The 103,128-nt window shown below is 68.4% G+C and carries 85 protein-coding genes; 47 read left to right on the top strand and 38 right to left on the bottom strand.

Annotated elements, in window-relative coordinates; all coding sequences use genetic code 11:
* From ASF54_RS06530 to ASF54_RS06520, 3 genes are all read left to right on the top strand, one after another.
* The coding region (locus ASF54_RS06530; RefSeq protein WP_200919569.1) for a Fe-Mn family superoxide dismutase at positions 1–193 on the top strand (193 nt) is incomplete at its 5' end.
* A gap of 161 nt (positions 194–354) precedes the next feature.
* Positions 355–1,509, top strand: a complete 1,155-nt coding sequence (locus tag ASF54_RS06525; protein ID WP_055960067.1) for a Gfo/Idh/MocA family protein — start codon at positions 355–357, stop codon at positions 1,507–1,509.
* 138 nt (positions 1,510–1,647) lie between these two features.
* Entirely contained in the window at positions 1,648–2,571 is a 924-nt protein-coding gene (locus tag ASF54_RS06520; RefSeq protein WP_055960064.1) for a sugar phosphate isomerase/epimerase family protein, read from the top strand.
* Here the strand turns inward: ASF54_RS06520 and ASF54_RS06515 are convergent.
* The 6 genes from ASF54_RS06515 to ASF54_RS06485 all read right to left on the bottom strand — a co-directional run bounded on the left by ASF54_RS06515 (position 2,562) and on the right by ASF54_RS06485 (position 8,006).
* A complete protein-coding gene (locus tag ASF54_RS06515) occupies positions 2,562–3,611 on the bottom strand; it encodes a type IV toxin-antitoxin system AbiEi family antitoxin domain-containing protein (protein ID WP_157510046.1) in 1,050 nt (349 codons plus the stop codon). The genes ASF54_RS06520 and ASF54_RS06515 overlap by 10 nt on opposite strands.
* A 403-nt stretch (positions 3,612–4,014) precedes the next feature.
* Positions 4,015–4,935 (bottom strand): cation diffusion facilitator family transporter, encoded by a 921-nt coding sequence (locus ASF54_RS06505; RefSeq protein ID WP_055960056.1) that lies wholly within the window; start codon positions 4,933–4,935, stop codon positions 4,015–4,017.
* The gene (locus ASF54_RS06500; protein WP_055960053.1) at positions 4,935–5,297 is read right to left on the bottom strand and encodes an ArsR/SmtB family transcription factor; all 363 of its coding nucleotides are present in this window, start codon (positions 5,295–5,297) and stop codon (positions 4,935–4,937) included. Before ASF54_RS06500 ends, ASF54_RS06505 begins: the two co-directional genes overlap by 1 nt.
* 196 nt (positions 5,298–5,493) lie before the next feature.
* Positions 5,494–6,267 (bottom strand): type I 3-dehydroquinate dehydratase, encoded by a 774-nt coding sequence (gene aroD, locus ASF54_RS06495; protein WP_055960050.1) that lies wholly within the window; start codon positions 6,265–6,267, stop codon positions 5,494–5,496.
* Positions 6,264–7,112, bottom strand: a complete 849-nt coding sequence (locus ASF54_RS06490; protein WP_055960046.1) for a shikimate dehydrogenase — start codon at positions 7,110–7,112, stop codon at positions 6,264–6,266. Before ASF54_RS06490 ends, aroD begins: the two co-directional genes overlap by 4 nt.
* 9 nt (positions 7,113–7,121) lie before the next feature.
* A complete protein-coding gene (locus ASF54_RS06485) occupies positions 7,122–8,006 on the bottom strand; it encodes an alpha/beta hydrolase fold domain-containing protein (protein WP_055960044.1) in 885 nt (294 codons plus the stop codon).
* 140 nt (positions 8,007–8,146) lie between these two features.
* On the opposite strand from ASF54_RS06485, the gene ASF54_RS06480 reads away from it, so the two are divergent.
* The 5 genes from ASF54_RS06480 to ASF54_RS06460 are packed head-to-tail and all read left to right on the top strand — an operon-like array spanning position 8,147 to position 13,947.
* The gene (locus ASF54_RS06480) at positions 8,147–8,905 is read left to right on the top strand and encodes an NUDIX hydrolase (protein ID WP_055960041.1); all 759 of its coding nucleotides are present in this window, start codon (positions 8,147–8,149) and stop codon (positions 8,903–8,905) included.
* A complete protein-coding gene (gene nadA, locus ASF54_RS06475) occupies positions 8,902–10,212 on the top strand; it encodes a quinolinate synthase NadA (protein ID WP_055960038.1) in 1,311 nt (436 codons plus the stop codon). The genes ASF54_RS06480 and nadA overlap by 4 nt, the downstream gene beginning before the upstream one ends.
* 1 nt (position 10,213) lies before the next feature.
* Positions 10,214–11,896 (top strand): L-aspartate oxidase, encoded by a 1,683-nt coding sequence (gene nadB / locus ASF54_RS06470; RefSeq protein WP_055960035.1) that lies wholly within the window; start codon positions 10,214–10,216, stop codon positions 11,894–11,896.
* Positions 11,883–12,782: a carboxylating nicotinate-nucleotide diphosphorylase gene (gene nadC, locus ASF54_RS06465; RefSeq protein WP_055960032.1), complete on the top strand. Its 900-nt coding sequence runs from the start codon at positions 11,883–11,885 to the stop codon at positions 12,780–12,782. Before nadB ends, nadC begins: the two co-directional genes overlap by 14 nt.
* Positions 12,783–12,795: 13 nt before the next feature.
* Entirely contained in the window at positions 12,796–13,947 is a 1,152-nt protein-coding gene (locus ASF54_RS06460) for a cysteine desulfurase family protein (RefSeq protein WP_055960029.1), read from the top strand.
* 455 nt (positions 13,948–14,402) lie between these two features.
* Here ASF54_RS06460 and ASF54_RS06455 read toward each other — a convergent pair whose 3' ends face one another.
* The 3 genes from ASF54_RS06455 to ASF54_RS06445 form a co-directional block, all read right to left on the bottom strand.
* The gene (locus ASF54_RS06455) at positions 14,403–16,487 is read right to left on the bottom strand and encodes a PTS fructose transporter subunit IIABC (protein ID WP_055960026.1); all 2,085 of its coding nucleotides are present in this window, start codon (positions 16,485–16,487) and stop codon (positions 14,403–14,405) included.
* A 72-nt stretch (positions 16,488–16,559) separates the two neighbouring features.
* Positions 16,560–17,528, bottom strand: coding sequence for a 1-phosphofructokinase family hexose kinase (locus ASF54_RS06450; protein WP_055960023.1), 969 nt, complete (start codon positions 17,526–17,528; stop codon positions 16,560–16,562).
* Complete coding sequence (locus ASF54_RS06445; protein WP_055960021.1) at positions 17,525–18,313, bottom strand: DeoR/GlpR family DNA-binding transcription regulator; 789 nt, start codon at positions 18,311–18,313, stop codon at positions 17,525–17,527. The genes ASF54_RS06450 and ASF54_RS06445 overlap by 4 nt, the downstream gene beginning before the upstream one ends.
* A 237-nt stretch (positions 18,314–18,550) precedes the next feature.
* On the opposite strand from ASF54_RS06445, the gene ASF54_RS06440 reads away from it, so the two are divergent.
* Both ASF54_RS06440 and ASF54_RS06435 read left to right on the top strand, forming a co-directional pair.
* Positions 18,551–19,168, top strand: a complete 618-nt coding sequence (locus tag ASF54_RS06440; protein WP_055960018.1) for a hypothetical protein — start codon at positions 18,551–18,553, stop codon at positions 19,166–19,168.
* Between the two features lie 74 nt (positions 19,169–19,242).
* The gene (locus ASF54_RS06435) at positions 19,243–19,638 is read left to right on the top strand and encodes a VOC family protein (protein WP_055960016.1); all 396 of its coding nucleotides are present in this window, start codon (positions 19,243–19,245) and stop codon (positions 19,636–19,638) included.
* Positions 19,639–19,845: 207 nt separating this feature from the next.
* On the opposite strand, the gene ASF54_RS06430 is transcribed toward ASF54_RS06435, so the two are convergent.
* Positions 19,846–20,595 (bottom strand): fumarylacetoacetate hydrolase family protein, encoded by a 750-nt coding sequence (locus ASF54_RS06430; RefSeq protein ID WP_055960014.1) that lies wholly within the window; start codon positions 20,593–20,595, stop codon positions 19,846–19,848.
* Positions 20,596–20,608: 13 nt separating this feature from the next.
* Positions 20,609–21,559 (bottom strand): D-2-hydroxyacid dehydrogenase family protein, encoded by a 951-nt coding sequence (locus ASF54_RS06425; protein ID WP_055960011.1) that lies wholly within the window; start codon positions 21,557–21,559, stop codon positions 20,609–20,611.
* Between the two features lie 102 nt (positions 21,560–21,661).
* Between ASF54_RS06425 and ASF54_RS06420 the strand changes: the two genes are divergently transcribed.
* Positions 21,662–22,660, top strand: coding sequence for an LLM class flavin-dependent oxidoreductase (locus tag ASF54_RS06420; protein WP_055960009.1), 999 nt, complete (start codon positions 21,662–21,664; stop codon positions 22,658–22,660).
* 260 nt (positions 22,661–22,920) lie between these two features.
* On the opposite strand, the gene ASF54_RS06415 is transcribed toward ASF54_RS06420, so the two are convergent.
* The 5 genes from ASF54_RS06415 to ASF54_RS06395 form a co-directional block, all read right to left on the bottom strand.
* A complete protein-coding gene (locus ASF54_RS06415; RefSeq protein WP_055960005.1) occupies positions 22,921–23,961 on the bottom strand; it encodes an LLM class flavin-dependent oxidoreductase in 1,041 nt (346 codons plus the stop codon).
* A 454-nt stretch (positions 23,962–24,415) separates the two neighbouring features.
* Positions 24,416–28,276 (bottom strand): ABC transporter ATP-binding protein, encoded by a 3,861-nt coding sequence (locus ASF54_RS06410; RefSeq protein ID WP_055960002.1) that lies wholly within the window; start codon positions 28,274–28,276, stop codon positions 24,416–24,418.
* Positions 28,273–28,746 carry a MarR family winged helix-turn-helix transcriptional regulator gene (locus ASF54_RS06405; RefSeq protein WP_055959999.1) on the bottom strand — a complete coding sequence of 158 codons (474 nt, stop codon included), beginning with the start codon at positions 28,744–28,746 and terminating at the stop codon, positions 28,273–28,275. The genes ASF54_RS06410 and ASF54_RS06405 overlap by 4 nt, the downstream gene beginning before the upstream one ends.
* A gap of 686 nt (positions 28,747–29,432) precedes the next feature.
* Positions 29,433–30,092 (bottom strand): hypothetical protein, encoded by a 660-nt coding sequence (locus ASF54_RS06400; RefSeq protein ID WP_157510045.1) that lies wholly within the window; start codon positions 30,090–30,092, stop codon positions 29,433–29,435.
* A gap of 65 nt (positions 30,093–30,157) precedes the next feature.
* On the bottom strand, positions 30,158–31,399 hold the full coding sequence (locus tag ASF54_RS06395) for a beta-ketoacyl-[acyl-carrier-protein] synthase family protein (protein ID WP_055959995.1): 1,242 nt from the start codon (positions 31,397–31,399) through the stop codon (positions 30,158–30,160).
* 215 nt (positions 31,400–31,614) lie between these two features.
* Between ASF54_RS06395 and ASF54_RS06390 the strand changes: the two genes are divergently transcribed.
* Positions 31,615–32,181 (top strand): hypothetical protein, encoded by a 567-nt coding sequence (locus ASF54_RS06390; protein WP_055959992.1) that lies wholly within the window; start codon positions 31,615–31,617, stop codon positions 32,179–32,181.
* A 252-nt stretch (positions 32,182–32,433) separates the two neighbouring features.
* Here the strand turns inward: ASF54_RS06390 and ASF54_RS06385 are convergent, their stop codons facing one another.
* The 3 genes from ASF54_RS06385 to ASF54_RS06375 all read right to left on the bottom strand — a co-directional run bounded on the left by ASF54_RS06385 (position 32,434) and on the right by ASF54_RS06375 (position 35,756).
* On the bottom strand, positions 32,434–32,628 hold the full coding sequence (locus ASF54_RS06385; RefSeq protein ID WP_055959989.1) for a hypothetical protein: 195 nt from the start codon (positions 32,626–32,628) through the stop codon (positions 32,434–32,436).
* Between the two features lie 287 nt (positions 32,629–32,915).
* Complete coding sequence (locus ASF54_RS06380) at positions 32,916–33,566, bottom strand: TetR/AcrR family transcriptional regulator (protein WP_055959986.1); 651 nt, start codon at positions 33,564–33,566, stop codon at positions 32,916–32,918.
* A 168-nt stretch (positions 33,567–33,734) separates the two neighbouring features.
* On the bottom strand, positions 33,735–35,756 hold the full coding sequence (locus tag ASF54_RS06375; RefSeq protein ID WP_235480958.1) for a S53 family peptidase: 2,022 nt from the start codon (positions 35,754–35,756) through the stop codon (positions 33,735–33,737).
* A gap of 170 nt (positions 35,757–35,926) precedes the next feature.
* Here ASF54_RS06375 and ASF54_RS06370 point away from each other — a divergent pair, with 170 nt between their 5' ends.
* From ASF54_RS06370 to ASF54_RS06360, 3 genes are read left to right on the top strand one after another with little or no spacing between them, the layout of a single operon-like run.
* Complete coding sequence (locus ASF54_RS06370; protein ID WP_055959983.1) at positions 35,927–37,177, top strand: sensor histidine kinase; 1,251 nt, start codon at positions 35,927–35,929, stop codon at positions 37,175–37,177.
* A 1-nt stretch (position 37,178) separates the two neighbouring features.
* On the top strand, positions 37,179–37,865 hold the full coding sequence (locus ASF54_RS06365) for a response regulator transcription factor (protein WP_235480956.1): 687 nt from the start codon (positions 37,179–37,181) through the stop codon (positions 37,863–37,865).
* On the top strand, positions 37,862–38,821 hold the full coding sequence (locus tag ASF54_RS06360; protein WP_055959978.1) for a hypothetical protein: 960 nt from the start codon (positions 37,862–37,864) through the stop codon (positions 38,819–38,821). Before ASF54_RS06365 ends, ASF54_RS06360 begins: the two co-directional genes overlap by 4 nt.
* 62 nt (positions 38,822–38,883) lie before the next feature.
* Here ASF54_RS06360 and ASF54_RS06355 read toward each other — a convergent pair whose 3' ends face one another.
* On the bottom strand, positions 38,884–39,171 hold the full coding sequence (locus ASF54_RS06355) for a hypothetical protein (RefSeq protein ID WP_055959976.1): 288 nt from the start codon (positions 39,169–39,171) through the stop codon (positions 38,884–38,886).
* 350 nt (positions 39,172–39,521) lie between these two features.
* Between ASF54_RS06355 and ASF54_RS06350 the strand changes: the two genes are divergently transcribed.
* Positions 39,522–40,364, top strand: a complete 843-nt coding sequence (locus ASF54_RS06350) for an aldo/keto reductase (protein ID WP_055959973.1) — start codon at positions 39,522–39,524, stop codon at positions 40,362–40,364.
* A gap of 109 nt (positions 40,365–40,473) precedes the next feature.
* Here the strand turns inward: ASF54_RS06350 and ASF54_RS06345 are convergent, their stop codons facing one another.
* On the bottom strand, positions 40,474–41,562 hold the full coding sequence (locus tag ASF54_RS06345) for a hypothetical protein (protein ID WP_157510044.1): 1,089 nt from the start codon (positions 41,560–41,562) through the stop codon (positions 40,474–40,476).
* Positions 41,563–42,009: 447 nt separating this feature from the next.
* On the opposite strand from ASF54_RS06345, the gene ASF54_RS06340 reads away from it, so the two are divergent.
* From ASF54_RS06340 to ASF54_RS06310, 7 genes are all read left to right on the top strand, one after another.
* Entirely contained in the window at positions 42,010–43,575 is a 1,566-nt protein-coding gene (locus tag ASF54_RS06340; RefSeq protein ID WP_055959968.1) for a DHA2 family efflux MFS transporter permease subunit, read from the top strand.
* A gap of 30 nt (positions 43,576–43,605) precedes the next feature.
* The gene (gene mobA, locus ASF54_RS06335) at positions 43,606–44,265 is read left to right on the top strand and encodes a molybdenum cofactor guanylyltransferase (protein ID WP_055959965.1); all 660 of its coding nucleotides are present in this window, start codon (positions 43,606–43,608) and stop codon (positions 44,263–44,265) included.
* 8 nt (positions 44,266–44,273) lie between these two features.
* On the top strand, positions 44,274–44,540 hold the full coding sequence (locus ASF54_RS06330; protein WP_055959962.1) for a DUF6457 domain-containing protein: 267 nt from the start codon (positions 44,274–44,276) through the stop codon (positions 44,538–44,540).
* Positions 44,537–45,718, top strand: a complete 1,182-nt coding sequence (locus ASF54_RS06325) for a molybdopterin molybdotransferase MoeA (RefSeq protein WP_055959960.1) — start codon at positions 44,537–44,539, stop codon at positions 45,716–45,718. The genes ASF54_RS06330 and ASF54_RS06325 overlap by 4 nt, the downstream gene beginning before the upstream one ends.
* A 30-nt stretch (positions 45,719–45,748) precedes the next feature.
* Complete coding sequence (gene fdhD, locus ASF54_RS06320) at positions 45,749–46,681, top strand: formate dehydrogenase accessory sulfurtransferase FdhD (RefSeq protein ID WP_084815995.1); 933 nt, start codon at positions 45,749–45,751, stop codon at positions 46,679–46,681.
* On the top strand, positions 46,678–48,984 hold the full coding sequence (locus ASF54_RS06315; RefSeq protein WP_055959957.1) for an FdhF/YdeP family oxidoreductase: 2,307 nt from the start codon (positions 46,678–46,680) through the stop codon (positions 48,982–48,984). The genes fdhD and ASF54_RS06315 overlap by 4 nt, the downstream gene beginning before the upstream one ends.
* An 85-nt stretch (positions 48,985–49,069) precedes the next feature.
* Complete coding sequence (locus ASF54_RS06310) at positions 49,070–49,777, top strand: metal-dependent transcriptional regulator (RefSeq protein WP_055959954.1); 708 nt, start codon at positions 49,070–49,072, stop codon at positions 49,775–49,777.
* A gap of 378 nt (positions 49,778–50,155) precedes the next feature.
* Here ASF54_RS06310 and ASF54_RS06305 read toward each other — a convergent pair whose 3' ends face one another.
* Entirely contained in the window at positions 50,156–51,439 is a 1,284-nt protein-coding gene (locus tag ASF54_RS06305; RefSeq protein ID WP_055959952.1) for a sodium:proton exchanger, read from the bottom strand.
* 331 nt (positions 51,440–51,770) lie between these two features.
* On the opposite strand from ASF54_RS06305, the gene ASF54_RS06300 reads away from it, so the two are divergent.
* Together ASF54_RS06300 and ASF54_RS06295 are read left to right on the top strand one after the other, a co-directional pair.
* Positions 51,771–52,337, top strand: a complete 567-nt coding sequence (locus tag ASF54_RS06300; protein ID WP_055959949.1) for an NAD(P)H-dependent oxidoreductase — start codon at positions 51,771–51,773, stop codon at positions 52,335–52,337.
* Positions 52,338–52,528: 191 nt separating this feature from the next.
* A complete protein-coding gene (locus tag ASF54_RS06295; RefSeq protein ID WP_084815994.1) occupies positions 52,529–54,703 on the top strand; it encodes a glycosyltransferase family 39 protein in 2,175 nt (724 codons plus the stop codon).
* Positions 54,704–55,449: 746 nt separating this feature from the next.
* On the opposite strand, the gene ASF54_RS06290 is transcribed toward ASF54_RS06295, so the two are convergent.
* Positions 55,450–56,595 carry a hypothetical protein gene (locus ASF54_RS06290; RefSeq protein ID WP_055959946.1) on the bottom strand — a complete coding sequence of 382 codons (1,146 nt, stop codon included), beginning with the start codon at positions 56,593–56,595 and terminating at the stop codon, positions 55,450–55,452.
* A gap of 83 nt (positions 56,596–56,678) precedes the next feature.
* On the opposite strand from ASF54_RS06290, the gene ASF54_RS06285 reads away from it, so the two are divergent.
* Complete coding sequence (locus ASF54_RS06285) at positions 56,679–57,113, top strand: MarR family winged helix-turn-helix transcriptional regulator (protein WP_055959943.1); 435 nt, start codon at positions 56,679–56,681, stop codon at positions 57,111–57,113.
* Positions 57,114–57,227: 114 nt separating this feature from the next.
* Positions 57,228–58,001 (top strand): Pr6Pr family membrane protein, encoded by a 774-nt coding sequence (locus ASF54_RS06280; protein ID WP_157510043.1) that lies wholly within the window; start codon positions 57,228–57,230, stop codon positions 57,999–58,001.
* On the opposite strand, the gene ASF54_RS06275 is transcribed toward ASF54_RS06280, so the two are convergent.
* Positions 57,941–59,419, bottom strand: a complete 1,479-nt coding sequence (locus ASF54_RS06275; RefSeq protein ID WP_162237103.1) for an FAD-dependent oxidoreductase — start codon at positions 59,417–59,419, stop codon at positions 57,941–57,943. The genes ASF54_RS06280 and ASF54_RS06275 overlap by 61 nt on opposite strands.
* 145 nt (positions 59,420–59,564) lie before the next feature.
* Between ASF54_RS06275 and ASF54_RS06270 the strand changes: the two genes are divergently transcribed.
* From ASF54_RS06270 to ASF54_RS06255, 4 genes are all read left to right on the top strand, one after another.
* On the top strand, positions 59,565–60,056 hold the full coding sequence (locus ASF54_RS06270) for a CarD family transcriptional regulator (RefSeq protein WP_055959934.1): 492 nt from the start codon (positions 59,565–59,567) through the stop codon (positions 60,054–60,056).
* Positions 60,057–61,225: 1,169 nt separating this feature from the next.
* On the top strand, positions 61,226–62,731 hold the full coding sequence (gene arfA / locus ASF54_RS06265) for an arabinosylfuranosidase ArfA (RefSeq protein WP_055959932.1): 1,506 nt from the start codon (positions 61,226–61,228) through the stop codon (positions 62,729–62,731).
* Positions 62,732–62,826: 95 nt separating this feature from the next.
* Positions 62,827–63,873: a LacI family DNA-binding transcriptional regulator gene (locus ASF54_RS06260; RefSeq protein ID WP_055959929.1), complete on the top strand. Its 1,047-nt coding sequence runs from the start codon at positions 62,827–62,829 to the stop codon at positions 63,871–63,873.
* A 30-nt stretch (positions 63,874–63,903) separates the two neighbouring features.
* The gene (locus ASF54_RS06255) at positions 63,904–64,842 is read left to right on the top strand and encodes an aldose 1-epimerase family protein (RefSeq protein WP_055959926.1); all 939 of its coding nucleotides are present in this window, start codon (positions 63,904–63,906) and stop codon (positions 64,840–64,842) included.
* Positions 64,843–65,213: 371 nt separating this feature from the next.
* Here ASF54_RS06255 and ASF54_RS06250 read toward each other — a convergent pair whose 3' ends face one another.
* Positions 65,214–67,688, bottom strand: coding sequence for a right-handed parallel beta-helix repeat-containing protein (locus ASF54_RS06250; protein WP_162237102.1), 2,475 nt, complete (start codon positions 67,686–67,688; stop codon positions 65,214–65,216).
* 226 nt (positions 67,689–67,914) lie between these two features.
* Here ASF54_RS06250 and ASF54_RS16310 point away from each other — a divergent pair, with 226 nt between their 5' ends.
* Complete coding sequence (locus ASF54_RS16310; RefSeq protein WP_157510041.1) at positions 67,915–69,324, top strand: hypothetical protein; 1,410 nt, start codon at positions 67,915–67,917, stop codon at positions 69,322–69,324.
* Here ASF54_RS16310 and ASF54_RS06245 read toward each other — a convergent pair.
* Complete coding sequence (locus ASF54_RS06245) at positions 69,213–70,793, bottom strand: glycosyltransferase family 39 protein (RefSeq protein ID WP_162237101.1); 1,581 nt, start codon at positions 70,791–70,793, stop codon at positions 69,213–69,215. The genes ASF54_RS16310 and ASF54_RS06245 overlap by 112 nt on opposite strands.
* Positions 70,794–70,851: 58 nt before the next feature.
* On the opposite strand from ASF54_RS06245, the gene ASF54_RS06240 reads away from it, so the two are divergent.
* From ASF54_RS06240 to ASF54_RS06225, 4 genes are all read left to right on the top strand, one after another.
* Positions 70,852–71,538, top strand: coding sequence for a hypothetical protein (locus tag ASF54_RS06240; RefSeq protein WP_055959917.1), 687 nt, complete (start codon positions 70,852–70,854; stop codon positions 71,536–71,538).
* 215 nt (positions 71,539–71,753) lie between these two features.
* The gene (locus ASF54_RS06235; RefSeq protein ID WP_055959915.1) at positions 71,754–76,985 is read left to right on the top strand and encodes a PKD domain-containing protein; all 5,232 of its coding nucleotides are present in this window, start codon (positions 71,754–71,756) and stop codon (positions 76,983–76,985) included.
* Entirely contained in the window at positions 76,982–78,043 is a 1,062-nt protein-coding gene (locus ASF54_RS06230) for a glycosyltransferase (RefSeq protein ID WP_235480954.1), read from the top strand. Before ASF54_RS06235 ends, ASF54_RS06230 begins: the two co-directional genes overlap by 4 nt.
* The gene (locus tag ASF54_RS06225) at positions 78,040–79,410 is read left to right on the top strand and encodes a lipopolysaccharide biosynthesis protein (protein WP_233572997.1); all 1,371 of its coding nucleotides are present in this window, start codon (positions 78,040–78,042) and stop codon (positions 79,408–79,410) included. Before ASF54_RS06230 ends, ASF54_RS06225 begins: the two co-directional genes overlap by 4 nt.
* Here the strand turns inward: ASF54_RS06225 and ASF54_RS06220 are convergent.
* Complete coding sequence (locus ASF54_RS06220; RefSeq protein ID WP_055959911.1) at positions 79,390–80,319, bottom strand: glycosyltransferase; 930 nt, start codon at positions 80,317–80,319, stop codon at positions 79,390–79,392. The two genes, ASF54_RS06225 and ASF54_RS06220, sit on opposite strands and share 21 nt — an antisense overlap.
* Positions 80,320–80,354: 35 nt before the next feature.
* Here ASF54_RS06220 and ASF54_RS06215 point away from each other — a divergent pair, with 35 nt between their 5' ends.
* Positions 80,355–81,347: a glycosyltransferase family 2 protein gene (locus tag ASF54_RS06215; protein WP_055959908.1), complete on the top strand. Its 993-nt coding sequence runs from the start codon at positions 80,355–80,357 to the stop codon at positions 81,345–81,347.
* Positions 81,348–81,378: 31 nt separating this feature from the next.
* Here ASF54_RS06215 and ASF54_RS06210 read toward each other — a convergent pair whose 3' ends face one another.
* From ASF54_RS06210 to ASF54_RS06195, 4 genes are all read right to left on the bottom strand, one after another.
* Positions 81,379–82,755 carry a polysaccharide biosynthesis tyrosine autokinase gene (locus ASF54_RS06210; RefSeq protein ID WP_055959905.1) on the bottom strand — a complete coding sequence of 459 codons (1,377 nt, stop codon included), beginning with the start codon at positions 82,753–82,755 and terminating at the stop codon, positions 81,379–81,381.
* Between the two features lie 198 nt (positions 82,756–82,953).
* The gene (locus tag ASF54_RS06205) at positions 82,954–84,066 is read right to left on the bottom strand and encodes an acyltransferase family protein (protein ID WP_055959903.1); all 1,113 of its coding nucleotides are present in this window, start codon (positions 84,064–84,066) and stop codon (positions 82,954–82,956) included.
* Positions 84,067–84,154: 88 nt separating this feature from the next.
* Positions 84,155–84,463: an EthD family reductase gene (locus tag ASF54_RS06200; RefSeq protein WP_055959900.1), complete on the bottom strand. Its 309-nt coding sequence runs from the start codon at positions 84,461–84,463 to the stop codon at positions 84,155–84,157.
* A 33-nt stretch (positions 84,464–84,496) separates the two neighbouring features.
* Complete coding sequence (locus ASF54_RS06195) at positions 84,497–85,261, bottom strand: putative protein N(5)-glutamine methyltransferase (protein WP_055959897.1); 765 nt, start codon at positions 85,259–85,261, stop codon at positions 84,497–84,499.
* 72 nt (positions 85,262–85,333) lie between these two features.
* On the opposite strand from ASF54_RS06195, the gene ASF54_RS06190 reads away from it, so the two are divergent.
* Positions 85,334–86,176 (top strand): hypothetical protein, encoded by an 843-nt coding sequence (locus ASF54_RS06190; RefSeq protein ID WP_055959894.1) that lies wholly within the window; start codon positions 85,334–85,336, stop codon positions 86,174–86,176.
* A gap of 5 nt (positions 86,177–86,181) precedes the next feature.
* Here the strand turns inward: ASF54_RS06190 and ASF54_RS06185 are convergent, their stop codons facing one another.
* Complete coding sequence (locus ASF54_RS06185) at positions 86,182–86,646, bottom strand: SUKH-4 family immunity protein (protein WP_055959891.1); 465 nt, start codon at positions 86,644–86,646, stop codon at positions 86,182–86,184.
* Positions 86,647–86,808: 162 nt separating this feature from the next.
* Positions 86,809–87,021 (bottom strand): DUF1653 domain-containing protein, encoded by a 213-nt coding sequence (locus ASF54_RS06180; RefSeq protein WP_055962187.1) that lies wholly within the window; start codon positions 87,019–87,021, stop codon positions 86,809–86,811.
* A gap of 150 nt (positions 87,022–87,171) precedes the next feature.
* On the opposite strand from ASF54_RS06180, the gene ASF54_RS06175 reads away from it, so the two are divergent.
* The 7 genes from ASF54_RS06175 to ASF54_RS06145 all read left to right on the top strand — a co-directional run bounded on the left by ASF54_RS06175 (position 87,172) and on the right by ASF54_RS06145 (position 95,861).
* On the top strand, positions 87,172–88,197 hold the full coding sequence (locus tag ASF54_RS06175; protein WP_055959888.1) for a LacI family DNA-binding transcriptional regulator: 1,026 nt from the start codon (positions 87,172–87,174) through the stop codon (positions 88,195–88,197).
* Positions 88,198–88,352: 155 nt separating this feature from the next.
* The gene (locus tag ASF54_RS06170) at positions 88,353–89,999 is read left to right on the top strand and encodes a xylulokinase (RefSeq protein ID WP_055959885.1); all 1,647 of its coding nucleotides are present in this window, start codon (positions 88,353–88,355) and stop codon (positions 89,997–89,999) included.
* Complete coding sequence (locus ASF54_RS06165) at positions 89,996–90,718, top strand: L-ribulose-5-phosphate 4-epimerase (RefSeq protein ID WP_055959882.1); 723 nt, start codon at positions 89,996–89,998, stop codon at positions 90,716–90,718. Before ASF54_RS06170 ends, ASF54_RS06165 begins: the two co-directional genes overlap by 4 nt.
* Positions 90,715–92,229, top strand: coding sequence for an L-arabinose isomerase (gene araA / locus ASF54_RS06160; RefSeq protein ID WP_055959878.1), 1,515 nt, complete (start codon positions 90,715–90,717; stop codon positions 92,227–92,229). Before ASF54_RS06165 ends, araA begins: the two co-directional genes overlap by 4 nt.
* 241 nt (positions 92,230–92,470) lie before the next feature.
* Positions 92,471–93,376 carry a hypothetical protein gene (locus ASF54_RS06155; protein WP_084815989.1) on the top strand — a complete coding sequence of 302 codons (906 nt, stop codon included), beginning with the start codon at positions 92,471–92,473 and terminating at the stop codon, positions 93,374–93,376.
* Between the two features lie 135 nt (positions 93,377–93,511).
* The gene (locus ASF54_RS06150; protein WP_055959875.1) at positions 93,512–94,444 is read left to right on the top strand and encodes a type IV toxin-antitoxin system AbiEi family antitoxin domain-containing protein; all 933 of its coding nucleotides are present in this window, start codon (positions 93,512–93,514) and stop codon (positions 94,442–94,444) included.
* Positions 94,445–94,577: 133 nt separating this feature from the next.
* Positions 94,578–95,861 carry a glycosyltransferase family 87 protein gene (locus ASF54_RS06145; protein ID WP_162237100.1) on the top strand — a complete coding sequence of 428 codons (1,284 nt, stop codon included), beginning with the start codon at positions 94,578–94,580 and terminating at the stop codon, positions 95,859–95,861.
* Positions 95,862–95,871: 10 nt separating this feature from the next.
* Here the strand turns inward: ASF54_RS06145 and ASF54_RS06140 are convergent, their stop codons facing one another.
* From ASF54_RS06140 to ASF54_RS06120, 5 genes are all read right to left on the bottom strand, one after another.
* Positions 95,872–97,320, bottom strand: coding sequence for an O-acetylhomoserine aminocarboxypropyltransferase/cysteine synthase family protein (locus ASF54_RS06140; RefSeq protein WP_235480951.1), 1,449 nt, complete (start codon positions 97,318–97,320; stop codon positions 95,872–95,874).
* Positions 97,321–97,548: 228 nt separating this feature from the next.
* Positions 97,549–98,256: a GntR family transcriptional regulator gene (locus ASF54_RS06135; RefSeq protein WP_055959869.1), complete on the bottom strand. Its 708-nt coding sequence runs from the start codon at positions 98,254–98,256 to the stop codon at positions 97,549–97,551.
* Complete coding sequence (locus tag ASF54_RS06130; protein WP_055959867.1) at positions 98,237–98,938, bottom strand: GntR family transcriptional regulator; 702 nt, start codon at positions 98,936–98,938, stop codon at positions 98,237–98,239. The genes ASF54_RS06135 and ASF54_RS06130 overlap by 20 nt, the downstream gene beginning before the upstream one ends.
* A 273-nt stretch (positions 98,939–99,211) precedes the next feature.
* The gene (locus ASF54_RS06125; protein ID WP_235480950.1) at positions 99,212–99,898 is read right to left on the bottom strand and encodes an endonuclease/exonuclease/phosphatase family protein; all 687 of its coding nucleotides are present in this window, start codon (positions 99,896–99,898) and stop codon (positions 99,212–99,214) included.
* A gap of 77 nt (positions 99,899–99,975) precedes the next feature.
* Positions 99,976–100,602 carry a TetR/AcrR family transcriptional regulator gene (locus ASF54_RS06120; protein ID WP_055959862.1) on the bottom strand — a complete coding sequence of 209 codons (627 nt, stop codon included), beginning with the start codon at positions 100,600–100,602 and terminating at the stop codon, positions 99,976–99,978.
* Between the two features lie 100 nt (positions 100,603–100,702).
* Here ASF54_RS06120 and ASF54_RS06115 point away from each other — a divergent pair, with 100 nt between their 5' ends.
* Entirely contained in the window at positions 100,703–102,148 is a 1,446-nt protein-coding gene (locus ASF54_RS06115) for a DHA2 family efflux MFS transporter permease subunit (protein WP_235480949.1), read from the top strand.
* Positions 102,149–102,254: 106 nt separating this feature from the next.
* Positions 102,255–102,782 carry a GNAT family N-acetyltransferase gene (locus tag ASF54_RS06110; RefSeq protein ID WP_055959859.1) on the top strand — a complete coding sequence of 176 codons (528 nt, stop codon included), beginning with the start codon at positions 102,255–102,257 and terminating at the stop codon, positions 102,780–102,782.
* Positions 102,783–103,128: the final 346 nt, after the last annotated feature.

Here is a 103,128-nt window from a genome sequence, read left to right as displayed (position 1 = left end):
CCAGCAGGGCAACGTGCCCTTCGGCCTCGTGCCGCTGCTGATGCTCGACGTGTGGGAGCACGCCTACTACCTCGACTACCAGAACGTCCGCGCCGACTACGTCAAAGCGTTCTGGAACATCGTCTCGTGGGAGAACGTCCAGACCCGCTACACCGCCGCGACCACCAAAACCGACGGCCTCCTCGTCTTCTAAGACCCGCTGTGCTGTGCGCCCATCGCCCTCGTGGCGGTGGGCGCTTCTTTTTTAGACGCCGGTGATCCGACTTACGGCGCGATAGTGAGGACTTTTGATTGACAGTCGGCAGAAGTCCCGGTTAGATCGACTCGAGACCGTTCAACGAATGAAGGATTTCCATGGCTCCCTCCTCTCTGCGCGTCGCCATCGTCGGCACGGGCATGATCGGCGCGGTCCACCGCCGTGCCGCCCGAGATGCCGGTGCCGAAGTGATCGGGGTCCTCGGGTCGAGTGCGGCTCGCTCGGCCGAGTTCGCCGCAGAATGGGGCGTTGCCAGCGGTTACGCCACCTTTGACGAGCTTCTCGCCGACTCACCCGACGTCGTGCAGATCTGCACTCCTAACGGCTCGCACTTCGACTACGCCCTCCAAGCCATCGACGCCGGCGTCAATGTCGTCTGCGAGAAGCCGTTGGCGATGACTGCCGAGGAGGCCGCGGTGCTCGCCGAAGCCGCTACTGCCGCGGGGGTTGTCGCCACCGTTCCGTTTGCCTACCGCTATCACCCCATGGTGCGAGAGCTTCGTGCGCGACGACTCGCAGGTGAGCTGGGCGATGTGCATCTCGTTCACGGCTCCTATCTCCAAGACTGGCTGCTCGATCCTGAATCGTCGTCGTGGCGGGTGGACGCCGCGGTCGGTGGTCGATCTCGTGCATTTGCCGACATCGGATCGCACTGGTGCGATCTCGCCGAGTTCATCTCGGGCGAGCGGTTCGTGGCGGTGTCGGCGACCACGACGGTCGTCTATGCCGAGCGACCTGTTCCGAGCGGCCCCTCCTTCGGCGCCGAGCGGTCGTCGTCCTCCGAGGTCATGCCGGTGACGACCGAAGACGCGGCCATCGTGACTTTCAAGACAGCCTCCGGAGGAGTCGCCAACACTGTCATCTCGCAGGTCTCTGCCGGCCGGAAGAACCGGCTCTGGGTCGAGGTCGACGGATCGAAGGCCTCCGCGGTCTTCGATCAGGAGAACCCCGAGACGGTGTGGTTGGGGACGGAATCGGGCACCATGCTCCTGCACCGTGCAGAGGGTGTGCCGGATCCTGATCAGGCTCGTCTCAATCGAGTGCCATCGGGTCACCCGCAGGGCTACCCCGACGCGTTCTCGGCGTTCCTGGCCGACACGTACGCCGCTGTTCGGGGCGAGGCTCCCGACGGGCTTCCGACATTCACGGATGGTCTGCGCGCCGCACGCATTATCGACGCCGTCCTCGACAGTGCCGAGTCGTCGTCGTGGACGTCGATCGCCGAGGCATCCCCGGTGCTCACCGAAGGCTGAACCCTCGGCGCAGGCAGCCTGCAGCTGTCATTGCACCCTGCCACCGTCATTGCACCCTGCCACCCCGTCAGCGGCACCCGCCGATCGTGGCAGCCACACCCAGCCGACCCCGGTCGGCACACCTGAATTGGAGAATGCGTGAAACTCGGAATGCTGACCGCCTGCCTGCCGGACTGGTCTCTCGACAAGATCGCCACGTTTGCTCGAGACACCGGATACGAGCGACTCGAGGTCGCAGTCTGGCCCAAGGTCGGAGGTCGCGAATTCGAGGCGTCTCATCTGCCGGTCGCGACTTTCACCGACGACGATGCGGCTCAGACCCGCGAGATCCTTGATCGCACCGGTCTCGAGATCAGTGCCCTTGCGTACTATGAGAACAATCTGCACCAGGATCTCGACACTCGCGAGGCCGTGCGCACGCACTTGAAGCATTCCGTCGACGCCGCTGCCAAACTGGGCGTGCCCTACGTCGGCACGTTCATCGGCCGCGACAACTCGAAGAGCGTCAAAGAGAACATGGTCGAGGGCTCTCGGGTGCTGCCCGAACTCGTCGACTACGCCGGAGAGCGCGGGGTCAAGCTCATCATCGAGAACTGCGTGATGGAAGGCTGGCACCCTGACGGTTACCCGGGCAACATCGCCTATAGCCCGGAGCTCTGGGACTGGGTGACGGGGCTCGGCTTCGGCCTCAACTGGGATCCTTCGCACCTCACCTGGATCGGGATCGACCCCCTGGAAACGATCCTCCCGTTCGCCGAGCACATCGTTCACGCGCAGGCGAAAGACCTGGAGCTGTTTCCGGAGAAACGCAACCAGTACGGCTTCTTCGGCAAGGTCGATAAGGGCGACAACCCCTGGGAGATGGGCTGGTGGCGCTTCCGGGTGCCCGGTCGCGGAACCGTCGACTGGCCCCACGTGGTCGACCGACTCTACGAGGCAGGCTTCGACGGAACCCTCTCGGTCGAGCACGAAGACCCGCTGTGGGGTGGCTCGGACGCCAAGATCACCGAGGGTCTCCGCATCGCTCAGAAGACCCTGCGCCCTCTCATCGCTCACGAGTGAGGCCCGGCACTCGCGAGGTCTGAGGCGGGTCTCCGATCGAGCAGGGCGACTGCCTCGCGTTCGCTCGATGTGAGGCCACGTTGCGGTGGAGCAAAGTGATCGCTCCTGAGATCGTCTATGCCCAAGCGTCGGCATCTCCATCGGCGGCGGCGTGGTGCGAGGCGAGGTGACGGAGCCCGAGATGCCTGTCGCCGAGGAAGCGGCAGACTCGGAATGTGCCGGGCAATGGCCTCGCGCGCGGCTACCGTGACGCGGTGCCAGGCTCGACGAATGAGTGCAGAGCTCAGCCGCATTGGAACGCGGCCCTCACACGTGATGGCGAGGTCTTTCGAGCGATCCGCTTCGAACGAGTCGGCGTGAAAGGCGTAGCCGTCAATCTCGACACCCAGGACCCCGTCGACGACGAGGTCGATCGAACGGCCGCCCTCCACACCGACCTGAGTCTGCACGTCGTGCCCGTCGGCGACGAAACGAACCCGGCCGACGCTCTCGAGGAAGCTCTGCGACTCCGCATCCGACCAGGTGACGATGCCGCGGGCATCGGACGGCAGGGCGCGTGCGACCTCGTGGAGCTCGGCAGGTGTGAAGTGGGGTGAACGGCGTGCCCAATCCCACAGGGCGACCGCCCCTTCGAACTCGGCCTCGACGACGGCTCGCACGAGGGCGTCTCGCGGGTCGACGGCCCAGGCAGGGCCGCGTGCGACGACCGAAGGGCGGTCGTGAACGACGCGCACTCCTCGTCGCCGATGAAGCCTCGCCGCATTTCGAGCGACGGAGACCACGGGTGGGGGATCGGCTGCCCACATCCAGCCACCGAGCAGCTTGACGGCCGCGGCGCCGGTGAGGCGGCCGCCCACGCTCATCGCGATGAAACGGGGGTCGTCCGGTTCGAAGGTGGAATACCAGCCGCGCCTCGGGCGCCGCACGATGCCGTCGCGGACAGCGCGGGTGAGTTCGCGGGGGCGGATGCCGTGACGGAGGAGATCTCGGCGGTGAAGGGCGCCGCCGGCTACTGTGACGAGTTCTTGGATTGAATTCATGCCACCAGCGTGGGGCTGTGTCAGTGGGCGCGGAGTCGCCGACGGCGATCTGTGGAGAAGTTAGGCCGGGGTGCGCCCGGTGGAGACGAGGACGTCCGGGTGGAGGGACGCGCACGTCTCAGGAGTTGAGGCTGGGGTGGGACGCGGGGAGTGGGATCCTGCGTTTGGTGGGGCTCGGGTTCCTGACGGACGAACCGGTGCGAGCTCGGCGAGCCTGCCAGGGGCTCCGGGTGAGTGGGCGGGTGCGGAATCGCGGCGGAGGAGCGCGGGCCGCGCGCAGGGATCAGGACTAGGAGCGCGCCCGCTGCGAAGAGTCGCGAAAGTCATTGACGCGTGGGGTCAGATGCCTGAATTGCGCCCTCCAAACCGGAGACGACCCGACCGCACGACCCGCACGCGACCCCTAGTCGTGCCCGGGGTGCTCGTGCTGCTGGTGCGCCACCGGTTCGAGCTGGAACGTGGAGTGCTCGATCGGAACGCTGAAGTGGTCGAGCACGCAGGTCTGGAGGTCGTCGAGAATGCGCGGCGCATGGCCGTCTTCGAAGCAACCCTGCTCGACCACCACGTGGGCGCTCAGGACCGGCAGTCCGGTCGCGATCTGGGAGGCGTGCAGGTCGTGGACGCCCTTCACGTGCGGCAGCTCGAGCATGTGAACGCGCACGGCGTCGAGGTCGAGGCCCCGTGGCGTCGACTCCAGGAGAACGCTGGTGGTTTCGCGCAGCAGCGAGATGGTGCGCGGAACAATCAAGACAGCGATGAGCATGCCGGCGACGACGTCGGCTCGCGCCCAGCCGGTAAAGGTGATCACGAGCGCGGCGACGATGACCGCAACGGAACCGAGCGCATCGTTCAGGACTTCCAGGAAGGCCGCGCGGAAGTTGAGGTTGGTGCCACGCTCAGAGCTTAGGACGGCCAGCGACGCAGCGTTTCCGACGAGGCCGATGATTCCGAAGACGAGGAGCGAGGACGAGGGCACCGACGGCGGCTCGAAGAGACGCTGGACTCCCTCGACAAGCGCGTAGATACCGACCGCGAGCAAGACGGCTGCCTGCCCGAGAGCGGCGAGAACCTCGGCCCGACGGTAGCCCCAGGTGAGGCTCGCGGTCGCGGGCCGTGCCATCAGGGAGGCGGCGACAAGTGCTGCGGTGAGCCCGGCGGCATCGGTCAGCATGTGGCCGGCGTCGACGAGCAACGCGAGGCTGTCGGTGACGATGGCTCCCACGACCTCGGCGACGAGGATGGTGAGCGTGATTGCCAGCGCGATGGCCAGGCGGATGCGCGACGAGGGGCCGGATCCTGAAGTGTGACCGTGGTCGTGAGCCATCAGATGCTCTCGTGGTGGTGGCGGATCGTGCCTCCGACGGAGTGCTCCGCCTGGTGGATGGCATCTTGCACGAGTTTCGAGGCGTGGTCGTTCGCGAGGCGGTAGAAGACCCTGTTGCCGTCCTGACGGGTGGACACCATCCGGGCCATCCGGAGCTTGGCGAGATGCTGCGAAACCGCGGTCGGTGATTTGGAGACGCGTTCAGCGAGGCTGTTCACCGACTGCTCGCCTCCGCCCAGGGCCAGAACGAGTCGTACGCGAGTCGCGTCGGCGAGCATGGAGAAGACTTCGACGGCGAGTTCGACGTAGGTCTCATCGGTGTCGACCGGGTCGACGGGGGCAACCTGCGTATCTTCGAGCATGCGTAGATAGTTGCACGCAAAGATGGCCGGCGCAAGGGAACGGGTCGCGAATCAGGAGATGAGGCGCCGCGCGCGCCAGAACACAAGGATCCGACGGGGAGACGGGCCAGATCTCCTGAACGGCGCTCGCGGGTCACAAGCCCTGCGGAGACCAGCGCCCGCCAGCGCCCGCCAGTGGCCGCCGCACCCGCCCCGCCTACCCCTGAGCCGCGTGCACCGCCACGAGCGCCCGCCGCACGTCGCGCGCGGAGAGCTGCCCCGGCGCGCTCGCGGCGCTCACCGAGCCGAACGTCGCCGAGGATCCGAACACCTCGCCGGCAAGACGGCTCACGACGCCGAGTGGCCCCATCGCCATGGTGATCGCGGGTCGGACGGCCTTCGTCGTCGCGAACTCGGTGGTCGCCTGCATCAGCGTCAGCACGTCGCTCGGCGTCTTGGGCATTACCGCGATCTTCACGACGTCGGCGCCGAGATCCTGCTGGAGTGACAGCCGGGCGAGGATCTGCTCGATCGTCGGGGTGCGCTCGAACTCGTGCGACGACATAACGACCGAGGCGCCGGCCGCGTGGGCGCCGTTCACGATGCGCTCGAGCGAGCCGAGTTCGGTGAACATCTCGACGTCGACGGCTTCCACCAGCCCGGACGCGAGAGACAGGAGGGCCTCGTACGAGCCCGCGTCGATGTCGCGGTGTCCGCCCTCCGGCTTCGAGCGGAAGGTGAAGAGGATGGGCACACCGTGCCGGAGCTCGTCGCGCACGGTCTCGATCGCTCGTTGTACCTCGTCGAGGTCGTCGACGGCGTTGAAGTGGTCGATGCGGAGTTCGACGAGATCGAGGTCGTCGTAGTCGAGTGCGGCGATCTCATCGATCAAGGCCTCGCGGGTCGAGCCGAGAAGGGGCACGATCACCGCCGGCATTCCCGGTCCGAGCACGACGGTGCCGATGTGGGCGGGGCGAATATGGTCGCTCATGCGGAGGCCTCCGCGGGGAGTCCGACGGAGACGCGCATGGCCGCCCTGATGTCGTCTTCGCTAGGGAGGGGGGAGTCTTGCCGGAGCCCTGAGAAGAGGCGTACCTGGCCGATCGCCTGTTCGACGAGCATGTCGAGGCCGCTGACCGCGAGCGCTCCGGCAGCCTGCCAGGAGGTGGCGAGTTGGCTCGGCCACGGGTCGTAGGCCACGTCGAGCAGAACGGATTCGGCGGAGGCCGGCGCGATCCGGGGCATGTCGACGCCACCGGGGAGCGTGCTGATGACGAAGTCGAGGGTGCGGACGGCGTCGTCGGCGGTGAGTGGCTCGACGGTTAGATCGAGGTCGAGTCTCTCGGCGAGGTCGCGTGCGTCGCCGGCCTTCGACGTGTCGCGAAGGAGGAGGGTGATGCGACTGGCCCCGAGTTCGGCTGCGGCGGCGAGTGCCGAAAGGGCGGTGGCGCCTCCGCCGAGGATCGTGCACGACTCGTGCCGTACCGACGTGGCTTGGCCGATAGCGCGTGTGATGCCGTCGACGTCCGTGTTGAATCCAGCGAGAGTCGCGCGGCCCTGATCGTGTTTCAGGACGACAGTGTTCGCCACGCCAAGGCCCTGAACCAGCGGGGAAGCGTCGTCCAAAAGGGGGATGACCTCACGCTTCAGGGGCATGGTGAGGCTGAGGCCAAGCCAGCTGTCGTCGAGCCCGCCCACGAACGCCTCGAGCTCGCCCGAGGCGACCTCGGCGCGACCGTAGTCCATGTCGAGGCCGAGGCGCGCGAACGCGGTCGACTGCAGAAGGGGGGAGAGGGAATGCTCGATGGGTGACCCGAGCACGGCGAGACGGCGCATTCTGCGATCTTAATGAGGCTCGCGGAGGACCGAGGCCATCTCGTCGAGAGCCGTTCGCGCCTCAGGAACCCAGGGGGCACCCGGAAAGTCGTGGAATCCGCCGTGGACGACGTGCAGGTCGACGTGCCCGCCCGCGCGAGCGATTCTCCGCGCCAGTTCCTCCGCGTCGGCGAACAGAACGTCGTGATCACCCTGCTGAATGTGAATGGGCGGTAGCGAGGCCAGGTCGCCGAGAAGCGGGCTGACGAGTGGATCGGTCGGCGCCAGCTCGCCAGCCCACATCCGGCCGGCCTCGGCGAGCCCGCGCGGAGCCAGCATGTGGTCGAGGGGCGCTAGGGCATCGACTCCGGGATTCGTCATCGTGGCCTCGACCCAGGGGGAGATCAGCACGATGCTCGCGGGCTGGAGACCGCCTCGGTCTCGGTACTGCTGCGCCTGCGCTAGAGCGAGCCCGCCGCCCGCCGAATCGCCCCCGAGGTGGACGGCCGCGCCGAACTCCGTCGTCGCCTGATCGAAGACTTCCTCGAGAAACGGCAGGGCGTCCGACACGGTGTGCTCAGGCGCCAGACCGTAGAGGGGAACGTCGATGCTGACGCCGCTCCGCGCGACGAGCCGCGCCAGGATGCCCCACTGGGCCGCACCGATCGGGAACACGTAGCAGCCGCCGTGCGTGTAGATCAGGTGGGTGCCGCTGGGTGAGCGCCGGGGAGTCAGCCGGATGACCCGCCGCCCGGCGACAGTGCGCTCGGTGACCTGCGCCACGCGTTTCACCAGCGGTGTGGGCTCGGCAGCATCGCCGCGCGATTCAATTGCGTGCCGGAGCGTGACGGCGTCGGTCGTTGTGCGCTTTCGCAGAACGAGGAGCCTGCGGGTGGCGGTGAGCAGCGTCGACATGAGCCGAGGGTAGCGGGATGGAGAGCGAGGGGGTGCCGAGCGGCGCGGGCCGGATCCTAGGTCGGCACTAGGTCAAACTGACCTTAAGGGTTAGAGTCAACTCGACCTTAACCCTGCACACCGACCGGCGAGGCATCCTGATGAGCGAACCAGCACCGCACGACGTCGCAGTCGCGTCGCCCGCGCTCGCCGTCTCGACGGTGATCTTCTCGCTCCTGCCCTCCGAGTCGACCGGGCGCATGGCGCTGCACATTCCTCTTGTCCGCCGCATTCGTGAGCCGTACCGAGGCTTGTGGGCGCTGCCGGGAGGGCCGCTCGGTGCCGACGAAGACCTCTCCGACGCCGCCCGACGGCATCTGCTCGACACCACCGCACTCTCGCCGACCTATCTGGAGCAGCTCTACGCGTTCGGGGCACGAGGCCGTTCGCTCGCCGAGCGCGTCGTGTCGATCGTCTATTGGGCGCTCGTGGCCCGACAGGCCGATGATCAGAGCTCAGGATCCGGCACGGCCGACCCCGTGCCACTCGTCCAGGGCGACCCGAACGTCTGCTGGTTCGACGCCGACGACCTGCCGTCCCTGGCCTTCGATCACGGCACCATCGTCGACTACGCCCTCTGGCGGCTCCGCACGAAGATGGAGTACAGCCGCATCGCGGGGGCATTCATCGGCGACACGTTCACGCTCGCCCAGCTGCGCGAGGTGCACGAGGCCGTGCTCGGGCGCGAACTCGACCCCGCCAACTTCCGCCGAATGATCGAGGCGAGCGATGCGGTCGTTCCGACGGGCGAGTTCTTGACCGGCACGAAACACCGGCCGCCGCGTCTCTACCGTTACAACCACGCGTCCGCTCCGAGCGGCGACAACCCCCTGAGCACTCGAGAAAGCCGAACCGCATGACCAGCGTCGACACCACCATCCGTCGCATCACGAACGGCGAGAGCCCGGGCGAAGTGTGCGCCACCGATCTGCGCGAGGCGCCCTGGGCCTTCGACACGGGCGTGCCCTCGTACGGTCCGGGCTCGTCGATGTTCGACCCGATTCCTGCTCGGTCGCCCCTGCAGGGGGAGATCCCCGCGGAATACCGCGAGGCATCGGCTGACGAACTGCACCGTCGGATCCTTGCCGCGAAAGCGATCCTCGGCGACCGCGTCCTGATGCTCGGACACTTCTACCAGCGCGACGAAGTCGTGCAATACGCCGACTACGTGGGCGACTCGTTCCAGCTCGCGGTCAAGGCGAAGGCGTCGCCCGAGGCCGAGGCTATCGTGTTCTGCGGGGTGCACTTCATGGCCGAGACGGCCGACCTCCTGTCGACGCCGTCGCAGGCCGTGATCCTGCCCAACCTCGCGGCCGGCTGTTCGATGGCCGACATGGCCGATATCGACAGCGTCGAGGCGGCGTGGGAGCAGCTCGAAGGCGTGTACGGCGACCTCACCGCACTCGACTACGAGGGCAAGGTGCCGGTGATCCCCGTCACCTACATGAACTCCGCCGCCGATCTCAAAGGGTTCTGCGGTCGCCACGGCGGCATCGTCTGCACCTCGTCAAATGCCGAGACAGTGCTCGAATGGGCCTTCGCGCGAGGTCAGCGCGTGCTCTTCTTCCCCGACCAGCACCTCGGGCGCAACACCGCGAAGGCGATGGGCGTACCGCTCGAGGCGATGCCGATGTGGAACCCCCGTCGCCCCCTCGGCGGATCGACGCCCGAGCAGCTCGACGACGCCAAGGTGATTCTCTGGAACGGGTTCTGCTCGGTGCACAAGCGCTTCACCGTCGCGCAGATCGATGCGGCACGCGCGGAGCACCCCGGTGTTCAGGTAATCGTCCACCCCGAATGCCCGATGCCCGTCGTCGACGCGGCCGACTCCTACGGATCGACCGACTTCATCGTCAAGGCGATCGCCGCGGCGCCCGCCGGATCGACGTTCGCCATCGGCACCGAAATCAACCTCGTGCAAAGACTCGCGCAGGAGTATCCGCAGCACACGATCTTCTGCCTCGACTCGGTCGTCTGCCCGTGCTCGACGATGTACCGCATCCACCCCGGCTATATCGCGTGGGCTCTCGAGGCGCTCATCGGCACGGCCGACCGCCCCGCCGAGGTGCTCAACCGCATCACGGTGCCGACCGACGTCGCCGAACCCGCCCGGGTCGCTCTCGAGCGGATGCTCCAGGCCAAGCCGAACCACACGGTCTCGGTCTGACATGACGCTCACGAATCAGGAACAACGCGAGGTCGTGGTCGTCGGATCCGGTCTCGCCGGTCTCACCGCGGCCCTCCGCGCCGAATCGCTCGGGCACAGCGTCACGCTCGTCACAAAGGGGGCTCTCGACGAGAGCAACTCGCGCTGGGCGCAGGGGGGCATAGCCGCCGCTGTCTTCGACGACGACTCGGTCGCCCTGCACGTGACCGACACCCTCGCAGCGGGCGCGGGGCTCTCGATTCGCCGGGCGGTCGAAGTGCTCTGCGCCGACGGGGCGGTTCGCATCGACGACCTCGTCCGCTGGGGAGTCGACTTCGATCGAGACGGGGCGGACTGGTCTCGCGGGCTCGAAGCAGCCCACAGTCGGCCGCGGGTGCTGCACGCCGGCGGAGACGCGACCGGTAAGGCAATCGTTCTTGCCCTCATCGAGCGCCTCGGCCACACCACCGTCCGCGTCATCGAGAATGCGTTCGTGCTCGACCTGGTGGTTGCGCCGGTGCAACCGGGCGGCGCTCGCAGTGCTGCTGGCACGCGCGTCGTCGGCGTCGACCTGCTGGTCGCCGGTTCAGAGCTCAGGATCCGAGGCGACGCCGTGGTGCTCGCGACCGGAGGTGCCGGGCAGCTCTACGAATTCACTACCAATCCGGCCGGAGCCACCGGCGACGGCCTCGCCGCGGCCTGGCGTGCCGGTGCCCGCGTCGACGACCTCGAGTTCTACCAATTCCACCCCACGGCGCTGGCGGTGCCCGGAAGCTTCCTGATTTCTGAAGCGGTCCGCGGGGAGGGGGCCGTTCTGCTGGACGCAGGCGGACGCCGATTCATGGCCGGGGTCGACCCTCGCGCCGAACTCGCACCACGCGACATCGTCGCGCGCGGGATAGCCGCACAGATGGCGGCGCAGGCGGGGTTGCCCGTGCACCTCGACGCCACCGCCCTCGGCCGAGCCACTCTGGAGCGCCGGTTCCCGACGATCAGCGCCGCCACGCGGGCGGCCGGGCTCGACTGGTCTGTCGAGCCGATCCCGGTCACACCCGCGGCCCACTACTTCATGGGCGGAGTGACCACCGATATCGACGGTCGCACGTCCCTTCCGGGTCTCTACGCGGTTGGCGAAGTCGCGTCGACCGGCGTCCACGGAGCGAACCGTCTGGCCTCGAACTCACTGCTCGAAGCCGCCGTATTCGGGTGGCGGGCGATCGAGGCGATGGGTGGCGACGATCTCGGCGACGCGAGCACTCTCGAAGGCGCTCGCCCCGAGCCCGTCGCGCGAGACGGGGCGACCGGGGCGAGCCGTGGGATCCTGCGTTCTGATCTGCAGCGGGTGATGTGGGAGCACGTCGGATTGACCCGGTCGGAGCAGGGGCTCCGCGCGGCCGAGGAGTGGCTGGCCGAGGCGGCCGTCGAGGTGCCACAGGACCGCCTCGGCGGCGGAGACCGCGTCGACCGCACGGACCGCACCGATCGCACGGACCGCACGGACCGCACCGACCGCACGGACCGCACCGACCGCTTCGACCTCGAGACCGCCAACCTGCTCGATGTCGCTCGTCTGGTCGTCGCCGGGGCGCTTGCTCGCGAGGAGTCGCGCGGAGCACATTTCAGGATCGACTTTCCGTATCCATCCACCGAGTTCGCCCACCCGCTGTCGTGGGCACGAGAGGTACCGCAGCATGCTCACCGATGACGCGATCGAGCAGGTCGTCCGACTGGCCCTTCGGGAGGACGCCCCCTGGGGCGACGTGACGAGCGAGGCGCTCATCCCCGTCGATGCCACCGCGACCGCCTCCGTCGTGGCCCGTGAGGCCGGGGTGCTGAGCGGGGTCCGAGTGCTGAGAGAGACCGCGCGGCAGGTCGATCCGTTGATCGAGGTCGAGACCCGTGCTGCCGACGGCGATCGATTCGAGGCCGGAGACACGGTGGCTGTCGTGCGTGGATCGGCACGATCCATCCTGAGAGCCGAACGCGTCGCGCTCAACCTGCTGCAGCGGCTGTCGGGCATCGCGACGCTGACTTCGGAGTACGTGGCTCTCACCGCGGGCACATCAGCCCAGATCGTCGACACGCGCAAGACGACTCCGGGGCTCCGCGCGCTCGAACGCGACGCGGTCGTGGCGGGTGGCGGACGAAACCACCGCTTTTCGCTCTCGGACGCGGTGCTCGTGAAAGACAATCACCTGGCCGTGCTCGTGGCCTCCGGATTGACGGTGACCGAGGCTCTTCTGACCATGAAGGCGAAGCTCTCGCATACGACTCACGTGGAGGTCGAAGTCGATCGCCTCGACCAGATCGACGACGTTCTGGCCGCCGGAGTCGACACGATCATGCTCGACAACTTCTCGCCCGCCGACCTCATCGCCGGGGTTGCCGCCGTCGCCGGACGAGCTCTCGTGGAGGCGAGCGGAGGCGTCAATCTCAAGACGGTCGCCGCCATCGCCCGTTCCGGGGTCGACCTCATCTCGGTGGGCGCTCTCACCCACAGCGTCCGAGCGCTCGACCTCGGTCTCGACATCTCGATTGACTCGCGCGCGGGTTCGTCGGGCCGAGCACCCGCCGGATTCCCCGCCCTGTGATTGGTCGCTGACCGTGCTCTATCTCGACGCCGCAGCCACGTCGCCTGTTCGTCGCGAGGCGCTGGAGGCGATGTGGCCGTATCTCACGGGTGATTTCGGCAATCCGTCTAGTCGGCACACCGTCGGCGAGTCGGCCGCGCGTGCGCTTGAGGGTGCACGAGCCGCAGTCGCATCCTGGCTTGGATGCCGCCCGGGCGAGGTCGTCTTCACGGCGGGGGGAACGGAGGCCGACAACCTGGCCATCAAGGGCATAGCCCTCGGCAACCCGCGCGGCCGCCACCTGGTGACCACTGAGATCGAGCACGAAGGGGTGCTCGAGTCGGTGTCGTTTCTCGCCCGATTCCTCGATTTCGAGGTCTCGTTCGTGCCGCTGACTCCGACCGGAATTGTCACGCCCGACGCCCTCAGATCCGTCCTGAGAACTGATACGACGCTCGTCTCGATCGCCCACGCCAACAACGAGATCGGCACCGTCCAAGACATACCGGCACTGAGCGCCATCACCAGGGCTGCGGGCATTCCGTTCCACACCGATGCCGTTCAGTCCGCAGGATGGCTCGACACGAGAGTCGACCACCTCGGTGTTCAGGCTCTGACGATCTCGGGCCACAAGCTCGGCGCCCCCAAGGGGGTCGGCGCCCTCTTCGTGGCCGGCCGTTTGCCGATCGAACCGGTTCTACACGGCGGCGGGCAGGAGCGCGGTCACCGTTCAGGAACAGAGAACGTCGCAGGATCCGTGGCGCTGGCCGTGGCCGCTCAGCTTGCCGAATCCGAGCGTCTCGCGCGAGCGGACTCGGCGCGCACTGCCCGCGACGCCTTCATCACCGACGTCCTGGCGCGCGTTCCCGACGCTCGGCTCACCGGCCCGGCAGGTGCTTGGCGCCTGCCGGCGAACGCCTCGTTCGTGTTCCCGGGCACGAGTGGCGAATCGGTGCTGCTCGAACTGGAGCGCCGAGGCGTCGTGTCGTCGAGCGGCTCTGCGTGCGCGGCTGGAAGTGACGAGCCGTCACACGTGCTGACGGCGCTGGGCGTGCCGGCGGACGTGGCGCAGACGTCGGTGCGATTTACGTGGGGCGGCGAGGTGACGGCCGCGGCGCTGACCGAGGTGGCCGCGTCGGTGGAGGCGGCGGTGGGTGTGGTGCGCGGGTTAGGCGCGCGGCGCTGACGGCGCGCGTTTCAGGAGTGTGAGCGCGGGCGGGACGCGCGTGCGGGGCTGAAGCGCCGCGTCGCGCCTGGTTGCCTGAGTTGTGCGCAGAGGAGGACCGCGCGGAGCGCTCGCTCGCGAGGGTTGGGAGCGCGGCGCTGACGACGCGCGTTTCAGGAGTGTGGGCGCGAGTAGGCCGCGCGTGCGGGGCTGGAGCGCTGCGTCGCGCCTTGTTGCCTGAGTTGCGCGCAGAGGAGGGCCGCGCGGAGCGCTCGCTCGTGAGGGTTGGGCGCGCGGCGCTGACGGCGCGCGTTTCAGGAGTGTGGGCGCGGGTGGGCCGCGCGTGCGGGGTTGGAGCGCCACATCGCGCCTAGATGCCTGAGTTGCGCGCGCGAGACACCCCACCGCACGCACAAGGGCGCCACCCCGCACGAAGCGGGATGGCGCCCAGGAGCAGCAAGCAGCAAGCAGCCCAGCTACACGGCCACGGGTTCGCGCTGGTCCACGACCGCAGCGGCGGAGGCAGCCTCTTTCTCGTCCGCACCCACGGGGCGGCGGCGCACGAAGCGCTTGAGCGCGACGAGCACGACCGCGGTCACGACGGTGCCGGAGAGGATCGCGACGATCCACATGAGCAGGTTGCCGATCGCGAAGAACACGAAGATGCCACCGTGCGGTGCCTGAGAAGTGACCCCGGCCGCCATCGAGATGGCACCGGTCACGGCACCACCGACCATGCTGGCGGGGATGACGCGCAGCGGGTCGGCCGCAGCGAACGGGATTGCACCCTCCGAGATGAAGGAGGCACCGAGCAGCCATGCCGCGCCGCCGTTGGTGCGCTCGACCTGCGAGAAGCCCTTGCGGTAGAGCACGGTCGAGGCGAGCGCCATCGCGAGCGGGGGCACCATTCCGGCACCCATCACTGCGGCCATGATCATCCACGGGGCGGGGTTGTCGACCGAGCCGGCCGAGAGGCCGGCGACGGCGAAGGCATACGCGACCTTGTTGACGGGGCCACCGAGGTCGAAGCACATCATGAGGCCGAGGATGACGCCGAGCAGGATCGCGCCGGAGCCGGAGAGGCCATTGAGGAAGTCGGTCAGAGCCTTCATCAGGGAGGCGATCGGGCCGCCCAAGAACAGAAGCATCAGGCCGGAGGCGAAGATGGACGCGAAGAGCGGGATGATCACGACGGGCATCAGGCCGCGGACGAAGCGGGGCACGTCGAGCTTGCCGATGTAGTAAGCGGCAGCACCGGCGAGCAGACCTCCGACGAGCCCACCGAGGAACCCGGCGTTCATGAACACGGCGATCGCACCGGCGACGAAACCGGGCGCGATGCCCGGGCGGTCGGCGATCGCGTAGGCGATGTAGCCGGCCAGCGCGGCGACCAGGAAGCCCATCGAGGCTCCACCGATCTGGAATGCGGCGGCACCGAGGTAATACCAGAGGCCCTCAGGCGGCAGATTCGCAAGCGAGTAGTTCTGCAGTGCGTAGACCGCGTTGTTCACGGTGTGGCCGTCGGCGGTGAGCGCGATGCCGAAGCCCGAGAGCAAGAAGCCGAGGGCGATCAGCAGACCTCCGCCGGCGACGAACGGGATCATGTAAGAGACGCCGGTGAGCAGCCACGTCTTGAGCGACGAGCCGAAGCCGCGACGGCCCTGCGCCATGGCGGGGCCCGAGGCGACACTTCCTGTCACACGAGCGGCACGCGGGTCGGTCGAGGCCGCGATGGCCTCCTCGACCATGGCGGTCGGCTCGTCGACTCCGCGCTTGACGGGGCCCTGCACGAGCGGCTTGCCGGCGAAGCGGCCGCGGTCGCGGACGTCCACGTCCACGGCGAAGATGACGGCGTCAGCGGCCTCGATGACCGCAGGATCCAACGGGGTCACCCGTCCGGAACCCTGCGTCTCGATCTGGAGGTCGGCCCCGAGTCGCTTTGCTGCCGCGACGAGTGCGTCGGCGGCCATGTACGTGTGGGCGATTCCGGTGGGGCAGGCGGTGACGCCGACCAATTTCACGCGGTGACCCGAGTCGGATCCTGAATTCTGACCGGCCGAGCCGGCGGCGGGAGCGGTAGTGCCGGTGACTCCGCGAGCGGCGTCGACCTCGCCGCCGACCTCGGCATCGACGAGGGCGACCACGTCGGCGGGCGTGGCCGCAGCGCGCAGGGCAGCCGTGAAGTCGTCGCGGATGAGTGCTCGGGCGAGCGTCGAGAGCACGGTCATGTGGTCGGCGTCGGCGCCTTCGGGCACCGCGATCATGAAGACGATGTCGGCGTCGCCGTCCGGAGCGCCGAACGGCACCTTGCGAGCCAGGCGCGACATCGCGAGTGTCGGCTCAGAGACCGACGACGAGCGGGCGTGCGGAATGGCGATACCGCCGGGCACACCGGTGCCGACCGAGGCCTCGCGCTTGATTGCGTCGTCGGCGAGTGACTCGGCCGATCCGGCGCGACCGTCGGCGGCGACACGCGCCGCCAGTGCGCGGATCACGTCGGACGAGGTCTCGCCGAGATTCTCGTCGAGACCGACGAGCTTCGTGTTGATGAGGGTGGACATGGGCTGGAGCTCCTTTGCTGCGGCTGCTGCTGTGGTGCGCTGAGGTGAGATGAAACGGCTTGGGGAGGAGGATCAGGCGCGAGTTGCGGACGCCTGCGAGAGAGACACGACGTCGATCACGTCGGGGAAGGTCTGCGCGAGAGTCGGCACGAGGCTTCCCGGCAGGGAGGCCGCGGCGGCGCCGGAGGCGACGGCCTGGGCGAGTCGGCCCGCGGGGGAGGCCCCCGCCGTCTCGGCGAGCAGGTAGCCCGCGAGAGACGAGTCGCCCGCTCCGACGGTCGACAGAGCCACGATGGTCGGGGCTGCGGCGAACCAGGCGCCGGTGCCGTCGACGAGCACGGCGCCCGCGCTTCCGAGGGTGAGCAGAACAGCGCCGACTCCGCGGGAGAGAAGGATCCGGGCACCCGCGACGGCCGCATCGCGGTCGGTCTCGTAGACGGCCGGGTCGCCTCCGACGATCTCGGCGAGCTCTTCGGCGTTCGGTTTGACGAGGTCGACCCCGACGCCGGACTCGATGAGGGCCCGGAACGGGGTTCCTGATGAGTCGACAGCGATGCGAGGTGCGTCGGCACCGAATGCGAGTCGCACCGAATGGACGACCCCCGCGAGGAAGTCGTCGGGCAATCCGGGAGGGAGTGAACCGGCGATAACCAACCAATCGGTGGATGCGGCGTGCTCGACGACCAGGTCGACCAGGGCGACGGCCTGGGTCGAGAGGTCGGGGCCGGGCTCGTTGATCTTGGTGGTCGTGCCATCGGGGTCGGTGATCGTGATGTTCTGGCGAACGTGGCCGTCGATCGGCAGGTTCACCGTCGGAACGCCCCGGGCTCGGAGCGCGACCAGCATGGGGTCGTCGAGGGCTCCGGGCAGGATCGCGACGGTGTCGGCACCCGAAGCAGCCAGGCCGCGCGAGACGTTGACTCCCTTGCCTCCGGGCTCGTCGGTGGTGCGGAGCGACCGCTGCACCGCACCGTGCGAAAGAGGCGCAGACAGCTCGATCGTGCGGTCGAGCGAGGGATTGGGTGTGAGAGTGAGGATCATGCGACGAGCACCTCCACGTCGGCATCGCGAAGGGCTCCGGCCAGGTCGGCCGCGGGCTCCAGGTCGGTGATGACGGTGTCGAGCTCATCGAGCCGGGCGAAGCGGCTGAGTGCCTCGACGCCGTGCTTGGTCGAGTCGACGACGGCGACGGCGCGGCGCGCGGCCCGGATGTATGCCGTCTTGACGGCCCCCTCCAGCTCGTCGGGGGTGGAGAGGCCGAATCCAGCGCTGATGCCGTTGGCGCCGACGAACGCGATGTCGGGTCGGAGGGCGGTCAGCTGTTCGACCGTGGCGCTGCCGACGGCGGCGCTCGTGAGGCCGCGGACGCGACCGCCAAGCAGACGAAGGTCGATGTGCTCGCTGTGCTGGAGCAGTGCGGCGATCGGCACGGCATTCGTGATGACGGTGAGAAGAACGCCCGGGGTAGCGGGTGTCCAGCCGGTGAGCTCTGCGGCGACGGCAGCGGTGGTCGTGCCGGCGTCGAGGGCGATGGAACCGACGAAGGTCGGGGGCACGAGGTGTGCGGCGAGACGCGCGATCGTCGATTTGGCGGGCGTCTGCTGGTCTTCACGCTCGGCCAGGCTCAGCTCGGTGACGCTGGTGTGACCCGCGGCGACGGCTCCACCGTGCACCCGCTGGAGTGCTCCGGCCTGTTCGAGGCTGTCGAGATCGCGGCGGATCGTCTCGGTCGTGACGGCGAAGCGCTCGGCCAGATCAGAGGCGACGACGCGGCCCTCGACGCGGAGGAGCTCGGCGATCGAGTCGTGGCGTTCGACTGCATACATGGGGTGACCTCCTCGTCGCCTGGTTCTGTCTGTGCTTTCGACAGACCATAGGCCCGTTTCGCAGACAAAGCAAGATGATCGCAGAAAAAGCCACATGCGGACCAGTGCAGACAGAGGTAGCGGGGGCGCGCTCGTCAGGAAATGAGTCGCGCGACGGGCGCCAGCGCGCGGATCTCCCGGGGGTGCGAGCCTGGAATCCTGAATCGCGATCACGGCACCCGCGCGTAGGCTCCGCCCATGACTCGCACCCGCCCCGACGACCACTTCGTCGGACGCATCGCCGGCGTGGGGACGACCTCCGGCACGCGCATCGTCGTCGGCATGTGGCAGAGCTCGCCACTGGGGCGCTTCGTCGACGTGATGATCGAGACCAAGGCGGGGCGCAGGATCCTGCTGGCCCCTTCTCAGGAAGTCGCGGACTACGTGAGCGCGACTTACACGTTCGACGAGGTCCGCGTGCAGACGGTCACCTGGGCGAAGATCGACGGTGGTCTGCGCGTCGACGCCGAGGGAGAGCTGGCGCTGACGCTCGGCGTGGGGCAGATCTCAGGCCTCGGTATGCTGCTTCGCGCCGTGCCGAGGCAGATCGCGACACGGCCCGGGTGGCTTCGGTTGATCGACCCGGTGGCCCGGATCCTCGTGCCCGGATCGGCGACAGCAGGCACTGCCGGAAGTGGAAGGCGTGAGTTCTACGGGGTCACCCTGGCTCGCCACATCACGGCGCTCTCGGGGTCGTTCGAGGGCGACGATTTGGGCACGCTCGCGCCCCTCACCCCGGCCGTGCGGTTCGGGTTCGCCTCGTCGCCGGCCACTCCAACGCTCGTCGACGTCACCACGACAATTCGGCACGGCTAAAGCGACGAGGTCACCCCTGCACCGGGGCAGCGGCACGGGTAGCGGGCGCGGGCGAACGCGAGTAGACAAGCCGCATGACAGTGCGGTGGGAAAGCGTCGTCGTGGATTGCCGCGACCCGAGAGCGCAGGCGGCGTGGTGGGGCGAGACGCTCGGCTGGCCGGTCGTCTACGACGAAGAAGACGAGGCGGGAATCGCGCCGCCCTTCGTTGCTGAGCACACGCGCGACACTCCGCCGATCGAGCGCTGGCCGGAGATGACGTTCGTGCCTGTTCCTGATGGCAAGACCATCAAGAATCGCCTGCACATCGACCTCGCGCCGGGTATCGACGACTCTCAGGAGGCGGAGATCGCAGCGCTCGTGGCCCGGGGCGCCCGGCTGGCCGACGTCGGGCAGGGCGACGACGTGACGTGGGTCGTGCTCGAAGACCCGGAGGGCAACGAGTTCTGCGTGCTGTCGCCGCGGGTGTGAGGCGCGCACTTCTCAGGTGTTCAGGCGCGCTCGAGCCGTTTTTGTAGGGCGGAGTCGCGCCCGTGCGCCTCGTTTCCTGATCCGCGAACGCAGGATCCCACGGGGCCGCCACGCAGGTCTCCGCGCGTCCGCGCTCACCCCCGCGCACGCATCAGGAACCCAGTCGCGCATCCACCGCGGGCACGGGCCGCGCCCGCACCTCCGCGCTCAGCCTCCTGAGAACTGCGCCCTCGGCCGTGGCCCCAACCGCGCCCCCGGCCTCGGGCCCACCGTGAAGGCGAACTCCGCGACGCCGTCCACGCCGCCCGTCACGACGTCGCCCGGAACGAGCGGCCCGACCCCGGCCGGCGTCCCGGTGAAGATCAGGTCGCCCGGTGCCAACTCCCACGCCCGCGAGGCCGCCGCGATCACGTCGGCGACCGGCCAGATCATGTCGGCCAGATCGCCCTCCTGAGCGGTGTGCCCGTTCACCGCGAGCCAGATTCGTCCGCCACCCGGTACCGCGACGTCGACACGGCTCGCCGGGACGATCTCCGACATCGGCGCCGATGCATCAAAGCCCTTAGCGACGTCCCACGGCCGGCGGGAGTCTTTCGCCTGCTGCTGCAGATCGCGGCGCGTGAGATCCACTCCGACGGCGTACCCGAAGACGTGGTCGAGCGCATCGACCGATCGGATATTGCTTCCGCCACGTTTGAGCGCGACCACCAGCTCCACCTCGAATTCGAGTCGGTCAGTCTGCGTCGGGTAGGGGACCACTCCGTCGGCGGCAACCGCGGCATGCCCGGGCTTGGCGAAGAAGAAGGGAGGTTCGCGTGTCGGGTCGCTCCCCATCTCACGGGCGTGGTCGGCATAGTTGCGACCGACGCAGAGGATGTGACGGACTGGCAGGAGCTCGTCGGATCCTGAAATCCGAACGGACGGCTGGGCGGCCGGATCGAAAACGTAGGTCTGCATGAGGGAGCCTTCGCTACGACAGAGTCCTGATCGGCGAACCCGCCATGAACGCCAGCACGTCGTCGACGGCCTCCGAGTAGAACACCTCATACACCTCGCGAGTGACATAGCCGAGGTGAGGCAGGAGCAAGACGTTCGACAGCTTGCGGAGCGGGTCTTTGAGGGGGAGCGGCTCGACATCGAACACGTCGAGCGCGGCGCCCTGCAGCGTGTCGACCATGAGCGCCATCATGAGGGCCTCGGCGTCGACGATCGGCCCGCGCGACGTGTTGATCAGGAACGCGGTCTCTTTCATCTCGGCGAGCTGGTCGGCCGAGACGAGGCCTCGGGTCTCTTCGGTAAGGGGAACGTGCACCGAGAGGAAGTCGGAGTCGGTGAACAACTTCTCGAAGGTCACCTTGGATGCACCGCCCTCGGAGGCGCGCTCGTCGGTGAGGGTCGGGCTCCAGGCGATGATCGTCATGCGGAAGGCGGTGGCGAGTTCGGCCACCCATCGGGCCTGTTTGCCGAAGCCGAGGAGCCCAAGCGTCTTGCCCTCGAGTCGCGTGCCGATGGTGTGCTGCCATCCGTCGGCGTGCAGCGCGGTGTCTTCGGCGACGATGTTGCGGGCCAGGGCGATCATCATGCCGATGGTGAGTTCGGCGACCTCGCGCCCGGATCCCCCGGTGCCCGAGACGACGATGCCCTGTGCCTTCGCCGCTTCGACGTCGATCGCGGCGTTCGCCATTCCCGTGGTCACCAGAAGGCGTAGCTGCGGCAGTTGCTCGAGTGTCTCTCGCGAGAGGGCGGTGCGCTCGCGCATTGCCACCACGACCGTGCTGGATCGCAGGCGCTCGATGAGCTCGTCATTATCGAGATGCTCCGTCACCACGTCGATGTCGAAGTGCTCGCGGACCGCGCTCCAGTCGGCCGACTCGAGAGCAACCCCCTGGTAGTCGTCGAGGATCGTCAGGGTCTCGGGCATGGCTCCACGATATCGGCTGATCCCTCGTGCGGCCGATGCCGGAAATTACCTGACTTCAGGATCCGCGGGAACGTTCTGCCCCTTCCGCGCGTTATCTCCCGCATGACTCCTCGCCTGTCCATCCTCGACCTCGCTCCCATCGCCCCGGGTGAAACCGTGGCGGAAAGCTTTGCCAACAGTGTCGCTCTGGCACAGGCCGCCGAAGCGAACGGCTACGAGCGCGTCTGGTACGCCGAGCACCACAACATGCCCACGATCGCCTCCAGCGCGACGTCGGTGCTGATCGGCCACGTTGCAGGAAAGACCTCGGCGATCCGACTCGGCTCGGGCGGCATCATGCTGCCGAACCACGCGCCGTTGAGCATCGCCGAACAGTTCGGCACCCTCGCGTCGCTCTACCCGGGCCGCATCGACCTGGGTCTCGGTCGCGCGCCCGGCAGCGACCATGCCACCATGCGCGCGATGCGGCGCGACCCGATGTCGGCGGAGTCCTTTCCGCAGGACGTCCTCGAACTGCAGGCGTACCTGAGTGGCGAGTCGCGTATTGCCGGAGTCTCAGCGACCCCCGGCGCCGGGACGAACGTGCCGCTGTACATCCTCGGATCCTCGCTTTTCGGAGCACAGCTGGCCGCCGCCTACGGGCTGCCTTACGCCAACGCCTCCCACTTCGCACCCGACTCGCTGCACGAGGCCGTGGAGTTCTACCGCCGCGAATTCACGCCGTCGGCCCAGCTCGCCGAGCCCTACGTGATCGCCGGGGTCAACGTCGTCGCGGCCGAGTCGCACGACGAGGCGCAGGCGCAGTTCGACTCGACGCGTCGCACCCGCGTGCGCGGAATGATCTCGCGCGGCGCCGCATCGCCGGAGTACACCGACGAGCAGATCGACATCTTCCTGACCACGCCGAACGGCCGGCAGATCGCGAACATGATGAAGTACGCCGCGGTGGGAACGCCCACGGAGGTCGGAGACTACCTGCGCAACTTCGCGGAGGAGGCTCAGGCCGACGAGCTCATCATCGCGCACCAGTCGCCGCAGATCGCCGACCGGCTGGCCTCGGTGGAGCTCACTGCGGGAGCGATGCAGGCGGTCTCCGTCTAGGCGGGGCGGTCGCGCGCAAATCAGGAAGGTGGGCGCGGCGTGGGCGCGGATCCTTGGCTTCGGGGTCCCGCCGCGCCTGCATGCCTGAGTTGCGAGCGTCCACGGCGCCGTGCCTGGCGAGAGACCGTGCGGGGTGCGGGAGCGGGGCGGTCGCGCGCACATCAGGAAGATGAGCGCAGCGTGAGCGCGGATCCTGGGGTCTGGGTTCCGGGCGCGCCTAGATGCCTGAGTTGCGACCGCCCGCAGCTGCCCGCAGCCGCTCAGGCCAGCGCCCGGGCCTCCGCACCCCAGCCGAGCTCGATCCCGATGGCCCGCACCGCTTCGAGGAGGCGCGCGTTGAAGTCCACGCCCAACTGGTTGGGCACAGTCACGAGCACGGTGTCTGCGGCCGCGACCGCGGCGTCAGAGGCCAGCGAGGCCACGAGATCCTCGGGCTCGCCGATGTACGAGCGACCGAAGCGAGCGAGAGTGGTCGCGTCGAGGTGTCCGACCTGATCCTGCGCATCGACCTGGGCGCGCAGCCCGAAGTAGTGGCGCGACTCGTCGTCGATCAGGGGCACGATGCTGCGTGACACCGACACGCGGGGTTCGCGTTGCCAGCCCGCGGCCGCCCAGGCCGTCCGGTAGAGGGCGATCTGCTCCGCCTGCAGTTCGTCGAAGGGCACTCCGGTGTCTTCGGTGAGCAGCGTCGAACTCTGCAGGTTCACTCCCTGCGCGGCCGCCCACTCGGCGGTTGCACGGGTGCCCGAGCCCCACCAGATGCGGTCGCGCAAGCCGGGAGACTGCGGCAGGATGGGCAGGTATCCGGTCGATCCGGTCATTGCCGGGTTCGCCGGTGCGACTCCGGCGCCGTCGATCGCCTCGAGAAAGTCGGAGAGGTGCTCGCGGGCCATATCGGCGTCGGTCTGAGCGTCACCGGGCGTGTGGCCGAACGATTCGTAGCCGGCCAGAGAGGTCTCGGGTGATCCGCGGCTCACGCCGAGCTGCAGACGGCCTCCTGAAATGAGGTCGGTCGTCGCTGCCTCTTCGGCCATGTACAGCGGGTTCTCGTAGCGCATGTCGATCACGCCGGTGCCGAGTTCGATGCGCGAGGTGCGAGCGGCCATGGCGGCGAGCAACGGGAACGGCGCCGCAAGCTGGCGGGCGAAGTGGTGCACGCGGACGGAGGCGTTGTCGATGCCGATCTCTTCGGCGGCGACGGCGAGCTCGATCGTCTGCGTGAGCACATCGGACGCGGTGCGCACTCGCGACCCGGGCACGTCCTGATAGTGCCCAAACGACAGGAATCCGATTCGCTTCATACCGCTGCAACTCGCGCGGGCACAGGAGCATTCCCTATGCGTACGTATCGAAGCGGGTGACGGCGGGCGGATCCTGACGAAAGGGCAGGGGGACCGCAGCCTGCAAAGCCAACGAAGGCGCTCCCGCGGGCCCTCGCCCCGCACTGCACGGCCCCTGGCTGCGCGCCGCTTAGGAACCCAGGCGCCGCGGCTCTCAGCGCCGCGGCCGCTCGGCGGGAGCCCTGCAGTAGTCCTGACGGGCGAGCGGCCGCGGTGGTGGGGCGATGCCAGGGCCCGCGCGAGCGCCCGGCCGTGCTCGCGCCGTCGTGGGGCGGATCCTGTGCGTCTATAAGGAACCCAGCCCCGCCATTCGCACATTGACCTGCTCCCTCGTGCGGGCCGGGCCTGCCTGCCTGAAAAGTGCCCCCTAGCGCCGCGAACCCGCCGACGGAGCCCCGCCCACGGAGACTCGCCCCTATCGCGCCTCCACCGCCTCATACGCCTGCCACATCGCCGCGTACCGGCCACCGGCGGCAATGAGCTCGTCATGCGAACCCACCTCCGCTAGGCGTCCGCCCGACAGCACCCCGATGCGATCCGCGGCCCGCGCAGTCTGTAACCGGTGCGCGATCACGATCGTCGTGCGCCCCGACGCCACCCGCTGCATGGCCCGCGTCACGTGCGCCTCCGTGAGCAGGTCGAGGTTCGACGTCGCCTCGTCGAGCAGCAGCACGGCCGGGTCGACAAGCTCGGCCCGGGCCAGGGCGATCAACTGCTTGTGGCCCGCCGCCAGCGATCGTCCACGCTCGGTCAGGCGGTGGTCGTAGCCGCCGGGAAGGTCGCGCACGAATTCGTCCGCTCCGACAGCCGTGGCCGCCGCGATCACTTCGTCGCGCGATGCGTCGACCCGGCCGAACGCGATGTTGTCGTGCACTGTTCCACTGAACAGGAACGCCTCCTGCGGCACGTAGCCGAGCTGGGTGCGGAAGGCATGCAGGTCGAGGTCGCGCAGATCGTACCCGTCGATCGTCACGGCCCCCTCGTCGGGGTCGTAGAAGCGAGCGAGCAGCTTCATGATCGTGGACTTGCCGGCGCCTGTCTCGCCGACCAGCGCGACGGTTTCACTCGCGGCGATGTCGAGCGTGATGCCGTGGATCGCCTCGGGCGGCTTGACCCGGATCGGCCCGGTCGCCATCAGAGAACGAGGATCCGCGGGCCCCCGCCGCTCGACCACCCGCTCCGCCGCCTGCGGGTACGAGAACCGCACCCCGTCCAGCCGGAGCGCTCCCGTGAGGCGGCCCGGCGTCACGGCGGCCTCGCGCTCCGGGGTCAGCGTGTCGAGCGCCATCAGGTCGCCGATGCGCGCGACCGACACACGCGTCTGCTGCCAGGCGTCGAAGACCTGCGACAGCTGCTGGATTGGCGAGAAGAACATCGTGATGTAGAGCAGGAACGCGATGAGGTCGCCGGGGGTCAGCCGACCGTCGGCGATCAGGACGGCCCCCACACCGAGCACGATCACGTCGGCGACGCCCGATAGGAACTGCACGAAGGGGAAGTAGAGGGCGACCAGGCGCTGCGCGGCCATCCTCGACTCCAAGAACCTCCGCCCGAGCGCATGGAAGCGCGTGACAGTGGCGGCCTCGTGCACGAACGCCTGCGACTCACGAATGCCCGACAGGCTCTCCTGGAAGTCGGCGTTAACGATGGCGATGCGCTCGCGGGCCACGTCGTAGAGCTTCGTCGACCGCGAACGGAACACCACCGTCGCGGCGGCCAGCGGAACGACGACGCTGAGGGTGACGAGGCCGAGCTCGGCGTCGATCAGCACGAGCGCGACGCCGACGCCGACGAAGGTGACGATCGAGACCAGGGCGGACAGCAGTCCGTTCTGAATGAGCCCTTCGAACTGATCGACGTCGGTCGTCATCCGCGTCATCACGCGACCGGCCATCTCGCGTTCGTAGAAGTCGAGAGACAGCCGCTGCAGCTGCGCGAAGATGCGCACGCGCAGGCTGAGCATGATGCGCTGCGCGGCGCGACCACTGACCAGCGTCTGGGCCATCCCGTTGGCGAGATCGGCGAGAGTCACGACGAGGAACGCGCCGGCTGCGACGAACAGCACCGTCTCGGATCCTTGCTGAACCCCCGAGTCGATCCCGGTCTTGACCAGGTACGGCCCGATCAGCCCAGCGAGCGCGTCGAGAATGACGAAGACGAGCGCCAGCAGCAGCGGCTTGCGGAATTCCCGCAGCAGCGTGCCGAGCGAGAACGACCGATCTTGGAGGGTCTCGCGTTCGAGGTCGAGGGCCGGCACGTCGCGGAGCGGGCCGAGGGCCTTCACCTTGGCGAGCAGCTCCGGTGTGGCCTGGCCGAACGTGTTCAAATCGGCGCCTGCCGCCGCCCGAGACGCCGATTTGGGCACGCTCGCGGCCGACACGCCGGCAGCAGCAGCAGCAACGCCAGCAGCAGCGACACCTGCGGCAGCACCTGCCCCGGCACCGGCCGCAACGCCCGCGAGCGCGTCGATCTCATCGTCGTCGTCATCCCCGAGCCCACTGATCAGGGCCCGGTACAGCGCGCTCGACTCCTGCAGCTCGTCGTGCGTGCCCTCGGCCGCGACCCGCCCGTGCTCGAGCACGACGATCCGGTCGGCCAGGTGCAGCGTCGACTCGCGGTGGGCGATCAGCAGCACCGTTCGCCCGGTGAGCTCGTCCCGCAGCGCGTCGTGGATGGACTGCTCGGTGGTCGCGTCGATCGCGCTGGTCGCGTCGTCGAGAACGAGAATCCGAGGATCCGCCACCACCGCCCTCGCCAACGCGATCCTCTGGCGCTGACCGCCCGAGAGGCTCAGCCCGCGCTCGCCGACGACGGTGTCGTATCCGCGCGGCAACTCGTCGATGAATCCTGCGGCGTGAGCGACCTCCGCCGCATGACGGATCTCCGCGTCGCTCGCCTCCGGCTTCCCGTAGGCGATGTTCGCCCTGATCGTGTCAGAAAACAGGAAGCTCTCTTCAAAGACCATGCCGATCGACGAGCGGAGCGACGCCAGCGAGACGGTGCGGACGTCGTGGCCATCGACGCTCACGGCGCCGGACTCGGGATCGTGGAACCGAGCGACGAGCGACGCCACCGTCGACTTGCCGCTGCCACTCGGGCCGACGAGCGCGACGCGTTCGCCGGCACGGAGGTGCAGCGAGAAGTCGTCGAGGGCGGGGCGCCCGGACTGGTATGAGAACGTGACACCGCTGAAGGCGATGTCTCCGGTGACGGGGGTGAGGTCTGTCGGATCCTCGGGGTCGGTGATCGTCGGCTCGCGGTCGAGGAGCTGGAAGATGCGCTCGATGCCCACCTGCGCCTGCTGGCCGATCGCCAGCACACCGGCGAGCTGCCTCGCCGGTGCCATGAGGGCGGCGATGTACGAGGTGAAGGCGAGAAACGTGCCGATCGTCAGCTGGCCCTGAAGGGCGAGCCAGCCGCCGAGCGCCAGGATCGCGACCTGGGCGAGCGTCGGAATCGCCTCGAGCACCGGCTGGAACCGGGACTGGATGCGCACCGACCGCATCTGCGCCCCGTAGACACCGGTCGCGACGCGCGACATCGTCTCGACCTCGTGCTTCTCACGACCGAACGCCTTGACGACCCGCACTCCGCCTACCGCCTCGTCGACGATCTGGGCGACTTCGCCCTCGCGCTGCTGGGCGTCCCAGGTGGCGGGGAGCACCTTGGCGCGCATGCGGTAGCCGACGATCACGAGCGCCGGAAGCATCACCAGGCTGATCACGGCCAGCAGCGGCGACAGGGTGAACATCACGACGAGCGACAGCACCATCAGCATGACGTTGCCGCTCATGATCGGCAGCATCATGAGCAGGCTCTGCACGAGAGCAGCGTCTCCGTTGGCGCGGCTGACGAGCTGACCCGTCGACATGCGGTCGAGGGATGCCTGGTCGAGGCGCTGCAGGTGATCGTGCATGTCGTTGCGCAGGTCATTCTGCACCTCGAGTGCGACCTTGCCACCCCGATAGCGCCGCAGGTACGTGAAGAAAAACGTCGCGAGCGCGAGCGTGAGCATCAGCGCGAGCCACGGGCCGAGCGGCGAGGTCTTCTCGACGATGACGCCGTCGACAATCTTGCGGGCGACGAGCGGCACCAGCACCTGGCAGAGGCTTCCGAGCACAGCGGCTGCAAGGGAGATGACGAGGCTCTTGCGGTGACGGAGGAGGTAGCGCCAGAGACGGTGGATCCAGCCTTCCGGGGCCTGGGTGGTTGCGGCGGGCGGGGTCGTCGGGGCGCTTGAGTTGGCCGGGGCGGTTGAGTTCGCTGGGGCGCTCATGCGTTCTCTTTCGTGCGGCGCTCTTCGACGGCCAGATCGACGGCGTCGCCCAGCGAGGCCAGGGCGGCGATTAGGGCCTCGGGTGCGTCGGCCCGGTCGGCCAGCAGTTCGAGCTGGCGGGCCATCCGCCCTTCCATCCGCTCGAACACCTCGCGGCCGTCGTCGGTCAGCGCCAGCGAGCTCGCGCGGGCGTCGCCCACCACGGCGTCTCTGCGGATCAGGCCCCGCCGGTGCAGCGAGTCGACCGTTGCGCTGATCGCTGGTTTGCCGATCTCGAGGCGCTGCGACAGGCGGGACGCGCGCTCCTCACCGCCGTCGATCGTGGCGAGCACGCGGTAGTCGGCGAAGCTGAGGTCGTCGCTCGCGCGCTCCACGATGCGGGAGGCCCGGGCCAGAGCGCGGACGGCCCGGACGAGATCGGTGGGCGCGCCTGGGGTGGCGGCTGCGGGGGAGGTGGTGGTGGGAGGCACGCGCTCACTCTACGCCGATGGTTCGAGTGGCGAACTATCTCGGGGTGGGGTGGGGTGGGGTGGGGTGGGGTGCTGGGCGCTTTTCAGGAGATGGGGCGCGGTGCCGCGGCGGATTAGCGTGAGTGCGGCATGGAGGGGCCTGCATTCCTGTTCTGTGCACGGGTGCGGGCGCGGCGCGGGTGCGGGACCGGCACAGGTGCGGGCGCGGGTGCGGCAGCGGCCCGGCGGTGCTCGCGAATCAGGAGACGGGGCGCGGTACCGCGGCGGATTAGCGTGAACGTGGCGAGGAGGGGCCTGCATTCCTGTTCTGTGCACGGGTGCGGCGCGGGTGGGGCGCATGCGGGTGCGGGTGGGTGCGGGTGCGTCACGGGCGCGGCGCGCGTGCGGTGGGCTAGCCATGCTCGCGAATCAGGAGACGGGGCGCGGTGCCGCGGCGGATCGGCGTGTGCGCGGCGTGGAGGGGCCTGCATTCCTGTTCTGTGCACGGGTGCGGCTGCGGGTGTGGGTGCGAGTGCGGCGGGGTGGTGGCCTGGCGGCGCTCGCGAATCAGGAGATGGGCCGCGGTACCGCGGTGGTTCGGCGTAAGTGCGGCGAAGAAGGGCCCGCATTCCTGTTTTGCGAGCGCAGACGAGCGCCACCACCCACGACACCACCCCGCACGACACCACCCCTCACGACACCACCCCTCACGCGACGAGGCGCACCACCGTCTTCACGATCACGACACCCAGCAGCGCGAACCCCGCGAACGCCTGAACACCCGTCAGGATCCGCGCCCGAAGCGTCAGCGACCTGGGCCCGGAGGCGGTCACGGCGAATGCTGTCCGCAGCGACAGCACGAGGTAGTCGCCGAAAGAAGGTGCCCACGTCGGGTCGCTGTAGCGGCCCGGCCCGGTGAAGTCGAAGTCGGCAGTGGCCAGCTGCTCGATCGGGCGATACCGCCGGGCGTACGGCCCGCCGCGGTCGACCAACCAGAAGACGAGCGCGAAGGCCAGGATCTGCGTGACGCCGACCTGGGCTGCGGCGATCAGGAGACGGATGAGCCCCAAGGATCCCGGCTCACCGAACCCGATCATGACGTCGACGCCGGCTCCGACGTTTGCCGACACCAGCAGCGCCGCGATGATCTGGGCCACGATGCCTGACCACCGCGCCGGGCGTTCGATCTGCTTCCAGTGCGCGATCGCGACCGACAGCGTGCCGACCACGAGCAGCCCGGCGATCGGGAAGCGGTGATCCACAGGGAACGTCTCGGGCACGGCCAGGTAGAGGAGCACCGCGACGCCGAGAGCCACCAGGGGCGGAGCCGTCGGCTCCCCAGGGGATCGGCGTCGATTGGGGCTCACGACGAGTCAGTGTAGGTGGCGGACGGCGTCGGGCTCGGGAAGCCGCCCCGCCCGACCGGTGCCCGTCAGGGGGCGGGAACGAAGACGAGGCTGCCGTTGTGGCCGCCGAACCCGAAGCTGTTCGAGAGGACGGGCCCCGGCTGCCACGGTCGAGCCTCGACGGGGATGTCAAGGTCGATCTCGGGATCCTGGTGCTCGAGGTTCGCTGTCGGGGGGATGGTCTTCGTGGCGATCGTCAGCGCGACGGCAACCGCCTCGACGGCGCCCGCGGCTCCGAACGAGTGGCCCGTCACGCCTTTGATGCTCGTGACGACGGGTCGGGTGGTGCCGAAGACGCGGCTGACGGCCTCGCTTTCGGCCTTGTCGTTGAGACCGGTCGACGTGCCGTGGGCGTTGATGTGCGCGACCTGCTCGGGCGCGATGCCGGCGTCGTCGAGGGCGAGGCGCATGGTGCGCTCGGCGCCGGTGCCGCCGGGCGCGGGAGCGGTCACGTGATACGCGTCGGCGGTCGATGCGGCACCGTCGATCGTCATGTAAATGCGGGCACCGCGCGCGACCGCATCGTCGTAGGGCTCGAGGACGAGCATGCCGGCCGCCTCCGACGCGGCAAGCCCGTCGCGATCGCGGTCGAAGGGGCGCGCGATACCGGTCTTCGAGAGGGCGCGCATGTTGGCGAACCCGGCGATGCAGACGGGAGTGAGGCTGGAGTCGGACCCGCCAGCGACGACGAGGTCGGCGGTGCCCTGGGCGATCATCCGCGCCCCGGCCGCGATGCCGTCGGTGCCGGCGGCGCAGGCGGTCGTGATGGTCGTGGCGACACCGCGAAGGCCGTAGCGGATGCTGATGGCACCGGCTGGCGCGTTGGGCATGACCATCGGCACGGTGTGCGGCGAGACGAGACGCTCGCCTTTCTTGTCGAGGAGCAGAATCTGCTCGGCCAGCGTCTGAACGCCGCCCATGCCGGTGCCCAGAGAGACGGCGGCCCGATCGTGATCGATGATGTCGATGAGCTCGGCAGCGTCGGTGGTGGACGGATTCGACGCCTCCGGGTCGACCTTGACGAGGCCGGCATCGCGGAGGGCCTCATCGGCGGCGACGACCGCCATGCGCGTGACGATGTCGGAGTTCTTCGCATTTTTGTGGCTCATGAGACGGCGGGCGTCGAGCTCCGTCTCGTCGACGCGACGCACGGCCAACGGAGCCACCGGTTCGAACAGGCTCTTCCAGAACGCATCGACGCCGATGCCGCCGGGGGTGACGACACCGATTCCGGTAACGGCGACTCTTCGATTCTGGACCGGCTTCATACGTGTGGCTCTCCTTGACTGGTGACTGCGATCTCGTCGGGTCGCTCACTATTCAACACGGTCGGCCTCCGTCGCCGAGAGCGGAGTCGTCCAAGATTCGGCGCAGGGATTTGTATCGTCGGCGAGTGGTCAGGCGCCCTCGAAGCACGATGACAGGCCCTGTGGGTGCAAGATGTTTCTATGCACGTGTCACTCTCCGGTCTGCGAACCCGCTGATGGTCGCCTCGTTCGTCAAAGCGGTCGGCGCCATCGTCGTCGGGGCACCCGTCGCGGTGCTGCTGGGGCTGACGGCCCGATCGGTCGCGAAACAGGAAGACGCCGCCGTGCCGGTGGTCGTCGCTTCCGAATCGCCAATCGTGATCACCGTGTTCAGCAACTGGCTCGACAAGCGCAGCCACGAGCACCTCGCGCCGACCTCCTTCAAACCCGGCTACTCGGCCTACGACCTCCGCGTCGAGAACCGCAGCGGCCAGCCCGTCAGAGGAGTGCACGTCGAGCTCGTCGAGACGGACGGCTCCGTGATCGGAGCCACCAAGATCGGGGAAGTCGCCGCGAAGGGCAGCTCCGTCTTCACCGCCAACAAGCCCTGGAAGCGCGCCCTGGACGCCGATCGCTCGCAGCCCACCCCGACCCTGCGCGCCGTCGTGACCTGGCGCGGGCCGAGTGGCCGCGTCCGTGCCGCCCTGCCGCTCCCCATGCGTCGCGTCCTCGGTGAGAAGCCCGCCGACATCCGCCGCCGGCACCGCGAGAAGGCGATCATTACCGGGCATGTGATGAGCTGATTCCTTTTCTGCCTCGCCGGGCTCGGCACAAGAGTTCCAGCGGGCCTCAGGCGTTGTTTTGCTGCCGCGCCCGGCTGCGCCGCCACTGTCTTCTGCCTCACCGGGCTCGGCGCACTAGTTCCAGCGGACCCACGGCGTTGTTTTGCTGCCGCGCCCGGCTGCGCGCCGCCTTCTGCCTCACCGGGCCCGGCACAGGAGTTCCAGGGGCCTCAGGCGTTGTTTTATTGCCACATCAGGCCGCGCCGCTGAGGGCTACTTCCGGCGCAGCGAGGCCAACCTGGTCAAGCTCAGAATGAGGATTACAGCGACCCCGACCAGCCACGGCGCCGCAGCACCGGTCAGCAGATCGATGGCCGCGCCCGCCGCCAAGACGGCGGCCGCGACGATGGCGAGAGCGACCGGGACGATGAACGCCGGCCGCCGAGAACGTCTCCGTGAATCTGACACATGCTCATTGTGGCGGGGTCGCAGGGGTGTCGATAGACGGCAGAAGAGAGGACACGCGGCGCGGTCGGGCGGGTGCTAGGGCCGGCTGAGGATCCGAGGTGCGCGGGGTGGGAGGGCGCCGGTTCCTGCGGCGTGGAGGCCCCGCGGGAGCGCGGCGCTGAGGTTCGCACGTCAGGAACACTGCTTTGAATCGTCCCACGGGCGGCCAGGTCTCGCGGGGTCGCGAGCACATTTCCTGAGTGATGAGCACCATGCGAGACCGATGGGCCAAGCCCCATCCGCACGTGTCAGCGCAGGCGCGCCCCAAGAGACCGGATCAGCTCGACGGCCCTGACCCGCACGACGTCGGCAGGCTCGGGCGCACCGTTGTCGACCCACTCGTGGATCGCCGAGCGCACCGCCCCGCCGCAGGTCGTGAGCAGCACTTCCGCCTCAGCGCGAGAGACGCTGGCACCGGAGACCCCGGCACCCGACGCCCCAGCACCCGCACTGCCCGTCTCGAGAATGGTCGTGGTCGCGTTCACGAGCCCGTCGATCATTCGCGTCATCTGGATCATGTGCCTCGAGAACAGCTGCGGGTACCGCCGAAGCACCTCGAGGCGCTGATCGTGCAAGGCCTGCCCCTGGATCGACGGTCGGATCAGACCGATCAACAGCATCACGGTCGACTCGATCGGGTCGGCTCCGTCGGTGGCGCGGACGTGCTCGGCGATGTCGTCGGGGGTGAGTTCGGCATCGTGGATGCCGAGGATCGCGTCTTCCTTGGTGTCGAAGTAGTTGAAGAACGTGCGCGACGACACGTCGGCCAGCGCGCTGATCTCGTCGACGGTTGCTCGTTCCAGCCCGTTACGGAGCACGAGGTCGACGGCAGACGTCTCGAGTCGGCGTCGCGTCTCTTCGCGTTTGCGATCGCGCAGGCCCGGTTTCACCGAAATCATGCCCACCATCTTGCCGTGTCTGCATTTTTTCGCAACTGAAAGACTGCAGTCGTGCAGAGGGGCCCGGAACGGCTTCAGGATCCGGCGCCCACCCCGCTCGGAACAGCGTCGGGCGCGGTGCCAGCCCTGCGCGCGGCCAGCGCCTACCGAGCAGCCGCCAGCCGGCGCCTACCGGGCAGCCGCTGTCGCCGCAAACGCCGCAGCCGACGCGACGTTCAGCTCGCCGAGCCCCGTGACCGCGTCGTAGCCCTTGCGCGTGACGAGGCTCGTGTCTTTGTCGAGGGTGATGGCGTAGGTGGCGTTCCAGCTGGAGTAGGCGAGGGTCGTGGCCCGGCCGCGCGGGGCGATGTCGCGGAAGGCCGCGGGCGTCGTCTTCGCAACCGAGTAGAGCGTCGGGTTGGCGAAGCCGATCTGCACGCCCGTCAGCTGCTGGATGATCGCCATCTGCGCCGCCACGAGGGGAGCTGCCAACGAGGTGCCGCCCGAGACGCTCATTTCGAACGCGCCGGTCGAGAGGGTCCGCTCGTTCGTGATGGAGCGGTAGCCGATCAGGAACCCGGTGAAAGGATCCGCGAGCCCAGCCACGTCGGGCGAGGTGCGCTGGCCGTGCGCCACCGACGAGGGGACGCTCGACGCCTGGTAGCTCGGCTGGGTGAACGACGCGATCCGGCTCGGGCCGCCGCCGGCTCCACCGGCGAAGAGCGTGCCGGGCAGCTTCTTCTTGTAGTAGAGGGTGCCGTTCTTCTTCGAGACGGCGTTCAACCGGTTGCCCCAGCCGACGGAGAAGATGCGCGAGCCCGTCTTCGACAGGCCGATGCTGGTGCCGCCCACGGCGGTGACCCAGGGCGAGGAGGCCGGGAAGTCGGGAGCGGTGTAGGTGAGGTTCGCCTTCTCGTCTCCGTCGTCACCCGAGGAGAAGTAGAGGCCGATGCCCTGGCCCGCGGCCTGCAGCTGCAGGTTCACCTCGCCGTTGATGTAGGCGGTCGATCCTGCTCCGGTGGGCTCGCCGACGGTGCCGTAGCTGTTGCTCACGATGGTCGCGAGGCCGCGGTCGAGCACCTTCGACAGTGCGAGGTCCAGGCCGCCGGCGCAGTTGAACCCGCCCGCGTAGGCGATGTTCGCCTTTGGTGCCAGCGCATGGACCGCCAGGACGTCGAGCGTCTGCTCGCCCTGCCAGCCGCTCGGCAGCCCGCACGCGGTCTTGTCGCTGAAAGAGGCCTTCGGAGCCGAGTAGTCGGTGTACTGGCCGGAGGTGAAGGCCGCCTCGCCCGTCTTCTTCGCGTAGCTGGCGACGTCGGTCTTGATGGTCGGCGAAGCGTAGGCGTCGATGATCGCGACGGTCTGGCCGGCGCCGTCGGCGGAGCCGGTGCCGTAGGCCCTGCGGATCTGCTTCGGCGAATAGCCGCAGTTCGCAGTGGCGACGCCGGTCTTGCCGTAGGTCTTAGGGAACTTCACGTAGCGCTGCCCGATGTAGGAGGAGCAGGGGGTCGTGACGGTAACCGCTTTGGGCGTCGCGAGGGTCTCGCGGAGCGACGACAGGGTCTCGGTCGGGGCGATCCCGGCGCCGGTTTCGGTGCCGGCGGCGCCCGTGCGGTTGACGCTCGAGGGTCGGGTGCGCAGGCGCCCCTGGTCCAGGCTGAGCCCGGCGATGCCGCTCGCCTCGGTCGCGCTGAGCGTCGGTGTGGTCGAGGGCGCGAGCAGCTTCTCGCCATCCACCCGGTAAGTCGCCAGAGTCGTGTTGAAGGCCTTGTTGATCGCGGTGACCGATCCGCGGAACACGATGTACTGCCGACTCTTCGGCGACCCCGTGATCGTCAGCTTCTTCGCCTTGAGGGCCTTCACCTTCGCGTCGAAGACGGTCTGCGTGGGCGCGTAGCTGTCGATCCACTGCTGCGGAGTGACGTACTGACGGTACGAAGGGCTCCGAGGATCCGAGACTGCCGCAGCCAGCGCCTTCGCCCCGGCCCGGTCGCGGAGTGCGAGGTAGAGCTGCCCCTCGACGATGGTGGTCTTCGAAGCGGTGCCGGCTAGGTTCGCCTTCTTCGCCCAGGTCGGCACGGCCGACGAGAACGGCACGGACGTGGCGGCCGAAGCAGAGCTGGCGAGACCGAGACCGGCGACAGTCGCGACGGCCGCGGTGATGGCGACGGCGGTGCGGAATGCGCGATGACGCGACGAATTGGTGATCACAGACGGGTCCTTCCCCCAGAACAGGCGGAGCGGAGCCCCGAGGTCAATCTAGGGGCAGCCGGGGCGAACCACACGACCCCCGGTCGGGGAGGAGGGCGCGCTCTCCTCCCCGTGGATGAAAAAGGCGCCGCCGGGCGGTGGGGCACGCCGTGCGGCTCTACCGTCGAACCATGCAGACACCCAGCCGCGTTCTCGGACGCACGACGACTCGGATCCTCGTGGTCGTCCGGCAGCTCGTCGCGCCGCTCGCGGGAGCGCTCTTCTTCGTCCTGTGGTTCGTGGCGGAGTACAACCGCCACGGCGACCACCCGTCGCCCGAGCTCTTCGCTCTCCTCGCGGTCGTGATCGCGCTGTCGGTGTGGATGCCGGTCGTCGCGATGGGGCTTGCGGTCGTGGTCGGAGTGCTCCAACTGGTGGGCCTCGTCGCCACGCCGAACGAGAACACCTGGCCCGCCGAAGCTGCCGTCGCCTTCGCGGTCTTCTTTATCGCCGTGTTCCACCGGGGCCTGACGCGCTCGCTGGCGCTGCCGGCTCTCGCCGTCTGCAGCGTTCTGTTCGGAGTTGTCACGGGCGTGCCGACCGATGCGCGACCGTCGGCCTGGGGATCGTGGACGGGCTCGACCGGTCATCCCCGGCAAGACGCCCTGCTGCTCGCGCTCGGTGGTTTCGGGGTCGGGGTGGCGGCCTGGCTGCTCGGGGTGCTGTCGGCGTGGATCCTCAGCCTGGTCGGGCGCGACGTCGAGCGCACCGGCGACGAGCTCGATCGCATCGACGTCGAGCTGCGGCTGTCGGAGGATCGGGCCCGCATCTCGCGCGACGTGCACGACGCCTTGGCGCACTCGCTCGCCGTGATCGTGTCTCAGGCCCAGGGCGCTGCCGCCCTCAGCGCCACACGGCCCGCCGTCGCGGGGGAGGCGCTCGCGACCGTCACCGACGTCGCACGGACGGCTCTCGTCGACGTGCGCAGCCTCGTCGAGCGGATCACGGGTGACGACGACACCACCGCACCCCGGGTCTCCCTCGACGACGTGCCCGCGCTGGTCGAGTCGATGCGTCAGGTGGGCATGGGTATCACCCTCGCGGAGACCGGCGATGCGGCCGCGCCGCTGACCGAAGCGCAGGAGGTCGCGGTCTACCGCATCGTGCAGGAGAGCCTGACGAATGCCCTCAAGCACGCAGGATCCGACGCGACCGTGCGGGTAGACATGGCGCGCGACGACACCGGGCTCCGCCTGGAGGTCGAGTCGTCGGGTGCCGGCCCCCTCGTGGCGTCCACGGGTCGCGGGATCGGCATCGCCGGAATGACGGAGCGCGCCCGCCTCGCCGGCGGCTGGCTGAGCGCGGTGCACGAATCAGGAACCGGGTCGTTCGTCGTCACGGCCTTCGTGCCCACCGCGCGCGGGGGAGAGCAGAATGCCTGAGTTGCGCACAAGCCCCCCGTCCACACGAGTGCTCGTCGTCGACGATCAGCGTCTCTTCTCGTCAGGAATGGCCATGCTGCTGGAGGCCCAGCCCGACCTGGTCTGCGTGGGCACCGCCGCGGACGGACGCGAAGCCGTCGAGGCCGTACGGCGCGAGCGGCCCGACGTGGTGCTGATGGACCTGAGGATGCCCGTTCTCGGTGGCATCGATGCGACGCGCCGGATCCTCGAGGAGGCCCCTGTCGACGGCCCGCCCCGGGTCATCGCCCTGACCACCATCCGCCGCGACGAGGCCGTCTTCGCCGCGCTCGCCGCGGGGGCCTACGCGTTCCTGACGAAGGACGCCGCGCCGGAGGTCGTCCTCGGCACCATCCGGGCGGCTGCCGTCGGGGCGCCCGCCCCCACCGACGACGAAGCGGTCGAGATCGTGCGGCAGTTCGCTGCGGCGCGCGGCGTCGATGCGTCGTCCGATCCGCTCCGCGAGCTCACCGCCCGCGAGGCGGAGATCTTTCACCTCGTCGCACGGGGTCTGAGCAACCTCGAGATCGCGGCGCACCAGTTCGTCAGCGAGGCGACCGTCAAATCGCACGTGCGGTCGGTGCTCGCAAAGCTCGGCCTTCGAGGACGCATTCAGGTCGTCGTCTTCGCCTACGAACACGCCCTCGTGCAGAACGGAATGACCCCATGAAGAATCCTCTCCGACTGTTCGGCGACCAGTGGATCGCCAAAACCGTCGTGCTCGCGGTCGTCGTGGCCGGCACGGCGGGCATCGCCGTCCGCAATCTGCCCGAGCCGGCCGATCAGGCTCTTCCTGCACTCGCTTCGCCCGACGTGGCGAACTGGGCCATGCCGCTCGATCGCTACATCGAGGTCAACGACTTTTCGCACAACTACGCCGAGTTGCTGCTCACCTCCGAGTGCATGGCGAAGCGCGGGGTGGACTGGTCGATTCCCTGGCAGGATCCCTCCAGCCTCGCTGCGCAATTCGCCGGACCCGAAGCAGACGTGCTCCGGCCCTCCGACGCGACTGCGGCCGCGTCGCGCGCCTACCGGGCCGTGCGGCCGGATGGCTACTCGGCCTATCTCTGGTCGGAGTTCTTCTCCGGCGCAGGATCCCGCCTCACCGACACCGAATCGACCGTCGAGAGCGAGTGCTTGTCGAAGATCCGCCGCACAGTGCTGCCCTCCGCCGAGTCCGACGGCCGGGCGCAAGCCGCCTCGTATTTGGCCATCAGGCTCGGCACCGAGGCGTACAGGGGCGCGATTCAGGATCCAGAAGTGGTCGCCACCCTGCCCGCCTGGCGGTCGTGCCTCGCTGCCGCCGGTGTGCCGACGAGAACCGTCGAGCGGCTTCCGCCGGCCACCGACGGCGTGATCACCGCCGCCCTCCGCCGGGTGTTCGGCCCCGACGAGACCGGCTCCGTCATCACCACGCGCGAGACGCGAACCGCCACGGCCGACGTCGCCTGCCAGACGTCGTCGGGCTACCGGACTGCGCTCTACGCCGCCGAGACCGCGCGGCAGCGTAAGGTCACCGCGTCGGATCTCGCCGTCCTCCAAGCGGCACCGGTTGATCAGCGAGAGGTGCAGCACGAGGTCGACCGGATCGTTCGCGAGCACCTGCCGAAGGAGCCGGCGCACTAGGTGACCAAACGGCGCCCACCCCGAGGGGTGAGCGCCGTCTTTGTGAGGTTGCGTCGAGCTGCTTATGCGGCGAACGACAGTTCGCGCAGCTGCACGTCGTGCGCCTGCACGATGGTGCGGCTGGGCTCGTCGCGCCAGGCACGGCCGGGAACGACCCAACCTTCGGCGCCGGTCGCCGACACCTGAGCACCGGGCATGACGTGCATGCCGAGCTCGGTGCGGGGAAGGCGGACGAGGAACTCGCGGGCGAAGCCGTCGACGACGACGAACTCCACGAGGTTGTCGTGGGTGAGGGAGGGGGCCGTGGTGACGGTCCCGTCGATTCGGATGAGTGTGATGGTGCTGTTCATGATGCGTTCTTTCGATGCTGGGTGGCGACGTGCCCTCGCGTGCCGAGCCGGTGGATCCTGGTGAAGAATCGGGCCCGGGAAGGGTGGTGTCGCACACGCCGAGTGTCGGCGTGCTGGTGACTTCGCGCTTCGACTTCGCAAGAAGACGACTTCATAGGTCGGTGACTTGCTGTGCCTGTCGCGAGGACGGGGTGGATTCGGTGGAATGCGTCTCGGGAGAGGCGGTACGAATCGGTGGGTGCGAGCGAGATAGATAGTCTCGACTCAGAACACCGACGGCAACGATACCAGGGGTACACCTGCTGATCAAATCTGGAATGCCACCAAAGCGGGGGGTGTTTTATAGAGGCATGACTGACGAAACAGTTCCCACGATCACCCTGAACAACGGCAACACGATCCCGCAGCTCGGGTTCGGTGTTTACCAGATCGACCCCGCCGAGACGAAAGAGGCCACGCTCAAGGCCCTCGAGGTCGGCTACCGTCACATCGACACGGCCGAGATGTACGGCAACGAGAAAGAGGTCGGTGAGGCAGTCGCCGCGTCGGGCATCGCTCGCGAAGAAATCTTCGTCACCTCCAAGCTGAACAACGGCTTCCACGACCACGACGACGCCCTCAAGGCCTTCGACGGAACTCTGGAGGCGCTCGGCTTCGACTACATCGACCTGTTCCTCATCCACTGGCCGCTGCCCAAGGTGGGCGACTACGTCGAGACCTGGAAGGCGCTCGAAGAGATCTACGCCTCGGGTCGCGCCCGTGCCATCGGTGTCTCCAACTTCCAGGAGCACCACCTGCGCCGCCTCGCGCAGGAGGCCACTGTGACCCCGGCCGTCAACCAGATCGAGGTGCACCCGTTCCTCACGCAGGAGCCCCTGCGAGCCTTCGGCGCCGAGCACGGCATCGCCACCGAGGCCTGGTCGCCCATCGCTCAGGGAAAGGTGCTCGACGACGAGACCATCGTCCGCATCGCCGAGCGCGTCGGCAAATCGCCCGCGCAGGTGACTCTCCGCTGGCACATCCAGCGCGGCGACATCGTCTTCCCGAAGTCGGTGACCGCCTCGCGCGTCAAGGAGAACTTCGAGCTGTTCGACTTCGAGCTGACCGACGGCGACATGACCGACATCTCGATGCGAAACAAAGACGAGCGCACCGGCCCTAACCCGGACGAGTTCAACTACATCCCTAGCTAGTCACTCCATCTAGCTCGTACGCCCCGTCGACCTCGGTCGGCGGGGCGTTCTCGTGTGTGCGCGGCGTGTTCGTGCGCTCCGAAAGAACCAAGGATCCGACGGCTCGCGATCAAGGGAAGTACGAGTACCAGAGCGCCACGACCGCGAACGGCTGCGCTACAAGGCAGACGGCGAGGACGACACGGGGTCGCCACCGTCCGCGGGTCAGAGCGAGGTCGCCGAAGAGCGGCGCCATCGGAAGCACGAGGAGTCGGATGAGGCTCTGCTGTGGGAGGAACACGGCAAACAGGTACAGGCCGTAGCTTGCTCCGTAGGCGAGGAGGTCGGAGCCGAGCGGTCGAAGAGACCGCCGCGAGATCCACAGCACGAAGAGTGCGGCGAGAACGACCGGCACCGCGAAGCCGACTGCTCCGAGCTTGGAGTGGAAGAACAGGAACCAGGGTGTCAGGGGTAGGAAGTCGACGTAACCGATGTACTTCGACCACCACGCCATTTCTGTCTGAAGGTAGGCGTCGGGTACGCCGGTGACCACCCAGGCTATGACGGGCCAGGAGAGGCCGGCCGCTGCTAGCAGGACGCCGACGGTGACGGCTGCACGGAGTTCGTTGCGGGGAAACTTTTGACCGGACCGTAGCCGGAGGATGACGTGAATGCCGAGGGCGAGAGCGAGAGCGAGTGCTCCGGGTCGGGTGAACGCCGCGACGAACGCGAAAGGCAGCATGATCCAGTAGCGCTGTTGGGAGAGAGCTATCAGCGTCGAAAAGGTCAGGAACGCGAACAGGCCCTCGGCGTAGCCCACCTGCAGCAGAAATCCGAGTGGGCTGAACGTGAAGAAGGCGACTGTCCACAGGGCCGGACGGTGACCGGTCCGTGGCTCCACGAGTCGATAGAGCGCGTAACTGGCGGCTCCGCCGGCGAGGCAGGAGAGCATGACCGCCGCGGCACTGTAGCTGAGTCCCGTGACAGTGGCGACGAGTCCGGCGAGAACGCCGAAGACGGGCAGGAATGCCCAGGAGTTGTCGTCGACCCTTCCCTCGTCGGTGGTGGGCAGAGTCGTCGGGTATCCGACCGAGGCGATCTCGCGGTAGTGCGTGCCATCCCAGATGGTCAGGAAATCCAGGAACGAGCCTTTGATCGACTCGGAGGAGAACGGCGTGAGCCCGAGATCGGTGCCGGCAAAGAAGACGCCCGCCAACAAACCGGAACTCCACAGCCGCGAGACGGCGAAAAGAACCGAAACGGAAACGATCGGGCAGAGCCGCACTAGGGAGGAGCGGTCTATCTGGGGGGTTTGACTAAAGCGTTCACGGGTTAGAATCACGAATCCAAAATATCACTGTCAATCTAAAATACAAAGTATTTGTCCTGTCCGGGGGTAGTGCCTGCGTGAGTTGGCCGGGGTCAGTGCAGATGAGTGGTCGCGAGGATTTGCTCGTCAGGAAAGAGAGCTTGCGGACGCCGTGGGCACTGGGCGGTGGAGCCCGACCGCGCCTGGAATCCTGATGCGCGAACCTCTTCTCGCCTCGGGCCTTCAGAATGTCGGCGGCAGGGGGAATACTGACCAAACCACCACGTTCGATCCTTGACGCGTTCAGCGCCACGCGTCGCTCTCCCCCTCTTCACCGCGCCCGCCACGATCACTGGAATGCTCTTGACGAACGACACTGTCTCCACGCCGGCCGCCTCGCGCGGCACCTCACCTGGCGGCCCCTCCGCCGGTGCCACCACACCTGCCGGGGGCACTGCGCCCGCCGGAGGCGCCTCTTCCGCCCCTGCCGACGACAGCGCCCGCAACCGCCTCGTTATCGGGCTGCTCATCGTCTCGGCCTTCGTGGTCATCCTCAACGAGACGATCATGAGCGTCGCCCTGCCGACCCTGATCATCGACCTGAAGGTCACGGCCGCGACCGCCCAGTGGCTCACGACCGGTTTCCTTCTCACGATGGCCGTAGTCATCCCGGTGACGGGTTTCCTGCTTCAGCGATTCCACACCAGGCAGGTCTTCCTGCTGGCAATGTCCCTGTTCAGCGTCGGCACCCTCATCGCGGCGATCGCGCCCGGGTTCTCCGTGCTGCTGATCGCCCGCGTCGTCCAGGCGAGTGGCACCGCGATCATGCTGCCGCTGCTCATGACCACGGCCATGACCCTGGTCGCGCCCGCAGCTCGCGGCCGCACCATGGGCAACATCTCGATCGTCATCTCGGTGGCGCCGGCCATCGGCCCGACGATCTCCGGCATCATTCTCAGCGCGCTCAGCTGGCGCTTCATGTTCATCATCGTGCTGCCGATCGCGGTCGCCGCATTGATCCTCGGCGCAGTCAAGATGAAGAACGTCACCGTTCCTCGCAAGGTGCCCCTCGACGTCCTCTCGGTGATCCTGTCGGCCTTCGCCTTCGCCGGTCTGCTCTACGGTCTCGCGGGCGTCGGCGAAGCGGCTTCCGGGTCGCCGCAGCCGGTTCCGCCGCTCGTGCCCGTCGTGGTCGGCGTCGTGGCTCTCGCTCTGTTCATCCTTCGTCAGACCCGTCTCGCACGCGTGTCGTCGCCCCTACTCGACCTGCGCACGTTCCTGACGCGAAACTTCTCGATTTCCATCGCGATGATCGCCGTCTCGAGCATCGCGCTGTTCGGCACGCTCATCATCCTGCCCATCTACATGCAGTCGGTCCTCGGCCTCACGACGCTCACGACCGGCCTGCTGCTGCTGCCGGGCGGGCTCATCATGGGTGTCCTCTCGCCCTTCGTCGGCCGTTTCTACGATCGATTCGGTCCGTCGACCCTGCTCATCGTCGGCTCGATCCTGGTCAGCGGAGCGCTCTGGACGATGGCGATGTTCCTGCACGCGGGCACTCCGGCGTTCATGATCCCGGTCACGCACGTGATCCTGAGCATCGGGCTGGCCATGACGTTCACGCCGCTGTTCTCGTCGTCGCTCGGCTCGCTCAAGCCCGAGCTCTACTCGCACGGGAGCGCGATCCTGAATACCGTTCAGCAGGTGATGGCGGGCGTCGGCACGGCCCTCTTCGTCACCCTGCTCTCGACAGGAGCCGCCTCCAAGATCGCCGCGGGCGCGAGTGATGTCGATGCCACTGCTGCGGGAGTCCAGATTGCGTTCCTCGCCGGGGCGCTGGTGTCGCTGCTGGCCATCGTCGCGAGCTTCTTCGTGCGCAAGCCGCCGGTGATCGAGGGCGCTCCGACGCCGATGGCGCACTGAGCCCACTTCTCAGGGGCTAGCGTCACCGGTATGGAAGGCACGTTCGACGCGGTGATCCTCGCGGGCGGTCGCGCATCCCGTCTCGGTGGCATCGACAAGACGGCACTCGTCGCCAAAGGCTCGACGTTACTCGAGCGTGCCGTGCAGGCGGCTGCGGGTGCAGAAAGAATCGTCGTCGTCAGCGCGCGACCCGGGCAAGTCGTGCCCTCGGCCGTTCTCTCCGCCGGTGAGGAGCCACCCTTTTCCGGCCCTGCGGCCGGCCTCGCCGCCGGGCTCGCTGCGCTGTCGCGTGATCGGCGAGGCTCCTCGTCGCGGTCGTCGACATGGGTGCTGGTCCTGGCCGCGGACGTTCCGAGGGCCGCAGAGGCCGTGGTCGCACTTCGCGAAGGGGTTGTCGACCGGTCCGGGCAAGACGACCCGGAGGGGTACGTTGCGGTCGACGATTCCGGTCGCAGGCAGCCACTGCTCGCGCTGTACCGGGCAGAGAGCCTCCGCGCCGCGGCTCGCGAGCACGAGGCTGCGGGTCAGCTCGCCGGGCTCTCGCTGCGGCGGCTCCTCGGCCCCCTCCGGGTGGTCGAGGTGCCGGTGGCGAGCGCGCTCTGTGCCGACGTGGACTCCCCGGACGACGCGCGGCGACTCGGTGTCAACCCTGTGGAAAACGCCGACGGCGATCTCGGGTGGGCTGATTGACTAGCTCCATGACCGACCACGACGTTCTCACCACCTGGGTCGCGAGGCTCTCTGAGGCCCTCCAGCTCCCCGCCGATTTCGAGCTCGATCTCGACGAGGTCCTCGACCTCGCGCGCGATGCAGCCCATGGCGTCGCGCGGCCTGCCGCCCCGGTCACGACGTTCCTCGTGGGGTATGCGGCCGGGCTGCTGGGCGGGGGCGCGGCCGACGTGACCACCGCGGTCGGTGTCGCCACACGGCTCGCGACCGACGACGCTGGTACCGCCTCGCGATGAGCCAGTCGCTTCCCGGCTGGCTCGCCGCCCGGGCACTGGCTCACGAGGCCGGTGCCCGTCAGTCGATGCGCGTCGAAACGATCTCCCTGGCTACTGCCGTCGGCCGCACCTTGGCGGACGATCTCTTTGCTCCCACCGACGTTCCCGCACACGACGGCTCGGCTATGGACGGCTGGGTCGTCTCGGGAGACGGGCCCTGGGCGATAGGAGCACCCATCGTGGCGGGCGACGTGCCAGCCGGGGCTCCCTTGGCGCCGGGCGCTGCTCGGCCGGTGACGACGGGAGCACCGGTTCCCGTCGGGGCAACCCGGGTCGTTCGAGCCGAAGACGGAGAGGTCGACAGTGGCGGCCGACTCGTGCTCCGCGCCGCGCTCGGGGGCGATGCACCGCGACGTCGCCATATTCGGCCGGCGGGGGAGGAGGTCCGGGTGGGCGAGCTCCTGTTCACGGCCGGAACAATCCTGACGCCGCCTCGGGCGGCACTCGCCGCCGCCGCCGGGGTCGACAGCGTCGAGGTGGCGGAGGCGCCCGTGGTCGCCGTGCGAGTGCTGGGCGACGAGATCGTGGGGTCGGGGTCACCTCGGGCGGGGCAGGTGCGCGATGTGTTCACCCACGTGTTCCCCGGGATCCTGCGGTCGGTCGGGGCTGATCCTCGAAGCGCCGAACGCGTTCCCGACGACCTCTCGTCGACGGTCGCGGCACTGGATGTCGAGGCGAAGCTCGTCGTGACGACGGGCGGCACTGCGGCGGGCAGCACAGATCACATCCGTGCCGCCCTGAGTGAACTCGGCGCCGAGCTCGTCATCGATCGCACCGCCATGCGGCCGGGGCACCCGGTGCTGCTGGCGAAGCAGGCCGACCGCCTCTACCTCTGTCTTCCCGGTAACCCCATGGCAGCGATGGTCTGCCTCGTGAGTCTCGGGCTCCCTCTCGTCGCCGGCCTCCTCGGGCGGCCGCTGCCGGCAACCGGTCGAGTCGAAACCGGGGTCGACATCGACAATCGCCGCGACGACGACCTCGTTCTCGCCTACGCGATGGGGGAGAGCGGGGCTGTGCCGGCCTCTCAGCAGTCATCCGCCATGCTGCGGGGTCTGACCGAATCCGAGGGGCTGATGATGGCCCCTCCGGGTGGTGCTCGACGTGGAGACATGCTCGACACCGTGCGACTGCCCTGGTGATCCTCTCCTTCGAATGATAGGCCTGCACTTATGAACCGCATCACGTCACGTGCCCCGGTCACTCGGGTGACCGTCGGCAAGGCCCCGACGCTGACCATCGACACTCTCGCCGTCGAAGAGCCGCTTGAGATTCGCGTCGGCGGTACCGCTCTCGCCATCACAATGCGGACTCCCGGCAACGACTTCGATCTGGCGGCCGGATTCCTGGTCTCCGAGGGGGTCATCGCGCGAGGTGACGAGTTCATGCGGGCCATGTATTGCGCAGGCGCGACCGACGAGGGGCTCAACACCTACAACGTGCTCGACGTGCTCCTGGCTCCGGGAGTCGCGCCACCCGATCCGAGTCTCCAGCGAGCCTTCTACACCACCAGCTCCTGCGGGCTCTGTGGCAAAGCCTCTATCGATGCCGTGCGGACGAGCTCCCAGCATGCGGTCGAACACGACGAACTCGTCGTCGACCCTGCCGTTCTCGCGACGTTCCCCGACGCCCTGAGAGAGGCGCAAGCCGTGTTCGAAAAGACCGGAGGGCTGCACGCGGCCGCGCTCTTCGACGGCGCCACCGGCGAGATGCTCGTGATCCGCGAAGACGTCGGGCGGCACAACGCCGTCGACAAGGTGGTCGGCTGGGCAGTGAAAGAAGACCGCCTGCCGCTCACCGGCACCGTGCTCATGGTGTCGGGTCGGGCCAGCTTCGAGCTGACCCAGAAGGCCTCCATGGCGGGGATCCCCGTGATGGCCGCTGTGTCGGCTCCCTCCTCGCTCGCCATCGACCTGGCGACGGAGCTCGGTGTCACGATCGTCGGGTTTCTGCGGGGGCAGAGCATGGTCGTGTACTCGCGCCCGGATCGGATCCTGGGCGCTGTTCCCTCCGCGTCGACCTCCGAGCCCTCGCCTGACGGGCGGGCCACACTGCAACTCACGAACGAACTGACGATCTCCGAGAAGACTGCGAGCGCACGATGACCGAAAAGCCTCCCGTCCACGATGTGAACGACGACGACCTCACCGTGGGGCCGCCCCGCGAGTGGGCGGCCGGTGTTCCGGGCGTCTTGCATTCGATGGAGCCCGCGATCAAGCAGCTCGGCCTCGCGCGCACCGTCAAGCTGATGACCTCGCTCAATCAAAAAGACGGCTTCGACTGCATGAGCTGCGCCTGGCCCGACCCGGATCACCGCAAGGTGGCGGAGTTCTGCGAGAACGGCGCCAAGGCAGTCACCTGGGAGGCCAACCCGGTGCTCGTGCCACGCACGTTCTGGGCCGAGCACCCGATCAGCGACCTCCTCGACAAGAGCGAGTACTGGCTGGGCATGCAGGGGCGCCTCACCGAACCCGTCTACAAGCGAGAGGGCTCTGAGTTCTACGAGCCGGTCACGTGGGAGCGCGCGTTCGAAATCATCGGGTCGAAGCTCAACTCGCTCGCCTCTCCCGACGAAGCGTCTTTCTACACGTCTGGCCGCACCTCCAACGAGGCGGCGTTCATCTATCAGCTCTTCGTGCGTGCTTTCGGCACGAACAACCTGCCCGACTGCTCGAACATGTGTCACGAATCGACCGGTGTGGCGATGTCCGAGACCGTCGGCATCGGCAAGTCGACGATCGCGTACGACGACTTCGAGAACACCGACCTCATCATCGTGATGGGGCAGAACCCGGGCACGAACCACCCGCGGATGCTGACCGCCCTCGAAGACGCCAAGAAGAACGGCGCCAAGATCGTCGCGGTCAACCCTCTGCCCGAGGCCGGCCTGCGTCGATACAAGAACCCCCAGCGTGTTCGCGGCGTCGTCGGGCACGGCACCGAGATCGCCGACCAGTTTCTGCAGATCCGCCTGGGGGGCGACATGGCGTTGCTCCAGGCCGTGTCGAAAAGGGTGCTCGCCGCCGAAGACGCGGCGCCCGGCACCGTGCTCGACCACGCCTTCCTCGAGGAGCACTGCGCTGGGCTCGAGGAGTTCCGCGCGCACGTCGCCGAGATCGACGACGACGAGGTGCTGCTGGCGACGGGTTTGAGCACGGCCGAGATCGACGAACTCGCCGAGCGCTATATCTCGGCCGATCGGGTCATCATCACCTGGGCGATGGGTATCACCCAGCACCGCAAAGCCGTCGACACGATCAAAGAGATCATCAACCTGCTCCTGCTGCGGGGCAACATGGGCAAGCCCGGAGCGGGTGCGTCGCCGATCCGAGGTCACAGCAACGTGCAGGGTGACCGCACGATGGGCATCTGGGAGCAGATGTCCGACACCTTCCTCGACGCCGTGCAGCAGGAGTTCCACTTCGACCCGCCGCGCAAGCACGGGGTCGACGCGCTCAAAGGCATCAAGGCGATGCAGAAGGGCGAGATCAAATTCTGGATGGGCATGGGCGGCAACCTCGTCGCCGCCATCTCCGACACGCAGGCCGCTGAGAAGGCATTCCGCGGCACCGAGATGACCGTGCAGGTCTCGACGAAGCTCAACCGATCGCACGCGGTCGTTGGGGCGGAGGCACTCATCCTGCCCACGATGGGTCGCACGGAGATCGACATCCAGAAGGCCGGTCCGCAGTTCGTCTCGGTCGAAGACACGGTCTGCTCGGTTCACGGCAGCCACGGGCAGGTGCCTCCGGTCGCACCGGGCCTCCTCTCCGAGATCGCCATCGTCGCTCGGCTCGCGAAAGCGACGCTCGGCGACAGCGTTCCCGTCGACTGGACGGCAATGGAAGACGACTACGACGTCATCCGCGATCACATCAGCCGGGTCGTCCCCGGGTTCGACGACTACAGCGCGCGGGCCGGAAGCCGCGAGGGGTTCGTTCTGCCGAACGGGCCGCGCGACTCCCGCACCTTCGATACCGCGACCGGCAAGGCCATGATCACGGTCAACGACCTCGAGCATGTCGAGCGGCCCGAGGGGCGACTCCTTCTGCAGACCCTGCGCTCTCACGACCAGTACAACACCACGATCTACAGCCTCAACGACCGCTACCGCGGCATCAAGAAGGGTCGCGAGGTCGTCTTCATCAATCCCGACGACCTCGACGAACTCGGTCTCGTCGACGGGCAGTCGGTCGACGTCTTCACCGACTGGACCGACGACGTCGAGCGCGCCCTGCGGGGTTATCGCGTGGTGTCGTATCCGACGGCGAAGGGATGCGCCGCCGCCTACTTCCCCGAGGCGAATGTGCTCGTGCCCCTCGACAGCGCATCGATCGCCAGCAATACGCCCGTGTCGAAGGCCGTGCTGGTGAGAGTCGTGCCGGCTGCGGTTCCGGCGGTGGTGTGAGCGGCGGTAGTTGTTTCGGCGGTGACGGCGCCGGTGTGGTCGGCGGCAGGTGATGGGTGCGGTGTCTGGCCAATACCCTGAGAGCATGAGCACACCGACCGCCGGCACCATGACGGAGGACTACGTCAAGGTCATCTGGAAGGCCCACGAGTGGTCGGGTGAGGGGCTCACGACAAACGAGCTTGCTTCAACTCTGGGTGTCGTCGCGTCGAGTGTCTCGGGCAACCTGAAAAAGCTCGCCCGCGAGGGGTACCTCGAGTACGAGCCGTACGGTCGCGCGACGCTGAGCCCGACCGGCCGTGCGCTGGCCATTCAGGTGGTCCGGCGTCACCGGCTCATCGAGACCTATCTCGTCGAGCATCACGGCTATGGGTGGGACGAAGTGCACGACGAAGCCGAGATCTTGGAGCACGCCGTCTCGGATCGCCTCCTCGCCAAGATCGACGCCGAGCTCGGGTTTCCTGACCACGACCCCCACGGCGATCCGATTCCCCGCGCTGACGGAACAATCACCCACCCGCGCGGTCGGCGCCTGACCGAACTCGGCGACGGATCGTGCGCGGGTGTCGTGCGCGTCAGCGACCACGATCCTGCACTGCTGCGCTTTCTCGGAGGGCTCGCCATCACGGTCGGGTCGCACGTCCGCCTCGCAGAGCGGCACGCCTTCGCCGGGAGTCTCGGGCTCGAGATCCTCCAGGCGGGCGACCTGACCGTCGTCGGGACGACCGAGCTCGCGACCGTCGCGGCCGAGGCTATTTGGGTGACGAGCGCGGCCGAGGGGCACGCGCACTAGCAAGCGCTCTCGCGAGGTGGCTTGATCGACGGGTGCGCGGCGGTGGGGGCGCAGTTTCGGCCATCTCGCGAGCGGCGCGGGGTGCGCGGCGCCGAGCCTGGTGGCGTCGGGGCCCGCGGGAGCGCGGTGCTCGGGTGCCCACGAGTCAGGAACCCTGATCCGTTCCGTCGTCGACGCACCCGGCTCAGGAAAACCAGGGGGACCTAGCGCGATCGACTCAGCGCGGCACTCCCGCGGGCCCTGGCGTCTGCCCCCCACGACGCCCTGCCCACCGTGCAGGCGTCAGGAGGTCTGCATCCGCGCGGCCGCGCAGCGGGGTGAGCGCTGCCGGGCGCGCCTGCATGCCTGAAATGCGCGCCCGCTCCCGAGCCCGCGCGCCTAGCGCTCTGAACCCGCCAGCTCCCGCTCGCCCGGGCCCGCCGCGATCGACGACTGCCGCCGGAACGGCGCCGTGATCGTCGGCAGGATGTCGCGCCGCTGCAGCCACAGCGCCACGAGCGCGACCGCGATGTGCACTGCGCTCAGCACGTAGCGTCCGGTCTCGCCGGTGACGACGAACTGCAGGGCGAACAGGGCGACCAGGGCAATGGCGGCCCACCGGTGGAACCGCAGCGCCACGATGATGGCGACCCCCATCACGGTCTGCGACGCCGTCAGGACGAACTCCTCGACCTGGCGCCCGTCGAGGGGGAGGTCGGTGCCGCCGCCACCCAGGAGGTGGGCGATGGGGAGCGATCCGACGAGGAGGGTCCACTGGTTGATCTTCGAGGCGATCAGCGTTCCGATGGCGGCGGCACCCTGGCCGCGCAGGGCGAACAGCACCGCGACGATGAACTCCGGCGCCTCGGTGGCCAACGGCGCGAGCCACTGCACGAGGAAGTAGCTGTCGATGCCGAGCGACGATCCCGACTGCACGAGGGCATCGGCGAAGGGTTCCGCCGACGAGAGAATGACGGCGGCCGCGACAACGAACATCGCCACGAACGTGATCTTGCGAAGGCGTGCGGGCAGGCCCGCGATGTGCGCTGCCGTTCCGACGAACTCCTCGTCGTCGTCATCGTTCGCGGCGTTGCCGGCTCGCCACAGGTAGGCGGCGAAGATGGCGATCAGGATGATGCCGAACCACAGGGCGATCTGACCGGTGAGGGGGATCACGAACGCGATGACGGCCACGATCGCGAGCACACCGACATCGAGACGCGAGGATCCCGGCAGGTCGAGTGCCCGGGGAACCGAGCGGCCGGATACGCCTCGAGCCGCAGCGGTGCGACGCGCGACGAAGAGCGCCACGAACACGACGAGAGGCCAACCGAAGCCGAGGAGCAGACGGTTCGAGCCGGTCATGTTGGCGGCGGCGAACTGCTCGTAGGCCGGGTCGGAACCGGAGCGGAACGCGTAGTACAGGTCGACGGCGTATTCGGGCAGCACGGCGATGAGAGCGAGGATCGCGATGGCGAGCGCCCCCGAGATGTCTTTCTGGGCGGCCTCGGCAGCCCAGGCGAGCAAGAACGACGCCGCGACGACGGCGGCCCCGAATACGACGAGATCGACGACGGGGTTCGGCGCGAAACCGGTGACGCGGAACATCACGGCCGGCACGGCGATGGCGAGGCAGAGCAGGATCCGACGCACCAGTGGCGCAGGAAGAGAACGAGTGAGCATGGCGGGCTTTCGGTCGCGGCCGAGCGCTTCCGGGTAGGGAGGAGCTTCGGCCTGAATGGCCGAAGGTCTCGTTCGCCTCGCTCAGCCGCCGGGAGCGGCTGTCACGAGGAGGTACGCCGGGCTGGTCGTCGTGACCGCCAGTATGTCGACGCACCGTTGGAGGAACTACTCCCCTTCGATTCGTCCACCCTGGCATGGGGTGTCGCCGTCGCACCAGCTTTTCGGAACGCCGAAATCGACATCACGCGTCGGCTAATTCGTGACCACGGGAATACGAGCGCGGTCGGCCGAATTGGGCGGTTTGTATCTGTTTGCCACCAAAGGAGAAAACATGTCCGATTCCTCGATCCTCGTCCTCGTGGGTAGCCTCCGCGCTGCCAGCACCAACCGCCAGCTCGCCGAAGCGGCCGCCCAGGTCGCCCCCGAGGGCGTCACGCTGACGATCCACGAGGGCCTCGGCCACATCCCCTTCTACAACGAAGACATCGACGTAGACGGTGCCGTGCCGGAGGGGGCCGCCAAGCTCCGTGCGGCCATCGGTGCGTCCGACGGGATCCTCGTGGTCACCCCCGAGCACAACGGCACCATTCCCGCCAGCCTCAAGAACGCCATCGACTGGGCGTCGCGCCCCTACGGCGAGTCGAACCTCGTGGGCAAGCCCACGGCAGTGATCGGCTCCGCGTTCGGCCAGTTCGGCGGCGTGTGGGCGCAGGACGAGACCCGCAAGGCATTCGGCATCACCGGTGCCAAGGTGCTCGACGACGTCAAGCTCGCGATCCCCGGCTCGGTCGTCCGCTTCGCCGAGACGCACCCGAAGGACGACGCGGAGGTCGTCGGCCAGCTGAGCGACGTCGTCGAGAAGCTCGTTGCCGCGACCTCCGAGACTGCCGCCGCCTAAAGCTGTGCTTTTAGCGCGGCTGCGGATGGACGTGGCGGACCTCGGACAAGCCTCGGTCGTCCGCCATGTCTATTCGCAGCCGCCCGCCTGCCCTGCCCCGCGCACGATGCATAGCAGGCGTATCGGCGCCTCATAGAAAGCCGAAAGCCGCGCCAGCGATCCTCGAAGTCCGCCAACCCGGAGGACTACCCATGACCGCACACGCCGGACCTCTCACCGGAAGCACCGCGACCAGACCGTCGCCCGGTGCCACCGGAGAACGCCGACTCGCCGCCCGAGCGCTCCTCGGCAGCCGCGCCGACCCCGCCTGGGTCAGGCCGAGCCTCTGGGGGCTCCTCGTCGCCACCGGCCTCCTCTACATCGTTGGGCTGTCGGCCAGCGGCACGGCGAACTCGTTCTACGCCGCTGCCGTGCAGGCGGGGAGTCAGAGCTGGAAGGCTCTCTTCTTCGGATCCTTGGATTCGTCGAACTTCATCACCGTCGACAAGCCGCCGGCGTCGCTGTGGGTGATGGGCATCTCGGCGCGGATCTTCGGCTTCAACTCGTGGAGCCTCCTCGTTCCGCAGGCGTTGATGGGCGTGGGCAGCGTCGCGCTGGTCTTCGCCATCGTGCGGCGCAGCCTCGCCGCGCTCGGCCCGCGCCTCTCGGCCGCCGGCGCCCTCGTCGGCGGTCTCGCGCTCGCCTGCACCCCGGCCGCCGCGCTGATGTTCCGCTTCGACAACCCCGATGCGCTCCTCGTCCTGCTCATGACGCTGGCCGCCTACTTCGTGGTGCGCGCTCTGCCCAGTGCGAGCTGGAAGTGGCTGGCCGCAGCCGGGCTCGTGCTGGGCTTCGCCTTCTTGACCAAGATGCTGCAGGGCCTCCTCGTGGCCCCGGCCTTCGTGCTCGTCTACCTGCTCGCGGCCAACACGACGATCTGGAAGCGTCTTCTGCACGTACTCGGCGCGCTCGTCGGAGTCGTCGTCGGCGCCGGCTGGTGGGTCGCGATCGTCGCCATCTGGCCGGCCGACTCCCGCCCCTACATCGGCGGCTCGACCAACAACTCGGTGCTGGAGCTCGCCTTCGGCTACAACGGGCTCGGCCGCTTCTTCGGCTCGGGGTCGGGCAACGGTGGCGGTGGCGGTGCCGGAAGGGGAACCGCAGGCGGATCCTTCGGCGGTTCGACCGGCCTCACCCGCCTCTTCTCGAGCGAGATGGGACTCGAGATCTCGTGGCTGCTCCCCGCCGCACTGCTGTTGCTCGTGCTGGGTCTGATCGTCGCCGGTCGCCGGTCGCGCCTCGACCCGCTGCGCGCCGGCCTCGTGATGTGGGGCGGCTGGCTAATCGTTACGGCCCTCGTCTTCAGCTTCACCAGCGGCACGATCCACCCCTACTACACGGTCGCTCTGGCACCGGCGATCGCCGGACTCATCGGCATCGGCGGCGCCCTCCTGTGGCGCATGCGCACCACCTGGCTCGGACGCCTCGGCCTAGCAGTCGCCATCGCCGGAACGGGCGCATGGTCGTTCCACCTCCTCTCGGAGAACGCGACCTGGATGCCCTGGCTCAAGTGGGTCGTGCTGATCGGCTCGGTGCTCGCGGCAATCGGCTTCGTGATCGGTTCGATTACGGCCTTCCGACGTGTGACCCTCGCGGCCGTGCTGGTCGGCACCCTGTTCGCCTTCGGGGGATCGGGTGCGTATGCCATGGCGACGGCGTCGGTCGGGCACTCGGGGTCGATTCCGAGCGTGGGATCGTCGTCGAGCTCGTCCGGTATGGGTGGCGGCGGCGGCGGCGGCATGGGCGGTGGCACGGGTGGCGCTGGCGGTGGTGGAACCCCGCCGTCTGGCACTGGTGGCCCCGGCGGCAGCGAGAGCGGCGAGTCAGGCTCAGAGAGCGAAATGCCCTCCGGTGAGATGCCTTCGGGCGACTCCGCTCCGAGCGGCACCGCGCCGGGCGGATCGGACTCGAGCTCTGCCGGCACATCGGATGACTCGGCGTCGGGCGGATCCTCGTCTTCGTCTTCCGCTGCGGGAATGGGTGGCACGACCTCCTCCACTGCTCTCGACACCCTCCTGAAGAAGAGCACCGCGCGCTGGGCTGCGGCCGTCAACAACGACCAGTCGGCTGCGACGCTCGAGCTGTCGAGCGGCACCGCGGTGATGGCCATCGGCGGCTGGAGCGACGACCCGACGCCGACCCTCGCCGAGTTTAAGGCGTACGTGGCCGCGGGCGACATCGGCTACTACGTGTCGAGTGGCTCCGGAGGCGGGATGGGCAGCGGCTCCTCGTCGGCCTCCTCGGCGATCAAGACCTGGGTGGAGGCGAACTTCACGGCGACGACCGTGGGCGGGAGCACGGTGTACGACCTGTCCTCTGCGAAGTAGTTCGCGCGGGCGAGCGGCCGCGGGATGCGAGGGCGTCCTGCGGCCGCTCTGTGCGTGCGGTTCGCTTTTCAGGCAACGAGGTGCGTGCGGGGCGATTCGCGCGGGTGTGGGGCCTGGCTGGCCCTGGATGCCTGAGTTGCGGGCGGGGTGGGGTGTGCGGCGATGGGCCGGATCCTGCGTGCGGTCCGCTTTTCAGGTGATGAGCTGCGAGATGGGCGATTTGCTTGGTCATAGGGTTTGGCCGGGTCTGCATGCCTGAGTTGCGGGCGGGGTGGGGGTGTGCGGCGCGGTGCAGGATCCTGCGCGCGTTTCGCTTTTCAGGCAATGAGCTGCGACATAGGCAATTTGCGCGGGTGTGGGGCTTGGCCGGGTCTGTATACCTGAGTTGCGGGGAGTGTGGGGGTGCGCGGGGTGGTGCAGGATCCTGCGCGCGTTTCGCTTTTCAGGTGATGAGGCGCGCGTGGGGCGATATGCGCGGGTGTGGGACCTCGCCGGGCTTGGATGCCTGAGTTGCGCCCAGAGGAACAGAACCAGGAGTCCCTGGCATGCTCAAGCCGGCCAAGCGCTCCCGCGGGCCCTGGCGTCGGGTGGCTCTGCGGTGCGATCGCTCCGGCGCTGGTCGTACTTCAGGCGTTCTGTCGCTGCCTCACCCTGCACCCCGCGTGCTCACGCCCACGCGCGACTGGTCTCCTGTTCTGCGGACGCGGACGCGCACGCGACCGCAACCGCGAACCCGCACCACCCACCTACGCCGCCACCACCTGCTCCTCTTCGCGCATGACGACCCGCTCGTTCGCAATGCGCGTGCGGCGACGGCTCAGGAGGTGGGTGAGCAGCGTCAGGCCGAGGCCGACGGCGGCCCAGATGCCGAGGCGGAGGATGTCCCACCCGAAGGCCTGGCCGGGGAAATACTGCATCGTCTGCGCGGCGTCGAGCCAGGCGGCGCCGTTCCAGAAGCCGTTCAGGGCGGCGAAGAACGCGGGCATGAGGTGCACGGCGAAGATTCCGCCTGACGAGGTGAAGTTGAACATCACGAAGAGCATGGTGAGGGCGGGGGTGGTCCAGTGGCGGAGCACCGGGTGCAGGCCGACGCCGATCAGCACAATGGCCAGCGAGTAGAGCCAGCCGGCGAGCCAGGTGCCCCAGACGTGGCCGTCGACCACGTGGTAGACGGGCCCGGCGATGATCAGGGCGATCGCGGCGACGACACCGGAGAGGACGGCGGCGGTCACGAGCGACCAGCGGATGCCGAGACGAGAGGCGAAGGCGGCGACCGCGGCAGCCGTCGCGTACGAGCCGACGCTGAGCCCGACGAGGAGGAAGAAGAGCCCCTGGCCGGTGGAGTCGTTGGCGGACGACGGCACGACGTCGACCACAGTGAACGGCAGCTTCGACTCGTAGGCGATCGGCAGGAACACCTTCTGGGCGACGTTGGCGCTCGTCTCGGACGAGGCCGACGAGACGAGGAGCGACGCACTGGTGGCGGTGGGCTCGTACGCCGCGGTGATCTCGCGGTCGGTGATGAGCTGGCGAGCGACCGCGTCGGACGAGACGGTGCGAACGCTGAGCTGGCCGTCGGCCCCGTCGCTGAGCGTCTGCGCGAAGACCTTGACCTCGGCGCTGGTGCCCACGACTGCCACGGGGAGCTCGTGCGGCGTCGGCTGGTGGAAGGCGCCGAGGTAGGCGAGCGTCATTCCGAGGCCCAGGAAGAGCGGCACGAGGATCGCGGTGCCGAACGCCTTGAAGACGGCGACCGGCGTGCCCAGGAACATGCGCGGACCAGTGGGCGTCTCGCGGCCCGACGAGGACGACGGCAGCCGGTGGCTGTGGTCGTCACGACGCGGGGACTGGCGGATCGCGACCTCCTGGAGCGAGTGCGTATTCGTAGACATGCTGCCTTTCAAAAGACGAGGGGAGTTACTGTTGCAGTATGCAACACAGAAAGACATTACACCCGATCGTTAAACTCGACGACGTGACCACGAAACGCGACGACCGAATGCAGGCCGTCTACGCCGAACTGCAGGCCATCTCCCGTCGGGCGGCCGCGCGAAGCCGTCGCACGGCCGAGCCGCTCACCGTCGTGCAGCACACTCTCCTCAACTTCATCGCGGTCACCCCCGACTGCCGCGCCGTCGACATCGCGTCGGCCATGCGCTTGAACCGCTCCACCGTCTCGCGCCAGATCGGCGACCTCCAAGAGCTCGGGCTCGTCGAGGTCGGCGTCCAGCCCATCTCGAGTCAGGCGCGCGGCCAGCTGCTGCTCCTCTCCGACCGCGGGCGTGAATTGCTGCAGCGGTCGATCCGGGCCAACCACGCCGAGCTTGAGCGGAGGCTTGCCGACTGGAGCGACGACGACATCGACCGTCTCGCCGACGGGCTCGAGCGATTCAACGCCGTCGACGAGTAAGCGCTCGTCGCCAGCGACGGGAAGCCCTGCGTCGAACCGGCCGGCCGTGACCAGGTGACCCCGTCGGATCCTTCGCTCGGTGCTCTCCCTGCCGCTCTCGGTACCCTCGGTCGGATGCAGACGCCGTGGACCTTCCGTGTCTCCGGCCTCCTGCGCCTCGCCGCGGCCGGCGTGGCCATCGCCGCGCTCGTCGCCAACTTCGAGTACGTCCTCGGGTTCTCGACTTTCGCGACCGCGAACTACTTCAGCTACTTCACGCAGCAGAGCAACATGGCGAACGTGGCCGTGCTGGTGGTCTCGGGCATCTTCACCTTCCGGGGCCGGAGCGACCCACCCTGGTTCGCCGCGGTGCACGCCATCGTCACCACCTACGTGATCGTCTCAGGAGTCGTCTTCGCGGTGCTCGTCACGCAGTCTGCCTCGCACCACTACGCGCTGGCGTTCCCCACCTCGAGCCAGGTGCTCCACTTCTGGATCTCCGCCTACGTGCTCCTCGACTGGATCCTCGCTCCGGGTCGCACGCCCGTCCGCTGGCGCACCCTCGCTCTGGTGCTGATCTTTCCGCTGATCTGGGGTCTTTTCACACTCGAGCGCGGCCGCGAGGTGCGTTGGTACCCGTACTTCTTCCTCGACCCGACGCAGGTGAGCCCCGAGCAGTTCCGGCTCTACAACGCTCTCGTGCTCGCAATCTTCGTCGGCGTGCTGACGGCGCTCATCGGCCTGAGCCATGTTCGGCCCGGGCACCTGGCGAGGCGGCGCCGCGTGCTCGCCTCGGGTGACGACACGAACGCAGGATCCGACGGCTCACCCGAGCGGGCGACCGCACCTCACGAGCTCGGGGTCGGCGACGGGGTGGGCGACGCGTCGTCTGCCACCCGGTCGAGGTAGGGCGCGAGATCGGCCACCGCCGCAGCGACCGCTTCGGCGTCGCTCAGCTTCTCCGCCGCCACTGCGGACTCGCCGCCGATGAGCGCCACCAGGATCGCGTAGCCCGTCGCCGGCTCGAGGTTGACCCACAGGCGGTAGGTCGCGTCGTCGTCGAGGATCGCCCAGACGGTGTCGTCGGTCGACCAGATGCGCTCGTCGAAGCGCAGCCAGAGGACGTCCTGCACGCCCATGCCGAGACGGTCGATGGCGCTGCGACGCACCGCCGACTGCTCCGGGACGAAGACGATCCGCTGCTTCTTGAACACGCCTAGCGGGATCGTCGACACGACCCGGTCGGCCGAGAGCGACTCGCCCGTCACCAGACGGAGGCCGACACCCTCATTGGCGTACGTGATCTGAGTGACGTTGCTGCCCCGCAGCACGTCGAGATCGGTCAGCAGCCCGGCGACGTAGGAGGCGAATCCCTTCGTGACGAGCTGGGCGTCGACCGGAGCGGCCCCGACGGAGAGCGCGCGAGACGACAGCGCCTCGGCATCGGCGCCGAAACGCGCGGGGAGCGCCTCGGCGAGAACCCAGGCCAGACGGTCGGCATCGGAGACGCCCGACGCGTCGGGGGCACTCGACAGCGTCGACCGAGCACCGGAACCGTCGAGTGCGCCATCGACGCTGACCTCGGCGCTCTGACGGTCGGCCCAGGCGCGGGCTGAAGCGAGAGTGGCGGCGACGGTGGCGGTGGTCGGAAATCGGGTACGCGCGGATCCTTCACGTGCTGTCGTCTCGGCCTCGAACGGCACCGTCACAACGCCAGCGCTCGTGAGCAGACTCTCCAGGTCGGCGGCTCCGTCGCCGAACAGCATCGAGACGCCGGTCTGCACCTCGATCGGCCAGTCGTCGCCCTGGGAGGAGGCGATCCGGCCACCGACCCGCTGCCGAGCCTCGATCACGACCACGTCGAAACCCTGATCGGCGAGCGTGCGAGCGGCCGTCGCACCGGCGATGCCCGCGCCGATCACGGCGATGCGCTCGCCCGGAGTTGCTACGGCAGCGACCTCGGCGGCCACGGCGATACCCGACAGGCGAGCACCCGTGACGGTGCCGGGCCACGTCTCGGCGACGGCCTCGCCCGCGAAGAACACCTTGTCGTCGAGCGATGCCCGCAGGGTCTCGCGGTCGGCGGAGGTGGACTCGGTCGTCAGGACGCTGTTCGAGCCGTACGCATAGGGGTCATCGCCCCACGAGCTGCGCCGGAACGCGGCCGGCGTCACACCGGAAGCGGTGGTCGCGGTGGGCGTCGGCGTACCGGTCGGCCCCGGACTGCTCGCCGTCGGAGCCGGAGACGGACTCGAGCAGGCCGACAGCGCCAGTACCCCGGCTCCGGTAAGGGATCCGGTCACGAAGACGCGGCGGCTGATCGGCATGGTCGTGCCATTGTCGCAGGATCCGGCCCACGTCACCGGGGAGGGCGTCCCGGTCGGTCTAGAGCCGCGGATCATACAACGGATTTATCGGGTAGAATGGTAAGACTGCCGAGACGACACGCAAAGAGAACAGAGGCACGACTAGATGATTTTCGAAGTAGGGGAGACCGTCGTGTATCCCCACCACGGCGCCGCCACCATCACCGCGGTCAAGACCCGCACCATCAAGGGCGCTGAGAAGAAATACATCACCCTGAACGTCCACGCCAGCGATCTCATGATCGAGTTGCCGGTCGACAACGTCGATCTGGTCGGCGTCCGCGACGTCATCGACGCCAAAGGTGTTGAGGCGGTGTTCGACGTACTCCGCAGCGATCACGTCGAAGAGCCCGGCAACTGGTCGCGTCGCTTCAAGGCGAACACCGAGAAGATGGGCAGCGGAAGCGTCTACAGCGTCAGCGAGGTCGTCCGCGACCTCTGGCGCCGCGACCAAGACAGCGGCGTGTCCGCCGGCGAGAAGCGCATGCTCCTCAAGGCGCGTCAGGTGCTGATCAGCGAGCTCGCTCTCGCCCAGAAATCTACCGACGAGGAGGCCTCGGCCGTCCTCGACGAGGTGCTCGCGACCGTCACGGTCTAGCGACTCCTCCTCCTTTTCGCAGTCGCTGCAGGCAGGCCCTCGGGTCTGCCTGCGGTGGTTAACGGGTGTGCGTGCGTGCATTTGTGCGCGTTTCAGGAATGCAGGCGCGGGGGAGCGCGGGTGCGGGGTTCGCGGGGCGGAACGCGCCTGGATGCCTGATGTGTGAGCGGGGTTGCGCAGGATCCTGGTCTGCCGCGGCAGGCGAACGTCACCGGGCGCGCTCGCGGGTGCGCGTTTCAGGAATGCAGGCGCGGGGGAGTGCAGGCGCTGGGTTCGCGCGGCGGAACGCGCCTGGGTGCCTGATGTGTGAGCGGGGTTGCGCAGGATCCTGGTCTACCGCGGCAGGCGAACGCCACCGGACGCGCTCGCGGGTGCGCGGTTCAGGAATGCAAGCGCGGGTGAGCGCGGGCGCGGGGATCGCGGGGCGGAACGCGCCCGGATGCCTGAAGTGTGAGCGGTAGCGAGCGGCACTGGGTGATGCATTCAGGCATGCAGGCGCGGGGGAGCGCGGGTGCGGGGATCGCGGGGCGGAGCGCGCCCGGATGCCTGATGTGTGAGCGGGGTTGCGCAGGATCCTGGTCTGCCGCGGCGAGGACGTGCAACGCAGCACGCCGTAGGTGCATGAGTCAGGCATGCGAGCGCGACGGGAGCGCAGACATGGGGATCGCGGGGCGGAGCGCGCCCGGATGCCTGAAATGTGAGCGGCGGTGCGCGGGATCCTGGTCTGGCGCGGCGAGGACGCGCAACGCGCCGCCCTCGCGGGGCGCGTTTCAGGAATGCAGGCGCGGGGGAGCGCGGGCGCGGGGTTGGCGGGGCGGAGCGCGCCCGGATGCCTGAAGTGTGAGCGGTGGCGTGCGGCGCTAGGTGATGGGTTCAGGAATGCAAGCGCCGCGAGAGCGCAGACATGGGGATCGTGGGGCGGAACGCGCCCGGAGGCCTGATGTGTGAGCGGGGGTGCGCAGGATCCTGGTCTGCCGCGGTGTGCGAACGCCACCGGACGCGATCGCAGGTGCGCTCATCAGGAATCCAGCCGCGCACAAGCGCGGGCCAGCGGGTGCGCGAGCGGGGACGCGCCCAACCGCCTGAGAAGTGACCAGCGCAGCCCCCTTGACGCGCAAGTACAACGTTGTACAAACTGGGCGTTACAACGATGTACTGAAGGAGATCCCATGCCCAACGCCCGCCTCGCCCTCGACCCGTCCTTTGTGGTGGCTCCCGTCTCGCGCCGCACCTTCGGCACCTTCGTCGAACACCTCGGCCGCTGCGTGTACGGCGGCATCCACGACCCGGGGCACCCCACTGCGGACGCCGACGGGTTCCGCGGCGACGTGATCGACTTCGTGCGCGAGCTCGGCATCTCGACCGTGCGCTACCCCGGCGGCAACTTCGTCTCGGGCTACCGCTGGGAAGACGGCATCGGCCCGGTCGCCGACCGCCCCGTGCGCAAAGACCTGGCCTGGCACTCCACCGAGCCGAACCTGGTCGGCGTCGACGAGTTCATGCGCTGGGCCAAGAAGGCCGGCGTCGAGCCCATGATGGCGGTGAACCTCGGCACGCGCGGCGTTCAGGAGGCCATCGATCTGCTCGACTACACGAACGGTGCCGGCGGGTCTTTCCACTCCGACCTGCGCAAGAAGAACGGCTCGGCCGACCCCTACGACATCAAGATGTGGTGCCTCGGCAACGAGATGGACGGCCCGTGGCAGATCGGCCACAAGACCGCCCGCGAGTACGGGCGCCTCGCCTCCGAGACGGCCCGCGCCATGCGCCTCATCGACAACGACCTCACGCTGGTCGCCTGCGGGAGCTCGGGCGCCGACATGCCAACGTTCGGTACCTGGGAGCGCGAGGTGCTCGAAGAGACCTACGACGAGGTCGACCTGATCTCGATGCACGCGTATTACTGGGAGAAAGACGGCGACCTCGCCAGCTTCCTCGCGGCGGGTGTCGAGATGGACCACTTCATCGACGACGTCGTCGCCAGCGTCGACCACGTGCGCGCAGCCCAGAAGAAGACCAAGCGCATCAACATCTCGTTCGACGAGTGGAACGTCTGGTACCTCGACGGCGAAGCGTCGAAGAACCCGACCGACTGGCCGGTCGCCCCGGTGCTGCTCGAAGACCAGTACAACGTCGCCGACGCCGTCGTGGTGGGCGGCCTGCTCATCTCGCTGCTGAAGCACTCCGACCGCGTGGCGAGTGCGAGCCTTGCGCAGCTCGTCAACGTGATCGCTCCGATTATGACCGAGACCGGTGGGCGCAGCTGGAAGCAGACCACGTTCCACCCGTTCGCGCAGGCGTCGAGCTTCGCGCGGGGCGACGTGCTGCGCGTCGAACTGCAGTCGCCGGTTCACGAGACGGCGAAGTACGGGGCTGTTCCTGCCCTCGACGCCGTCGCCACCCACGACCCGGAGACCGGCGACGTGAGCGTGTTCGCGATCAACCGATCGCTCACCGAAGAGCTCACCGTCGATGTCGACACCCGGGCCTTCGGCGGTGTGCGTCTCGTTCAGGCCACGACGCTGCACGACGCCGACCCCTACAAGTCCGTCACGGTCGACACCGCCGACAGCGTCGCTCCGGTGGCGAACGACAAGACGAGCTGGGACGGCTCGGTGCTCAGCGTCGTGCTGCCGCCGCTGAGCTGGAACGTGGTGCGCCTGGCCAAGCAGTAGAAGCAGCGCTAGCGCCCGGGCCAGCCGCGCCACCGCGAAAGCCCGCGCCAGCCGCACCGCCGCCGCGACCGCACCGACGAGGAGGAGCCACGCCCATGCCCGCGACCATGAACGACGTGGCCCGCCTCGCCGGCGTCTCTCTCAAGACCGTGTCGAACTACTTCAACGACTACCCCTCGATGCGCCCCGAGACCCGGGCGCGCATCGGGGCAGCCGTCGACGAGCTCGGCTATCGGGTCAACCTGTCGGCGAGACGACTGCGCACCAGGCGGACGGGCATGATCTCGCTCATCGTTCCCGAGCTCGATCAGGCCTTCTTCGCCGAGCTCGCGCAGGAGGTGATCGCGGTGGCTCGCGAGCACGACCTGACGGTGCTCGTCGAGACGACCGGCGGCGATCGCGACCGTGAACTCCAGGCGATCAGCGGGGAGCGCCGCCAGCTGATCGACGGGGCCATCATCGACCCACTGGCCCTCGGACCGAGCGATGCGCCGCAGCTCGCCGGAGAACCACTCGTGATCATCGGCGAGCGCCAATTCGAGGGGCTCGCCGATCACGTGCTGATCGCGGATGAGGGGGTGGCGAAGCGCGCCACGGAGCATCTGCTCGAGATCGGCAGGCGCAGGATCCTGGTGCTCGGCCCCGGGGGAGCGGTCGCGACCCACACGTCCGCTCTGCGCCTGCGGGGGTTCCAGGCCGCGATGGCCGAGGCCGGCCTCCCGCTGGTCGATGCGCTCCTGGCGCCGACGGACGCGTGGAGTCGCGACGCGGGAGCCGCCGCGGCGGTGGCAGCACTCGAGGCTGGGGCGAGGGATCCTGCGGTGCGGTTCGACGCCGTCCTCGGCTTCAACGACGCGCTCGCGCTCGGGGCGCAGTGGGCGCTCCTGCAACGCGGTGTCGACGTGCCCGGCGACGTGGCCGTGATCGGCATCGACGACACCCGCGACGCCCGATTCGCCCACCCGACCCTCACGACGATGTCGCCGGGAAGCTCGCAGATCGCCCGGCGTGCGGTCGAGCTGCTGGTGGCGAGGATCAAGGATCCGTCACCCGCGCTCGGATTCGCCTCGATCGTGGCCGACTACGAGCTCGTGGTCCGCCAGTCGACCGGCGTCGCTCGGCCACCGCGACCTCTACCCTGAAGACCGAACCCTGACGAAAGACGACATTCGATGACGAATTCCCCGCTCTCCGGCGAGCAGACCACCATCACCCACGGCCCGTACAGCGCGACGATCGCCGCGGTCGGAGCGGCACTGCGCGTGCTCACGCACGATGGACGCGACCTGGTCGTGCCGTTCGAGGCGGACGAAATTCGGCCGGTGTTCCGCGGCGCGATCCTGGTGCCGTGGCCGAACCGCGTGGTCGACGGCACCTACACGTTCGATGGCGTCGACTACCAGCTGCCGCTGACCGAGCCGGCCCGCGGGCATGCGCTGCACGGCTTCCTGGCATGGGCGCGCTACACGGTGATCGACCGGAGCGATTCGTCGGTCACGCTGACCGCCGACGTGGTGGCGAACGACGGCTACCCCTGGCCGCTCACGATCGAGGTCACCTACGCGCTCGGTGACGATGGCCTGACGACGACGGTCGCCGCGACGAACACCGGTTCGTCAGACGCCCCGTATGGCACGGCGCCGCACCCGTACCTCCGCGCGGGCGAGGGGCACGTCGACGACTGGACGCTCGAGCTGCCCGCCTCGCAGGTCGTCACGGTGACGGAAGAGCGCCTGCTGCCGGTCGCGGTCGAGCCGGTCGACGGCCCCGGGGCCGGTTCGCCGCTGGGCGTCTTCGACTTTCGGGCCCCCCGGGTGATCGGCGAGACGTTCATCGACCACGCGTTCACCGGGCTGACGCGAGACGACTCGGGTGTTGCGCGAGTGGTGTTGCGGGCTCCGGGGAATTCCGGCGTCTCGATGACCTGGGGCACTGAGCTGCCGTGGGTGCAGGTGCACACGGCAGACCGCCCGGAGGCCGCACTCAACCGCGTGGGCCTCGCCGTCGAGCCGATGACCTGCCCGCCCGACGCCTTTTCGACCGGCGACGACGTGGTGCGCCTCGCCCCGGGTGCGATGCACCGGGCCGCCTGGACGATCGCGGCGCTGTAGGGGCTTGCTCGCGGCGCTGACGCGCGCGGTTCAGGATGCAGAGCGGCGGGTGGGCGCGGATCCTTGTGTTTCGGGGTCGTTCGGGACTGTGTTCCTGAGTCGTGCGCACCGACGGGAGCGCTCCCGCGGGCCCTGGCGCCACACGTGCCCCGCGCCGTGCCTCCGCGCGTTCCTGCACCGCACGTGCCCCGCGCCGCGCTGCCGCTTGTCCGGCAGGAATCCAGGCGCGCTGCGGCCTGCCCACGCGCGAGAACGCGCTCATCACGCCCATTTGCCTGAGTTGCGCGCTCGTCGCACGGCCCACACCTGCCGCAACGCCAGACGCCGCCCGGGTCGTGCCCGAGCGGCGTCTGGTGTTCGTGGTGCGGGGTCTAGTCGTCGAAGACGCCGAGGCCCTTGGAGCCGGACTTGATTCCGATGGCCGCCGCGACATCGTCGGGAATGCCCACGGCGACGCCCAGGGCCGACTTGATCGCCGCGATCATGCTGGCGATCGGCAGGACCGCGGTGGTCTCGACGTTGTTCCAGCGCGATCCCTTGGCCTTGGCGAGAGCCTGGACCGAGTCGTACCGGGTCACCGTGCGGTTGTCGCCACCACCCCAGCCGACCAGGGTCGACTGGGCGCCCGTCAGGCGCTGGTTGAAGAGGTTGCCGGTGATGACCAGGTTCATGTTGTCGACCGGGATGTTCGTCACGCCGTCCAGGGCGTAGATCTGGAAGAGTCCGCCGGATCCGAACACGTTGTTCGAGACGGTGACGTTCTTCGTGATCCAGGTGAGAGTCGGGTCGGGCAGGGGACGTCGGCGATCGTGGCCGGTTCTATTGGTGTCCGCCTGGCGACGCTCGTCCTGGGCGAGCTTGACGCCGAACAGCCGGTTGCCGCCGATGTCGTTGTTGTAGATCTGGGCATTGGCCGTGTTGTAGATGAGTACACCCATCTTGTTGCCATTCAACTCGTTGTTGGCCACGATCACGTGGTCGGAGAGCTCCGCTTCGATTCCGTCGACGGTGTTGTCATTTGACCGACTATTGACGATAGTGGCGTCGTACACCGACTCGTCCAGCCAAATGCCCGTGCCGTCGTTGTCGCTCGTGTCGACGTTTGAGATATCGACTCCCCGTGAGCGTGTCACCTTGATTCCGCCGGCCACGGGCTCGGGGTTGAACCCTTGGTCGTTGTTGTCGAGAACCAGGGAGTTCTGAACCTTGAGCCCGTACGCCGAGTTCGCACCGATGCCGAGAAGACCGCTGCCGGCCACCGTGAGGTGATCGAGGGTCGTGTTGTCGCTCTCGACGTTGATGCCGATCATTGCGTTGTCTTCGACGGTGAGGTTGCGTGCCGTGATGCCGGTGTTGCTGAGTCGGACAGCGCCGCGCTGAAGGTATGGAGTGCCGTATCGGCGGACTCCAAAGCCCTGCAGCACTGTGTTCGGCGACTGGACGACCAGTGCCTGCTCCTGGTTGCTGATGCGAACCGAGTGGCCGTTCGGGTTGGAGCCTAGGACGATGCGCCCCGAGTTCGCGTCGGGGTAGAAGGTCCCGGCGGTCACGGCTGCGGCGGAACCGACCTGCGTGAGCTCGGTGCCGTCGAGGAAGACCTGGTCGGGTCGCGCCGCGTACGGCTTAGTGGAGTCGACGAACCACGGGTTGTCGGAGATACCGTCGATCTGCGACGACGGGAAGTAGCTCCACGGCGTCGTCCAGCGGGAGCCCGAGGTGTTCCAGTCGGCGACCTGCTTCGAGCCGTCGAGCCAGACGGTCTCGCCGGGGTACGACTGGATGGTCAGCGTCTTCGACCGGGGCACCGTGACGGACTCGTTGTAGACGCCCGCGCGGAGGACGATCGTCGATCCGCTACTAGCCTTCGCGACGGCAGCGGCGAGGGTGCGAACCGGGGCGTTCGAGTTGCCGTTGGCCGAGTCGTTGCCAGAGGGCGACACCAGGATGGCGCCGGCTGGAACGGTATAGCGGGTGCTGCCGACGGTCGCCGAACCTCGATCGCCGGAGGTCACCGGGGTGGAGACCGGCGGCGTGACCGGCTGCGCGGGGGTGGCCGGGGGTGTCGTGGGCGAGGGGGTCGGCGCTGGCACTGGCGCCGGGGTGTTCGCGTTCGTTGCGGGGTTCTGTGTCAGCGACAGGTTGTCGAGAGTGGTGCTGGCCGCGTTGGTGTTGCTGCCGCTGGCGTACTCCCAGAAGGCGAGGCTTCCAGCGCCCGAAATGCGAGATGATGACGAATCCGTGAGAGCCAGCTGCCATGCGGGTGCCGTGGCTCCAGACGGATAGGCGCGGGCCTTGATCGACACTGTGGCCGAGCCCGTTACTTGGAACTCGGCTGCGATGTCAGATCCGGGAGCGTAGGCGCCCGGAAGTGTGAAGCGGCCCAGATTGACCTCGACCGTCTTGTTCAATCGCGATACAGCGAGAACGGCGGAGCCGGTCTTGCTGATCTCAACCCGGCCGCGATACGTGGAGTCGTCGCTCTGGCGACGGATCTCGAAGGCGGTGTACAGGCCGGACGCGGCGCTGGGGAGACCGATTGTGGCCTTCACTCCGGTGTCGCGGGAATTCGTTTGCTTGAGGGCCAGCCGGGCGGAGGTACCAGGCCTGAGGCCCGAGATGCGTCCTTCCCCCGAGGCGACGGCGGCACTGGCTCCAGCGCCGAGGCTGGCGGTCCAGACACCCCCCTTCGTGGCGGAACCCCAACCGGTCGAGACGGTCCGTGCAAATGAGTCGGAGGCCACGGTGGAAGGAGCCGCAGTTGCAAGCTCAGCGGGAAGGGCCGCGGCGAGGAGCACACCGACGGAGAGGCCGGCGACGGCGGGGAGAGAGAATCGCCGCCGTTTCACAGCGTGGCGAGGCGCAGAGGAAGTCACCCTTGGGTGGTCCTTTCGTCGGAGGAGCGTCAGCGGGTGTCCCCAGAATGGGGGCCACAAGGGAACAATGCGTGTAACCCTATCCGTGCTGAAAGCTTCCTGGAACAGGCAATTTGCCAAAAGCCCCCGACAGAGTGTGGACGCTTTGGGGGACAGACCATACGTTTGCTCGCGTTCACGACTCGCTTAGAGTTGCGAAATGACTTCTCTCTCCGGCACTGTGGCTCGCAAACGGGCCACGACCGACGAGAGACCGACGACGGCCGATAAGAGCTCGGGCGTGGCTTCAGCGCAGTCGCCACCCCTGTATTCGAGGGGCATTGCCGCAGTCGCGCTCATCCTCCTGGCGATGCGAATTACCCTGCCGCAGGGTGTCGAGGTCGGCTTTGTTGTCGCGGCCCTTCTCGCCCCCCTCTGGCTGCGGACAGTGCGCTACTACCGCTTCATGCCGCTGCTGCTAATTGTCGGAACTCTCGCCGCGGGTGCCGGAATCTGGCTGCGGATCGCGAACAGAGGCGACCACGCGGTAGATAGCGGCATTGCGACGAGCACCACGATTCTCCTTATTGGAGCCGTGCTGTCGATCGGCCTCGTCCTGTGGGCCCGGACCGTCTTGTCGTTGCCGATGGTGGCGCTGTTCTTCGGCGTGGGGCTTCTCCTGGGAGTGGATCCCTCGGCGGCGCAGTTCGCAACAAATCCCTACAAGTTCGGGTTCGCGTTGCCGCTTGCGGTCATCGGCCTCGCTCTGGCGAAGCTTTCGCGTCGGTGGTGGGTTGAGCTCCTTGGGGTCGTCGCACTGATCGGTCTCGCGGCAACTCACGACGCGAGGTCGACTTTTGGGCTGCTGCTGCTGGCGGTCGTACTGCTCGTCGCCCAGATTCCGTTTTTTCGTGCCGGGCACGGAGGGTCCGCCTTCCTCGTCTCACTCGGGGTCGTAGTGGTCGGCATCATCGTCTATAACGTCGGCCAGGCGCTAGTGCTCTCCGGGCTTCTCGGCGAATCGACGACCCAGAGGTCGCTGGCTCAATTCGATGCCTCCGGGTCGGTCCTGCTGGGAGGGCGACCCGAGCTCGGAGCGACTCTGGCGCTCATGCGCCACACTCCGTGGGGCTTCGGAGCTGGAACTGCGCCGAACCCTTCTGATATCCGCGTGGCGCAGGAGGGCATGGCGGCGATTGGCTATGACCCGAATAACGGCTACGTGACGAGGTTCATGTTCGGCGGCCACTTCGAGCTGCACTCCGTGTTCGGTGACCTGTGGGCGCAGACGGGGGTCGCCGGTCTTCTCTTCATCGCCGTGGCTGCCCTCGCGATGGTCTACGGGGTCACTCGGAACATTGCCGACGGAACGGCTGCGGCCATCTTGCTCTACGTGGTGGCCAAATCCATGTTCGATCTCTTGTTCAGCCCATTCTTCAGCGCGGAGCAGCTCTTCGTGCTCGCGCTCGGGCTCGTCGCCGTTCCTGTGGCACAGGGAGCCTTCCGAACAGACCGCGGTCAGCGGGCGTATTCGAGAACGTCGTCCATGGGGCCCTCGAAGCGTGCTTTCGGGTGGAAGCCCGCACTCTCCAGGGCTGCATCGTCGAAGGCGGCGGACTCCCGGGCGTAGTCGCTCGGTCGGACGACCCACACACGCTTCACGTCGCTCAGCCGCTTCGAGCTGGCGTCAAGTCGAGCAGAGACGCCGCGCAGGCTTGCGTCCGTCGTCGGGGCTACGACCAGCGTGAGGTCACGCAGCCCGACGAAGTCGTCGGGGTAGGCCACAGCGATATTGCGAGTCGTCCGCTCGACTGTGGCCGCCGTCGTCGTGTCGAGCGGCGCGAAGTACACCCCGTCGCCGGGCTGCGCATGGGAGTCGATCCAGGCCGCTGTCGCTGACCAGTCCGTGCCGCTCTTACCGGTTTCCTGGCGCTGCGAGAGGTAGATCGGAAGGGCCAGGAGGGCGACGAGCGCAACCGCGCCGAGCCTCAACCAGCGCCGGCCGAGAGAGGTGATGCCGATCCCGATGAGGAGGGCTGCCGCCGGCGCGCAGAAGGTGAAGTACCGCGGGTTGTAGAGCGGCGAGACGGCCAGGGAGTAGACGGCGACGATCGCGGTGGGAAGCAGCAGCCAGGTCAGCGCGACGACCACGGCGAGGCGATCGCGTCGCCGAACCAAAGCCACGACGGCGACCACGATGAGTGCCCAGCCGACCACTGCGAGAGCGAGCGCCGCGAGCGACCACAGCGACTGACCGTCGCTGGACGCCCCCACGCGCGTGGGTGTCTCGCCGAGGAACCACTGATTGACGATCGCGCGGCGGATGAGAGCCGGGGCCGACACCGCGTTGTCGCCGAGTTGCCCGCGCTGGCCGAGAGAGGCCACCACGACGGGGGAGGCGATCGCGACCCCGAGCACCGCGCTGACCAACCACGCGGCGGCACGACGCACGCTGGCCGCCCGGGCGGCGAGGAGGGCTGCCACGGTGACGGCGTGGGCGACGACGAGCAGTGCGACGTAGATATTGAGTGCGCAGCCGGCGGCGACGAGGATCCCGTACCCGGCCCAGGCACGTGTCTTTCGTTCGCCTCGCAGTGCGACTACCAGGGCTACCGTCGCCCAGACCGCGATGGCGGCGCTGAGCCCGAACGACCGCGCCTCGATGCCCATCCAGGTGATGCGGGGCAGGACGATGGCGACGACGGCTGCTGTCAAGGCGGCATCCGGACGCCCGAGTCGTCGTGCCAGCGACCACACGCCGACGACGGTGGCCCCCGCGGCCAGGGCGCTCGGCAGCCGCAGCGCGAAGGCGCTCCAGCCGAATGCCCCTCCCCAGAAGTGGATGACGAAGTAGTAGACGGCATGCACCGCGTCGATGTTGTGGACCAGCTGCCACAGCTCTCCGGTGCTGCGTCTCGCGGCGGAGATCGTGGCTGCCTCGTCGGTCCAGAGCGACACGTTCCACGAACCCAGGAGCGCGATCACCGTCGCCACGACGAAGAGCGCGACGGCAATACCGGCGGGAGACAAGCGGAAGCGGCCGGTCGCGGTCGCCGAGTCGGCTCTTCGGGAAGCGACGCGCTGTGATGACGTGGTCAAGGTCCGGCGATAATAGCAGTCGGTCGCCGTAGCGCCCTTCGACCCGAGAGGACCAGGCATGAGCGTCTCCCGTCGCGCCGTCATCGCCACAGCCAGCATCGTCGTGGGGGTCGCCCTTGTGGTCGTCCTTCTCGTCGTCGTGCTCACGAATGCCGGCAACGCACCCGTTGCCGGGCCCACGAACAGCGCGACTGCGACGTATTCCGACGCCCCGACCTCGAGAGCCAGCGCGACACCGGGCGCCGGCTCGGCAACGATCGAGCCCACAGAGAAGCCGGCCGTCGGCACTCAGAGCGTCCCAGGGGCGACCCCATCGGCCACGGCCGAGCCCGGAACCTCCTCGGGTCTCGCGCAGAAGCCCGTCGATCTCGGTACACCGGCCAAGCTCACCTCGCAGGTGGGCGTGTCTCTCGAGGGAGTCGCATCCGTCTCGGGCAAGGGCGACGGAGTCGGCGAGGTCTCCGGCCCGTCCGTCCGCTTCACCGTCTCCATCGACAACGGCTCGTCGAAGACGCTCGATCTGACATCCACTGTCGTGAACGTCACCTACGGTTCTGACGACACCCCCTCCAGTGAGCTCGTGTCGCAGCGAAAGGGGTTCCCGAACTCGATCGCAGCAGGCAAGACGGCGATGGCGACGTACACGTTCCCGGTGCCGGCCAAGGAGCAGGGAGACGTGCGGATCACCGTCGATTACGGGACGTCCGTTCCGGCCGTGGTGTTCCAGGGTGAGGCCGCCAAATAGGCTCGTCCGAGCCTGGACCGGAGCAGTCGGATCCTTGTTTTCCGTTCTGCGAACCGTTCCACCCCTATTTGGGGGTATGTAACCCGAGCGGGGGTCACCTATAGTCGATTTACTGCTGTGAACCCGAAACTCGCGGCAGTCGTGAACCCGAAACTCACGCAGATCACACGTGGGAAACCCGACCCCACGGCTTACCCGAAGTGTTAGAGGCCTCCATGGAGCAATCCGTGCCGCCGCGCCTGCGCGTTGCCAGCATCGCCGCCGCCGCCGTCATCGTCCTGAGCAGTTTCGCCCTGGCAGCCCCCGCGCACGCGGACACGGCGCCCACGAACCCGGCGGACCCGAAGACTCCGACCACCGTGACCGCGGATTCCCTGCCGACGCCGCAGATCAACGGCGTCGTGTGGTCGCAGACCATCGTCGGCAACAACGTCTACGCGGGCGGAAACTTCACGACGGCTCAGCCGGCCGGGTCTGCCGCTGGTGCGAACACGGTTGCGCGGTCGTATCTGCTCTCATACAACCTCACCACCGGTGTGCTGAACTCCTCGTTCGCGCCCGTGCTCAACGGCCAGGTCCGAGCGGTAACGGCCTCGCCGGACGGCTCTCGCCTCTATGTCGGCGGTTCGTTCACCACCGTCAACGGCTCGAACGCGTACCGCGTCGTCGCGCTCGATCCCACCACGGGCGCGGTGGTGAGCGGTTTTGCGCCGACTCTGAACTCGACCGTCAACGCGATCGTCACGTCCGGTTCCACCGTCTACGTCGGCGGCGTGTTCTCGACCGTCAACAAGGAAACCCACAACAAGGTGGCGGCTCTGACGTCGGCCGGCAAGAACGTGCCTTTCACAGCCTCCGCGGACGGGGGCGACGTCAACGCGCTCGCCGTCTCACCGGATGGGCAGAAGCTCGTCATCGGCGGAAGCTTCACCACGCTCAACGGCTCATCGAACCCCGGTTACGGTCTCGGCGCAGTCGACGCGACGGGTGCGCTCCAGCCCTGGGCATCCAACAACGTCGTCAGGAACGCGGGCACGCAGGCGGCGATCACCTCGCTGACCAGCGACGCGAGCGGCGTCTACGGCTCCGGCTACACCTTCGGCCCGGGCACACTCGAGGGCTCGTTCCGTGCCGACTGGGCAACGGGCAACCTGGCCTGGGTCGAGGACTGCCACGGCGACACCTACAGCGTCGCCGTGACCGACAATGCCGAGTATGTCGCGGGCCACCCGCACTACTGCGGCAACATCGGCGGCTTCCCCCAGACCGACCCGCAGTCGAACTGGACGTTCCACCGCGCCATCGCGTTCTCCAAGGACGCGACGCAGACGGTGACCGCTGACCCCTACGGCTACTACAACTGGGCCGGTAACCCCGCCCCGTCGCTGCTCAACTGGTACCCCGAGTTCAACACGGGCACCTTCACCGGCAAGACTCAGGGCCCCTGGAGTGTTGCGGCCAACTCGAAGTACGTCGTCTACGGCGGTGAGTTCACGACCGTCAACGGCGTCCGTCAGCAGGGCCTCGCCCGCTTCGCCGTTCCGTCGGTCGCCCCCAAGAAGATGGGCCCGCAGGCAAGCGGCGCGACATTCGTGCCGAGCGGCATCTCGCTCTCGTCCGGTTCAGTTCGCCTGAGTTGGCCCGCCAACTCCGACCCCGACAACTCGTTGCTGTCGTACGAGCTCTACCGCGATAACAACCAGACCACTCCGATCTACAAGGTCAAGGCCGACTCGTCGGTCTGGAACAAGCCTGCGATGGGCTTCACCGACACCGGGCTCACCCCGGGGGCCACGTACAGCTACCGCCTCCGCGCCACCGATCCGGACGGCAACACCGTTCTCGGTGACGGCGTCTCCGTGACGGTCTCGTCGAAGCAGCCCTCGACCTACACCAACACCGTCCTCGCGCAGGGTGCGTCGTCGTTCTGGCGCTTCGACGAGGCCAGCGGCACCACGGTCTTCGACGCCGCCGGCTACAACGACATGACGGCAGGATCCGGAGTGTCTCGCGGCGCAACGGGAGCAACCGTCGACGGTGACACCGCGTCGACCTTCGATGGCACGGGCAACGGTCTCGCCGCGACCCGGACGGCCGTCGCCGGCCCTCAGACGTTCTCGGTCGAGGCGTGGGTCAAGACCACGTCGACCGACGGCGGCAAGATCGTCGGCTTCGGCAACTCGCCCACCGGCACGTCGTCGTCGTACGACCGCCACCTCTACATGGACCAGTCCGGCAAGGTGAACTTCGGCGTCTACAACGGCAACACGCAGACCCTCACGAGCCCCTCGGCCCTGAATGACGGCGCGTGGCACCAGCTGGTCGGCACGCTCAGCAGCTCGGGAATGCAACTCTTCGTCGACGGCAAGCGTGTCGGCACCCGCAGCGACGTGACGAGCGCCCAGGACTACAGCGGCTACTGGAGAGTCGGCGGCGACTCGTCGTGGTCCGGAGCGAACTTCCTCAACGGCTCGATCGACGACGTGTCGGTCTACCCGACGGCTCTGACGCAGACGCAGGCGAACAACCAGTACGTCGCGGCCGGCTACGCCTCACAGCTCAACTCGGCTCCGAGCGACAACTACGGCAGCCGGGTCTTTACCGACGACCCGTACCTCTACTACCGCCTCGGTGACTCCGCGGGCGCCTCCACAGCGAAGGACTCGAGCCTCTCGGGTGCATCCGGCAGCTATGCCGGTGGCGTGACGCAGGGCACTAAGGGCGCTCTCTCGGGAGTCTCCGACACGGCGGCGACGTTCGACGGCTCGAGCGGTCAGGTCAATAGCTCGCAGTCGTTCAACGACCCCGAGGTCTACACGATCGAATCGTGGTTCAAGACGACCACGACGTCGGGCGGCAAGATCGTCGGCTTCGGCTCCAGCCAGACGGGACAGTCGGGTTCGTACGACCGGCACGTCTACATGCAGGACAACGGTCAGCTCGTCTTCGGCACCTACACGGGTCAGACGAACACGATCACGACCCCGGGCTCCTACAACGACGGCACCTGGCACCAGGTCGTCGCATCGCAGTCGTCGGACGGCCTCAAGCTGTACGTCGACGGAGTGCTCCAGGGCACGAACCCGACCCCGAACGCCCAGGCCTACACGGGGTACTGGAAGATCGGCGGCGACACCACGTGGGGCTCCTCGAGCGCCTACTTCGCCGGATCCATCGACGAGGTGTCCATCTACAGTCGGGCCCTCTCGGCCGCCACGGTGAGCGACCACTACGCTCTGGGTGCCGGCACCGTCAACGTCGCGCCGACGTCGTCGTTCACCTCCTCGGTGAAAGACCTCTCGGCCTCGTTCGATGCCTCGGCCTCGGCTGACACCGACGGGACCGTGGCGAGCTACGCCTGGGACTTCGGCGACAACGCCTCGGGCACCGGCAAGACGCCTGCGCACACCTACGACAAGGCCGGCACGTACACGGTCACCCTCACGGTGACCGACGACAAGGGAGCGGTCGGAACGTCGACCGGTCAGGTGACGGTGACGGCGCCGCGAGTCAACGTCGCGCCCACGGCCTCCTTCACCTCGACGACCACCGACCTCTCGGCAGCGTTCGACGCGTCGGCGTCCTCCGACTCCGACGGGTCCGTCGCCTCCTCTGCCTGGGACTTCGGTGACGGGCAGACAGGCACGGGGAAGACCGTGACCCACGCCTACACCCAGGCGGGCACCTACTCCGTCAAGCTGACCGTGACCGACAACGAGGGGCTGTCGTCGACGTCGACCTCCTCGGTCACCGTCACGGCTCCGCGCGTCAACGCCCCGCCGACGGCTGCCTTCACAGCGACCACGACGAACCTCGGCGTGAGCGTGAGCGGTGCCGCCTCCACCGACTCGGATGGCAGCATCTCGTCGTACGCCTGGGACTTCGGCGACGGATCGTCGGCGGCCACGGCGACCGCCAGCCACACGTACATCGCGGCGGGCACCTACACCGTCACCCTGACGGTGAAAGACAACGAGGGAGCCAGCGGAACGACCAGCAAGACCGTCACGGTCGCTCCGCCCGCCAACGTGCCGCCGACCGCTGCGTTCTCCACGAGCTCGAACGCTCTCGTCCTCTCGGCCGATGCCGCGACGTCGAGTGACTCCGACGGCACCGTCGCCTCCTACGCCTGGGACTTCGGCGACACCAAGGCCGCCACGGGCAAGACGGCGACGCACACCTACCAGTCGGCCGGCACCTACACGGTGACGCTGACGGTGACCGACAATCAGGGCGCCACCGGCGTCTCGACGAAGACCGTGACCGTGGACAAGGCGCCGAATGTCGCGCCGACAGCCTCGTTCACGTCGTCGGCCTCGGGTCTCGGTCTCAGCGTCGACGGGTCCACGTCGAGCGATCCCGACGGCACGGTCGTCTCGTACGGCTGGAGCTTCGGCGACGGCACGGCGACGTCGACCACCACGACGCCGAAGACGAGTCACACGTACACGGCGTCCGGCGCGTACGCGGTCAAGCTGACCGTGACGGACGACTCCGGAGCCACTGCCGTGCAGACGCAGAACGTGACGATCACGGCCCCGGCAGTCAACCAGCCGCCGGTCGCGGCCTTCACCTCGACGGTGACCGACCTCAAGGTCGCGCTCGACGGCAGCGGGTCGACCGACGCCGACGGCAGCATCGCCTCGTACGCCTGGAACTTCGGTGACGGCGCGACAGACACCGGGAAGACGACGAGTCACACCTACTCGACGGCCGGCACCTATACGGTCTCGCTCAAGGTGACGGACGACAAGGGCGCCACCACCACGAAGACCGCCACGGTCACCGTGACGGCTCCCGCGGCAGTTCCGTTCGCTCTCGATGCCTTCGGCCGCACGGTCAGCAACGGCTTCGGTACCGCCGACGTGGGTGGCGCATGGACCCGGATCGGGTCGGCTTCGGCTCTCTCGGTCTCGGGTGGCGCCGGTAAGGTGTCGCTCAGCGGACCCGGTGCGCAAGCCGGTGCGGAGCTCGCCTCCGTCAAGCAGACCGACACGGACTACCGACTCCAGTTCAGTCTCGACAAGGCGGCGACCGGCGGCGGAACCTACATCTCGGCCATCGGGCGCAAGATCTCGACGAACAACGAGTACCGGGCGGCAGTGCGACTGCTGAGCAACGGCACGGCGACGGTCGGCCTGAGCGCCTTCCCGAACTCGGCCACGGCGATCGCCCTCACGAAGGACACACCCGTCCCGGTGACGGTCTCGGCGGGAAGCTCGCTGAGCATGCGGGTGCAGGTCACCGGAACCAGTCCGACCCTGGTCCGCGCCAAAGTGTGGGCCACGGGCACCGCGGAGCCAACCGCCTGGACGGTCAGCGCCACCGATTCGTCGGCAACTCTGCAGACCGCCGGTGACGTCGGGGTCCTCGCCTACGAATCCGGGAGCGCCACCAACGGTGCTCAGGTGGTGAGCTTCCAGCAGTTGAGCGGCTTCAAGCCGTGAGTTCGACCGTCTCCAGTCGCCGGGGCCGGGGGAAGGGCAGCGCGTTCATCGTGCAGCAGTCCTTTCCCCGGCCTCGGCCGACGACGAACCCGTACCTGGTGATGCTCGGTGACGCGGTGTCGGCGCAGCCGGGTGTGACCCTCCGCACCTTCTCCTGGAAGTCGGCCCTGCTGACTCGCAGCGACGTCTTCCACGTGCACTGGCCCGAGATTCTCGTCTCGGGCCAGAGCCCGGTGAAGAAGCTCGTCCGACAGGCGCTCACTGTGGCGCTCGTGGCCAAGCTCGCCGTGACGCGCACCCCCATCGTCCGCACGCTGCACAATCTCGAGCGCCCGTCGGGCATCTCGCGCCGCGAGGTCGCGCTGCTGGCGTTGATCGAGCGGCGGACCACTCTCTGGATCCGCTTGAACGACGAGACCCCGACCCCATCGGGGCAGGCATCCGAGCTCATCCCGCACGGCCACTACCGCGACTGGTTCGAGCGGTTCGACAAACCGGACGCCCTTCCCGGCCGCATCGGCTTCGTCGGGCTCATCCGCCGCTACAAGGGCGTGGAGCGACTCGTCGAGGTGTTCCGCTCCGTGCCCGGTGCGGCCAGCCTCCACGTGGCCGGCAAGCCCAGCACCGATGAGCTGGCCGAGCACCTGCGGGGTCTCGCGGACGACGACGCGCGCGTCAGTCTCGATCTGCGGTTCCTCGACGAGGCCGCTCTGGTCGAGAGCGTGCGCCGCTCCGAGCTCGTCGTCCTGCCCTACCGCGAGATGCACAACTCCGGGGGCGTCTTGACGGCCCTGTCGCTGGATCGCCCCGTCCTCGTGCCGCAGAACGCGGTGACCGAGCGTCTCGCCGCCGAGGTCGGCCCCGGCTGGGTCCACCGCTACGAGGGCGACCTGTCGACGGACGACATCGTCACGGCACTTCATGATCCGCGCCCCGCCGACTCCCACCCCGATCTCGCGGCGCGGGATTGGCGCGATGCAGGCGAGCGGCACGTCGCGGCGTACCGCCGTGCGGTGGCGGTTCTCCGTTCCGGCCGTCGTTCGGGCGTCGAACAGTGACCAAGACCGACACCCCGGTCCGTTCCGGCGGAATGCGCCAGGTCGGCTCCACCGCGATGATCAAAATCTTCGTGATGGGCCTCTCCGGCGTTCTCGGCATCCTGACAAGCCGGGTCATCCTGCAGTCGTTCGGCACGGAGGCGTACGCCCAGTACGGGCTGCTGTCGAGTTTTCCGACGTTGCTCCCCTTCGCCGACCTGGGAATCGCGGCCGTCGTCATCAACGAGGTGGCCGGCTCGAGGTCGCCTCGAACGGACGACGTGGTCCGGCGGACTATCGTGACCGCGCTCCGCATCCTGATGGTCTCGGGCGGCATCATGATCGTCGTCGCGACCGTCATCACCGTCTTCGGCTGGTGGCCGACCCTGCTCGGCTCGGGCCTGATGCCCGGCGGCAATCTGACGGCTGGCCTCTGTCTCGTGATCTTCGGGATCGCGGTGCCGCTCACGGTCGGTCAGCGGATCCTGGTCGGGTTGAAGAAGACCAACGTGCAGGTGGCGAGCCAGGCGATCGTCGCCCCGTTCATGCTGCTCGTCATCGGCGCGCTCGCCCTGCTGATGATCCCGGCCGGCACGTTTCTGTCGGTCGTCTCCTACATCGGCAACGCCCTCCTCTCGGTCCTGTGCCTCTGGATCGCCGCTCGAGCGCTGTCGCCCCAGATCGGGCAGGCGTTCCGGCTGATCTTCCGCGTCCGCGCCTATCGCGGCGTCGCGGTCCTCGGCCTCGCGTGGCCCATGCTCGTGCAGACGCTCGCGCAGCCGATCGCGTTCCAGACCGACCGCATCCTGCTGAGCCACGTCGGCACGTCGCAGGATCTCGCCGAGTACAACCTCTCGTCGCAGCTGTTCGGCCTGGTGCTCCAGACCATCGCCGCGGCCGGCGTCGCGCTGTGGCCGATCTATGCGGGCCACCGGGCTGCGGGCCGGATCGCGTCGCCGACGAAGCCGACGTTCTGGTTCTTAGGAGGTGGGCTCGTCGTCGGGGGAGCGCTGGCGCTTCTCTCGCCGTGGCTCGTTCACTTCATCGCGGGCGGCAGGATCCAGCTCTCGCCGATCCTGCTGGTGTCGTTCGTCGCCTACGTCGCCCTGCAGGCCGCGAAGTATCCGATCGGCATGTACATGACCGACAAGGCGGGCCTCAAGTTCCAGGTCGTGCCGAGCCTCGCGATGATCCCGCTCAACCTCGGTGTGTCGTGGCTGCTCATCGCTCCGTTCGGCGCTGCCGGGCCCATCATCGGCTCGGCCCTGACCGTGCTGCTGCTGCAGATCATCCCGAACCTCTGGTACGTCTCGAAGGACCTCGCCCGGCGTCGAGCCGAGCAGCGCGCCGCTCCCGTCGACGAGACATCAGAGGCCGCGACGCGCTAGTTCGGCGTCGACGAGCCGGAGCCCGGCGCGATGCGCCCGCCATCCGACGACGAGAGTCTGCGGCGAGGTGAGGAACTGGCGCCTGCCGCCCTGGAGCAGGATCTCCCAGGCGACCTTCCTCGAGACGGCCTGCCACGCCCGCAGGTCGGCGTCGGATAGGTGCTTCGTCGCGTAGAGCAGCCGGTTGCGGATGTTGTGGAAGTAGTAGGTGGCGCTCTTGGCTTCGCCCGACTCGACGTGGCCGCCGCCCTTCTGCGTTCCTCCCTCGGCGTGGACGACGGTGACGTCGTCGAGCACGGCGAGGCGCCCGCCCGCGTCGACGACGCGCTGCGACAGGTCGACGTCTTCCCAGTAGAGAAAGTAGTCCTCGTCGAAGCCGCCGGCTCGCCGCCAGAGGTCGTCGGAGACCACGAGGCAGGCGCCGCTCAGCCAGGGGCGCAGTCGCGCCTGCGGGTCGGTGCGTCGACGGGACGACCGGATCCTGCCGTCATCGAGGTAGAGGTCGGAGCCCCCGAACCACAGGGACCCGTCGGGGCGCAGGATCCGCGGAGCCGCCATCGTCTCTGGGTCGTCCCGCACCGCAGCGTGCAGCGCCCCGAGTGCGCGCTCGTCGACGACCGCGTCGGGGTTGACGAGCAGATGAAAGCGCGCGCCGAGCTCCGCCGCCCGTGCCACGCCCCGGTTCATCCCTCCGCCGAAGCCGTGGTTGCTTGCGGGTGTCAGGAGGTCCCAGCCCTCCTCCTCGGCGAGTTCGGTCATCACGTCGCGTTCGGCAATCGTCGAGAAGTTGTCGACCACGACGACCCTCACCCCGTCGACCGCGCGACTGAGCGGAGCGAGGTTGACCCGAAGCAGGTCGCTCGAGCCGTAGTTCACGACCACGATGGACAGATCCTCGAACGAGCTCATAGGGTTCCTCCGCTGGTGCGGCCGAGACCGCGATAATGGGCAGTGTGACGACCGTTTCCAGCACGCCCTCTTCGGGCACGACCACTCCGACGCTCACGATCGCGGTGCTGACGTTCCGGCGCCCGGACGACCTGGGCGCGATCCTGCCGGCTCTCGTCGAGCAGGCTGCCTCGGTATCGGGGCAGGCGACGGCTCGCGTGCTCGTGGTCGACAACGATCCGGCCGCTTCCGCTCGTGATGCCGTCACGCTGGCTGGGGCCGCTGCCGATCAGCGGGGCGTGCGCATCGACTACGTCTCCGAGACCGAGCCCGGTATCGCCGTCGCCCGCAACCGTGCTCTCGCCGAATCGAGTGAATTCGACCTGCTGGTGTTCATCGACGACGACGAGCGTCCGTCGGCGACCTGGCTCGCCGATCTCCTCGCGCTTCAGCGAGAACGGGATGCCGCCGCCGTCGTCGGCCCGGTGGTGTCGGCCTTCGCCCACGAGCCCGATCCGTGGATCACGGCCGGCGAGTTCTTCGTTCGGCGTCGCCTCCCGACCGGGACCGCGGTCGAGGTCGCGGCGACGAACAACCTGCTCCTCGATCTCGCGTTCATCCGGCGCGAAGGTCTCCGGTTCGATGCCGAGCTGGCGGTCCACGGCGGCGAAGACACGCTCTTCACTCGACAGATCGTCGCGCGAGGCGGCCTCATGCTCTGGTGCGCGGAGGCGCTGGTCACCGACGTCGTACCGCCGGCGCGGCTCACCCGGCGCTGGGTGGTACTGCGCGCCTTCTCGAGTGGAAACGGGTGGAGCCTGACGTCGGTGATGTTGGCGCCGGGGGCCCTGGCACGAGGTCGGGTGCGAGCTCGACTGACGGCGCGCGGGCTCGTCCGGGTTCTCGGCGGGGTCGCAAGGATCCTTCGCGGTACTCTTCTCGGTTCCGTCGCCCAGCGGGCCAAGGGCGTCCGCACTCTGGCTCGCGGCGCGGGGATGCTCGGCGGCGCCTGGGGCTACCGGTACCAGGAGTACCGCCGGGCGAAGTAGCGGGGTCGTCGTCACTCGGCCACCGGCCTGGTCAGCGACCCACGCTCGGTGCGGAGGCGGCCGACGTCGCGGGCGTCAGCGAACGGGAGCCGGAAGTCGAGTTACGGCGTCCGTCGAGTCTCGCCTCGGTGAGCACGATGCCGATCACGCTCGCCTTGACTCCGTCGAGAGCGGCCAAGCCCTCGTGGAGTTGTCGACGGTTGGTCGTCTGGGTCCGCACGGTCACGAGGGTGCCGTCCGTGAGGTGGGAGAGCGTGAGGGCATCCGCGAAGTCGAGCACCGAGGCGGCCTGCACGATGACGAAGTCATAGGCCGCGGTCGCCGTCTGGACGAGTTGAGCCATTGCCGTCGAACCGAGTGCGAAGTGCGGGTTGGAATGGCCGCTCCCTGCGACCAGCAGATCGACGCCGTCCGCCCACGGGCGAGTGGCGTCGACCAACGAGGCAGCCCCATCGAGGACGTCGGTGAGGCCGAATCCGGCGCCTTCGGCGGTGAGGTGGTCCAGCGACGGTGCTCGGAGGTCGGCGTCGATCACGAGCACTCGGAGAGATCGTTCGGACGTCGCCAGGGCGAGATCGAGAGCGACTTCGGGGCCCTGCTCGCCGTGCGACGCCGCGGTCAGCGTGACCGAGCGGACTGCGCGCCCATTGCCCGCGAAACGCAGGGTGGCGCCGATACGGCGGAAGTCTTCGGCCTGGGCGCCCTCTGGGTCGTCCCGAAGCGCGATGCGCCCGTGAGGACCTCGGCGCACGGCGCCGACGACCGGGACTTCCGAGATCGACTCGATGTCGTCAGCCGTGCGGAGGCGGGTATCGAAGAGGAGCCGACCGATCGAGTAGAGGATGCCGAGCGCGAAACCGATCGCGGCGGCGGTGATCGTGATCAAGTGGCGGTTCGGGCCGGCGGGGTTCTGCGGCACGAGTGCGGGAGCGACGATGGAGATCGCGATGGGCGACCGTCCGGTCGTCGACGTCGGAGCGAGGTCGGTCGCGACCGTGCGGAGCGAGCGGGCCACGGCGTTGGCGATGTTCGTCGCGTTCTGGGCCGAGCCGTCGGTGACCGAGATGTTGACGAAGACGGTGTTGAGCGGCGTCTGCGCGGTGATCTGCCGAGCGAGGCGGGTCGGTGTCGTGTCGAGGTTCAGGTCGGCGATGACCGGCGTCAGCACGGCCGACGTCGTGGCGAGACCCGCGTAAGACTGCACGACGTTCTGAGCGAACGTGGAGCCCTGTGAGAGGTCGCTGCCGTTCGAATTCGTGCTCGACGCCACGAAGAGGCTCGTCTCGGCCCGGTACGAGTCGGCGAGAGTGGCGGTATAGCCGATTCCGAGGAGCCCGCCGACGATCGTCAGCGCGACGATGACGATCCAGCTCTTGCGGAGTGCTTTCCAGTAGTCGTTCGGGTCCATCGACAGAGATTCCGTTCCTGATCAGGGTGGGCCGACATCAATGGGCGGAAGATTCGGGCTTCCGGGCCTTCGGCGACCGCGGCGAGTGCGGGCAACAGCACGGACCGCGACGGTTCCGCTCAGCCTACGGGGTGGCGGGGAGTACCTGCGAGCCCGGTGCCGGCTCAAGGGGCACCCCAGTCCGCGGGGTCCTCACCCTCAACGTACGTCCTCCGAGGCGGCACCGGGGCGAACAGCAGAGGCGGGATGGCGGGGACGACTCCCGAGGAGGACGGGCGGTGGCTCGTACAGGTACCGAGCCCGAGTGAGAGCGGCGAGGCGGTACACGAACAAAGCGATCGCGACGGCCACTGTTGCGATCAGGGGTGGGACGATGGGCGCGAATGGGAGCAGAGGCCCGAGCAACGGCGTCTGATGGATGACGAAGACAAAGACCAGGATGACCGGCGTGTGCGCCAGGTAGATCGGCAGGGTCTGACGACCTATTCGCGCCAGGAACGAGACCGGAGTCAGCAACCGGCTGAGCGCGATGCCTCCTAGAACTCCGACGATCGAGTTGACGAAATAGACACCCGGAACGTGAGTGAGACCAAACAGGGCGACGGTAACTGAGATGGCAGCCCAGACGCCGAAAGCCGCGACGAGAATGCCCCGCCTCGAGGTGTTGCCAAACCAGAGGATCCAGGAGCGCAGGTAGATGCCCGAGATAAAGAAAAGGTAGTACTTGAAGACACCCTCCCAGCCGTCGTTGATGCCGTCCCACCCCATCAGGGCGATGAAGGCCGCGGCTGCGGCTACTCCGATCTGCAGCCGGACGTCAACTCCGCGGGTGGCGCGGGCGATGATGAAGAAGAGAGCCAGCGCCCAGATGAACCAGAGCTCGTAGATCGGCATGATCGGCGACAGCAAGAGCCCGACGACCGTGTCGCGAACGCCGCAGCACTTGCCCTGTGTCACCAGCCCGAGCTGGAAGAAGAGAGCGCCGATGGTCTCCCAGATAAGGAAGACCCAGACGAACAGGAGCACCTTCGACCGGAGCAGATCAGACCACGACGCACGGATCCACTTGGGGGCGAAGAGGCCGGAGAGCGTGAAGAACAAGGGCATACGCAACGACGCAAGAGTCTCGTCGACAGTGATCCACCACTGCACGTGGAAGCCCGCGCTCAGGAGCCAGCTCGTCGAGTGGTAGAGGGTGACGAGCAGGATCGCGATGCCGCGACCAGTATCGATCCAGGGGACTCGATCCTTGGCTGCGCGCGGGCTCGTGGCAGTAGACGACACGATGGCCTTTCGGGTTCGGCTGGACATTCGGGTATCCGACCTTGCCCTGAGCGTAGAGCCAGGATGCCCGCTCCGCCAGTTTTCGAGGCGGGCGGGCTCACTTCAGGATGCGGCCCTAGCCCTCTTCGATGTCCGAGAACAGGATCCGGACGCCACCGGTCGCGAGCTCGAACACACCGGGGAACAGCGCGCCGGCCTCTTCGGTCGCCACAGCAGCACTGGCCGAGTCGTAGTCGGCGAAGTAGAGGTCGACCGAACGGTAGGCCGGCGTCTCGCTTCCGTCCTCCTTGGGCCAGACCTTGCTGGTCTCGACCTTCGTGATGCCGGGGAGTGCCTTCGCCTTGGTGAGCGAGTCGGCGTAACCGGCCTCGAACGCCTCGGGGTCGGTGGGGTTGTCGTAGATGAAGGTGATCTTCGTGGGCATGAGGGTCCAATCGATTGTCGTGACCGCGGATTTCTACACAAGTACGCCGGCAACTGCGGTGGCGTCCAGGGACTCGTCACGAAGAATCCGCGGCACCAGACCCGCCCTCTCGAACAGAGCGCACGTGGCGTCGGCCTGCCGAACGCTCGTCTCGACCACGAGGGTTCCGCCCGGCGCGAGCCTCCGGCTAGCGCCCTCGGCCACCCGCGCCTGCAATGCCGTGCCATCGGGTCCGCCGTCGAGGGCGATGGCCGCCTCGTGCAGCCGCGCTTCCTGCGGCATGAACGCGATCTCGCCGGTCGGCACGTACGGGGCATTGGCGACTATCACGTCGAAGCGGCCCGCGTGCTCGGGCGGCACCGCGTCGTAGAGGTCTCCGACGAAGGCTCGGCCCGGGTCGCCGAGGTTGAGCCTCGCGCACTCCACGGCGCGCGGGTCGAGGTCGCTCGCCAGCACGATCGCGTCCGGGCGCGCTCTCTCGAGAGCGGTGGCGAGGGCCGCCGACCCGCAGCAGAGCTCGAGGATCCGCGGAGCCGCGATCGATGCCACGGTCTCGAGGGCGGTCTTGAGCAGCAGCACCGTCCGCAGCCGAGGCACGAAGACGCCGTCGGTGACGTGCACGCGGATACCGGCGAACTCGGCCCAGCCGAGCACGTACTCGATTGGGCGCCCGGCGACGCGCTCGGCGACGAGGAGTCGCAGCTCGGCCTGGTCTGCGGCCGCCTCGACGAGCAGCGCTGCCTCGTCTTCGGCGAAGACGCAGCCCGCCAGACGGAGTTCGTCGACGATGGTCGTCATGGCGACCTCCTTCGTCACGGCAAGACTGCCACTCCCCGGGCCGGTGGCGCGAGGCCCGGTTACGATTCGAGCATGGCTGACGACGACCGGGGCGCTCTCGACGCGAGGGCCTATGGCCGAGCGGCGTCGGGCGACGAGCGCACAGCGGCCCAGCGCGAGTGGCTCGAGCGGCGCGCGGCCCGGCGGGAGGCAGCGGAGCGGACGGCTGCTCTGAGCGGGAGTGTCGCGGATCCTTCGGTCTCGGAGGCGCAGGATCCCCCGGGGCCGAGCGAACGCACCGACGCCCCCTCCGATCTCGACTCGGCGCCTATCGAGGTGTCGCGTCGCCGATTCTCGCGCGGCGTGGTCGCGGGCGTCGCCGCCCTCGCGCTGCTCGTCGGCGCGGGTGTCGGGGTGGGTGCCGTGCTCGCTCTGAGTGCCGACGGCTACTTTCTCGCCGGTCAGAACGAAGCAGCCGTCGACAACCCGGCCACAGAATCGGGCTCGACGTCCGACCTGCTGCCGGCGACCGGCGATCCGGCTGAGACCTCGCGTCTCGCCGCCGGAGATGCGGCTGTCGGCTCCGACAGTCTGCAGACGACGCTGGAGGCCGCCGACGCGCTACTCGCGCGTCGCGCTACCGCGGCCGACAAATACCCGCTTTCATTCGACGCCAACGACGTCTTCGAGACGAAGTCGACTCGTCTGGTCACGGCAGCGGGAACGAGTGCCGAAGTCTTCGTGGCCCGCGCCGCACAACCCGACGGAGGGTTCTGCCTCCTCATCTCCGGGAGGGTCCGCTCCGCGCAAGACAGCTCCGCCTCGGCAAGCTGCGCCACCCGGAGCGACTTCGCCCAGGGCGGTCTGACCTACATGACCGATGACTACACGATCTCGTGGTTCGGCGGACAGATCAGCGTGACGGTCGGCAAATAGGCGGGCTAGTCGAATTCGGGCCGGGCGAGGATCCGCGCCCACCATGTTCCCGGTGCGACCGCGGGGGCGTCCCTCTCGTCGAGCGCCCGGCGCAGACGACGCACGCGCTCGTCGCGGGGGATCGGTTCGGGAGTGGCCGGCGGCGCGAGAGTCTCACCGCGCTGGAGGGCCGCCAGTCGCGCGCGGGCCTCATCGCGCGTCATCGGGGGAGGCACGGGCGGCCGATCGCCGAGGTAGAAGACGCGAAAGGCCTCCAGGAACGCCTCCGTGTCGGCCAGGGAGCGGTTGAGCCCGGTGGCGTTACGTCCGCTCGGGTCGATGATGAGCACGCGGCCGTCGGGAGTCTCGACGATGCGCTCGGCGTCGGGGCTCCACACGTGGCCGACGATCAAGACGGACGCGCCGTCGACGGTCTGGCGGTCGGTCGGATCCTCGTAGAGTTCGATGCCGAACCGTGCGTCGCTTGCCATCTGCGGAGCGTAGCGCGCTCGTGCCCGGCTGCGCTGGGCTGCACGCTGCTCGCCGCTCGTGACTCGCGAGCTCGCCTGATCGCCGGGCGCGGGGCGCGGGGCGAGATCGCGGTAGATCGCGCCATCTCGCGGTGGTCGATGGCGGTGGGCGCGGATCCTACGCTAGTCCATACGGACGAACCTCGGCCCGTCGTAGCCGTCGCGGCTGACCCGCGCGGTGAAGTCGGCGAGCGAGCGCACCCAGTGGCCGCGCTCGCCGTAGAGCGCCTGGTAGACGACGACCGGCTGTTCGGTCTCGGTGTCGCGGGCCACGAGGATCACCTCGTAGTCGTTGCCCTTGAAGTGGCGGTAGCGGCCGGGGTGCACGTCGGTCATCTCACTGAGGGTAGCCGTGTGCCGAGTGCCGCCGAATGCCCTGCGCGGCCGGGTCGAGAGCGCATTCGGCGCCACTCGGCGAGCCAGGTGTTCTGCCAGACGGCGGATTGCACGACAGCTGACGGATCCTCCCCTCTAGACTCGGGCGCTGTGGCGAACATCTTCGACGTGGCGACCGAGGCGGGTGTCTCGCACCAGACGGTCTCGCGGGTCGTCAACGGCGATCCGACCGTGCGACCGGCGACGAAAGCCCGCGTCGACGCGGCTGTATCGAAGCTGAACTACCGGCCGAGCGCCGCCGCCCGAGCGCTGGCGAGCCGCAAGACGCGCACGCTCGGGCTCATCTCGACCGGAGGCCCGCTCTTCGGCCCGTCGAGCATCATGCAGGGCTTCGACGGCGCTGCCCGGCAAGCCGGTTACCAGGTGTCGATCGCCAGCCTGCCCACCGACGACTCCACCACGTTCGCGGCCGGGATGCGGAGCGCCGTCGATGCGCTCCTCGGCCAGAACGTCGAGGCGATCGTGCTCATCGCTCCCGACACCGCGGGAATCGACGCCATCCGGGCCGTCGACGTCGGCCGGCCGCTGGTCGCCGCCGACTCGACCGCGAGTGAGGGCCTGGTCTCCGTCTCGCTCGACCAGTACGCCGGAGCCGTTCTCGCCACCCGCCACCTCGTCGAGCTCGGCCACCGTCGCATCGTCCACGTCGGCGGGCTCTCGACCTGGACCGACGCCCGGGAGCGCGAGCGCGGCTGGCGCGATGTCGTCATCGCGGCCGGAGTCGAACCGCTCCCGGTCGTTCGCGGCGACTGGTCGCCCGAGAGCGGCTATCGCATCGGCCTCGATCTCGCCGACCGTGCCGACCACGGCGAGATCACCGCTGTCTTCTGCGCCAACGACCAGATGGCGCTCGGCATTCTGCACGCTTTGTCGGAGCGCAGGATCCGAGTGCCCGACCAGGTCAGCATCGTCGGCTTCGACGACGTGCCCGAGGCCGCGCACTACATCCCGCCGCTCACCACGGTGCGGCAAGACTTCGCGGCGCTCGGCCGGCAGATCATGTCGACGGTCGAGGCGCTGCTCGTGCCCCAGGGTGCGCCGCCAGCGGTGCAGGCCGCTCCGGCTCCCGCGCCGGCGCTCGTCGTCCGCGAGTCGACCGGCCCCGCTCCGGCCTAGCGTCGTTCCCGTCGCGAGTCCGCCGCGAGTGACGCCAATTGCCGCCGGGTGCGACGCCCTGCCCGCATTTGGCGGCACTCGCGTTTCGGCCTCCCCAAGTGAGCGCTCACATGGCAGAATGGCTGTGCCCCTTTGACGAAGACAAGGATGTCTCCATGACCTCTCCCGCCCCGACCGACTCCGCTCGACTGATCAGCGACGGCCGCGCGACCCTCGGTATCGAGTTTGGCTCGACCCGCATCAAGGCCTGCCTGATCGGCGGCGACTTCGCCACGATCGCCTCGGGCAGCTTCGAATGGGAGAACGAGTTCGTCGACGGTCGCTGGAGCTACTCGATCGAGGCCGTCGGTGCCGGCCTGCAGGCCTCCTACGCCGCCCTCGTCGCCGACGTGCAGGCGAAGTTCGACGTGGTCCCGACGACGTTCGCGGCCATCGGCATCTCGGCCATGATGCACGGCTACATCGCACTCGACGCGGGCGGCGAGCTGCTGGTGCCCTTCCGCACCTGGCGCAACTCGTCGACCGGCCCCGCCGCGGCCGAGCTCAGCGATGCGCTCGGGTTCAACATCCCGTTGCGCTGGTCGATCGCGCACCTGTACCAGGCGGTGCTCGACGACGAGCCCCACGTCTCCGAGATCGCCTCGCTCACCACTCTCGCCGGCTACGTGCACCACCTGCTGACCGGCCGCAACGCGCTCGGCGTCGGCGACGCGTCCGGCATGTTTCCGATCGACCCCGCGACGTCGAGCTACGACGCCTCCATGCGCCAGATCGCCCAGGAGCGTCTCGACGCACACACCTCCGGCCTCGACCTCGCCGCGCTCCTTCCCGAGGTCCTGCCCGCCGGAGCCGACGCCGGCACCCTCACCGACGCGGGCGCCGCCCTGCTCGACCCCACCGGAACGCTTCGGTCGGGCATCCCGTTCTGCCCGCCCGAGGGCGACGCCGGCACCGGCATGGTGGCGACCAATTCGGTCGCAAAGCGCACCGGCAACGTCAGCGTCGGCACGAGCATCTTCGCGATGGTCGTGCTCGACGAGCCGCTCCGGGCCGTGCACGCCGAGCTCGACGTGGTCACGACGCCGGTCGGCGATGCGGTCGCCATGGTCCACTGCAATAACGGTGCCAGCGAGTTGGCGTCGTGGGCGCGGGTGTTCGGGCGATTCAGCGAGGCGTCGGGCGCGGCCACGCCCATGGACGACGTCTATACGACCCTCTTCGCCGAGGCTCTCGAGGGCGACGCCGACGCCGGTGGCCTGCTGTCGTTCAACTACCTCGCCGGTGAGCCCGTGACCGACGTCGAAGACGGCCGACCCCTGTTCGTCCGAACCCCGGGCAGCAGCTTCACTCTCGCCAACCTCATCCGCTCCGAGGTGTTCGGCGCCTTTGCGACGCTCAGCATCGGCATGGAGATCCTCGCCGACGAAGACGTGCGGGTCGATCGCCTCCTCGCCCACGGCGGCCTGTTCCGCACCCCCGGTGCCTCACAGCAGCTGCTGGCCGCGGCCCTCGGCGTGCCGATCACCGTCGAGACCACCGCGAGCGAGGGCGGCGCGTGGGGCATCGCCGTGCTCGCCGCCTACCTCGAGCGCGCGTCCGAGACCACGCTTGCCGAGTTCCTCGACGGCGAGGTCTTCGGCGGTAGTGAGGCCGTGACCGTCGAGCCGACGCCGGCCGATGAGGCGGGCTTCGCCGCCTACCTCGAGCGCTACCGCACCGCGCTTCCGCTGCAGCGAGCAGCAGCGGCCGCCACCCCCACTCGTTCGAACCCGACCACCCCGAAAGAAGGCGCCGCCTCATGACCGAACCCCAAGGATCCTTCTCTCCCGCCGTCGAGCAGGCGATCCAGACGACACGAGAGCAGGTCGCGACGCTGCACTCCGAGCTGACGAAGTACGGCCTCGTTATCTGGACCGGCGGCAACGTCTCTGGCCGTGTGCCGGGCGCCGACCTCTTCGTGATCAAGCCGAGCGGTGTCGACTACGACGACCTCGCCCCCGAGAACCAGATTCTCTGCGACCTCGACGGCAACGTCATCGCCGGGAGCCCCGGCAGCGAGAAGTCGCCGTCGTCCGACACCGCCGCCCACGCCTACGTCTACCGACACATGCCCGAGGTCGGGGGAGTGGTGCACACGCACTCGACCTACGCCACCGCCTGGGCCGCCCGGGGCGAAGAGATCCCCTGCGTGATCACGGCCATGGCCGACGAGTTCGGCGGGCCCATTCCGGTCGGGCCGTTCGCGATCATCGGCGACGAGTCGATCGGCGAGGGCATCGTCGCCACGCTGACCGGCCACCGGTCGCGCGCCGTGCTCATGCAGAACCACGGGGTCTTCACCATCGGCAAAGACGCCCGCGACGCCGTCAAGGCCGCGGTCATGGCCGAAGACGTGGCCCGCACCGTGCATCTCTCCCGCCAGCTCGGCGACCTCATTCCCATCCCGCAGGAGAGCATCGACGCTCTCTTCGACCGCTACCAGAACGTCTACGGCCAAGCGCCTGAAGGAGCCACGAAATGACCCTGAACACCTCTCTCGACCAGTACGAGGTCTGGTTCCTCACCGGGTCGCAGGGCCTCTACGGCGAAGAGACGCTCCGCCAGGTCGCCGACCAGTCGCGCGAGATCGCTGATGCCCTCGGCGCGGCCGCCGGGGTTCCGGTCAAGGTCGTCTGGAAGCCCGTGCTCACCGACTCTGACGCGATCCGCAAGCTCGCCCTCGAGGTCAACGCCCGCGACGAGGTCATCGGCGTCACCGCCTGGATGCACACGTTCAGCCCCGCCAAGATGTGGATCGCCGGCCTCGACGCGCTCCGCAAGCCACTGCTGCACTTCCACACGCAGGCGAACGTCGAGCTGCCCTGGGCCGAGATCGACTTCGACTTCATGAACCTCAACCAGGCCGCGCACGGCGACCGGGAGTTCGGATACATCCAGTCGCGTCTCGGGGTCGCGCGCAAGACCGTCGTCGGCCATGTCTCGGATCCTCGTGTCGTCTCTCAGATCTCGACCTGGATGCGTGCCGCCGCCGGCTGGGCCGCGACCCGCTCGATGAAGCTCGCGCGCTTCGGCGACAACATGCGCAACGTCGCCGTCACCGAGGGCGACAAGACCGAGGCCGAGCACGTGTTCGGCGTCTCGGTGAACACGTGGGGCGTCAACGAGCTCGCCGCTGCGGTCGACGCCGCCACCGACGCCGACGTCGACGCGCTCGTGCAGGTCTACGTCGACTCGTACGACGTTGTGCCGGCGCTGCTCCCGGGCGGAGAGCGTCATCAGTCTCTCCGCGACGGCGCCGCCATCGAGCTCGGCCTCCGCTCGTTCCTCGAGGCCGGCGACTTCTCGGCCTTCACCACCAACTTCGAAGACCTCGGCTCGCTCAAGCAGCTGCCGGGTCTCGCCGTGCAGCGCCTCATGGCCGAGGGCTACGGCTTCGGCGCCGAGGGCGACTGGAAGACCGCCGTGCTGGTGCGCGCCGCCAACGTGATGGGTGCCGGCCTCCCCGGCGGTGCCTCGCTCATGGAGGACTACACCTACAACCTGGTGCCCGGCGCCGAGAAGATCCTCGGGGCGCACATGCTCGAGGTCTCGCCGTCGCTCACCTCGTCGAAGCCGTCGCTCGAGATCCACGCCCTCGGCATCGGCGGCAAAGACGACCCGGTGCGCCTGGTCTTCACCGCCGACTCCGGCCCGGCCGTCGTGGTGGCGCTCAGCGACATGCGCGACCGCTTCCGCCTTACCGCGAACGTCGTCGACGTCGTCGCCCCCGACGCCGACCTGCCTAACCTCCCGGTCGGACGCGCCGTCTGGGAGCCCCGCCCCTCGTTCGCGGTCTCGGCCGAGGCGTGGCTCACCGCCGGTGCCGCGCACCACACCGTCATGTCGAACGCCGTCGGGCTTGAAGCCTTCGAAGACTTCGCGCTCATGGCCGGCACCGAGCTGCTGATCATCGACGAGTCGACGACGCTGAGGGAGTTCCGCCGCGAGGTGCAGTGGAACGCGGCGTACTTCCGCCTGGCTCGCGGCCTGTAGCTCGCCTCTGCGCCTGACGCCACCTTTCGGGCGCGGCACCGTCTTTCGGCGGTGTCGTGCCCGTTTTCTGGTGTCGGGCCGATTTGCGGACTCGCGGCTGATTTACGGTGTCGGGGCTGCTGCCGGCCTGGCTAGCCTGGGGGCATGGCACAGCGCAGAGTCCTCATCCTCGGCGGCACAGGATGGCTGGGGCGCGAGATCGCCACGGCGGCCCTCAATCGCGGCGACTCCGTCACCTGCCTTGCCCGCGGCACGGCTGACGCCCCCCCGCGGCGCCCAGTTCGTCCGTGTCGATCGCACCGAGCCCGGCGCCTACGACGCCGTCCGCGACACCGAGTGGGACGACATCGTCGAGCTCTCGTTCGACCCCGACCTCGTTACCGGCGCCCTGACCGCGCTCGCCGCTCGCGCCCGACACTGGACCCTAGTCTCGACGGTCTCCGTCTACGCCCTCGACGATCAGCCCGGTGCCGACGAATCGGCCGAGCTCGTCGACCCGGACGAGGATCCGACGGGCTACGGCAACCAGAAGGTCACGAACGAGCGCGCCACGGCTGCGGCCCCCGGCGACCGCCTGCTGATCGTCCGCCCGGGGCTCATCGCCGGCCCCGGCGACCCGAGCGACCGCTTCGGCTACTGGGTGGCCCGCCTCGCGCACGTCGCGTCGATGCCGGCCGACGAACCCCTCGACCAGCCCGGCGACGTGCTCGTGCCGACGTTCGACGGGCTGTGGTCGCAGGCCATCGACGTGCGCGACCTCGCGTCGTTCGTCGTCGAGGCCGGAGCACGGTCTCTCACCGGCACCGTGAACGCCGTGGGCGAGTCGCTGCCGCTCGCGCACGTCGTCGAGCGGTCGGCGTTCGTCGCGGGCTTCACCGGCCGCCTCCGTGGTCGCTCCGACGCCTGGCTCGCCGAGCACGGCGTCGACCACTGGGCCGGGCCGTCGTCGCTGCCGCTCTGGCTGCCGCGCGAGTCGGCCGCTTTCTCCCAGCGCTCCGACGCCGCCTACCTCGCCCTCGGCGGTCGGCGTCGTCCCCTCGAGCAGACGCTCCTCGACACCCTCGCCGACGAGCGCGCCCGTGGTCTCGACCGGACGCGCAGCTCGGGCCTCTCCCGTGCCGCGGAGCGGACGCTGCTGGCGCTCTGACGCGGCCGTGCTGCCCCGGGTGTGCTGGTTGCACCCCGTGCTGACTCGGCCTCCCCAGGGGCACCTTGGCGACGAGTTGTCCACATCAGGCGAGGAGCCGAGGATCCGAGCAGGCGGGCGTCGGATCCTGGGCTCATGCCGTTCGAGAACTTGCCGCCCCTGTACCGTGCGTCCGCCTATGGGCGAGACAGCCGTGAGGCCCGTCGCCTCAGTCGTGGTGCAGATAGGGGTGACCTCACGCTCGTCCACGCGGGCGTCTACGTGCGGACGGCCGACTGGTCGACACTGTCCGATCGCGACCGGCACGTGCTCCGAGTCGTGGCAGCCAGGCCGAGCCTCGGTGACCGTCTGATCGTGTCGCATGAGTCGGCGCTGGCATTTCATGGAGTGCCGATCCTGGGTCGGTGGCCGGAATCGGTTCACGTCACCGACCCGGAACGCTCCCGCGGACAGTCGTGGCACGGGGTCACCAAGCATGGGGCACCGCTAGACGATGACGATGTGGTGATGCGAAACGGACTACGTATCACGAGCCTTGAGCGAACCCTGCTGGACTGCGCGCTTCGAGGGAGTTTTTCCAGCTCGGTCGTTAGCCTCGACGCCGAACTGAGACAGTCGGGCATCACCGTCGACGGCTTGCTCTCGGCATTGGAAGGGAGGGCCATCGTCCGAGGTCGCCGGGCGGCCGAGCGTGCTATTAGGTTCGCGTCTCCGAAGTCGGATTCCGGAGGAGAGTCATGGGCCCGGTGTCGCCTTTTCGAGCTCGGGGCACCGGTTCCAATTCTGCAGAAGAGGTTTACCGATGCCGACGGGTTGATCGGCTTCGCCGACTTCTACATGGAACAGGAACGTGCCGTCATCGAGTTCGACGGCGACCAGAAGTACCTAAACGCGCGCTACCGGAAGGGGCTGTCGGCAAGTCAGATCGTGCTCCTTGAACGTCGGCGGGAAAGACGCATGCTGGCCCTGCCTGAAGTGCGAAGGGTTGTCCGCGTCGATTGGCGGGATCTCGTGGAGCCCTGGCGCCTCCGCCGGATGCTCGTCGAGGCGGACATTCCGCTCAGGTGATCTATGGCCCACGATGCGGACTCCGCACCACTCGACTGCTTAGTGCTAAGTCCGCATCGTGGGCACATCGAAGACGGGCCCAGGGCAGCCCGCCCCGAACCCGACCGCAGCCGCAAGCACCTACACTCGGATGGTGCTTCTCGCCCGCGCCTCCCGATCGCCCCTGCTGATCTGGATCGTCTTCGCGGCGGTGCATATCGCCGTGTTCGTCGGCACGCTGCCCTTCACATTCCGGGGCACGGCCGGCGGCGACGTGTCGGTGTACCAGGGCTGGATGCACCACGCGATCTTCACCGGCGACTGGCCCGTGTTCGACCACGACTGGGTGTACCCGGCCGGGGCGCTGGTGCCCATGCTGATCCCGGCTGTGCTCGGATTCGGGCTGTACCAGGTCGTGTGGCTCGTGCTCATGGCAGTCGTCAACGGTGTCGCACTGTGGCTGCTGCTCGACAAGTCGAAGCGGCGCCACGACCTCACCGCTCCGTGGTTCTGGGTCGCGACGATCGCGATCCTGGCGCCGGTCGCGCTGATGCGGCTGGAGGGGCTCGTCGGGCCTGCGGTCGTGGTGGCGCTTCTCGTCGTCACCGCTCGGCCTCGGGTGGCAGGGTTTCTGCTGGCCGCGGCCACGTGGATCAAGGTGTGGCCCGCCGCGGTCGTGCTCGCGATGGTCATCGCCTCGTCGAAACGGTGGATCGCTCTCGTCACCGGGATCCTGACCAGCGCGGTCGTCGTCGGCGTGGTCCTCGCCGCGGGAGGCGTCCGTCACCTCACGAGCTTCGTCGGCGAGCAGGGCTCACGCGGCTTGCAGATCGAGGCGCCGTTCGCGGCCCCGTGGCTGTGGATGACGGTCGTCGGCGTACCCGGCGCCCACATCTATCACGACCACAAGCTGGTCACCGAGGAGGTCACCGGCCCGGGCGACTCCTGGCTCATCTCGAACGGCACGCTCATCATGGTCGTGGTCATGGTGGCACTGCTCGTCCTGCTAGCGCTTGCCACGCGTCGGCTCTCGGCGTTCGCGAAGCCGCTCGGCCGCGAGCTCGATCTCGTTCTGCTCGGCGCTCTCGGTCTCGCCGCGGCCTTCATCGTCTTCAACAAGGTCGGATCGCCGCAGTACGTCCTCTGGCTCACCCCGATCGTCGCCGTCGGGCTGATGACGAAGCGGTCGGAGTGGCGTTTTCCCGGTGCGGTCCTCGTCATCGTCTGCGTGCTGACGACGCTCGTCTACCCGGTGCTGTACGACGATCTGCTCGCCGGGGGTGTCAGCACGGCGCTGTTGCTCACCGTCCGCAACCTGCTGCTGATCGTGATCTTCGTATGGGCGACGTACCGTCTCGCGCGGGCCGCATTCGTGCCCGTCACCCTGCCGCTGTCGACGCGGCCGTTCGGCTCCGAGGTAAGGACCAGGAGCTACTAGACGCTGAGCCTCAGGCGGCGTCAGCCGCCGGATCCTGCTCGTCGTCGACCTGCGAAGCCTTGCCCTGCGAGCCCTGACCCTGCGAGCCCTGGCCCTGCGAGCCCTGGCCCTGCGAGCCCTCGCCCTGCGTGCCCTGACCTTGCGAAGCCTCACCCTGCCCTGCGACGACCACGCGGACGGCCTCGAGGGCCCGCTCCAGTTCGCGTCGCAGGTCGCGCACGCTCTCGAGCCCGACCGACAGCCGGATGGTGCCCGGCGTGATGCCGCGGCCGAGGCGCTCTTCTTCGGTCAGGTGCCCGTGGATCGTCGACCCGGTGTGGATCGCGAGCGTCCGCACGTCGCCGAGGTGCGTCATCTTGCTGATGAGCTCGAGCGAATCGATGAACGCCTTCGACCCCTCGATGCCGCCGACGAGATCGAACGTAACGACGGCGCCCTGGCCCTGCGGAAGATAGCGCTGGGCCCTGGCGTAGTACGGGCTGCCGACGAGACCCGGGTAGTCGACGTTCGTGACGAGGTCGTGGTGCTCGAGCCACTGTGCGAGCGCCAGCGAGTTCGCCACGTGGCGGTCCATGCGCAGCGAGAGCGTCTCGATGCCCTGCAGCAGCATGAATGCGCTGGTGGCGGGCAGCGTGGGGCCGTAGTCGAGCGCCGTGACGCTGCGGAGGTAGGTCAAGAAGGCCAAGGATCCGAAGCGGTCGACAAACGAGGCGACCCCCCGGGCACTCGGGCTCGCGATCTGCGGAAAGCGCGACGCCTGCGACACCCAGTCGAACGTGCCCGAGTCGACGACGACGCCGCCGAGCACGGCCCCGTGGCCGGACAGCCACTTCGAGGTGGAGTGGATCACGAGGTCGGCGCCGTGTTCGATCGGACGGTTGAGGTAGGGCGTCGCGACGGTGTTGTCGACGATGAGGGGGAAGCCACCCTCGTGCGCGATTCGCGCGAGACGCTCCAGGTCGACGACGTCGTTCTTCGGGTTGGGGATCGTCTCGGTGAACAGCGCCTTGGTGGTCGGCCGGATCGCGTTCTGCCAGACCTCGTCGGGAGCGTCGGCGTCGATCAACTCGATCTCGATGCCCTGGCGGGCGAAGCTGTTCGAGAAGAGGGTGCGGGTGCCCTCGTAAAGGCTGGCGGTCGCGAGCACGTGGTCGCCCGAGACGGCGAGGGCGTTGAGCGTGAGGGCGATCGCCGCGGTGCCGCTCGCCGTGAGGAGTGCGCCGGCGCCGCCCTCGAGGTCGGCCAGGCGCCGCGCCACAGCCGCGTTAGTGGGGTTGTCGGTCCGGGCGTATGCCGCCGCGCGCACCGACCCGTCGAAGCGTCCGCGGCCGTCGTCGAACGAGTCGAAGACGAACCCGGCCGACTGGTACATCGGGGGGAGCCGAGCGCCGAAGTCGCTGTCGAGTGCGGTGCCCGCGTGGATCTGCCGGGTCTCGAAGTCGAAGGTCGGGCTGGTCATGGGCTACTCGGCTCTCTGGCGTGGGTCGGCGTGCTGGTGGGCTTGTCGCGTCTTGGCAGGCTAGCCGAAGCGCCTCGGGAGCTCACGGGAGGCGTCACACGCGTACACAATCGGCCTCGCGCGGGCCCCGTCTGCAAATTGGAAGGAAAAACCCGCGGCCGGGAGTCGGTTCATGCCGATCGGCGGGGGTCTGCCCTGCGTTTCTCCTTCAAATTCGAAGGAGAGGCGTCAGGCGCCAGCGAACTCGGGGAGCTCGCGGATCCGCCGGTGGAAGTCGCCGAGTGCCTCCTCCAGGAAGAGGTGCACCCCCAGGGTGGCGGCTTCGGCGTCACGGGCGGCGGCACCCTCGACGGCGCGACGGAAGGCGGTGTCGATCGTCTCGGCCGGAAGGAACTCGGAGAACAGTCCGAACATGCGCTCGAGGTGCGGGCGGAGTCGCGCCAGCGTCCGGTCGAGAGGACCGTTGTCTAGCGTGTCGAGGAACACCCGGAAGAATCCCTCGAACACGGCGCCGGTGAAGATCGTCTCGCGGTCAATGACCCGGGGGTCGGTGCGGGTGCTGCCGAGCTGCGCGACCCAGGTCTGGAGCCGGTGGATGCTCTCGTCCGAGAGGATGGGCGTGGCGAAGCGGACGGCGAAGAGGTAGAGGGCCGACGCGGTGTCTTGCGTGTCGAGATACCGCCGGAGATCGAGGGGCGTGACCCGCGTGTAGAGGTTCGGCACCGCTTCGACGAGGCCGACGTGCTTCAGGCGCAGGAGGGCTGTTCGGACGGTCGCGCGCGAGAGGCCGAGCCGGGCGGCGAGCTCCTGGTCGTGCAGGCGCTGGCCGGGTTCGAGCCGGCCCCGCACGATGTCGTCGCGGAGGCGCTCGAAGACGTCATTGGTCAGGAGGCGACGCGGGGACGGCGCGGCGGGGTCAGCGGAGGGTACCGGCATTGCGGTCCTTCTCGTACTCGTCGGCGTCGTCGTACCCGGAGACCCGGGCCATGAAGCTCGTCATCGGCCCGTCGAGGAACACGCGCATGTCTGCCTCGAAGCCCTCGACGTCGTGGTCGCGGCATCGACGGATGAGCCCGACGAAGAAGGCGTGGATGGGGGCGGCGTCCATCGAATCCTTGAAGCGGTTGACCCCGAGTGCGAGCAGGGGATCGTGAGCGCGGATGCTCTCGAGGAGCACCTGGTTGTCGCAGTGCTTCAGTACTGCGGCGACGAAGCGGTCGACCGGGGTCGGGCCTGGTGGGAACTCGGCCGGGACAGCGTGGGCGAGCTCGGCATTGATCGCCTCGACTTCGGGCAGGTGGTCTGCGGGAAATCGGAGAATGCCCCAGTACATTCCGCGCGTGACCATGGCAGACCAGACGGCTGCACTCTCGGCGTACAGGCGCGGCGAAATCACGGCGACCTTCGTGAACCGGTTGGGCGCCATCTCGACCAGGCCGATGTCGGCCAGCTGATCGAGGGCCTCCCGAATGGGTGCGCGGCTGGTGCCGAGCCAGGCGGTCAACTCGTCGTCGCGGAGGCGCTCACCGGGCAGCAGGGTTCCGTCGAGAATGGCGGTGCTGATCGTGACGAGGACTTGCTCGCGCAGCAGAGTCCGCGAGATCTTGTCGTCGGCCATGGCGTCCTTCAGTCGAATGCCCTCAGAGCCGACGTCGTCGGGCGCGATGGACGTGGGCGTTCCAGACAGTACACGCGGCGCCGATCGGCGTGATCTCGCGGTGCCCGGCAGTGCAAACGCGACGGCTTACCGGCGCAAAGAGAAAGGCGGGAGTCTCTTACCCGAATAAAAGAGCTCCCGCCACCGCCGGATCAGTGGCGTCCTCCGATGGTAATCAGATTACCGGACCACTGCAACATACCTGGCTAAACATTCTGCTCGGTATGTGAGCGTTCACACCTTTTCTGCGACCGTCGCGAGCAGCAGGATCGGCCGGTGATCCGACTTGCCCTGGGGCAGAGAGAGCACGCCGGCGATCTGCATCCCCATCGTCGTGGCGAAGTCGAAGCGGCCGCTGAAGCCCGACCGTGCGTAGGTCGGTTCGTCGGTGATCGAGAGCTCGTACCCGGTCTTCTGGAGATGCTTCCGCAGCCCCTTGCGAAACCAGGGGTAGTTGAAGTCGCCGACCATCACAGTTGGCACGCCGTCGGCGAGCTCCTTGAGCTTCTCGTGAGCGAGGCCGATCTGCTTGCGGCGCAGGCCGTTCGACGCGGTGAGCGGCGCGGCGTGGAAGTCGGCCACCACGATCTCTTCGCCGGTGTGCAGATCGCGCAATCGTGCGGCCAGAAGGCGCTCGTGGGCCGGCGCCATGACGCGGTCGTGCATCGACTTCATCAGGGCGAAGAGACTCGTGCCGAGCAGTTCGAAGCGGCTCTCGCGGTAGTAGAGGGCAAGCCCCAGGCGGTTCGTCTTCGTCGACGCGGCAAGTTTCAGGCCGAGGATCTCATCGGGGATGTCGGTGCTGTCGCACTCCTGCAGGCAGAGCACATCCATCGAGTGAGCCTCGACGAGTGCTGTCAGCTCACCGATCGCGAGGTGCTCGCGGAGGTTGTAGCTGACGATTCTCAAATCGGGTTCCATTCCGACATTCTCGCCTCTCGCGAGGGGTGTGGCGTTCAGGAACCCGCCGCGTTCACAGGAACGTCATCCGGTGTGACTCACCGTGCCGTGCCCGGACCGGCCATTTCGAGCACGACCCCGCATTTGTCCGCGAAGGCGACCTGCATGAGTTCGTCGGCATCCGAATCCTGCCCGAACGCCGCGGGCAGCTCGATGCCGAGCAGCACGCTGAAGAGCATTCCCTGCGAGAGGAACACCTCGACCTCCGCCGGGGTGAACTTCGCCTCGTCGCGCAGGAAGCGGTAGATGTCGACGAAGCCCCGTCGTGCGGCGGCACCGATCACGGGATCGTTGCCCGACACGAACGCGTGCAGCAGAGTGCGGTGGACCCCGCGCGTTCCGAGGAGGTCGACGTAGCCGCTGCCGAGTCGTGCCTGCATCGGGCGATCGTCGTCGCCCGCGGGGGACTCCAGGATCCGGCGGAACGTGTGCAACAGCAGCCCCAGGGCGCGGTCGAGCACCTCGAGGAACAGCTTCTCTTTCGTGCCGAACATGCGCACGACGTAGGGCTGGCTGATGCCGGCGGCCTGCGCAACCTGGTCGGTGGTCGTGCCGTGGAAGCCGCGATCGCCGAAGAGCCCGGTTGCGACGTCGAGGATCTGCTCGCGGCGATCCGCAGCTGACATGCGCGTCTCGGTCGTGGGGGCTGCCGACGTCGAATTCATACTTGACAGGTTATCAGTCGATTACTTAATGTCTAGGCATCAGCCGATTAGTAATCATCCGATTACAACCTCCCGGCCCGTAGCTCCCCAGGAGAACATCGTGACCACTCTGCCCGGCACCCGCCGCATTCCCCTCTGGCTCGCGCTCGTCGCCGCCTCCCTGCCGATGTTCATGGCCACCCTCGACAACCTCGTGGTGACCAGCGCCCTGCCCGCCATTCACGAGAAGCTCGGCTCCTCGGTCGAGAGCCTGCAGTGGATCACGAACGCCTACACGCTCTCGTTCGCCGCTCTCATGCTCCTGGCCGTCAGCCTCGGCGACCGGTTCGGTCGACGGCACCTCTTCGTCGGCGGCATCGTCGTCTTCACCGTGGCGTCGGCGCTCGCCGCTCTCAGCACCTCCTCCGAGATGCTCATCGCGTGGCGCGCCCTCGAAGGGGCCGGAGCCGCCGCCGTCATGCCGCTCTCGCTCACCCTCCTCGTCGGTTCCGTGTCCGACAAGGCGCGGCCGGTGGCCATCGGCATCTGGAGTGGCGTCTCGGGCCTCGGCGTCGCCCTCGGCCCGTTGATCGGCGGTGCCGTGGTCGAGAGCTGGAGTTGGGAGTCGATTTTCTGGCTGAATGTGCCGATTGGCATCATCGCCGTGCCACTGGCCCTCTACGCGCTGCCGAACACGGTGGGGGAGCGGGTTCGAGCCGACGTCGTGGGTGTGCTGCTCGCGGGTGCCGGGATCCTCGGGGTCGTCTACGGGGTCGTCCGCGGCAACGACGCGGGTTGGTCGAGCACCGAGGTGCTGGCAGCCCTCATCGCCGGCGCGGCATTGCTCATCGCCTTCGTGGTGTGGGAGTCGAGAGTCGAGGCTCCGCTGCTTCCGCTCCGCCTCTTCCGCGACCGTAGCTTCACCCTTGCAAATCTCGTGGCCATGACCTTCAGCTTCGGAGCCTTCGGCGCGGTCTTCATCCTGATCCAGTTCTTGCAGGTGGTGCAGGGCAAGTCGCCGCTCGAGGCCGGAATCGCGACGATGCCCTGGACCCTGGCGCCGATGGTGGTCGCCCCGCTGACCGGGATCATCGCACCACGCGTCGGCACGCGGCTCTTGATCGTGATGGGGCTGCTGTTCCTCTCGGCGGGCCTCTTCGAGATCGGTCTCACGATGAACGCCGACGTCGCCTACCTCACTCTCTTGCCCGGATTCGTGCTCGCCGGAATCGGCATGGGCCTCGTCTTCGCGCCGATCTCGACGGCCGTGCTCGTCAACATGCCCCCGGCCGATCACGCCAAGGCCACCGGAACGAACTCCACTCTGCGCGAGATCGGCGTGGCGCTCGGTATCGCGGTACTCACCGCGGTGTTCGTCGGGGCGGGCGGGGAGCTCACCCCTACCGGCTACGTGTCGGCGGCGGTGCCGGCCGTGCTGGTCGGAGCGAGCGTGCTGCTCGGATCGGCGCTGCTGGCGGCGCTGCTGCCCTCGGGCATCGTGCGTCGGGAGCAGGCGTCGGTCGAGGTCGGGGTGGCCGCGGATCCTGAGTTGGTCTCTGCCCGCTAGGGCCTACCGACCCCGAACGGACTACCAGGCCTGCCGCGGCGGGTCGGGTAGTCCGTTCGGCGTCTGAGTGGGGGAGCGCCTCGACCGGAGGCGGCAGAATAGTCGGGTGAGTACTGCCGCACAGAACCCCGCCCCCACCGCCTCTGGCTCGTCGCTTCGGGTCGAGCACGTCGAGTGGAACGATCCCCGCGCCGAACGCCTCCGCGCCGACATGGACGCCGAGATGAGCATCCGGTACGCCGGCCGTGACGCCGGGAAAACGCCCGAGCAGGAGGCCGCGCTGCACCGGGCGCTGTCGGTCGATCCGGCCGGCGTCTTCGTCACCGTCCTGATCAGCGACGCCGACGGTGTTCCTGTCGGGCACGCTGCGCTTCGTGATCTTCGCGGCGACTGGGAGATGAAGCGAGTCATCGTCGACTCGTCACGCCGCGGCTCCGGCATAGGCGCGCGCCTCATGGCCGAACTCGAGGCGGCCGCGCGGGCCGGTGGGGCGTCGCGCATCATCCTGCAGACCGGCGACATGCAGCCCGAAGCCGTGCGGCTGTACGAGCGCTCCGGGTACACGCCGATCCCCACCTACGACCCCTACATCACGACGATCCCGTTCAGCATCTGCTTCGAGAAGGTGCTGTAGCTCCGCCTGCCTTCCCTCTTGCAAATTTGAAGGAGATCCCCGTTCGCAACCCCGCCGGATCCTTGATTTTGTGTCTCCGTGTGCGTGTTTCTCCTTCGAATTTGCAGCCGCAGCCGCAGCCGCAGCAGTAGCAGGGGCTCAGGATCCGCGCCCGGCGTTCGCGCATCAGGAGTTCAGTCGCGGGTGCTTCACCCTTCCGCACCAGCGCGCTCGCCCGGCGCCTGCATGCCTGATGTGTGCGCGACGTTCGCGTGTCAGGAGTCTGGGCGCGTGCGCCTCGTATGTCCGCGTGAGCGCGCTCGCCCTGCGCCTGCATGCCTGATGTGTGCGCGGCGTTTGCGTGTCG

Origin of the sequence: Frondihabitans sp. Leaf304 (genome assembly GCF_001423105.1) — a bacterium.
Classification (GTDB): Bacteria; Actinomycetota; Actinomycetes; order Actinomycetales; family Microbacteriaceae; genus Frondihabitans.
This window is presented reverse-complemented; position numbering and strand designations above follow the sequence as displayed.

What these genes read in the sequence shown, in the direction of transcription:
- ASF54_RS06325 (WP_055959960.1), top strand. Translation starts at nt 44,537, where the DNA reads ATGAGCCAGTCGCTTCCCGGCTGGCTCGCCGCCCGGGCACTGGCTCAC.
- ASF54_RS06240 (WP_055959917.1), top strand. Translation starts at nt 70,852, where the DNA reads ATGAGCGTCTCCCGTCGCGCCGTCATCGCCACAGCCAGCATCGTCGTG.
- ASF54_RS06255 (WP_055959926.1), top strand. Translation starts at nt 63,904, where the DNA reads ATGACGAATTCCCCGCTCTCCGGCGAGCAGACCACCATCACCCACGGC.
- ASF54_RS06125 (WP_235480950.1), bottom strand. Translation starts at nt 99,898, where the DNA reads ATGGAACCCGATTTGAGAATCGTCAGCTACAACCTCCGCGAGCACCTC.
- ASF54_RS06200 (WP_055959900.1), bottom strand. Translation starts at nt 84,463, where the DNA reads ATGCCCACGAAGATCACCTTCATCTACGACAACCCCACCGACCCCGAG.
- ASF54_RS06395 (WP_055959995.1), bottom strand. Translation starts at nt 31,399, where the DNA reads ATGAAGCCGGTCCAGAATCGAAGAGTCGCCGTTACCGGAATCGGTGTC.
- ASF54_RS06420 (WP_055960009.1), top strand. Translation starts at nt 21,662, where the DNA reads ATGACTCCTCGCCTGTCCATCCTCGACCTCGCTCCCATCGCCCCGGGT.
- ASF54_RS06425 (WP_055960011.1), bottom strand. Translation starts at nt 21,559, where the DNA reads ATGCCCGAGACCCTGACGATCCTCGACGACTACCAGGGGGTTGCTCTC.
- ASF54_RS06275 (WP_162237103.1), bottom strand. Translation starts at nt 59,419, where the DNA reads ATGCCGATCAGCCGCCGCGTCTTCGTGACCGGATCCCTTACCGGAGCC.
- ASF54_RS06205 (WP_055959903.1), bottom strand. Translation starts at nt 84,066, where the DNA reads ATGTCCAGCCGAACCCGAAAGGCCATCGTGTCGTCTACTGCCACGAGC.
- ASF54_RS06195 (WP_055959897.1), bottom strand. Translation starts at nt 85,261, where the DNA reads ATGACGACCATCGTCGACGAACTCCGTCTGGCGGGCTGCGTCTTCGCC.
- ASF54_RS16310 (WP_157510041.1), top strand. Translation starts at nt 67,915, where the DNA reads ATGACTTCTCTCTCCGGCACTGTGGCTCGCAAACGGGCCACGACCGAC.
- ASF54_RS06220 (WP_055959911.1), bottom strand. Translation starts at nt 80,319, where the DNA reads ATGAGCTCGTTCGAGGATCTGTCCATCGTGGTCGTGAACTACGGCTCG.
- ASF54_RS06315 (WP_055959957.1), top strand. Translation starts at nt 46,678, where the DNA reads ATGACCGAAAAGCCTCCCGTCCACGATGTGAACGACGACGACCTCACC.
- ASF54_RS06490 (WP_055960046.1), bottom strand. Translation starts at nt 7,112, where the DNA reads ATGCGCCGTCTCGCCGTGCTCGGGTCACCCATCGAGCATTCCCTCTCC.
- ASF54_RS06215 (WP_055959908.1), top strand. Translation starts at nt 80,355, where the DNA reads ATGGGCAGTGTGACGACCGTTTCCAGCACGCCCTCTTCGGGCACGACC.
- ASF54_RS06340 (WP_055959968.1), top strand. Translation starts at nt 42,010, where the DNA reads ATGCTCTTGACGAACGACACTGTCTCCACGCCGGCCGCCTCGCGCGGC.
- ASF54_RS06515 (WP_157510046.1), bottom strand. Translation starts at nt 3,611, where the DNA reads ATGAATTCAATCCAAGAACTCGTCACAGTAGCCGGCGGCGCCCTTCAC.
- ASF54_RS06260 (WP_055959929.1), top strand. Translation starts at nt 62,827, where the DNA reads ATGCCCGCGACCATGAACGACGTGGCCCGCCTCGCCGGCGTCTCTCTC.
- ASF54_RS06450 (WP_055960023.1), bottom strand. Translation starts at nt 17,528, where the DNA reads ATGATCCTCACTCTCACACCCAATCCCTCGCTCGACCGCACGATCGAG.
- ASF54_RS06485 (WP_055960044.1), bottom strand. Translation starts at nt 8,006, where the DNA reads ATGTCGACGCTGCTCACCGCCACCCGCAGGCTCCTCGTTCTGCGAAAG.
- ASF54_RS06480 (WP_055960041.1), top strand. Translation starts at nt 8,147, where the DNA reads ATGAGCGAACCAGCACCGCACGACGTCGCAGTCGCGTCGCCCGCGCTC.
- ASF54_RS06360 (WP_055959978.1), top strand. Translation starts at nt 37,862, where the DNA reads ATGAAGAATCCTCTCCGACTGTTCGGCGACCAGTGGATCGCCAAAACC.
- arfA (WP_055959932.1), top strand. Translation starts at nt 61,226, where the DNA reads ATGCCCAACGCCCGCCTCGCCCTCGACCCGTCCTTTGTGGTGGCTCCC.
- ASF54_RS06190 (WP_055959894.1), top strand. Translation starts at nt 85,334, where the DNA reads ATGGCTGACGACGACCGGGGCGCTCTCGACGCGAGGGCCTATGGCCGA.
- ASF54_RS06310 (WP_055959954.1), top strand. Translation starts at nt 49,070, where the DNA reads ATGAGCACACCGACCGCCGGCACCATGACGGAGGACTACGTCAAGGTC.
- ASF54_RS06390 (WP_055959992.1), top strand. Translation starts at nt 31,615, where the DNA reads ATGGTCGCCTCGTTCGTCAAAGCGGTCGGCGCCATCGTCGTCGGGGCA.
- ASF54_RS06330 (WP_055959962.1), top strand. Translation starts at nt 44,274, where the DNA reads ATGACCGACCACGACGTTCTCACCACCTGGGTCGCGAGGCTCTCTGAG.
- fdhD (WP_084815995.1), top strand. Translation starts at nt 45,749, where the DNA reads ATGAACCGCATCACGTCACGTGCCCCGGTCACTCGGGTGACCGTCGGC.
- ASF54_RS06300 (WP_055959949.1), top strand. Translation starts at nt 51,771, where the DNA reads ATGTCCGATTCCTCGATCCTCGTCCTCGTGGGTAGCCTCCGCGCTGCC.
- ASF54_RS06150 (WP_055959875.1), top strand. Translation starts at nt 93,512, where the DNA reads ATGCCGTTCGAGAACTTGCCGCCCCTGTACCGTGCGTCCGCCTATGGG.
- ASF54_RS06440 (WP_055960018.1), top strand. Translation starts at nt 18,551, where the DNA reads ATGACTCGCACCCGCCCCGACGACCACTTCGTCGGACGCATCGCCGGC.
- araA (WP_055959878.1), top strand. Translation starts at nt 90,715, where the DNA reads ATGACCCTGAACACCTCTCTCGACCAGTACGAGGTCTGGTTCCTCACC.
- ASF54_RS06295 (WP_084815994.1), top strand. Translation starts at nt 52,529, where the DNA reads ATGACCGCACACGCCGGACCTCTCACCGGAAGCACCGCGACCAGACCG.
- ASF54_RS06380 (WP_055959986.1), bottom strand. Translation starts at nt 33,566, where the DNA reads ATGATTTCGGTGAAACCGGGCCTGCGCGATCGCAAACGCGAAGAGACG.
- nadB (WP_055960035.1), top strand. Translation starts at nt 10,214, where the DNA reads ATGACGCTCACGAATCAGGAACAACGCGAGGTCGTGGTCGTCGGATCC.
- mobA (WP_055959965.1), top strand. Translation starts at nt 43,606, where the DNA reads ATGGAAGGCACGTTCGACGCGGTGATCCTCGCGGGCGGTCGCGCATCC.
- ASF54_RS06180 (WP_055962187.1), bottom strand. Translation starts at nt 87,021, where the DNA reads ATGACCGACGTGCACCCCGGCCGCTACCGCCACTTCAAGGGCAACGAC.
- ASF54_RS06305 (WP_055959952.1), bottom strand. Translation starts at nt 51,439, where the DNA reads ATGCTCACTCGTTCTCTTCCTGCGCCACTGGTGCGTCGGATCCTGCTC.
- ASF54_RS06355 (WP_055959976.1), bottom strand. Translation starts at nt 39,171, where the DNA reads ATGAACAGCACCATCACACTCATCCGAATCGACGGGACCGTCACCACG.
- ASF54_RS06435 (WP_055960016.1), top strand. Translation starts at nt 19,243, where the DNA reads ATGACAGTGCGGTGGGAAAGCGTCGTCGTGGATTGCCGCGACCCGAGA.
- nadC (WP_055960032.1), top strand. Translation starts at nt 11,883, where the DNA reads ATGCTCACCGATGACGCGATCGAGCAGGTCGTCCGACTGGCCCTTCGG.
- ASF54_RS06445 (WP_055960021.1), bottom strand. Translation starts at nt 18,313, where the DNA reads ATGTATGCAGTCGAACGCCACGACTCGATCGCCGAGCTCCTCCGCGTC.
- ASF54_RS06370 (WP_055959983.1), top strand. Translation starts at nt 35,927, where the DNA reads ATGCAGACACCCAGCCGCGTTCTCGGACGCACGACGACTCGGATCCTC.
- ASF54_RS06235 (WP_055959915.1), top strand. Translation starts at nt 71,754, where the DNA reads ATGGAGCAATCCGTGCCGCCGCGCCTGCGCGTTGCCAGCATCGCCGCC.
- ASF54_RS06280 (WP_157510043.1), top strand. Translation starts at nt 57,228, where the DNA reads ATGCAGACGCCGTGGACCTTCCGTGTCTCCGGCCTCCTGCGCCTCGCC.
- ASF54_RS06185 (WP_055959891.1), bottom strand. Translation starts at nt 86,646, where the DNA reads ATGGCAAGCGACGCACGGTTCGGCATCGAACTCTACGAGGATCCGACC.
- ASF54_RS06120 (WP_055959862.1), bottom strand. Translation starts at nt 100,602, where the DNA reads ATGAATTCGACGTCGGCAGCCCCCACGACCGAGACGCGCATGTCAGCT.
- ASF54_RS06505 (WP_055960056.1), bottom strand. Translation starts at nt 4,935, where the DNA reads ATGGCTCACGACCACGGTCACACTTCAGGATCCGGCCCCTCGTCGCGC.
- ASF54_RS06170 (WP_055959885.1), top strand. Translation starts at nt 88,353, where the DNA reads ATGACCTCTCCCGCCCCGACCGACTCCGCTCGACTGATCAGCGACGGC.
- ASF54_RS06210 (WP_055959905.1), bottom strand. Translation starts at nt 82,755, where the DNA reads ATGGACCCGAACGACTACTGGAAAGCACTCCGCAAGAGCTGGATCGTC.
- ASF54_RS06415 (WP_055960005.1), bottom strand. Translation starts at nt 23,961, where the DNA reads ATGAAGCGAATCGGATTCCTGTCGTTTGGGCACTATCAGGACGTGCCC.
- ASF54_RS06290 (WP_055959946.1), bottom strand. Translation starts at nt 56,595, where the DNA reads ATGTCTACGAATACGCACTCGCTCCAGGAGGTCGCGATCCGCCAGTCC.
- nadA (WP_055960038.1), top strand. Translation starts at nt 8,902, where the DNA reads ATGACCAGCGTCGACACCACCATCCGTCGCATCACGAACGGCGAGAGC.
- ASF54_RS06165 (WP_055959882.1), top strand. Translation starts at nt 89,996, where the DNA reads ATGACCGAACCCCAAGGATCCTTCTCTCCCGCCGTCGAGCAGGCGATC.
- ASF54_RS06455 (WP_055960026.1), bottom strand. Translation starts at nt 16,487, where the DNA reads ATGTCCACCCTCATCAACACGAAGCTCGTCGGTCTCGACGAGAATCTC.
- ASF54_RS06410 (WP_055960002.1), bottom strand. Translation starts at nt 28,276, where the DNA reads ATGAGCGCCCCAGCGAACTCAACCGCCCCGGCCAACTCAAGCGCCCCG.
- ASF54_RS06140 (WP_235480951.1), bottom strand. Translation starts at nt 97,320, where the DNA reads ATGACCAGCCCGACCTTCGACTTCGAGACCCGGCAGATCCACGCGGGC.
- ASF54_RS06525 (WP_055960067.1), top strand. Translation starts at nt 355, where the DNA reads ATGGCTCCCTCCTCTCTGCGCGTCGCCATCGTCGGCACGGGCATGATC.
- ASF54_RS06350 (WP_055959973.1), top strand. Translation starts at nt 39,522, where the DNA reads ATGACTGACGAAACAGTTCCCACGATCACCCTGAACAACGGCAACACG.
- ASF54_RS06430 (WP_055960014.1), bottom strand. Translation starts at nt 20,595, where the DNA reads ATGCAGACCTACGTTTTCGATCCGGCCGCCCAGCCGTCCGTTCGGATT.
- ASF54_RS06130 (WP_055959867.1), bottom strand. Translation starts at nt 98,938, where the DNA reads ATGGCCGACGACAAGATCTCGCGGACTCTGCTGCGCGAGCAAGTCCTC.
- ASF54_RS06270 (WP_055959934.1), top strand. Translation starts at nt 59,565, where the DNA reads ATGATTTTCGAAGTAGGGGAGACCGTCGTGTATCCCCACCACGGCGCC.
- aroD (WP_055960050.1), bottom strand. Translation starts at nt 6,267, where the DNA reads ATGAGCGACCATATTCGCCCCGCCCACATCGGCACCGTCGTGCTCGGA.
- ASF54_RS06135 (WP_055959869.1), bottom strand. Translation starts at nt 98,256, where the DNA reads ATGCCGGTACCCTCCGCTGACCCCGCCGCGCCGTCCCCGCGTCGCCTC.
- ASF54_RS06500 (WP_055960053.1), bottom strand. Translation starts at nt 5,297, where the DNA reads ATGCTCGAAGATACGCAGGTTGCCCCCGTCGACCCGGTCGACACCGAT.